This is a genomic window from Streptomyces sp. NPDC030798 (genome assembly GCF_055572275.1).
This window is the reverse complement of record NZ_JBVIDR010000006.1, coordinates 338262-450069: the sequence shown is the minus strand read 5'-3', so window position 1 is coordinate 450069 and position 111808 is coordinate 338262. Positions and strand designations below refer to the sequence as shown.

The 111808-nt window shown below is 71.4% G+C and carries 102 protein-coding genes and 1 tRNA gene (1 of these 103 running past the window's edge); 65 read left to right on the top strand and 38 right to left on the bottom strand.

Features of this window, described 5'->3' with window-relative positions; translation table 11 throughout:
* Positions 1-172 precede the first annotated feature (172 nt).
* Complete coding sequence (locus ACZ404_RS17275) at positions 173-610, bottom strand: pyridoxamine 5'-phosphate oxidase family protein (RefSeq protein WP_468440569.1); 438 nt, start codon at positions 608-610, stop codon at positions 173-175.
* Positions 611-752: 142 nt separating this feature from the next.
* On the opposite strand from ACZ404_RS17275, the gene clpB reads away from it, so the two are divergent.
* Together clpB and ACZ404_RS17265 are read left to right on the top strand one after the other, a co-directional pair.
* On the top strand, positions 753-3374 hold the full coding sequence (gene clpB / locus ACZ404_RS17270; protein ID WP_468440567.1) for an ATP-dependent chaperone ClpB: 2622 nt from the start codon (positions 753-755) through the stop codon (positions 3372-3374).
* A 297-nt stretch (positions 3375-3671) separates the two neighbouring features.
* Positions 3672-4202: a type III secretion system chaperone family protein gene (locus tag ACZ404_RS17265; protein ID WP_468440565.1), complete on the top strand. Its 531-nt coding sequence runs from the start codon at positions 3672-3674 to the stop codon at positions 4200-4202.
* Between the two features lie 85 nt (positions 4203-4287).
* On the opposite strand, the gene ACZ404_RS17260 is transcribed toward ACZ404_RS17265, so the two are convergent.
* Genes ACZ404_RS17260 through ACZ404_RS17250 form a run of 3 tightly spaced genes read right to left on the bottom strand, consistent with a single transcriptional unit; the run spans position 4288 to position 6904 of the window.
* Positions 4288-5475, bottom strand: coding sequence for a pyridoxal phosphate-dependent aminotransferase (locus ACZ404_RS17260; RefSeq protein WP_468440563.1), 1188 nt, complete (start codon positions 5473-5475; stop codon positions 4288-4290).
* Positions 5476-5534: 59 nt separating this feature from the next.
* The gene (locus ACZ404_RS17255; RefSeq protein ID WP_468440561.1) at positions 5535-6293 is read right to left on the bottom strand and encodes a DUF2182 domain-containing protein; all 759 of its coding nucleotides are present in this window, start codon (positions 6291-6293) and stop codon (positions 5535-5537) included.
* Positions 6290-6904: a DUF1326 domain-containing protein gene (locus tag ACZ404_RS17250; protein WP_468440559.1), complete on the bottom strand. Its 615-nt coding sequence runs from the start codon at positions 6902-6904 to the stop codon at positions 6290-6292. The genes ACZ404_RS17255 and ACZ404_RS17250 overlap by 4 nt, the downstream gene beginning before the upstream one ends.
* 972 nt (positions 6905-7876) lie before the next feature.
* On the opposite strand from ACZ404_RS17250, the gene ACZ404_RS17245 reads away from it, so the two are divergent.
* The 10 genes from ACZ404_RS17245 (at position 7877) to kynU (ending at position 17802) form a co-directional block, all read left to right on the top strand.
* On the top strand, positions 7877-8401 hold the full coding sequence (locus tag ACZ404_RS17245; protein ID WP_468440557.1) for a DUF2617 family protein: 525 nt from the start codon (positions 7877-7879) through the stop codon (positions 8399-8401).
* Between the two features lie 130 nt (positions 8402-8531).
* On the top strand, positions 8532-10169 hold the full coding sequence (locus ACZ404_RS17240; protein WP_468440555.1) for a polyamine aminopropyltransferase: 1638 nt from the start codon (positions 8532-8534) through the stop codon (positions 10167-10169).
* Between the two features lie 58 nt (positions 10170-10227).
* Entirely contained in the window at positions 10228-11007 is a 780-nt protein-coding gene (locus tag ACZ404_RS17235) for an SRPBCC domain-containing protein (RefSeq protein ID WP_468440553.1), read from the top strand.
* Positions 11008-11057: 50 nt separating this feature from the next.
* Entirely contained in the window at positions 11058-11846 is a 789-nt protein-coding gene (locus tag ACZ404_RS17230; RefSeq protein WP_468440551.1) for an aldose epimerase family protein, read from the top strand.
* Between the two features lie 10 nt (positions 11847-11856).
* Positions 11857-12429, top strand: coding sequence for an orotate phosphoribosyltransferase (pyrE, locus tag ACZ404_RS17225; RefSeq protein WP_468440549.1), 573 nt, complete (start codon positions 11857-11859; stop codon positions 12427-12429).
* A gap of 154 nt (positions 12430-12583) precedes the next feature.
* Positions 12584-13606, top strand: a complete 1023-nt coding sequence (gene fbaA / locus ACZ404_RS17220) for a class II fructose-bisphosphate aldolase (protein WP_468440547.1) — start codon at positions 12584-12586, stop codon at positions 13604-13606.
* A 63-nt stretch (positions 13607-13669) separates the two neighbouring features.
* A complete protein-coding gene (locus ACZ404_RS17215) occupies positions 13670-15124 on the top strand; it encodes an MFS transporter (protein WP_468440545.1) in 1455 nt (484 codons plus the stop codon).
* A gap of 76 nt (positions 15125-15200) precedes the next feature.
* Positions 15201-15614 (top strand): DUF3151 domain-containing protein, encoded by a 414-nt coding sequence (locus ACZ404_RS17210; RefSeq protein ID WP_468440543.1) that lies wholly within the window; start codon positions 15201-15203, stop codon positions 15612-15614.
* A 150-nt stretch (positions 15615-15764) separates the two neighbouring features.
* Positions 15765-16625: a tryptophan 2,3-dioxygenase family protein gene (locus ACZ404_RS17205; protein WP_468440541.1), complete on the top strand. Its 861-nt coding sequence runs from the start codon at positions 15765-15767 to the stop codon at positions 16623-16625.
* On the top strand, positions 16618-17802 hold the full coding sequence (gene kynU / locus ACZ404_RS17200; RefSeq protein WP_468440539.1) for a kynureninase: 1185 nt from the start codon (positions 16618-16620) through the stop codon (positions 17800-17802). The genes ACZ404_RS17205 and kynU overlap by 8 nt, the downstream gene beginning before the upstream one ends.
* Positions 17803-17878: 76 nt before the next feature.
* Here kynU and ACZ404_RS17195 read toward each other — a convergent pair whose 3' ends face one another.
* The 5 genes from ACZ404_RS17195 to ACZ404_RS17175 form a co-directional block, all read right to left on the bottom strand.
* Entirely contained in the window at positions 17879-18466 is a 588-nt protein-coding gene (locus ACZ404_RS17195) for a GTP-binding protein (protein ID WP_468440537.1), read from the bottom strand.
* Positions 18453-18821, bottom strand: coding sequence for a DUF742 domain-containing protein (locus ACZ404_RS17190; protein ID WP_468440535.1), 369 nt, complete (start codon positions 18819-18821; stop codon positions 18453-18455). The genes ACZ404_RS17195 and ACZ404_RS17190 overlap by 14 nt, the downstream gene beginning before the upstream one ends.
* Before the next feature lies 1 nt (position 18822).
* Complete coding sequence (locus tag ACZ404_RS17185; protein WP_468440533.1) at positions 18823-19251, bottom strand: roadblock/LC7 domain-containing protein; 429 nt, start codon at positions 19249-19251, stop codon at positions 18823-18825.
* A gap of 11 nt (positions 19252-19262) precedes the next feature.
* On the bottom strand, positions 19263-21635 hold the full coding sequence (locus ACZ404_RS17180; protein WP_468440531.1) for a sensor histidine kinase: 2373 nt from the start codon (positions 21633-21635) through the stop codon (positions 19263-19265).
* A gap of 254 nt (positions 21636-21889) precedes the next feature.
* Complete coding sequence (locus ACZ404_RS17175; protein ID WP_468440529.1) at positions 21890-22894, bottom strand: substrate-binding domain-containing protein; 1005 nt, start codon at positions 22892-22894, stop codon at positions 21890-21892.
* 367 nt (positions 22895-23261) lie between these two features.
* On the opposite strand from ACZ404_RS17175, the gene ACZ404_RS17170 reads away from it, so the two are divergent.
* The 8 genes from ACZ404_RS17170 (at position 23262) to ACZ404_RS17135 (ending at position 32085) form a co-directional block, all read left to right on the top strand.
* Positions 23262-24128 carry an alpha/beta hydrolase gene (locus ACZ404_RS17170; RefSeq protein ID WP_468440527.1) on the top strand — a complete coding sequence of 289 codons (867 nt, stop codon included), beginning with the start codon at positions 23262-23264 and terminating at the stop codon, positions 24126-24128.
* 137 nt (positions 24129-24265) lie between these two features.
* Positions 24266-25441, top strand: coding sequence for an alpha/beta hydrolase (locus ACZ404_RS17165; protein ID WP_468440525.1), 1176 nt, complete (start codon positions 24266-24268; stop codon positions 25439-25441).
* Positions 25434-26675 (top strand): acyltransferase family protein, encoded by a 1242-nt coding sequence (locus ACZ404_RS17160; RefSeq protein ID WP_468440523.1) that lies wholly within the window; start codon positions 25434-25436, stop codon positions 26673-26675. Before ACZ404_RS17165 ends, ACZ404_RS17160 begins: the two co-directional genes overlap by 8 nt.
* A gap of 70 nt (positions 26676-26745) precedes the next feature.
* The gene (locus ACZ404_RS17155; protein WP_468440617.1) at positions 26746-28053 is read left to right on the top strand and encodes a sensor histidine kinase; all 1308 of its coding nucleotides are present in this window, start codon (positions 26746-26748) and stop codon (positions 28051-28053) included.
* The gene (locus ACZ404_RS17150) at positions 28050-28730 is read left to right on the top strand and encodes a response regulator (protein WP_468440521.1); all 681 of its coding nucleotides are present in this window, start codon (positions 28050-28052) and stop codon (positions 28728-28730) included. The genes ACZ404_RS17155 and ACZ404_RS17150 overlap by 4 nt, the downstream gene beginning before the upstream one ends.
* 94 nt (positions 28731-28824) lie before the next feature.
* Positions 28825-30180: a sensor histidine kinase gene (locus tag ACZ404_RS17145; RefSeq protein ID WP_468440519.1), complete on the top strand. Its 1356-nt coding sequence runs from the start codon at positions 28825-28827 to the stop codon at positions 30178-30180.
* On the top strand, positions 30177-30842 hold the full coding sequence (locus ACZ404_RS17140; protein WP_468440517.1) for a response regulator: 666 nt from the start codon (positions 30177-30179) through the stop codon (positions 30840-30842). Before ACZ404_RS17145 ends, ACZ404_RS17140 begins: the two co-directional genes overlap by 4 nt.
* A gap of 19 nt (positions 30843-30861) precedes the next feature.
* A complete protein-coding gene (locus tag ACZ404_RS17135) occupies positions 30862-32085 on the top strand; it encodes a cytochrome P450 (RefSeq protein ID WP_468440515.1) in 1224 nt (407 codons plus the stop codon).
* 29 nt (positions 32086-32114) lie between these two features.
* Here the strand turns inward: ACZ404_RS17135 and ACZ404_RS17130 are convergent, their stop codons facing one another.
* Positions 32115-32960 (bottom strand): diacylglycerol kinase family protein, encoded by an 846-nt coding sequence (locus ACZ404_RS17130; protein WP_468440513.1) that lies wholly within the window; start codon positions 32958-32960, stop codon positions 32115-32117.
* 197 nt (positions 32961-33157) lie between these two features.
* On the opposite strand from ACZ404_RS17130, the gene ACZ404_RS17125 reads away from it, so the two are divergent.
* From ACZ404_RS17125 to ACZ404_RS17115, 3 genes are all read left to right on the top strand, one after another.
* Positions 33158-34441 carry an adenylosuccinate synthase gene (locus ACZ404_RS17125; protein ID WP_468440511.1) on the top strand — a complete coding sequence of 428 codons (1284 nt, stop codon included), beginning with the start codon at positions 33158-33160 and terminating at the stop codon, positions 34439-34441.
* 83 nt (positions 34442-34524) lie between these two features.
* Complete coding sequence (locus ACZ404_RS17120; RefSeq protein WP_468440509.1) at positions 34525-34737, top strand: hypothetical protein; 213 nt, start codon at positions 34525-34527, stop codon at positions 34735-34737.
* Between the two features lie 148 nt (positions 34738-34885).
* Positions 34886-36688: a bifunctional metallophosphatase/5'-nucleotidase gene (locus tag ACZ404_RS17115; RefSeq protein ID WP_468440507.1), complete on the top strand. Its 1803-nt coding sequence runs from the start codon at positions 34886-34888 to the stop codon at positions 36686-36688.
* 80 nt (positions 36689-36768) lie between these two features.
* Here the strand turns inward: ACZ404_RS17115 and ACZ404_RS17110 are convergent, their stop codons facing one another.
* The 4 genes from ACZ404_RS17110 to ACZ404_RS17095 all read right to left on the bottom strand — a co-directional run bounded on the left by ACZ404_RS17110 (position 36769) and on the right by ACZ404_RS17095 (position 42250).
* Positions 36769-37419: a hypothetical protein gene (locus ACZ404_RS17110; protein ID WP_468440505.1), complete on the bottom strand. Its 651-nt coding sequence runs from the start codon at positions 37417-37419 to the stop codon at positions 36769-36771.
* Positions 37420-37500: 81 nt separating this feature from the next.
* Positions 37501-40095, bottom strand: coding sequence for a glycosyltransferase (locus tag ACZ404_RS17105; protein ID WP_468440503.1), 2595 nt, complete (start codon positions 40093-40095; stop codon positions 37501-37503).
* Entirely contained in the window at positions 40092-40784 is a 693-nt protein-coding gene (locus tag ACZ404_RS17100; protein ID WP_468440501.1) for a GntR family transcriptional regulator, read from the bottom strand. The genes ACZ404_RS17105 and ACZ404_RS17100 overlap by 4 nt, the downstream gene beginning before the upstream one ends.
* 110 nt (positions 40785-40894) lie before the next feature.
* A complete protein-coding gene (locus ACZ404_RS17095) occupies positions 40895-42250 on the bottom strand; it encodes an aminotransferase class III-fold pyridoxal phosphate-dependent enzyme (protein WP_468440499.1) in 1356 nt (451 codons plus the stop codon).
* 223 nt (positions 42251-42473) lie between these two features.
* Between ACZ404_RS17095 and ACZ404_RS17090 the strand changes: the two genes are divergently transcribed.
* Positions 42474-44576 carry a serine/threonine-protein kinase gene (locus ACZ404_RS17090; RefSeq protein WP_468440497.1) on the top strand — a complete coding sequence of 701 codons (2103 nt, stop codon included), beginning with the start codon at positions 42474-42476 and terminating at the stop codon, positions 44574-44576.
* A 25-nt stretch (positions 44577-44601) separates the two neighbouring features.
* Here ACZ404_RS17090 and ACZ404_RS17085 read toward each other — a convergent pair whose 3' ends face one another.
* Positions 44602-45351 carry an SLATT domain-containing protein gene (locus tag ACZ404_RS17085; protein WP_468440495.1) on the bottom strand — a complete coding sequence of 250 codons (750 nt, stop codon included), beginning with the start codon at positions 45349-45351 and terminating at the stop codon, positions 44602-44604.
* Positions 45352-45631: 280 nt separating this feature from the next.
* Between ACZ404_RS17085 and ACZ404_RS17080 the strand changes: the two genes are divergently transcribed.
* Genes ACZ404_RS17080 through ACZ404_RS17070 form a run of 3 tightly spaced genes read left to right on the top strand, consistent with a single transcriptional unit; the run spans position 45632 to position 47282 of the window.
* A complete protein-coding gene (locus tag ACZ404_RS17080) occupies positions 45632-45976 on the top strand; it encodes a YbaB/EbfC family nucleoid-associated protein (protein ID WP_381653888.1) in 345 nt (114 codons plus the stop codon).
* A gap of 51 nt (positions 45977-46027) precedes the next feature.
* Positions 46028-46627: a recombination mediator RecR gene (recR, locus tag ACZ404_RS17075; RefSeq protein WP_468440492.1), complete on the top strand. Its 600-nt coding sequence runs from the start codon at positions 46028-46030 to the stop codon at positions 46625-46627.
* Complete coding sequence (locus tag ACZ404_RS17070) at positions 46620-47282, top strand: DUF5063 domain-containing protein (RefSeq protein WP_468440490.1); 663 nt, start codon at positions 46620-46622, stop codon at positions 47280-47282. Before recR ends, ACZ404_RS17070 begins: the two co-directional genes overlap by 8 nt.
* Here the strand turns inward: ACZ404_RS17070 and ACZ404_RS17065 are convergent.
* Positions 47233-47673: a hypothetical protein gene (locus ACZ404_RS17065; protein ID WP_468440488.1), complete on the bottom strand. Its 441-nt coding sequence runs from the start codon at positions 47671-47673 to the stop codon at positions 47233-47235. The two genes, ACZ404_RS17070 and ACZ404_RS17065, sit on opposite strands and share 50 nt — an antisense overlap.
* A 96-nt stretch (positions 47674-47769) precedes the next feature.
* Between ACZ404_RS17065 and ACZ404_RS17060 the strand changes: the two genes are divergently transcribed.
* The 7 genes from ACZ404_RS17060 to ACZ404_RS17030 all read left to right on the top strand — a co-directional run bounded on the left by ACZ404_RS17060 (position 47770) and on the right by ACZ404_RS17030 (position 54566).
* Positions 47770-48546, top strand: a complete 777-nt coding sequence (locus tag ACZ404_RS17060) for a helix-turn-helix domain-containing protein (RefSeq protein ID WP_468440615.1) — start codon at positions 47770-47772, stop codon at positions 48544-48546.
* Positions 48543-48728, top strand: coding sequence for a DUF397 domain-containing protein (locus ACZ404_RS17055; protein ID WP_468440486.1), 186 nt, complete (start codon positions 48543-48545; stop codon positions 48726-48728). The genes ACZ404_RS17060 and ACZ404_RS17055 overlap by 4 nt, the downstream gene beginning before the upstream one ends.
* A complete protein-coding gene (locus tag ACZ404_RS17050; protein WP_468440484.1) occupies positions 48725-49882 on the top strand; it encodes a bifunctional class I SAM-dependent methyltransferase/NUDIX hydrolase in 1158 nt (385 codons plus the stop codon). Before ACZ404_RS17055 ends, ACZ404_RS17050 begins: the two co-directional genes overlap by 4 nt.
* Positions 49883-50027: 145 nt before the next feature.
* Entirely contained in the window at positions 50028-51299 is a 1272-nt protein-coding gene (locus ACZ404_RS17045; protein WP_468440482.1) for an aspartate kinase, read from the top strand.
* On the top strand, positions 51296-52369 hold the full coding sequence (locus ACZ404_RS17040) for an aspartate-semialdehyde dehydrogenase (RefSeq protein WP_468440480.1): 1074 nt from the start codon (positions 51296-51298) through the stop codon (positions 52367-52369). The genes ACZ404_RS17045 and ACZ404_RS17040 overlap by 4 nt, the downstream gene beginning before the upstream one ends.
* A 320-nt stretch (positions 52370-52689) precedes the next feature.
* Entirely contained in the window at positions 52690-53379 is a 690-nt protein-coding gene (locus ACZ404_RS17035; RefSeq protein ID WP_468440478.1) for a SigE family RNA polymerase sigma factor, read from the top strand.
* On the top strand, positions 53376-54566 hold the full coding sequence (locus tag ACZ404_RS17030) for a hypothetical protein (RefSeq protein ID WP_468440476.1): 1191 nt from the start codon (positions 53376-53378) through the stop codon (positions 54564-54566). The genes ACZ404_RS17035 and ACZ404_RS17030 overlap by 4 nt, the downstream gene beginning before the upstream one ends.
* Before the next feature lie 25 nt (positions 54567-54591).
* Here the strand turns inward: ACZ404_RS17030 and ACZ404_RS17025 are convergent, their stop codons facing one another.
* A complete protein-coding gene (locus ACZ404_RS17025) occupies positions 54592-55386 on the bottom strand; it encodes an SURF1 family protein (RefSeq protein WP_468440474.1) in 795 nt (264 codons plus the stop codon).
* Positions 55387-55535: 149 nt separating this feature from the next.
* Between ACZ404_RS17025 and ACZ404_RS17020 the strand changes: the two genes are divergently transcribed.
* Positions 55536-57365: a S9 family peptidase gene (locus tag ACZ404_RS17020; protein ID WP_468440472.1), complete on the top strand. Its 1830-nt coding sequence runs from the start codon at positions 55536-55538 to the stop codon at positions 57363-57365.
* A 55-nt stretch (positions 57366-57420) separates the two neighbouring features.
* Here the strand turns inward: ACZ404_RS17020 and ACZ404_RS17015 are convergent, their stop codons facing one another.
* The gene (locus ACZ404_RS17015; protein ID WP_468440613.1) at positions 57421-59277 is read right to left on the bottom strand and encodes an NAD-binding protein; all 1857 of its coding nucleotides are present in this window, start codon (positions 59275-59277) and stop codon (positions 57421-57423) included.
* Positions 59278-59435: 158 nt separating this feature from the next.
* Here ACZ404_RS17015 and ACZ404_RS17010 point away from each other — a divergent pair, with 158 nt between their 5' ends.
* Entirely contained in the window at positions 59436-60509 is a 1074-nt protein-coding gene (locus tag ACZ404_RS17010) for a permease (RefSeq protein ID WP_468440470.1), read from the top strand.
* Positions 60506-61237, top strand: coding sequence for a TIGR03943 family putative permease subunit (locus ACZ404_RS17005; protein WP_468440468.1), 732 nt, complete (start codon positions 60506-60508; stop codon positions 61235-61237). Before ACZ404_RS17010 ends, ACZ404_RS17005 begins: the two co-directional genes overlap by 4 nt.
* Before the next feature lie 26 nt (positions 61238-61263).
* Here ACZ404_RS17005 and ACZ404_RS17000 read toward each other — a convergent pair whose 3' ends face one another.
* Both ACZ404_RS17000 and ACZ404_RS16995 read right to left on the bottom strand, forming a co-directional pair.
* A complete protein-coding gene (locus ACZ404_RS17000) occupies positions 61264-62163 on the bottom strand; it encodes an SCO2400 family protein (RefSeq protein ID WP_468440466.1) in 900 nt (299 codons plus the stop codon).
* Between the two features lie 362 nt (positions 62164-62525).
* Positions 62526-63602, bottom strand: a complete 1077-nt coding sequence (locus tag ACZ404_RS16995) for a LacI family DNA-binding transcriptional regulator (RefSeq protein WP_468440464.1) — start codon at positions 63600-63602, stop codon at positions 62526-62528.
* Between the two features lie 309 nt (positions 63603-63911).
* On the opposite strand from ACZ404_RS16995, the gene ACZ404_RS16990 reads away from it, so the two are divergent.
* From ACZ404_RS16990 to araD, 8 genes are all read left to right on the top strand, one after another.
* The gene (locus ACZ404_RS16990) at positions 63912-65288 is read left to right on the top strand and encodes an ABC transporter substrate-binding protein (RefSeq protein ID WP_468440462.1); all 1377 of its coding nucleotides are present in this window, start codon (positions 63912-63914) and stop codon (positions 65286-65288) included.
* An 86-nt stretch (positions 65289-65374) separates the two neighbouring features.
* Positions 65375-66376 carry a carbohydrate ABC transporter permease gene (locus ACZ404_RS16985; protein ID WP_468440460.1) on the top strand — a complete coding sequence of 334 codons (1002 nt, stop codon included), beginning with the start codon at positions 65375-65377 and terminating at the stop codon, positions 66374-66376.
* Entirely contained in the window at positions 66373-67269 is an 897-nt protein-coding gene (locus ACZ404_RS16980) for a carbohydrate ABC transporter permease (RefSeq protein WP_468440458.1), read from the top strand. Before ACZ404_RS16985 ends, ACZ404_RS16980 begins: the two co-directional genes overlap by 4 nt.
* Positions 67270-67432: 163 nt before the next feature.
* Positions 67433-68953 (top strand): arabinosylfuranosidase ArfA, encoded by a 1521-nt coding sequence (arfA, locus tag ACZ404_RS16975; protein ID WP_468440456.1) that lies wholly within the window; start codon positions 67433-67435, stop codon positions 68951-68953.
* Positions 68954-69055: 102 nt separating this feature from the next.
* Positions 69056-71101 carry an RICIN domain-containing protein gene (locus tag ACZ404_RS16970; protein WP_468440454.1) on the top strand — a complete coding sequence of 682 codons (2046 nt, stop codon included), beginning with the start codon at positions 69056-69058 and terminating at the stop codon, positions 71099-71101.
* 159 nt (positions 71102-71260) lie between these two features.
* Positions 71261-72916 (top strand): ribulokinase, encoded by a 1656-nt coding sequence (araB, locus tag ACZ404_RS16965; RefSeq protein ID WP_468440452.1) that lies wholly within the window; start codon positions 71261-71263, stop codon positions 72914-72916.
* Positions 72917-72953: 37 nt separating this feature from the next.
* On the top strand, positions 72954-74471 hold the full coding sequence (araA, locus tag ACZ404_RS16960; protein WP_468440450.1) for an L-arabinose isomerase: 1518 nt from the start codon (positions 72954-72956) through the stop codon (positions 74469-74471).
* Between the two features lie 31 nt (positions 74472-74502).
* Positions 74503-75231, top strand: a complete 729-nt coding sequence (araD, locus tag ACZ404_RS16955; protein ID WP_468440448.1) for an L-ribulose-5-phosphate 4-epimerase AraD — start codon at positions 74503-74505, stop codon at positions 75229-75231.
* A 132-nt stretch (positions 75232-75363) separates the two neighbouring features.
* Here the strand turns inward: araD and ACZ404_RS16950 are convergent, their stop codons facing one another.
* Together ACZ404_RS16950 and ACZ404_RS16945 are read right to left on the bottom strand one after the other, a co-directional pair.
* Positions 75364-75927 (bottom strand): hypothetical protein, encoded by a 564-nt coding sequence (locus ACZ404_RS16950; RefSeq protein WP_468440446.1) that lies wholly within the window; start codon positions 75925-75927, stop codon positions 75364-75366.
* Positions 75928-75995: 68 nt separating this feature from the next.
* Complete coding sequence (locus tag ACZ404_RS16945) at positions 75996-77354, bottom strand: hypothetical protein (protein ID WP_468440444.1); 1359 nt, start codon at positions 77352-77354, stop codon at positions 75996-75998.
* A gap of 173 nt (positions 77355-77527) precedes the next feature.
* Here ACZ404_RS16945 and ACZ404_RS16940 point away from each other — a divergent pair, with 173 nt between their 5' ends.
* Together ACZ404_RS16940 and ACZ404_RS16935 are read left to right on the top strand one after the other, a co-directional pair.
* Entirely contained in the window at positions 77528-77950 is a 423-nt protein-coding gene (locus tag ACZ404_RS16940; RefSeq protein ID WP_468440611.1) for a DUF6325 family protein, read from the top strand.
* A gap of 18 nt (positions 77951-77968) precedes the next feature.
* Positions 77969-78253 (top strand): SHOCT domain-containing protein, encoded by a 285-nt coding sequence (locus tag ACZ404_RS16935; RefSeq protein ID WP_468440442.1) that lies wholly within the window; start codon positions 77969-77971, stop codon positions 78251-78253.
* Positions 78254-78290: 37 nt separating this feature from the next.
* On the opposite strand, the gene ACZ404_RS16930 is transcribed toward ACZ404_RS16935, so the two are convergent.
* The 3 genes from ACZ404_RS16930 to ACZ404_RS16920 form a co-directional block, all read right to left on the bottom strand.
* The gene (locus ACZ404_RS16930; protein ID WP_468440440.1) at positions 78291-79190 is read right to left on the bottom strand and encodes a hypothetical protein; all 900 of its coding nucleotides are present in this window, start codon (positions 79188-79190) and stop codon (positions 78291-78293) included.
* A 265-nt stretch (positions 79191-79455) separates the two neighbouring features.
* Entirely contained in the window at positions 79456-79572 is a 117-nt protein-coding gene (locus tag ACZ404_RS16925; RefSeq protein ID WP_468440609.1) for a DUF397 domain-containing protein, read from the bottom strand.
* Positions 79535-80449 carry a helix-turn-helix domain-containing protein gene (locus ACZ404_RS16920; RefSeq protein ID WP_468440607.1) on the bottom strand — a complete coding sequence of 305 codons (915 nt, stop codon included), beginning with the start codon at positions 80447-80449 and terminating at the stop codon, positions 79535-79537. The genes ACZ404_RS16925 and ACZ404_RS16920 overlap by 38 nt, the downstream gene beginning before the upstream one ends.
* Positions 80450-80626: 177 nt before the next feature.
* Here ACZ404_RS16920 and ACZ404_RS16915 point away from each other — a divergent pair, with 177 nt between their 5' ends.
* The 4 genes from ACZ404_RS16915 (at position 80627) to ACZ404_RS16900 (ending at position 84257) form a co-directional block, all read left to right on the top strand.
* The gene (locus ACZ404_RS16915) at positions 80627-81181 is read left to right on the top strand and encodes an ATP-binding protein (RefSeq protein WP_468440439.1); all 555 of its coding nucleotides are present in this window, start codon (positions 80627-80629) and stop codon (positions 81179-81181) included.
* A gap of 223 nt (positions 81182-81404) precedes the next feature.
* Entirely contained in the window at positions 81405-81632 is a 228-nt protein-coding gene (locus ACZ404_RS16910; RefSeq protein ID WP_468440437.1) for a ferredoxin, read from the top strand.
* Positions 81629-83023 carry an NAD(P)/FAD-dependent oxidoreductase gene (locus ACZ404_RS16905; RefSeq protein WP_468440435.1) on the top strand — a complete coding sequence of 465 codons (1395 nt, stop codon included), beginning with the start codon at positions 81629-81631 and terminating at the stop codon, positions 83021-83023. Before ACZ404_RS16910 ends, ACZ404_RS16905 begins: the two co-directional genes overlap by 4 nt.
* Positions 83024-83036: 13 nt before the next feature.
* Positions 83037-84257: a cytochrome P450 gene (locus ACZ404_RS16900; RefSeq protein ID WP_468440433.1), complete on the top strand. Its 1221-nt coding sequence runs from the start codon at positions 83037-83039 to the stop codon at positions 84255-84257.
* Positions 84258-84335: 78 nt separating this feature from the next.
* Here the strand turns inward: ACZ404_RS16900 and ACZ404_RS16895 are convergent, their stop codons facing one another.
* Entirely contained in the window at positions 84336-85844 is a 1509-nt protein-coding gene (locus ACZ404_RS16895) for a NaeI family type II restriction endonuclease (protein WP_468440431.1), read from the bottom strand.
* 704 nt (positions 85845-86548) lie between these two features.
* The gene (locus ACZ404_RS16890; protein ID WP_468440605.1) at positions 86549-86722 is read right to left on the bottom strand and encodes a helix-turn-helix domain-containing protein; all 174 of its coding nucleotides are present in this window, start codon (positions 86720-86722) and stop codon (positions 86549-86551) included.
* Between the two features lie 1383 nt (positions 86723-88105).
* On the opposite strand from ACZ404_RS16890, the gene ACZ404_RS16885 reads away from it, so the two are divergent.
* Both ACZ404_RS16885 and ACZ404_RS16880 read left to right on the top strand, forming a co-directional pair.
* A complete protein-coding gene (locus tag ACZ404_RS16885) occupies positions 88106-88309 on the top strand; it encodes a KOW domain-containing RNA-binding protein (protein ID WP_468440429.1) in 204 nt (67 codons plus the stop codon).
* 102 nt (positions 88310-88411) lie between these two features.
* Positions 88412-89332, top strand: a complete 921-nt coding sequence (locus ACZ404_RS16880) for an MBL fold metallo-hydrolase (RefSeq protein ID WP_468440427.1) — start codon at positions 88412-88414, stop codon at positions 89330-89332.
* 154 nt (positions 89333-89486) lie between these two features.
* Here ACZ404_RS16880 and ACZ404_RS16875 read toward each other — a convergent pair whose 3' ends face one another.
* On the bottom strand, positions 89487-90314 hold the full coding sequence (locus tag ACZ404_RS16875; RefSeq protein WP_468440425.1) for a ZIP family metal transporter: 828 nt from the start codon (positions 90312-90314) through the stop codon (positions 89487-89489).
* A gap of 408 nt (positions 90315-90722) precedes the next feature.
* Here ACZ404_RS16875 and ACZ404_RS16870 point away from each other — a divergent pair, with 408 nt between their 5' ends.
* The 4 genes from ACZ404_RS16870 (at position 90723) to ACZ404_RS16855 (ending at position 96427) form a co-directional block, all read left to right on the top strand.
* Positions 90723-91304, top strand: a complete 582-nt coding sequence (locus tag ACZ404_RS16870; protein ID WP_468440423.1) for a hypothetical protein — start codon at positions 90723-90725, stop codon at positions 91302-91304.
* Positions 91305-92299: 995 nt separating this feature from the next.
* Positions 92300-93442 (top strand): hypothetical protein, encoded by a 1143-nt coding sequence (locus tag ACZ404_RS16865; protein ID WP_468440421.1) that lies wholly within the window; start codon positions 92300-92302, stop codon positions 93440-93442.
* Positions 93443-93923: 481 nt separating this feature from the next.
* Positions 93924-94685 carry a hypothetical protein gene (locus tag ACZ404_RS16860; RefSeq protein ID WP_468440419.1) on the top strand — a complete coding sequence of 254 codons (762 nt, stop codon included), beginning with the start codon at positions 93924-93926 and terminating at the stop codon, positions 94683-94685.
* A 287-nt stretch (positions 94686-94972) separates the two neighbouring features.
* Entirely contained in the window at positions 94973-96427 is a 1455-nt protein-coding gene (locus tag ACZ404_RS16855; RefSeq protein WP_468440417.1) for a hypothetical protein, read from the top strand.
* A gap of 147 nt (positions 96428-96574) precedes the next feature.
* Here ACZ404_RS16855 and ACZ404_RS16850 read toward each other — a convergent pair whose 3' ends face one another.
* Together ACZ404_RS16850 and ACZ404_RS16845 are read right to left on the bottom strand one after the other, a co-directional pair.
* Entirely contained in the window at positions 96575-96991 is a 417-nt protein-coding gene (locus ACZ404_RS16850; protein WP_468440415.1) for a DUF6233 domain-containing protein, read from the bottom strand.
* Positions 96972-97277, bottom strand: coding sequence for a hypothetical protein (locus ACZ404_RS16845; RefSeq protein ID WP_468440619.1), 306 nt, complete (start codon positions 97275-97277; stop codon positions 96972-96974). Before ACZ404_RS16845 ends, ACZ404_RS16850 begins: the two co-directional genes overlap by 20 nt.
* Between ACZ404_RS16845 and ACZ404_RS16840 the strand changes: the two genes are divergently transcribed.
* A complete protein-coding gene (locus ACZ404_RS16840) occupies positions 97240-98181 on the top strand; it encodes a tyrosine-type recombinase/integrase (RefSeq protein WP_468440413.1) in 942 nt (313 codons plus the stop codon). The two genes, ACZ404_RS16845 and ACZ404_RS16840, sit on opposite strands and share 38 nt — an antisense overlap.
* A gap of 83 nt (positions 98182-98264) precedes the next feature.
* On the opposite strand, the gene ACZ404_RS16835 is transcribed toward ACZ404_RS16840, so the two are convergent.
* The 3 genes from ACZ404_RS16835 to ACZ404_RS16825 form a co-directional block, all read right to left on the bottom strand.
* A tRNA-Pro gene (locus ACZ404_RS16835) sits at positions 98265-98338 on the bottom strand.
* A gap of 66 nt (positions 98339-98404) precedes the next feature.
* Positions 98405-99163: a Pr6Pr family membrane protein gene (locus tag ACZ404_RS16830; protein ID WP_468440411.1), complete on the bottom strand. Its 759-nt coding sequence runs from the start codon at positions 99161-99163 to the stop codon at positions 98405-98407.
* A gap of 479 nt (positions 99164-99642) precedes the next feature.
* Positions 99643-100569 (bottom strand): metallophosphoesterase, encoded by a 927-nt coding sequence (locus tag ACZ404_RS16825; RefSeq protein ID WP_468440409.1) that lies wholly within the window; start codon positions 100567-100569, stop codon positions 99643-99645.
* A 94-nt stretch (positions 100570-100663) separates the two neighbouring features.
* On the opposite strand from ACZ404_RS16825, the gene ACZ404_RS16820 reads away from it, so the two are divergent.
* Positions 100664-101131: a GatB/YqeY domain-containing protein gene (locus ACZ404_RS16820; RefSeq protein ID WP_468440407.1), complete on the top strand. Its 468-nt coding sequence runs from the start codon at positions 100664-100666 to the stop codon at positions 101129-101131.
* Between the two features lie 133 nt (positions 101132-101264).
* Here ACZ404_RS16820 and ACZ404_RS16815 read toward each other — a convergent pair whose 3' ends face one another.
* Positions 101265-103583, bottom strand: a complete 2319-nt coding sequence (locus ACZ404_RS16815; protein ID WP_468440405.1) for a transglycosylase domain-containing protein — start codon at positions 103581-103583, stop codon at positions 101265-101267.
* A 529-nt stretch (positions 103584-104112) separates the two neighbouring features.
* On the opposite strand from ACZ404_RS16815, the gene wblA reads away from it, so the two are divergent.
* Entirely contained in the window at positions 104113-104451 is a 339-nt protein-coding gene (gene wblA, locus ACZ404_RS16810) for a transcriptional regulator WblA (protein WP_468440403.1), read from the top strand.
* Between the two features lie 288 nt (positions 104452-104739).
* Here wblA and bagB read toward each other — a convergent pair whose 3' ends face one another.
* Together bagB and bagA are read right to left on the bottom strand one after the other, a co-directional pair.
* Positions 104740-106152, bottom strand: a complete 1413-nt coding sequence (gene bagB / locus ACZ404_RS16805; RefSeq protein ID WP_468440401.1) for an ATPase BagB — start codon at positions 106150-106152, stop codon at positions 104740-104742.
* Positions 106149-107126: an ATPase BagA gene (gene bagA, locus ACZ404_RS16800; protein ID WP_468440399.1), complete on the bottom strand. Its 978-nt coding sequence runs from the start codon at positions 107124-107126 to the stop codon at positions 106149-106151. The genes bagB and bagA overlap by 4 nt, the downstream gene beginning before the upstream one ends.
* A 119-nt stretch (positions 107127-107245) precedes the next feature.
* Between bagA and ACZ404_RS16795 the strand changes: the two genes are divergently transcribed.
* From ACZ404_RS16795 to ACZ404_RS16780, 4 genes are all read left to right on the top strand, one after another.
* Positions 107246-107422, top strand: coding sequence for a DUF4177 domain-containing protein (locus ACZ404_RS16795; RefSeq protein WP_468440397.1), 177 nt, complete (start codon positions 107246-107248; stop codon positions 107420-107422).
* Positions 107419-107883 carry a RidA family protein gene (locus ACZ404_RS16790; protein ID WP_468440395.1) on the top strand — a complete coding sequence of 155 codons (465 nt, stop codon included), beginning with the start codon at positions 107419-107421 and terminating at the stop codon, positions 107881-107883. Before ACZ404_RS16795 ends, ACZ404_RS16790 begins: the two co-directional genes overlap by 4 nt.
* Before the next feature lie 90 nt (positions 107884-107973).
* A complete protein-coding gene (locus ACZ404_RS16785) occupies positions 107974-108858 on the top strand; it encodes an NUDIX hydrolase (protein WP_468440393.1) in 885 nt (294 codons plus the stop codon).
* Entirely contained in the window at positions 108855-109685 is an 831-nt protein-coding gene (locus tag ACZ404_RS16780; RefSeq protein ID WP_468440391.1) for an MBL fold metallo-hydrolase, read from the top strand. Before ACZ404_RS16785 ends, ACZ404_RS16780 begins: the two co-directional genes overlap by 4 nt.
* 42 nt (positions 109686-109727) lie before the next feature.
* Here ACZ404_RS16780 and ACZ404_RS16775 read toward each other — a convergent pair whose 3' ends face one another.
* Positions 109728-110552, bottom strand: a complete 825-nt coding sequence (locus tag ACZ404_RS16775) for a nucleotidyltransferase domain-containing protein (protein ID WP_468440389.1) — start codon at positions 110550-110552, stop codon at positions 109728-109730.
* Positions 110553-110623: 71 nt separating this feature from the next.
* Entirely contained in the window at positions 110624-111298 is a 675-nt protein-coding gene (locus ACZ404_RS16770) for a Crp/Fnr family transcriptional regulator (RefSeq protein ID WP_030734182.1), read from the bottom strand.
* Positions 111299-111607: 309 nt separating this feature from the next.
* Between ACZ404_RS16770 and nth the strand changes: the two genes are divergently transcribed.
* Positions 111608-111808: the start of an endonuclease III gene (nth, locus tag ACZ404_RS16765; RefSeq protein ID WP_468440603.1), read on the top strand. Its footprint extends 684 nt past the window's final position; only the first 201 of its 885 coding nucleotides appear in the window; it begins with the start codon at positions 111608-111610; its stop codon lies beyond the right edge, outside the window.

The window sequence follows — 111808 nt, the reverse complement described above, 5'->3', positions numbered from 1 at the left end:
CTGGTCTCCGGCCAAACCTCTCCCCCTCCCCCCCCCCCCCCCCCCCTCCCCCCCCCCCCCTCCCCCCCCCCCCCCCCCCCCCCCCCCCCCCCCGCTGCCGTTCGTGCCGACATTTCGCGATATGCGAGTGCGTCAAGGTGGCTGAAAACCGACGGTCGGAGGGCCGCCGGGCTCAGCCGTGCCCGAGTGTCCGCTCCACCGCGATCTCGATCACCACCCGCAGCGGGTTCTCCGCGGGCCGGCGCTGATACCGCTCGGCGTACCGCAGCTCCGCCTCCCGGATCCGCTCCGGCTCCGTGCGCACCCGGGCCCGGCCCTCCAGAGTGGCCCAGCGCCGGCCGTCGACCTGGCACACCGCGACCCGCGCCCCCTCGTCCCCGGCCGCGAGGACGTGCGCCACCTTCGCGCTCGTCCGGTTCGTGATCACCCTCGCCAGCCCCGCCTCCGGGTCGTACGTCACCCCGACCGGCACCACGTGCGGGCTGCCGTCCGGGCGGAGGGTGGTCAGGGTGCACAGATGCCGTTCCCGCCAGAAGGCGAGGTACGGCTCGTCCGGGGCAGTCGGGTCCTGTGGGGGCCGGGACGCCGGGCCCTGCGAGTGTCGGGACATGCCCGCAAACTAGCGGCAGAATCGGCCCGCGGTCCCGCCTTGAGTGGAATAGACTCAACTTTGTGTACGTTGGTCAAGTCAGCGGTGGGAAACCAGTGGGAGACCTGGCCGACGAGCCGACGCCGAGGAGGAGAACGGACACGTGGACGCCGAGCTGACCAACAGGAGCCGGGACGCGATCAACGCCGCGAGCAATCGCGCCGTGACCGAGGGGCACCCGGACCTCACCCCTGCTCACCTGCTGCTCGCGCTGCTCCAGGGGCAGGACAACGAGAACATCACCGACCTGCTCGCCGCCGTCGAGGCCGACCAGGCCGCCGTCCGCGCCGGTGCCGAGAAGATCCTCGCCGGGCTGCCCAGCGTGACCGGCTCCACCGTCGCGCCGCCCCAGCCCAACCGCGAGCTGCTCGCCGTCATCGCCGACGCGACCGAGCGGGCCAAGGACCTGGGCGACGAGTACCTGTCCACGGAGCACCTGCTCCTCGGCATCGCCGCGAAGGGCGGCGCGGCCGGGGAGCTGCTGCGGGGGCAGGGCGCCGACGCGAAGAAGCTGCAAGAGGCCTTCGGCAAGGCCAGGGGAGGACGCCGCGTGACCACCGCAGACCCGGAGGGCCAGTACAAGGCCCTGGAGAAGTTCGGCACCGACTTCACCGCCGCCGCCCGCGAGGGCCGGCTCGACCCGGTCATCGGGCGGGACCAGGAGATCCGGCGGGTCGTGCAGGTGCTGAGCCGCCGTACGAAGAACAACCCGGTGCTGATCGGTGAGCCGGGCGTCGGCAAGACCGCCGTGGTGGAGGGGCTCGCCCAGCGCATCGTCAAGGGGGACGTGCCCGAGTCGCTGAAGGACAAGCGGCTGGTGGCGCTCGACCTCGGCGCGATGGTGGCCGGTGCCAAGTACCGCGGCGAGTTCGAGGAGCGCCTGAAGGCCGTCCTCGCCGAGATCAAGGACTCCGACGGGCAGATCATCACCTTCATCGACGAGCTGCACACCGTCGTGGGTGCCGGCGCGGGCGGCGACTCCGCCATGGACGCCGGCAACATGCTCAAGCCGATGCTGGCCCGCGGCGAGCTGCGCATGGTCGGCGCCACCACCCTGGACGAGTACCGCGAGCGGATCGAGAAGGACCCCGCCCTGGAGCGCCGCTTCCAGCAGGTGCTGGTCGCCGAGCCCACGGTGGAGGACACCATCGCGATCCTGCGCGGCCTGAAGGGCCGTTACGAGGCCCACCACAAGGTCCAGATCGCCGACAGCGCGCTGGTGGCGGCGGCCACCCTCTCCGACCGCTACATCACCTCCCGCTTCCTGCCCGACAAGGCCATCGACCTCGTCGACGAGGCGGCCTCCCGGCTGCGCATGGAGATCGACTCGTCCCCCGTGGAGATCGACGAGCTCCAGCGCGTCGTCGACCGGCTGAAGATGGAGGAGCTGGCGATCGCCAAGGAGACCGACCCGGCCTCCCGCGAGCGCCTGGAGAAGCTGCGCCGCGACCTCGCCGACAAGGAGGAGGAGCTGCGCGGCCTGACCGCCCGCTGGGAGAAGGAGAAGGAGTCCCTCAACCGGGTCGGTGAGCTGAAGGAGCGCCTGGACGACCTGCGCGGCCAGGCCGAACGCGCCCAGCGCGACGGCGACTTCGACACCGCCGCGAAGCTGCTCTACGGCGAGATCCCGCAGCTGGAGAAGGAGCTGGAGGCCGCCTCCCAGGCGGAGGAGGCGTTGGCGTCGTCCGCCTCCGGCGGGGGCGCCAAGGACACCATGGTCAAGGAGGAGGTCGGCTCCGACGACATCGCCGACGTGGTCGCCGCCTGGACCGGCATCCCGGCGGGCCGCCTGCTGGAGGGCGAGACGCAGAAGCTGCTGCGCATGGAGGACGAGCTGGGCAAGCGGCTCATCGGCCAGGCCGAGGCCGTACGGGCGGTGTCGGACGCCGTACGCCGCTCCCGCGCGGGCATCGCCGACCCCGACCGCCCCACCGGCTCCTTCCTCTTCCTGGGTCCGACGGGCGTCGGCAAGACCGAGCTGGCGAAGGCGCTGGCGGACTTCCTGTTCGACGACGAGCGGGCCATGGTCCGCATCGACATGTCGGAGTACAGCGAGAAGCACAGCGTGGCCCGCCTGGTCGGCGCGCCCCCCGGGTACGTCGGCTACGAGGAGGGCGGCCAGCTCACCGAGGCGGTCCGGCGCCGCCCGTACAGCGTCGTCCTGCTGGACGAGGTGGAGAAGGCCCACCCCGAGGTCTTCGACATCCTGCTCCAGGTGCTGGACGACGGCCGTCTGACGGACGGTCAGGGCCGCACGGTCGACTTCCGCAACACCATCCTGGTGCTCACCTCCAACCTGGGCAGCCAGTACCTGGTCGATCCGGTGACGAGCGAGGCGGAGAAGAAGGAACAGGTCCTGGAGGTGGTCCGGACCTCCTTCAAGCCGGAGTTCCTCAACCGGCTCGACGACCTGGTGGTGTTCTCGGCGCTGACCAAGCCCGAGCTGGAGCGCATCGCCAAGCTCCAGATCGACCGTCTGGCCAAGCGGCTGGCCGAGCGCCGGCTCACGCTGGAGATCACGCCCGAGGCGCTGGCCTGGCTGGCGGAGGAGGGCCTGGACCCGGCTTACGGGGCCCGGCCGCTGCGCCGCCTCGTCCAGACCACCATCGGCGACCGTCTCGCCAAGGAGATCCTGGCCGGCGAGATCAAGGACGGCGACACGGTGCGGGTGGACCGCTTCGGCGAGGGCCTGCTGGTGGGCCCGGCGACGGGCAAGACGCTGTAGCCACCGCCCCACGGGCACGGTGCCGCCGTACCGTGCCCGTGGGCTGTCCAGAGCCCGCTCAGACGCTGCTCATGGCGTCGTACAGCGACCAGAAGGCCCAGGCCGAGAAGGCCAGACAGCCCCACCACAGGGCCCACAGCACCCACCGCACCGCTCTGGGTATGCGCATGCCCGCATCATCGCTCATCGCGGCGCCGCCGGTTCCCTTTCCGCCCTCGGCTGACAGGCGGTGCGGGGTTGCCATCCCCCGCCCCCTCTGGGGGAGGATGGCGGCATCCGCACGAAGGGAAATACACGGTGACCATCGACCCGTCCTCGATTCCGAACTTCGGGGGCCAGCCCGAGCCGCAGCCCCAAGGACCGGCGGGCCCCGTCGTCCCGGATCAGGACCTCGTGAAGCAGCTCCTGGACCAGATGGAGCTGAAGTACGTCGTCGACGAGGAGGGTGACCTCGCGGCGCCGTGGGAGCAGTTCCGCACCTACTTCATGTTCCGCGGGGAGGACGAGCAGGCGGTCTTCTCGGTGCGGACCTTCTACGACCGCCCCCACCCGATCGACGAGAAGCCGCAGCTGCTGGAGTCCGTCGACGACTGGAACCGCCGCACGCTGTGGCCCAAGGTGTACACCCACACCCACGACGACGGCACCGTCCGCCTCATCGGCGAGGCCCAGATGCTGATCGGCACCGGCGTCGACCTCAACCACTTCGTCTCCTCCACGGTGAGCTGGGTCCGCGCCGCGATCGAGTTCGACCGCTGGCTGGTGGAGCAGCTCGGCCTGGAGCAGGAGATCGACGAGGCGGAGAAGCCCGAGGAGGACGGCGAGTAGACCGCCCTGTACCGGCCCGGGAGCGGAGCGATGAACTCCTGCCTCCCGGGCCTTCTCACGTCATGTCGGGAAGAACCCGGCGGCCTCAGAAAGCTGCCTTGAGGCGTGTCGCCGCCTCCTGGAGCACCTCTGTCCGCTTGCAGAAGGCGAAGCGGACGAAGGGGGCTCCCGCCTTCCGGTGGTCGTAGAAGACGGCGTTGGGGATGGCGACGACGCCGGCTCGCTCCGGCAGCGCGCGGCAGAAGGCGAAGCCGTCCGACTGGCCGAGCGGGCGGATGTCGGTGGTGATGAAGTAGGTGCCGGCCGGTGTGAACACCTCGAAGCCCGCCTCGGTCAGTCCCGCCGCCAGCAGGTCCCGCCTGGCGAGCATGTCCTCGCGGAAGCCGGTGAAGTAGGCGTCGGGCAGCGACAGTGCCTCGGCGACGGCGTACTGGAAGGGGCCCGAGGCGACGTACGTCAGGAACTGCTTCGCCGAGCGCACGGCGCCGACCAGGTCCGGTGCGGCCGTGATCCAGCCGACCTTCCAGCCGGTGAACGAGAAGGTCTTGCCGGCCGAGCCGATGGTCACCGTCCGCTCGCGCATCCCGGGGAACGTCGCGAGCGGCACGTGCTCGGCGCCGTCGAAGACCAGATGCTCGTAGACCTCGTCCGTCACCACCAGCAGGTCCCGTTCCACCGCCAGCTCGGCGACGGCGGCCAGCTCCGCGCGGGTGAGGACCGTGCCGGTCGGGTTGTGCGGGGTGTTGATCAGCAGCAGCCGGGTGCGGTCCGTGACGGCCGCGCGCAGCTCGTCGAGGTCGAGGCGGAAGGCGCCGCCGTGCGGCCGGAGCGTCACCGGCACCCGGCGGCCGCCCGCCATCGCGATGCAGGCCGCGTAGGAGTCGTAGTACGGCTCCAGCGCCACCACCTCGTCGCCCGGCTCCAGCAGTGCCAGCAGCGAGGCCGCGATGGCCTCCGTGGCGCCCGCCGTGACCAGCACCTCCCTGTCGGGGTCGTACGACAGCCCGTAGCGGCGCAGTTGGTGCGCGGCGACCGCGGTGCGCAGCTCGGGGACGCCCGGGCCCGGCGGGTACTGGTTGCCGCGGCCGTCCCGCAGCGCGCGTACGGCCGCCTCGCGCACCTCCTCGGGGCCGTCGGTGTCGGGGAAGCCCTGGCCCAGGTTGATCGACCCGGTCGACAGGGCGAGGGCGGACATCTCGGCGAAGATCGTCGTGCCGAACTCCGCCAGCCGGCGGTTCAGGTGCGGGCGCGTGCTGGAGGTCATGCCGGTCATCCTGCGCCCAAGCTCGGGTCCCGCTCAACCGACGTCCCCGGAACACCGGCGGCCACCCTTCACATCCCGGCCGTACCGCCACCCGTGAGTCCCGGTGCCAGGGCCGGGACCCAGAAGACGGCGACGGCCAGGACGAGCGAGGCGATCCCCACGGTACGGGCCACGAGGCGGCCGGCCGGAGCCAGCTTCTCCGTGGTGATCACGGCGGTCAGGGCCATCATGGCCCACAGGTTCATCACGCCGAACGCCGCCAGCAGCACCATCAGCGACCAGCAGCAGCCCAGACAGAACGCCCCGTGGTGGGCTCCGGCACGCAGATCGCGGGCCGGCCCGGGGTAGGAGGCGTACCGCATGATCAACCCGATCGGCGAGCGGCACCGTGCCAGGCAGCGGTCCTTCAGGGGCGTGAGCTGGTGGACGCCGTTGACCGCGAAGACGGCCGCGGCCACGGCGGTCCCGGTCGTGCCGGGAAGGCCCGCGCTCCGGCCCAGGCCGGCGGCCAGCCCGTACGCCGGCAGCCCGGCAGCCGCCCACACGAGCAGGTAGGCGGCCGTGAAGACGGCCATGCGCGCCGCTCGGTGCACGGTGACGGTGCGGGCGTACAGCGACGCCACGGATGCCGTGGCCGGCAGCATCATGGCGGCCGTCATGAGGGTCCACACGGCCAGGAAGGCGGGCAGGCCCAGGCCCATGGTTCCCGGCATCGCCCGCATGCCACCCCAGCGCGTCACCATCCAGACCCACGCCGCGGCCGCCGCGATCAGCAGCAGTCCCGCCGGGCCCGCCCTGCCGCGGACGGCGACCGGCCGACCGGTCACGCGGACCACGTGAAGGGCGCCGAGTGCCCGTTGCCGCCGGAGAAGTCCCAGGACCGGCCGTACACGCCGTCGCCCCTGGCCCGGGTGGACCGGGCGATGGTCAGCGTGCTGTTCACCGGGTGGAAGATGCCGGTCAGGCCCATGACCGGTCCGTCCTCGCCGAACTGCGGGGCGACCTGGTCCTCGATCTCGATGTCGATGGCACCACCCACTCGGGCGGCGTGGCGGCGGCCGTCGTCCCGGAAGTCGATGGGGACGCGCTCCACGCCGAGGACCTCACCGATGAGCGGAGCGAGCGCCGCCATGGGCCCGCCGGCCCGGCCGGAGAAGACCTTGCCCAGTGCTTCCGCCTGACCGTCGTCCGCCGAGGCGTCGAGGTACAGCGCCACCTGCCAGCCGCCCTCGCTCATCACCCGGGGCGCGTCGATGAAGACGGCGACGTTGCGCCCGGCCACGTCCACGCCGTCCACGGCCCCGCTGTCCACGTGGAACGCGAAGGTCACCTGGCAGCGTTCGTGGTCGGCCGGTGCGGTGAGGCCCGAGGTGGTGCAGGGACACACCACGTCGCAGTTGCAGCTCTCCAGATACGTGCCGGTCAGATTCCAGGGCATGGCTCGTCGCCTCCCTTCCCGTCCCCCGGTGAAGGGGAGGCATCGGGAGGGCAGGTTCCGTCCCGGTGCCGCTCCTCCCCAGGCTATTCCCGACGCCCCCCTCGCGCAGACGAGCGCTCTCCCGCCTCCCCCCGGCCGAGGCACCGGGGGCCGCGCCGTCGACGTCCCTCAGAACTTGCTCAACTCTGCTTTGACGGCCTGACCCGCCGGGCATCCCCCGGTCACCGCACGACAGGCGGCGGACGGAGAGGGGCCCACGGGGGGCCGCTTCGGGGGAACGGAAAGAGGGTGACGCCATGGGCACCGTCTTCATCGTGATGGTGGTCGCGGTCATGGGCGTGGCGGTCGTCGCGTCCGTGGCCGGGAGGGCGCGGAGGGCCGGCAAGGGCCGGGTCCGGGGGGCCGGGACCGGGACGTGGTCCGCGTCGGCCCACGACGGGGGGCGCAGCTGGTGGGCCGGGGACGGCGGCAGCCCGGGCTCGTCCGGCGGGCACCACGGCGGCCACGGCGGCCACGGGGGGCACGGGGGGCACCACTCCTGCGGGGGCGGTCACTCCTCCTGCGGGGGTGGTCACTCGTCCTGCGGCGGCGGCTCCTCCTGCGGCGGCGGTTCCTCGTGCGGCGGCGGGGGCGGATGCGGGGGAGGCAGCTGACACGGGGCAGCTGAGCTTCCCGCGCCGGGGCGGGCGCCCGCCGGAGAAGGCATCCGGCGGGCGCCCCGCCGAGCGCCGTGTGCGCCCGGCGCACGCCGTGGTGGAACAGTTGAGCTGTGGAGCCCTCTGAGGGATGGAAACCCCACGAAGTTGGGTAAAAACGCTGTGGCGTCGCCACTGTTCATGATTCCCTCTCAATCACCAATGCGGCCGTCGTACCAACACAGCCCTCGGACTCCCGCAGTCGCCCCCACCGGCCGGGCTGACTGGGCTGACACGGCCGATCTCCCCCCTCCTTGCGTGTTAGCGGAGCCGATGCATGCTCACGACCCTGAACACCTCCTACACCGATACCCGCGCTGCCGACCTCGCCTGGGCCCTCGGACGCGAGCCGCTCCCCGCCCTGGCCACCCTCGACCTGGAACTGACCGGGGTGAAGCTGCAGTTGAGACTGCTCGGCGCCTCCCACCAGGTGCTGGTCGAGGAGGAGCGGGGCACCTGTTCGGAGACGGTCGCGTGCATCCCCGGCTCCAGCACCCCGCTCCCGCTGGGCGTGGCCAAGCGGGTCGGTGACTGGGAGTACGAGTTCGCGGCGCGCGTCGAGGTGCTCACGCCGGGCTCCTTCGCGGGCCGTGCCCAGGAGTTGCTGGCCCTGGTCTCCGAGCATCCGCACGGCCTCGCCGGTGTCTTCCCGGGCAGCCCGCACGCCTTCACCGCCATGCTGGCCCAGCGGCACGAGGGCCAGGTGCACTGGCGGACCTGGCACGCCTACCCGCAGGACGGCCAGTTGGTGGCGACCAGGACCCGGGTGGGGGCCCGCACGCCGGCGGCGCGGCAGCTCTGACGCGGGGCGCGCCGACCGTACGCCGGGCCCGCACGCCTCCGGGACGACATAAACACGCATGCGTCAACTGTCCGGAGTTCCACACGTGTGGGTGACAAAGCGTGCCGAGCGTGTGACGTAACGTCGCAGAATGATCGAACCGCACGCCCCCGCGCCCCCGGGTGCCCCGCCCTGGACAGGCCCCGCCCGGCTGCCCGTGCGGCCCGGCACCGGGCGGTTCCTGGTCCTCGTGTGCGTCTTCGTCTGCGCGGCCTGCGGGCTCGTGTACGAACTGGAACTCGTCGCGTTCGCCTCGTACTTGATCGGCGACTCGGTCACCCAGGCCTCGGTCGTGCTGTCCGTGATGGTCTTCGCGATGGGCATCGGCTCGCTCGCCGCCAAGCGGCTGCGCTGGCACGCGGCCGTGGGCTTCGGCGCCCTCGAGACCGCGCTCGCGCTGGTCGGCGGGTGCAGCGCGATGTCGCTGTACGCCGTGTTCGCCTGGACCGGCGGCTGGGGCGGCATCTGGGCCGACGGGCCGCGCTGTCTGCTGGTCGCCTTCTCCCTCGCCATCGGCCTGCTGGTCGGTGCCGAAGTGCCGTTGCTGATGGAGCTGATCCAGCGCATCCGCCGCCAGGACGCGGGCGGCGCGGTCGCCGACCTGTTCGCCGCGGACTACGTGGGCGCGCTGGTCGGCGGCCTCGCCTTTCCTTTCCTTCTCCTGCCCTTCCTCGGCCAGTTGACGGGCGCCCTGCTCACCGGCACGGTCAACGTGGTCGCCGGCGGCGCCCTGGTCCTCGGCCTGTTCCGCCGTGATCTGACCCGCCGGGCCCGCTGGACCCTGCTCCTGGCCGGTCTCACCGTCCTCGGCGTCCTCGCCTCCGCCGCCGCCCTCGCCGGCGACTTCGAACGCGCCGCCCGGCAGGCGGTGTACGGCGGCGACGTCCGGGTGGCCCTGCAGACCGACGTCCAGGAGATCGTCCTGTCCGGCGGCACCGACGGCCGTCCCCTCGACCTCTTCCTGGACGGCCGGCTCCGCGTCGGCGGCCGCGACGAGCGCCGCTACCACGAGGCCCTGGTGCAGCCCGCGATGACCGGCCCGCACGCGCGGGTGCTCATCCTCGGCGGTGGCGACGGCCTCGCCGCCCGCGAGGTCCTGCGCCACCGGGACGTGCGCCGCGTCGACGTCGTCGAACTCGACGCCGGCCTGGTCGGTCTGGCCCGCCGCGACCCGGCCCTGTCCGCCCTCAACGGGCACGCCTACGACGACACCCGGCTCCACGTCACGACGGCGGACGCCCTGAGCTGGCTGCGCGGCGCGCCGACGGCGGCGTACGACGTCGTGATCGCGGACCTGCCCGACCCCGGCATCACCGCCAGCACCAAGCTGTACTCCCAGGAGTTCTACGGCCTCGCCCGCCGCACCCTCGCCCCGCACGGCCGCCTCGTGGTCCACGCCGGGCCGGTCACCGCCCGCCCCCGCGCCTTCTGGACGGTCGCCTCGACCCTCCGCGCGGCGGGCCTCGCCCCCACCCCCTACCGTGTGCTCGGCCACGACTCCGGCTTCCCGCCCGGCCCCGACCGTTCGGCCGACGCCTCCCGCGCCCCGCACGACTGGGGCTTCCTGCTCGCCTCCGCCGACGGCCCGGCCCCCCCGCTGCGCCTGGACCCACGGGCACCCCGCCCGCGCACCCTCGGCCAGGCCGCGCTGTCGGCGGACGGGCGGGCGGCGGACCGTACCCGGATCGACGGGCTTGCCGCCTCGACGCTGGTCCATCCGCGCTATTGAGCGGCCATGTCCGCACGCGAGGGTACGTTCCGGCGCCCACTGGGTAGGGTGAGCCGACATGGAGCACCAGGTCTTCGTCCCGGTTCCGGCGGACCGGCTCAGGCAGGCACTCGACGACCCCGCGCGCGTCGCCCGGGCGGTACCCGGACTCCAGCAGGACGCCGGCGCGCAGCCCGTCGCCGGACGGCTGAAGGTGCGGGTCGGGGGACACTCCGTCACCTACCGGGGAGCGGTTCGGGTCGAATCCCGCGAGGACGGCACCTACACCGTCGACGGCGAGGCCACCGAGGCCCGCGGCACCGGCACCGTCAAACTCGCCCTCACCGTGCGCCTGACGGACACCGGTGACGGCACGTCCGTCACGGTCGACGGCACGGCCGACGCGGACGGCCGGATCGCCGAACTCCCCGCGGACGCGGTGAGTTCGGCGGTGACGCGGCTGCTGAACCGCTTCGTGGAGGCGCTGGCGGAGACCCCGGAGGACCCGGAGCAGACACAGCGGACGCGGGAGGAGGCGGGGCACACCTCCGTGTTCGACACCGAGGTACCGCCGCCCTCCCTGGACCCGGAGACCGACGAGGACACCGCCGCCGACCGCCTCGCCGAGGACTTCGCCGACACCGGCGAGCCCCCGGCCGAGGCCGCGCACGCGCGCCGCACGATGATCGGCCGCAGCGCCGAGGAGGTCGACCACGCCCCGCCCCGCGGCCGCTACGCGCCCGTACCGGCCCCCCAGACCGTCACCGGCAACCGGGCCCTGCGCTGGGCGGCCCCCGCGGCGGCCCTGGCCGTGGCGTCGGCGATCGTCGTGAGCAGGGCCCTGCGCAGACGCCGCTGAGGTGAACCCGCAGCCGGAATCCGGACCGATCCCCCCAGTACTGTCGTCCCGTGAGCAACGACGACATCACGCTGACCGCAGGTACCGCGGAAGTACACGTCAGCCCCGCCCACGGCGGCCGTATCAGCAGCCTCGAGGTGGGCGCCCTGGAGTTGCTGCGGCAAGGGCCCCGCTACGGCTGCTTCCCGATGGTGCCCTGGTGCGGCAGGATCCGTGAGGGCCGCTTCCTGGACGGCGCCACCGTCCGCCAGATGCCCCTCAACTCCCCGCCGCACGCCATCCACGGCACCGCGCGCGACGGCGCCTGGCGCACCGCCCGCACCTCGGGCGACGAGGCGGTCCTCACCTACGACCTGACCGACCCCTGGCCGCATCCCGGCCGGGTCACCCAGGTCGTCGCGCTGGCCGAGGACAGCCTGACGCTGACGATGTCCGTGGAGACGTACGGCGACTCCTTCCCCGCGCAGATCGGCTGGCACCCCTGGTTCCGTCGGAACCTGGGCGGTGAGGACGTCCAGGTGGACTTCGAGCCGGCCTGGCAGGAGGAGCGCGGCCCCGACCATCTGCCCACCGGCAACCGGGTCGATCCCAAGCCCGGCCCCTGGGACGACTGCTTCGGCATGCCCGGCGGCGTCGACGTCACCCTCACCTGGCCCGGTCGGCTGGAACTGCGGGTGACCAGCCGGGAGGAGTGGGTGGTCGTCTACGACGAGCAGGCCGAGGCCGTCTGCGTCGAACCGCAGACCGGCCCGCCCAACGGCCTGAACACCCTGCCCCGCCTGGTCACCCCGCTGGAGCCGCTGGAGGCCACGACCACCTGGAGCTGGCGGCGCCTCTAAGCTGGTCGGCATGACGGACGTCAACGAAGCAATGCCGCCGGGCACACGTGGCGCGCTGCTGCAGCAGATCAAGGACAAGGCCGTGGTGCACGGCAAGGTGACCCTGTCGTCGGGGCTCGAGGCGGACTACTACGTCGACCTGCGCCGCATCACTCTGGACGGCGAGGCCGCGCCGCTGGTCGGTCAGGTGCTGCTGGACCTGACCGAGGACCTGGACTTCGACGCGGTGGGCGGGCTCACCATGGGCGCCGACCCGGTCGCCGCCGCCATGCTGCACGCCGCCGCCGCGCGCGGGAAGAAGCTGGACGCCTTCGTCGTACGCAAGGCGGCGAAGGCGCACGGGCTGCAGCGGCGCGTGGAGGGCCCGGAGATCGCGGGCCGTCGGGTACTGGTCGTCGAGGACACCTCGACCACCGGCGGTTCACCGCTCACCGCCGTGGAGGCCGTGCGCGAGGCGGGCGCCGAGGTCGTCGCCGTCGCGACCATCGTGGACCGGGCCACGGGCGCCGCCGAGAAGATCGAGGCCGGCGCGGGTGTCCCCTACCGCTTCGCCTTCTCGAAGGATGAACTGGGTCTGGACTGACGCGCGGGTTTGACCTGGACTTGCCCGTGGCTTGACCGGAGCGCCGAGCATCGGGTCATGTCTGGAAAGATGGGGACGACGATGACGTCGCATCCCAAGGTCTAGGTCAGGGCCGAAAACGCAGTACCCACCCCGCAACACGAGGAGCGGACAGATGCCCATCGCAACCCCCGAGGTCTACAACGAGATGCTCGACCGGGCGAAGGCAGGCAAGTTCGCCTACCCGGCCATCAACGTCACCTCGAGCCAGACCCTGAACGCTGCCCTGCGCGGCTTCGCGGAGGCGGAGAGCGACGGCATCGTCCAGATCTCGACCGGTGGCGCCGAGTTCCTGGGCGGCCAGTACAGCAAGGACATGGTGACCGGCGCGGTCGCGCTCGCCGAGTACGCGCACATCCTCGCCGAGAAGTACCCGGTCAACATCGCGCTGCACACCGACCACTGCCCGAAGGACAAGCTCGACGGGTACGTACGTCCGCTGCTCGCGCTGTCCGAGGAGCGCGTGAAGGCCGGCAGGCACCCGCTGTTCCAGTCGCACATGTGGGACGGCTCCGCCGAGACCCTCGCCGACAACCTGGAGATCGCCCAGGAGCTGCTGGAGCAGGCCCGCCGCGCCAACATCATCCTCGAGGTGGAGATCACCCCGACCGGTGGCGAGGAGGACGGCGTCTCCCACGAGATCAACGACTCCCTCTACACCACGGTCGACGACGCGATCCGCACCGCCGAGGCCCTGGGTCTGGGCGAGAAGGGCCGCTACCTGCTGGCCGCGTCCTTCGGCAACGTGCACGGCGTGTACAAGCCGGGCAACGTCGTGCTCCGCCCCGAGCTGCTGAAGGAGCTGAACGAGGGCGTCGCCGCCAAGTTCGGCAAGCAGTCCCCGTTCGACTTCGTCTTCCACGGCGGCTCCGGCTCCACCGAGCAGGAGATCCTGACCGCGCTGGAGAACGGCGTCGTGAAGATGAACATCGACACGGACACCCAGTACGCCTTCACCCGTCCGGTCGCCGCCCACATGTTCAAGAACTACGACGGCGTCCTGAAGGTCGACGGCGAGGTCGGCGACAAGAAGACCTACGACCCGCGGACCTGGGGCAAGCTGGCCGAGGCGTCCATGGCCGCGCGTGTCGTCGAGGCCACGCAGAACCTGCGCTCGGCGGGCAACAAGATCAAGTAAGCGGTACCCCGCGGTGGGCCCGGCGGCTGTCCTTGCCGTCGGGCCCGCTGTATACCTGGGGAGGTGCCCGACGTCCGGCTGGCCTCGCCCCAGGGCAAGTGGATCCTGCTGACCACCGTCCTCGGCTCCAGCATGGCCATGCTGGACTCGACCGTCGTCAACGTGGCGCTGCCGCGCATCGGCCGTGACCTGGACGCGAGCCTCGCCGCGCTGCAGTGGACCGTCAACGCGTACATGGTCACGCTGGCCGGGCTGATCCTGCTGGGCGGTTCACTGGGCGACCACTACGGCCGCCGCAAGGTCTTCACCGTCGGCGTCGTGTGGTTCGCGGCGGCCTCGCTGCTGTGCGGGCTGGCGCCGACGTCCGGCGTCCTCGTCGCCGCCCGCGCGCTGCAGGGCATCGGCGGCGCGCTCCTCACCCCGGGCTCCCTGGCGCTCATCCAGGCCTCCTTCCATCCCGACGACCGCAGCCGCGCCGTCGGCCTGTGGTCCGGCTTCGGCGGCATCGGCGCGGCCGTCGGCCCGTTCCTGGGCGGCTGGCTGGTGGACGGCCCCGGCTGGCGCTGGGTGTTCCTGCTCAACGTGCCGCTGGCCGCGCTGTGCGTGCCGGTCGCGCTGCGCCATGTGCCGGAGTCCGCCTCCGGCTCCGCCCACGGCCGCTTCGACGTCCTCGGGGCGGCGCTGGGAGCCCTGGCCCTGGCCCTGCTGACGTACGCGCTCATCGAGGCCCGCGGCGGTTCCCCGGCGGTGGTCCTGAGCGGGGTGGCGGGCCTGGCGGCGGCGGTGGCCTTCGTGTACGTCGAGAGACACCGCGCCGATCCGATGCTGCCGCCGGACATCTTCGCCTCGCGCCAGTTCACGGCCGTCAACCTGGTCACGCTGTGCGTGTACGCGGCGTTCGGCGGCTTCTTCTTCCTCACCGCCCTCCAGCTCCAGGTCGTGGCCGGCTACTCCCCGCTCGCCGCCGGTACGGCGCTGCTGCCCACGACCGTGCTGATGCTGCTGTTCTCCGCCCGCTCGGGCGCGCTGGCCGACCGTACGGGGCCGCGTCTGCCGCTCACCGTGGGGCCGCTGCTGTGCGCGGCGGCGATGCTGCTGATGCTGCGCGTGGGCAGAGGCGCGGACTACCTGACGGACGTCCTGCCCGCGCTGCTGGTGATGGGCGCCGGCATGGTCACCCTGGTCGCGCCGCTGACGGCCACGGTCCTCGCCTCGGTCGACACCGCACGGGCGGGCCTGGCGAGCGGCATCAACAACGCGGCGGCGAGGGCGGCGGGGCTGGTGGCGGTGGCCGCGCTGCCGCTGCTGGCGGGGATGGGCCCCGAGGCGTATCGCCTCCCGGCGGCCTTCGACGCGGCGTTCGACCGGGCGATGCCGATCTGCTCGGCGGTGCTGGTCCTGGGCTCCGCCCTGGCGTTTGCGCTGGTCCGCCGCCCGGAGCCGGGGTGCCGCCGGCCCGAATGCCGGACCCACGGCAATGTGACGACACCCCCGCTGGAGTCCGGGCGCCGTCCCTAGGTCCCTGGATTGCGGTACCGCCCGGCCACTCGGGCCGCACGTGGCTGTGGCCGGCCGCGTGCGCGAGACTGATCCCATGACGATTCACGAGAACCTCCTCGGCGGCCCGCCCCCGACCCACCTGCCCGACGACCCGGAGCCCCGCCGGCTGCTCGCGAACGGCACCGCGCCCGCGGATGTCGCCGCCCAGTACCCGACCTCCTCGCTCGCCTGGGCCCAGCTGGCCGACGAGGCGTTCGAGCGGGGCTCGGTCGTGGAGTCGTACGCCTACGCCCGTACGGGTTACCACCGCGGCCTGGACGCGCTGCGGCGCAGCGGGTGGAAGGGGCACGGCCCCGTCCCCTGGGAGCACGAGCCCAACCGCGGCTTCCTGCGCGCCCTGCACGCCCTCGCCCGCGCCGCACAGGCGATCGGCGAGCAGGAGGAGTACGAGCGCTGCACCCAGTTCCTGAAGGACTCCTCCCCGACGGCGGCCCAGACCCTCGGCTGACCCGTACGGGAGATCCCTGTGGCCCGTCTGGCAGCAGACGGGCCTTGCCGATACCGGAGTGATTGCGGAGGATGCGGGGTGGGGACCGGGGCCCCCGTGCCGGCATCGGCAGGGGCGGACCGCTACCCGGAGTAACAACAGGAGACAGCGATGTCCCACCAGGCTCACCCCCCTTCCGAGGCCGCTGAGCCCGAGACCCCGCATCTCGACCCGAACCTCGACTTCGCCGGTACGACGCCGTACGAGGACTACGTCAAGGCGGACGTGCTCACCCACCTCCAGCACACCCTCTCCGACGATCCCGGGGAGATGGTCTTCCTGGTCACGACCCAGGTCATGGAGCTGTGGTTCACGGTCCTCGTGCACGAGTGGGAGACGGCCGCGCAGGCCCTGCGCCGGGACGACGTCCCGACCGCCGTGGCCGCGCTGAAGCGCTCCGTCCGCGAACTGGAGGCCCTCAACGCCTCCTGGAAGCCGCTCGGCCAGCTCACCCCGGCACAGTTCAACTCCTACCGCGGCGCCCTCGGCGAGGGCTCCGGCTTCCAGTCGGCGATGTACCGCCGCCTGGAGTTCCTGCTCGGCGAGAAGTCCGCGTCCATGCTCGTCCCGCACCGCGGCGCCCCGCGCGCCCACGCCGAACTGGAGAAGGCACTGCACGAGCCGAGCCTGTACGACGAGGTCGTACGGCTCCTCGCGCGCCGCGGCCACGCGATCCCGGACGAGGTGCTGCACCGGGACGTCTCCCGGCGCTACGAGCACTCGGACGCCGTCGAGGCCGCCTGGACGGCGGTGTACTCCGGCGAGGAGCACGCCGAACTGGCGCGGCTGGGCGAGGCGTTGACCGACGTGGCCGAGCTGGTGTGGCGATGGCGCAACGACCACCTGGTCGCCACGCGCCGCGCGATGGGCGCCAAGGCCGGCACGGGCGGCTCCGCCGGTGTGGCCTGGCTGGAGAAGCGTGCCCGCAAGAACGTGTTCCCCGAGCTGTGGACGGCGAGGTCCCATGTCTGAGCTCGCCGTACGCGCGGAAAAGCTGGACGGCGCGGACGAGTTGGCCGCGCTGCGCTCCCGTTTCGTCCTCGACGAGGCCGTGTACCTGGACGGCAACTCCCTCGGCGCCCTGCCCGCGAACGTGCCGGGCCGGGTCGAGGACGTCGTCCGCAGGCAGTGGGGCGAGCTGCGCATCCGCTCCTGGGAGGAGAGCGGCTGGTGGACGGCGCCGGAGCGGATCGGCGACCGGATCGCCCCGCTGGTCGGCGCGGCACCGGGCCAGATCGTGGTCGGGGACTCCACCAGCGTCAACGTCTTCAAGGCACTGGTCGGCGCCGTCCGCATGGCGGGCGAGGACCGGGACGAGATCCTGGTCGACGCGACGACCTTCCCGACGGACGGTTACATCGCCGAGTCGGCGGCCCGGCTGACGGGCCGTACCCTGCGGGCGGTGACCCCGGCCGAGGTCCCGGCGGCGCTGGGCGACCGGACGGCGGCCGTCCTGCTGAACCACGTCGACTACCGCACCGGCCGGCTGCACGACCTGCCCGCCCTCACCGCCGCGATCCATGCCGCCGGCGCCCTCGCGGTCTGGGACCTGTGCCACAGCGCGGGTGCCCTGCCGGTGGGCGTGGACGAGCACGGCGTCGACCTGGCGGTCGGCTGCACCTACAAGTACCTGAACGGGGGCCCGGGTTCACCGGCGTACCTCTACGTCCGCCGCGACCTGCAGGACCGCTTCGACTCGCCGCTGCCCGGCTGGAACTCGCACGCCGAGCCCTTCGGCATGGACCCGTCCTACGCTCCGGCACCGGGCGCCCTGCGCGGCCGGGTCGGCACCCCGGACATCCTGTCCATGCTGGCCCTGGAGGCGGCCCTGGAGGTCTGGGACGGCGTGTCCGTCGCCGCGGTCCGCCGCAAGTCCCTGGCCCTGACGGACTTCTTCCTCGAGTGCGTCACGGCGTACACCGGCCCCGGCCGGGTCGAGTCCGTCACCCCGGCGGCCCACGAGCACCGGGGCAGCCAGGTCGCCCTGCGCTGCGCCGACGCGGGCGCCGTGATGAAGCGGCTGATCGCCCGGGGCGTCGTGGGCGACTTCCGCCATCCCGACGTCCTGCGCTTCGGCTTCACACCGCTGTACGTCGGCTTCGGCGACGTCGAGCGGGCGGCCCGGGTGCTGGGGGAGGTACTGGACTAGCGGTGCACGGTGCGCGGCCGGCACGGGCGGCCCCCGGGGGTGTGCGTCCCGGGGCGCCCGTGGCCGGTCCGGCGGGTCACGGGCGCCGGTCGGCGCACGCGATCCGCTGGTCCACGAGCGCGATCAGCACGTCCCGGCACGAGGCCCGCTCCCGGGCGTCGCACAGCAGCACCGGTACGTCCGCCGGCAGGCTCAGGGCGTCGCGGATCTCCTCGGGCGGGTAGGGGTGCACCCCGTGGAAGCCGTTGACCCCGATGACGAACGGGATGCGCCGCCGCTCGAAGAAGTCGATGGCCGCGAAGCTCGTCTGCGGCCGGCGCACGTCGAGGAGCACCACGGCGCCGAGCGCGCCGAGGGCCAGGTCGTTCCACATGAACCAGAACCGCTGCTGCCCGGGCGTGCCGAACAGATACAGCACCAGGTCGTCGCCGATGGTGATGCGGCCGAAGTCCAGGGCGACGGTGGTGGCCTTCTTCTCCTCGATGCCGTCGAGGTCGTCGACGCCGAGGCCGGCGGCGGTCAGCGGTTCCTCCGTGCGCAGCGGGGCGATCTCGCTGACCGAGCCGACCATGGTGGTCTTGCCCACGCCGAACCCGCCGGCGACGAGGATCTTCACCGTGTCGGGCGCCGGAACCGCGCGGGCGGCGGTGTCAGAGCCGGCCAAGGCCGTCCCTCACTTTCTTCAGCAGGTCCGGGTCGGTTTTGCCGGAGACGGAGCGGGGCCGGCGGACGGTGATGCGGCCGGCCTCCAGCAGGTCGCAGAGCATGATGACGACCACGCTCACCGGGAGGTCGAGGTGCGCGGCGAGTTCCGCCACGACGACGGGCCGCTCGCACAGCCGCAGGATGCGGGCGTGCTCCGGCTGCGGGCGCGGGCCGTGGGCCGGTGGTGCCTCCACCGCCGTCACCGTGGTGATCAGGGTGAAGTCGGTGCGGCTGGGCCGGGTCCGTCCGCCGGTCAGGGTGAACGGCCGCACCAGACGGCCCCCGGTGTCACCTCCGGCGTCACCTCCGCTCACCTCACTCGCCGGGGCCGGCCGGGGCGGCACCGGCCCGCGGGGCCGCGCTGAGGTGCTCGCCGATCTTCTTCACCAGCATGTTCATCTGGTACGCCACCACGCCCACGTCCGCGCCCTGGTTGGTGAGGACGACGAGGTGGGCGCCGGGTCCGGCGGCGGTGAGGATCAGATAGCTGTGCGCCATCTCGATGAGGGCCTGGCGCACCGGTCCGCCGCGGAAGTCCATGCTGACGCCCCTGCTGAGGCTCATCAGGCCGGCCGCGGTCGCCGCCAGCCGCTCGGCGTCGTCGCGCGGGAACCCGGTGGACTTGCTCACCACGAGCCCGTCCTCGGAGAGCACGACGGCGTGGTTCACCTCGGCCACCCGCTCCACGAGTCCGGTGAGGAGCTGGTCGAGCTGGGTGTGCGTGGCGGGGGCGGGGGGTGTCATGTCACTGTCCTTCATGAGCGGTCGGCGGGCGGAGTCACGGTGACGGGCGGCCCCGCGGCGGCGACCGGTGCCTGCGGGTCCTCGGGTTCGGAGTCGTCGCCGCGGTCGGGCCGGTCCGGCTCCTCGGGCGCGGCGTCGTCGGCGCGGGCGCGGGATGTGCCGCGTTGGAAGCCGGACAGGGAGGCCGCGGCCTGTTCCGCGGTGAAGTCCTGCTCCTCGGGCGGGCCGGGCTGCTCGGCCGGGGCCGGTTCGTCCCGCAGTTCGGCGGCGAGACTCGTCTGCGGCACCCGGCGCGGCAGCGGCGCGAGCCCGTGTCCCTGCCCGGCCGCGCCCTCGCCGGTGGCGCCCGTGCCGGAGGTCGCCGTGGCGAGGACGGGCCGGGCGGGGGCCGGCCGGGGGGCCGGCGGGCTCTCGCCGGCGGTCGCCTCCGGTGCGACGGCGGGGGCGGGAGCCTCCCGCACCACGATGTCGTGCGGGATCAGCACGATGGCCGTCGTCCCGCCGTACGGCGAGGGGCGCAGCGTGACCGCGATGCCGTGCCGGGTGGCGAGCCGCCCGACCACGAACATGCCGAGCCGCAGGTCGTCGGCCAGCGCCACCACGTCGAACTGCGGGTGCACCGCCAACTGGGCGTTGAACGAGGCGTAGTCCTCCTCGGACATCCCGAGGCCCCGGTCCTCGATCTCGATCGCCAGCCCCTTGGCCACCATCGCGGCCCGCACCCAGACCGGGCTGGGCGCGGGGGAGTAGGCGGTCGCGTTGTCGATCAGCTCGGCCAGCAGATGGATCACGTCCGCCACCGCGGGCGGGGCGATCCACAGCTCCTCGTCGGTGTGCACCTCCACCCGCTGGTACTCGGCGACCTCACCGACGGCGCTGCGCAGGATGTCGATGAGCGCGACCGGTTCGCTCCAGCTGCGCCGGGGCTGCTCGCCGCTGATGATGACGAGGTTCTCCTCGTAGCGGCGCAACTGGCTCGCGGTGGAGTCCAGTTCGTACAGCCCCTTGAGCACGTCCGGGTCCTGGTGTTCGCGCTCCAGCGCGTCGAGCTTGCTGAGCTGCAGGTTGACCAGGTTCTGGCTCTGCCGGGCGATGCCCAGGATGACCTTCTGGAAGCCGCGCCGGGTGTCGGCGAGTTCCACCGCGGTGTGCACCGCCGTGCGCTGGGCGGTGTTGAACGCCTGGGCCACCTGGCCGAGTTCGTCGCCGCCGTAGTCCAGCGGCGGGGTCGCCAGGTCCACGTCGACCTTCTCGCCCCGGTCCAGCCGGGCCACCACGTCGGGCAGCCGCTCCTCGGCCAGGCTGAGCGTGGCCTCCCGCAGGCCGCGCAGCCGCCGGGACAGGGAGCGGGTGATCCGCCAGGACATGACGACGCACACCAGCAGGGCGAGCAGCCCGCCGGCGCTCAGCGAGGCGGCGGTGAGCAGCAGCCCGCGCGCCTTGCCGGCGCTGCGGGAGAGCAGGTCCGCCGTCTGCTGCCGGATGAGCGCCGAGTACTGGTCGGAGACCCGGTTCAGCGCGCCGGTCCACTGCTGCCGCGCGGCCGGCAGCGTGATCCCGCGGGACGTGCCGTTCCCGGTCGGCCGGGCGGCCAGCACCCGGTCCTCGATGCTCTGCAGGGTGGCCCAGTCGTCGCCCTGGAGGATGCGCTCGGTCTGTGTCTTCGTGTTGCCGCGCAGCGAGGGCACGATCTGGTCCTGGACCAGCCAGCGGCGTGCGTGGACCAGCTCGGCGAACTTCTCCCGCCGCGCGTCGTCGAGACGCCCGGACCGCCAGGCCAGGGTGAGCAGCGCGTTCTCCTGGGAGACCTGCTCGGCGGCGTGTTCCAGCGAGACCAGCGGGCCGGCCTGCGAGGTGAGGTCGCCGTCGTCGACCTGGGAGAGCTGCTGGAAGGCCTGGATCTGGTCGTCGATGATCGAGGTGTACTGGTCGAGCGCCTGCTCGGCGGTGATGTCGGTGGGATCGTCCACCTGGTCCCGGTAGTACTCCAGGCTGCCCACCGAGGCGACGACCGAGTACATCCGGTCCTTGACGCGGGCGGGCGCCCTGCGGATCGCCGCCGACTGGCCGACCAGCTTCGCGACCGCCGCGTCCGTCCGCTCCCGTGCCGTGTCCAGCGCGCCGCGGTCGGCCGGCTTGCGCGAGGCCAGCCAGGCGGCCGAGAGGCTGCGTTCCTGCTGCAGCGCGAGCGTCGCCTCGGTCCCCATGGCGCCGGTCGACCGGCTCAGGGCGGTCTGCGACCTCAGGCGCAGGCCCTCCGAGAACATCTGCGTCGTCGTCACGCCCCACACCGCGGCGAGGGTGACGCTCGGGACCAGCGCCAGCAGGATCAGGGAGAGACGTATGGAGACGAGACGGCGCCGGGCGCCTGTCCGTGGAGACATCGTCGTCCTAGGCGATCATCGGGGGAGGAGGGGAGCGGGGACGGTCGGCGGAGCGAATCGGGAGACGGAGGAGAAGGCGAAGGAGAAGGCGGAGGAGAAGGCGGAGGAGAAGGCGGAGGCGGAGAGGTACGGGCGCGAGGGGTGGCCGCGCATCCGGTGTCGCACGAAGGGTGCGCAGGATGCTATCCGTACCCGGGCCGTCGGGCACCGGCGCGTCCCGGATCCCCGGCCGTGCCCCCGCACGAAGTGCCCGGTCACCGCGTGCCGTTGGCGGCGAGCCGCGCGACCGAGGAGATGTTCGCCTTGGTGACGAACGCGGGTCCGGTCAGCACCGGGGCCGTTCCGCCGCCGCTGACGTTGCGGTTGGTGCGGTACAGCCAGAGCGCGTCCACGGCCAGGTAGCCCTGGAGGTAGGGCTGCTGGTCCACGGCGAACTGCACGTCGCCGCTCCGCACCGCCTTCACCAGGTCCTTGTTCAGGTCGAACGTGACGACCCGGGCCCTGCTGCCGGCCTGCCGCACCGAGGTGACCGCGGCCAGCGCGTACTGGGCACCCAGTGTCACGACCTCGTCGATGCTCGGGTCCTGCCGCAGCCGGGCCGTCACCGCGTCCTGCACGGCGTTCATGTCGGTGCCGTCCACGTAGAGCAGGTCGGTCTCGCCGCCGAACGCCTTCTTCACGCCCGCGCAGCGCGCCTCCAGGGCGACATTGCCGCGCTCGTGGATGACGCACAGGGCGTGCTTGGCCTTCAGATCGTCCAGCTTGTCACCCACGGCGCGGCCGGCGACGCTCTCGTCCTGCCCGAAGTACTCCAGCACGCCCTCCGAACGCCAGGCGTCGATACCGGAGTTGAGACCGACCACGGGGATGTCCGCCGCCCTGGCCCGGGCTATCGGCTCCTTCATCGCACTCGGCTTGGCCAGCGTCACCGCGATGCCGTCGGCCTTGTCCCGGACGGCGTCCCGGACCAGTTCCGCCTGCCCCGCCGGATCGGAGTCGCTGGCGTACGTCAGCTCGACGCCGTCCTTGGCCGCCGCCGCCCGGGCCCCCTTCTGCACCAGTTCCCAGAAGGCGTCGCCGCGCGCGCCGTGCGTCACCAGGGTGACCTTCATCCGGCCGGTGCCGGCGCCGCTCCCGGCGTCGTCGCTCCCGCCGGAGCCGGAGCAGCCGGCGAGCAGCAGGCAGACGACGACGGCGGCGGTCAGGGTCGTGCCGCGCGGGGGTCTCGGGGAACGGTCGGGCGGGGGAGGAGTGTTCATGAGGAGCGGACCTCGCTGTGCGGCCGGGCCGGCGGAACGGGCAGAGCGAGGCGCCGGAGCCCGTGCCGGGCGGTCGGCCCGTCGGCGCTCGCTGGCTGGGAGCAAACCGTGTGTCACCCCCCGTAGTCAAGGGAGTGACCACCCGAGGTGAGATGCCGCTGCCGCATCGTGATGATCGGTACGACCGGCCGCACCCCGCCTCCGGGCAGAGCCGTGGGGCCACCGCGACGGCCGGCCCCGTCTCCCCCCTCGGCGCCGCACCAGCAGGTGAAGACCCTGGTACCGTCCCCGCCAACGGCCGATGAGAGCGAACCCCTGGTCCGCCGAACCCCGTCTCGAACCCGTTCCGTCGCTGAGAGGTTGGAGCATGCCGGACGACGCCGCAGCAGCCCGCGCCGCCGCCGAAGAGGAGTCGGCCTTCTCGCACGCCCCGGTCGATCCGGACGCCACCGCCGCGTACGGCGACCACCCCGACCAGGTGATCGACTTCTACGCCCCCCGCACCACGACGGAGTCATCCCTCGTCCCGCTCGTCGTCGTCCTGCACGGCGGTGCCTGGCGCGCCCGCTACGACCGTCGCCACATCACGCCGTTCGCGGACTTCCTGGCCCGCGGAGGCTTCGCCGTGGCCAACGTCGAGTACCGCAGGGGCGGCGACGCGGGCACCGAGGCGGCCGGCCGCTGGCCCGACACCTTCGACGACGTCGCCGCCGCCCTGGACGCGCTGCCTGCCCTGGCCCGGGCGGCCGTCCCGCAGGCCGACCCGCGCCGCACGGTCCTCACCGGGCACTCGGCGGGCGGCCACCTGGCCCTGTGGGCAGCGGCCCGCCACGTGCTGCCGGCCGACGCCCCCTGGCGCACGGCCGGCCCGGCCGTCCTGCGCGGCGTGGTCGCCCTGGCCCCCCTCGCGGACTTCGAGGTGTCCGAGAAGCTGGACGTCTGCGGCGACGCGGCGCGTCAACTCCTGGGCGGCCACGATCACTTCGCGGAGCGGCGGCCGTACGCCGACCCCGTGCTCCTCCTCCCGACCGGCATCGCGACGACGCTGGTCCAGGGCCGCGCGGATGTGGTGGTACCGCAGGCGGTGGCGGAGTCGTACGCGGACGCGGCGGCGAAGGCGGGTGAGATGGTGGGCCTGACGCTGCTGGAGGACGTGGGCCACTTCCCGCTGATCGACCCGGCGGCGGACGCCTGCGCGGTGGTGGCGGAGGAGATCGCCCAACTGGCCTGGTGAGCCGGCCCGGTCATACCCGTAGTACCTGAGAGCTACCTCCCGGGACAGCTCCCTGGCGGGACGCCGACGACAGGCCCCGATCCCTAACTTCCTTGCCGGACAAGCCCGATGGCCGGGCCCCGGAAAGGAACCGACCCATGGGGCACACCCCACCCACCCCGCCCCCACAGCCACCGACGACACCCGACGCACCCCCCGGACCGCCCCCGCCCCCCACCACGTCCCCGCAGCCGCCGACGGTGCCGGCGTTCCGCGAGGGCCACCCGCAGACGACGGCGAAAGCGGCACGGGTGGTGCCGGTGGGGACCCGAAGCCGGCCGGAGGCCGGTCCCCCGCCCACCCGGCCGCACCCGAAGCACCACCGGAACCGACGCCGGCGCTGGCTCCAAGCCCTCCTCACCATTCTCACCGTCACCACCCTCACCGCCACAGCCCACCCCACGGTCCCGGCCCCACCCCCCGCCACCCTGCCGCCCCTCACCCCCGCCACCCTCCACTCCACCTACGCGGCGAACCGGGACGACGCCGCCCGGGCCGCCCACATGGCCGCCACCCACGGCAACCCCCACCGAGCCGCCGCCGACCGCACCCTCGCCGCCCCCTCCCGCACCCTCCTCACCTTCGACGGCCGAGGCGAGGGCCGGGCCACCGAGGTCCTCGGCGACCTCACCCGTGCCGACCGCATCGCCGTACTGGTCCCCGGCTCGGACACCTCCCTCGACACCTACGCCCGCTTCCACCTAGCCGCGGCGGCCCTGTACGCCGAGCTCCGGCACCGCACCCCACCCGGTACCCGCCCCGCCGTCGTCGCCTGGCTCGGCTACGAAACCCCGGGCACGGTCAGCACCACCGTCACCACCACCACCCGCGCCGACCACGCGGCACCCCGACTCCGCGCGCTCATCGGCGAGTTGCGCGCCCTCACGCCCGCCCACACCCGCATCACCCTCCTCTGCCACTCCTACGGCTCGGTGGTCTGCGGCCGCACCGCCCCCGGCCTGGACGTGGACGACATCGCCCTGATCGGCAGCCCCGGCACCGGTGCCGACTCCGCCGCCGCCCTGCACACCCGGGCCCGCGTCTGGGCGGCGCGCGGCAGCGCGGACTGGGTGGCGCACGTACCGCACGTGCGTGCCGACCTCCTGTTCACCACCGTCGGCTTCGGCACCGACCCGGTCTCCCGCGCCTTCGGCGCCCGGGTCTTCGACGCGGGTGCCGCCGAGCACAGCGGCTACTTCACGCCGGGCTCCCGCTCCCTCACGAACCTCGCCCGGATCACTCTCGGCGAGCCCACGGAGGTCACTCATGGCTGAGCAGCCCAGGTCACTCATCGCCGGCAGGACGAACGCCGTCCGCCGGGCCGCCCACCGCGTCGACGCGGCCACCCCCGCCTCCCGCGACCGCGCGGTCGACGCCCTGCGCGCCTTCGCGATCCTCGGCGTCGTCCTCGGCCACTGGCTCGTCACCGCCCTGGTCGTGCAGGACGGCACCCTGCACACCGCGAGCCCGCTGCAGCACATGCCCCGGCTGGCCCCGGTCTCCTGGCTGTTCCAGACCCTGGCCGTCTTCTTCCTGGTCGGCGGCCACGTGGCCACCCGCAGCCACGCCTCGGCCCGCGCCCGGGGCCTGACGTACCGTCAGTGGCTGCACGGCCGCCTGGCCCGCCTGCTGCGCCCGGTGACGGCGCTGCTGCTGCTGTGGACACCGGCCGCGGGCACCCTGCTGCTGGCCGGGGCGCCGCCGGCCACCGTCCACACGCTGGTCAAGCTCGCCCTGTCCCCACTGTGGTTCCTGCTGGTGTTCGCCGCCCTGACGGCCGCCACCCCGCTCCTGACCCGCCTCAACCCCCTGTGGCCCCTCGCCGTCGTCCTGCACGTGGACGTCCTGCACTACGGCCTGCACGCCGGCCCCTCCTGGCTGGGCTGGGTGAACCTCGCGGCCGGCTGGCTGGTTCCGTACACGCTCGGCGCCGCCTGGACCCGGGGCGAGCTGAACAGCCGCCGCGCGGCCTGGGTCCTGCTCCTGTCGGGTGCGACGGCCACGGCGCTCCTCGTGCTCTTCGCGGGCTACCCGGCGTCGATGGTCGGTGTCCCCGGCGCGGCGGTCTCCAACCTCGACCCGCCGACCCTCGCGGCCGTCACCTTCGGCCTGGCCCAGTGCGGCCTGGCCCTGCTCCTGCGCGACCGCCTGCGGCGGGCGATGAGCCGCCCGCTCGCCTGGTCGGCCGTCGCGCTGATCAACCTCTCCGCGATGACGGTCTTCCTCTGGCACCAGACGGCCCTGATGACCACCACGGCCGCGGGCCTGCTGCTCGGCCGCTGCCCGGGCCTGCACACGCTCCCCGCCGGCCCGGGCTGGGTGGCGGCCCGGCTTCTGTGGCTGCCGGTGTTCGCCGCGGTGCTGGCCCTGTACTGGGCGGTGTTCCGCTCCGTCGAGCAGGGTCCCCGCCGCGGGCCGCGGCCGTCGCGGGTGGTCCGGGTGCACCGGGCCGCCGGCGGGACGGCCGAGGCGACAGGGTCCGGCCGGCGTCTGTCGGGGAGGCCCTAGGGTGGACCGCGTGACGGACACGCGGGGTCGCCGGCTGCTGCTGCCGCTCGCGGGGTGGTCGCGGCGCCGGATGCGGGTGCTGCGCGAGGACCTGTGGACCCTGCGGGCGGATCCGCTGCCCGCGTCCGTGTGGCTGCGCTGGCTGCCGCACGGGCTGCTGTTCATGGTCGCGTTCGGGGTGACGCTCGGCGCCGCGGCACAGCTCGCGGACAACGGGCACCTGGAGTCCGAAACCGCCTTCCTGATCGCGCTCGCGCAGGGCGGTGCGGTCGTCCTGGCGATGTGGCGGCCCGTCGCGGGCTGGTGGCTGTCGATGACCGGGACCGTGGTGGGAGCCGTGGCCGTCCACGGCAGGCTGGCCATGGTGGCCGACGTGACGTTCACCTGGCCCTGGAGCTCGGCCGGCATCGTCGCGCACCTGTTCGTCCTGCTGCTGCTCGCGCTGCGGGTGCGCACCCGGGTGTCGGTCGAGGCGCTGGGCCTGACCGTGCTGGTCACCTACCTCCTGGAAGGCGTGTGGGGCGCCACCCACTACCAGCCCACCGGGGTCGTCACGGTGGTCCTCTGCGCGGTCGTCGTGCTGCTCGGCACCGCCCTGCGCGGCCGCCGGGAGGCACGCGCCGAACTCGTCGAGCAGACCACCCTCACCGCCGAGGAGCGGGCCCGCCGCACCCTGCTGGAGGAGCGCAGCCGCATCGCGCGGGAGCTGCACGACGTGGTCGCGCACCACATGTCGGTCATCTCCATCCAGGCGCAGGTCGCCCCGCACCTCGTCGAGGACCCCTCGCGGGAGCTGGTCGAGAACCTGGCGGGCATCCGGGAGAACGCCGTCCAGGCGCTGACCGAGCTGCGCCGGGTGCTGGGGGTGCTGCGTTCGGAGAACCCCGACGAGCCGTACGCCCTGGGGGACCCCGGCACCGTGGCGGCCCCGGACGCCCCCCAGCCCACCCTGGACCGGCTCGACGCGCTGATCGAGAACACCCGCGCGGCCGGGCTGGACGTCACCTCCGAGGTCCGGGGCAGGGTGCGGCCCTGCGGTCCGGGCGTGGAGCTGTCGGCGTACCGGATCGTGCAGGAGGCGCTGAGCAACGCCCTGCGGCACGCGCCGGGTTCCCGGGTGCGGGTCGAGGTCGCGCATGTGCCGGACGGGCTGCGGCTCACGGTGACCAACTCCCGCCCGCGACGCCCCGCCCCGCCCTCCCCGGGCGCCGGGCACGGGCTGCTCGGCATGCGGGAGCGCGCGACGATGCTCGGGGGCAGTGTCACCGCGGCCGCGACCCCGGACGGCGGGTTCTCGGTCTCGGCCTTCCTCCCCCGGGACGGGGTCCGTCCCACGCCCCTGCCCGATCTGCCCACGACAGGAGAACAGACCGCATGACGAGCGGCGCCGGCACCATCCGCGTACTCATCGCCGACGACCAGGAGATGGTCCGGCAGGGCTTCACCGTGCTGCTCGACATCAAGCCCGACATCGACGTGGTCGGGCAGGCGGTGGACGGTCTGGACGCGATCGCCAAGGTCGGCGAACTGAGCCCGGACGTGGTTTTGATGGACATCCGGATGCCCACCCTGGGCGGCATCGAGGCCACGCAGCGCATCACGGAGGACCACCCGGACATCAGGGTCCTGGTGCTGACCACCTTCGACCTGGACGAGTACGTGTACGACGCGCTGCGCGCCGGCGCCTCCGGGTTCCTGCTCAAGGACGCCTCGGCGGACCAGCTGGCCGAGGCCGTGCGGGTCGTGGCGGCCGGTGACGCGCTGCTCGCCCCGGGCGTCACCCGGCGGCTGATCACCGAGTTCTCCCGGCTGGACGGTTCCCGGCGGGCCCCGCTGGGGCAGCGCGTCGGCGCCCTGACCGAGCGGGAGACGGAGGTGCTGGTGCTGATCGCGCAGGGCCTGTCCAACGCGGAGATCGCCGGGCGGCTGGTCGTCGCCGAGCAGACCGTGAAGACCCATGTGGGCCGCATCCTGGTGAAGCTGAGCCTGCGCGACCGGACCCAGGCGGCGGTGTTCGCCTACGAGTCGGGTCTGGTCCGGCCGGGCGGCCGCTGACTCCCGGGGCGCGCCCGTAGTACCTGAGACGGATGCCCGAGAACCCCTCTCGCAGGGGACGACCCCCACGCCCGCGGCGGCCTACCGTGTGGCCGTGACCGAGACCACGCACACGCAGACGACACCGCCGGGCGCGGCCGCCAGGCCGCGCAGCCCGGAGTTCCGGCTGGCCGCGGACGCCCTGCGCGGGCTGCGGCAGGACCTGCTCCGGGGCGCCTTCGCCTACCGCCCGCTGCCGCCCCTGGGCGTCGACGGCCGGCTCACCCGCCATCTGCCCGGCCGCCTCCGCGGGTACGCGCCCTGGCTTCCGCATGCGCTGGTGACCGCCGTGGGCGTGGTGGCGATGCTGGGCAACCTGGCGAGCAACCGGGACGACGGGATCGCGGGAGTGCTGTGCGGGCTGTTCGCCCTGATCCCGGTGCTGCTCACCCTGGTCCGTCCGGCCGGCGCGTTCTGGCTGTCGCTCGCCGCGACGACGATCACGTCCGTGCTCGCCTCGAGCTGGGACAGCTGGCCGTGGCTGCCGGGCAGCTTCGTCTCCCATCTGGCGGTGCTCACGGTGGTGGCGATACGCACCCGCCCGCGGACGGCGGCGTGGATGTGGCTGCTCACCGCGGCGTACGGCACCTGGTTCGACACCGTCCTCGGTGCGAGCCACTACGAGGTCAACGTGGCGCCCATGCTGATCCTCTCGGCGCTGCTGCTGCTGGCCGTCACCGTCCGGCACGTCCGGCGCGAGGCCCAGCAGGAGGTGACCGCCCAGCAGACCGTGACCGCCGTGGAGCGCTCGCGGCGCGCGCTGCTGGAGGAGCGCACCACCATCGCCCGCGAGCTGCACGACGTGGTCGCCCACCACATGTCGGTGGTCGCCATCCAGGCGGAGGCGGCCCCGTACCGGGTGGAGAACCCGCCGCCGGAGCTGGAGAAGGCGTTCGCCACCATCCGGGAGAACGCGGTCGCCGCCCTGACCGAGCTGCGCCGGGTGCTGGGCGTCGTCCGTGCGGAGGACTACGAGGCGCCGGACGCCCCGCAGCCCACCCTCGCCGACCTGGACGGGCTGCTCGCCAACGTGCGCGAGGCCGGGCTGGACGTGGAGAAGGCGGTGACCGGCGCGGTGCGCGAACTGCCGCAGGGCGTCGAGCTGTCGGCGTACCGGATCGTGCAGGAGGCGCTGAGCAACACCCTGCGGCACGCGCCGGGGGCGAGCGCGCGGGTGGAGATCGGCTATGTCCTCGGCGGCCTGGGCCTGCGCGTCCTCAACGGCCCGCCGCCCGCCCCGGGGTTGGTGAAGCCCTCGCCGGGCGCCGGGCACGGCATCACCGGGATGCGGGAGCGCGTCTCCATGCTGAACGGCGAGATGACGGCGGGCCCGACGGCCGACGCGGGCTACGAGGTGACGGTGTTCCTGCCGGTACCGGCGACCGGCCCCGGGATCGAGGACGGCGCATGACGATCCGCGTCCTCATAGCGGACGACCAGATGATGGTCCGCGAGGGCTTCTCGGTCCTGCTGAACGCGATGCCGGACATCGAGGTCGCCGGCGAGGCAGTCAACGGGCGGGAGGCGGTCGAACGGGTCCGTGAACTCGCCCCGGACGTGGTGCTGATGGACATCCGGATGCCGGAGCTGAACGGCATCGAGGCGACCCGGGAGATCGTCGCTGCGGACGCGGCGGCGAAGGTGCTGGTGCTGACCACCTTCGACCTGGACGAGTACGTGTACCAGGCGCTGCGGGCGGGGGCCTCCGGCTTCCTGCTGAAGGACGCCTCGGCCCGCCGGCTCGCGGACGGGGTACGGGTGGTGGCGGCCGGGGAGGCGCTGCTCGCCCCGTCGGTGACGAGGCGGCTGATCACCGAGTTCTCCCGCCTCGGGGAGGCCCGGCCCCTGATGCCGGGGGCGCTGGCTGCGCACGGGGAGCTGACGGAGCGGGAGACGGAGGTGCTGGTGCTGATCGCGCAGGGCCTGTCCAACGCGGAGATAGCCGGGCGGCTGGTGGTGGCGGAGTCCACGATCAAGACGCATGTGAGCCGGATCCTGGTGAAGCTGGGCCTGCGCGACCGTACCCAGGCGGCGGTGTTCGCGTACGAGGCGAGGCTGGTCACACCGGGGTGAGCCGGGCTAGCGTCCGTCCATGGCAGCTGCTTCCGACCTCGCTTTCGACCCCTGGGACCCGGCGTTCCTCGCCGACCCGTACCCGGCCTACGCGGAGCTGCGGGCGAGCGGCCGGGTGATCCGGTACGAGCCGACCGACCAGTGGCTGGTCCCGCACCACGCGGACGTCTCGGCGCTGCTGCGGGACCGCCGGCTCGGCCGCACCTACCAGCACCGGTTCTCGCACGAGGAGTTCGGCCGGACCGCGCCCCCGGCGGCGCACGAGCCGTTCCACACGCTCAACGACCACGGCATGCTCGACCTGGAGCCGCCGGACCACACCCGGATCCGGCGCCTGGTGTCGAAGGCCTTCACCCCGCGCACGGTGGAGCGGCTGCGGCCGTACGTGCACGAGCTGGCGGACGGCCTGGTGGCCGCCCTGGTCGAGGCGGGCGGCGGCGACCTGCTCGCGGACGTGGCGGAGCCGCTGCCGGTGGCCGTGATCGCCGAGATGCTGGGCATCCCGGAGGCGGACCGGGACCGGCTGCGGCCGTGGTCGGCGGACATCTGCGGGATGTACGAGCTGAACCCCGACGAGGAGACGGCGGCGCGGGCGGTCCGGGCGTCGGTGGAGTTCTCGGAGTACCTGCGGGAGCTGATCGCGGCCCGCCGCAAGGAGCCGGGCGAGGACCTCGTCTCGGGGCTGATCGCGGCACACGACGAGGACGACGACCGGCTGACCCAGCAGGAGATGATCTCCACGGCGGTCCTGCTGCTCAACGCGGGCCACGAGGCGACGGTCAACGCGACGGTGAACGGCTGGTGGGCCCTGTTCCGCCACCCGGACCAGCTCGCCGCCCTGCGCGCCGACCACTCCCTCGTCCCCTCGGCCGTCGAGGAACTGCTGCGCTACGACACCCCGCTGCAGCTCTTCGAGCGCTGGGTCCTGGACGACATCGAGATCGACGGTACGACGATCCCGCGCGGCTCGGAGATCGCCATGCTGTTCGGTTCCGCCAACCACGACCCGGCGGTCTTCACCGAGCCCGGCCGCCTGGACCTGACCCGCGCGGACAACCCGCACATCTCCTTCAGCGCCGGCATCCACTACTGCATCGGCGCCCCGCTGGCCCGCATCGAACTCGCGGCCTCGATGACCGCTCTCCTGCGCCGGGCCCCGACCCTGACCCTGGCGGCGGAGCCGGAGCGGAAGCCGAACTTCGTGATGCGGGGGTTGCGGGGGCTGGAGGTGAGGGTGGCCTGATCCGAGCTCGAGCAGTACCTCGACCGACCTCAGCCCGCCGTGGTCGGCAGCACCAGCCCCCAGGCGCCTTCCGCCACGCGCCAGGTGCGTCTGCGCACCGGGCCCGAGACCGCCGAGTCCGCGCGGTAGCGGAAGTCGGCGCCGACCACCGTCACCGTCCGGCCGGACGTCCGTATGGGCGTCGCCTCCGCGCCCACCGACAGCGGGCGGACCTCCACCTCCGCCACGCCCCCCGTGCCCGGCGTCACCGAGACCGTCTCCACCGGGTGGTCCAGGTCCACCACCGTCGCGCCGTCCACCTCCACCCGCACCCGGGCCGGCCCGGGGGAGGGCACGGCGGCCAGGCGGGGCGGCCGCGGGGCCAGGGTGCGCACCAGGGAGCGGTACCAGGGCCGGCCGGAGGCGGCCGCCACCGGCGCCGGGACGGCCGCACGGCGCGGTGCCGGCGGAATGCCCAGCGCGCCCAGCACCACCCCGTCGCTGTCGTCCACCAGCAGGTCCAGGCGCCGCTCCACCCCGTCCAGCGCGGCCCGCGCCGCTGCCACGGCCCCGCTCGGCACGCCGAGCGACTCCGCCAGGCCCAGCGCGGCGCCCACCGGCACCACCGACAGCGCGCATCCGGCCAGTTCCCGGTGCCGGTGCAGCAGCGTCACGGCCCGCACCAGCGCACGGTCGTCACCGACCACGACCGGGCGCCGGGACCCCCGCCTGCCGAGCGCCCGGGCGAATTCCTCGGGCCCCTCCGGCAGGCAGACCTTGGCGGCGGCACCCGCGCTGAGCACGTCTTTCGCGATCCGTACGGACTCTCCGTCCCTCTGCCGTGCCGCCGGGTCGATGATCACCAGCAGCTGATCGGACGTCGCGAAAGTCGCCACCTCGGTCCTGCCTCGCTTCCTCGGGTAGCATCTTTGTGCAAGAGCCCCTTGCGCTATTGCGCCAGGGGCTTCGTCTATTCCGGGGCATCCGGTCCGACGGTTGTGCGACCAAAGGCGGTCGCGGTGGTACGCGGCGGTGAACCTTACGCCCACGCCCCCGACCTTGGACATGCCCCGCCCGGAAGGGGTGTACGCGCGTGCCCGCACTTGTGCTGCTCGGTGCTCAGTGGGGTGACGAAGGCAAGGGAAAGGCGACGGATCTCCTCGGTGGCTCCGTCGATTATGTGGTGCGTTACCAGGGCGGCAACAACGCCGGCCACACGGTGGTCGTCGGCGACCAGAAGTACGCACTCCACCTCCTCCCTTCCGGAATCCTCTCGCCTTCGTGTGTTCCGGTCATCGGCAACGGTGTCGTCGTCGACCCGTCGGTCCTGCTCTCCGAGCTGAGCGGTCTGAACGAGCGTGGCGTCGACACGTCCAAGCTCCTGATCAGTGGTAACGCGCACGTCATCACGCCGTACAACGTGACCGTCGACAAGGTGACGGAACGCTTCCTCGGCAAGCGCAAGATCGGCACCACCGGCCGCGGCATCGGCCCGACCTACGCCGACAAGATCAACCGCGTGGGCATCCGGGTCCAGGACCTGTACGACGAGTCGATCCTCACCCAGAAGGTGGAGGCGGCCCTCGACGTCAAGAACCAGATCCTCACCAAGCTGTACAACCGGCGCGCGATCGCCGTCGGCCAGGTCGTCGAGGAGCTGCTGGGCTACGCGGCGCAGATCGAGCCGTACGTCGCCGACACGGTCCTGGTCCTGAACCAGGCGCTGGAGGAGAACAAGGTCGTCCTGTTCGAGGGCGGCCAGGGCACTCTGCTGGACATCGACCACGGCACGTACCCCTTCGTCACCTCGTCCAACCCGACGGCGGGCGGCGCCTGCACCGGTGCGGGCGTCGGGCCGACGAAGATCAGCCGCGTGATCGGCATCCTCAAGGCGTACACGACCCGTGTCGGCGCCGGCCCGTTCCCCACCGAGCTCTTCGACGAGGACGGCGACGCGCTGCGCCGCATCGGCGGCGAGCGGGGTGTCACCACCGGCCGTGACCGCCGCTGCGGCTGGTTCGACGCGGTCATCGCCCGCTACGCGACCCGCGTGAACGGCCTGACCGACTTCTTCCTCACCAAGCTCGACGTCCTCACCGGCTGGGAGCAGATCCCGGTCTGCGTGGCCTACGAGATCGACGGCAAGCGGGTCGAGGAGCTGCCGTACTCCCAGTCCGACTTCCACCACGCGAAGCCGGTCTACGAGACCCTGCCCGGCTGGTCCGAGGACATCACCAAGGCCAAGTCCTTCTCGGACCTCCCGAAGAACGCCCAGAACTACGTCAAGGCGCTGGAGGAGATGTCCGGCGCCCCGATCTCCGCGATCGGCGTGGGCCCGGGCCGCGACGAGACGATCGAGATCAACTCCTTCCTCTGAGCCTCGGGCCCACACCCCCGCCAGGACGGCCGGCCCCCGCGCCGGCCGTCCCGGTGGCCATCGGGGCGGTGCACAATCGAGGTATGAGCGTGCACCGGAGCGCGCGATGCCGGGGACCGTACGGTGGCGAGGGCGAGCATGCCGACGGCACGGACTGCTCCGACGCCGCCGTCTTCGAGGTCGCCCGGTACAACAGGCCCCCGCTCTCGGTGTGCCCGGTGCATCTGGGCCCTTCGCTGCTCCTGGCGAGCGGGGTGCTCTGGCCGCCGGAGATCCGGCTCATCGGCCGCCCCTGATGATCTGGTCCTTTCTGGCTGATTCTTGACCTGGACATGGTCTTTTCCTGGTTCCCGGCTCCGGCGGGGCGCGAGCACGATCTACGCGGGTAGCCCCCGCACGGCACGTCATCCGCTCACGTCCACGCCTGCCTCCCAGGAGCCTCGCATGCCCCTCAGTCCCATGAATCGCCGGGAGTTCGTGAAGAAGTCGGCCGTCACCGGGGCGGCCGTCGCCGCCGCAGGCGGCGCCCTGGCGGGGCCCGCGCAGGCCGCCGAGGAGAACAGCGGGCACCGGCCGCGCACCTGGTCCTTCTCCATCCTCGGGACCACCGACCTGCACAGCCATGTCTTCGACTGGGACTACTACAGGGACGCCCCCTACAGCGACAAGGCGGGCAACTCGGTGGGGGTGGCCCGGGTTGCCACGCTCATCAAGCAGCAGCGGGAGGCGAAGGGGGAGGAGCGCGTTCTGCTCGTCGACGCAGGCGACATCATCCAGGGGACGTCGCTGGCCTACTACTTCGCCCGCGTCGATCCCATCACCGACGGCGTCGAGCACCCGATGGCCGTCGCCATGAACCACATGCGCTACGACGCCGCCGCCCTCGGCAACCACGAGTTCAACTACGGCATCGACGTGCTGCGGAAGTTCGAGAGCCAGTGCCGCTTCCCGCTGCTCGGCGCCAACGCGCTCGACGCGAAGACCCTGCGGCCGGCCTTCCCGCCCTACACCGTGAAGCGGATCTGCGTTCCCGGTGCCCCGGACATCAAGGTCGGCATCCTCGGCCTGACCAACCCCGGCATCGCGCTGTGGGACAAGGACAACGTCAGCGGGAAGATGGTGTTCCCGGGGCTGGTGGAGCAGGCGAAGAAGTACGTGCCGCGGCTGCGGGCGCTGGGCTGCGACGTCGTGTTCCTGACCGACCACTCCGGCCTGGACGGGTCCTCCTCGTACGGGGACGAGCTGCCGTACGTCGAGAACGCCTCCAACCTCGTCGCCGAGCAGGTGCCCGGCATCGACGCGATCCTCGTCGGACACACCCACGTGGAAGTGCCGTCGTACACCGTCAAGAACGAGCAGACCGGCGAGGAGGTGCTGCTCTCGGAGCCCTACTGCTGGGGTTACCGGCTGAGCGTCTTCGACTTCGAGCTCGAGCTGCACCACGGCCAGTGGCGGGTCACCGGCAAGACGGCGCAGACCCTCAACCCCAACACGGTGGACGAGGACCCGGAGATCAAGCGGCTGCTGGAGGCCGACCACGAGCTGGTCGTGAAGTACGTCAACACGGCGGTCGGCACGTGTACGGCGGATCTGTCCGCGGCGGAGTCCTGCTGGAAGGACGTGCCGATCATGGACTTCATCCACAAGGTGCAGATGGACTCCGTGCAGGCCGGACTGTCCGCGGCCGACGCGGCGCTGCCGCTGATCTCGGTCGCCGCGCCGTTCAGCCGCACCGCGGACATCCCCCAGGGCAACGTCACCATCAAGGACATCGCCGGGCTCTACATCTACGACAACACCCTCTACGGCAAGAAGCTGACGGGCGCCCAGCTCAAGGACTACCTGGAGTACGCGGCGAAGTACTACCACCAGGTGCCCGCCGGCACGAAGGTGGACACCGCCACCCTGACGAACGCCAACAGCTTCTGGGACTACATGTACGACACCGCCGCCGGCGTCGACTACGAGATCGACATCGCGCAGGCCGAGGGGTCGCGCATCAAGAACCTCACGTACGGCGGCGCACCGGTCGCCGACGACCAGGTCTTCGTCGTGGCCGTCAACAACTACCGGGCCAACGGCGGCTCCGGCTACCCGCACATCGCCTCGGCCGACATCGCCTACAGCTCGACCAACGAGATCCGGCAGCTCATGATCGACTACGTGACCGCGAAGAAGACCCTCGATCCGGCCGACTTCGCCGTCACCAACTGGAAGCTGACGCAGGCCGGGACGCCGGTGTTCTGAGCCCCGCCACCCCTTGCCCCGGACGTTCCGGGCACATCCTGAGGTCGGCGGCCTCCCGCTGCCGACCGATGGAGAAGGTGTCAGCTGAAGACGATCATCGACCCCTGCGCCAGGGAGCGTGTCGCCGCCGCGTGCAGGCCGAGCCAGACGTGCCGTTCGCGGGCGAAGGGGCTGGGGTCGTACGGCGCGGGCGCGGCCGGCTGCTCCAGCTCCGTCGGGGCGGAGGGCGGCGCGGGCGCGGCCGGGGGGTTGGCCGGGTCGATGCCGATCGTCGGCGCCACGTACTCCAGCTCCCGCAGCAGGCTCTGCGAGGAGCCCAACGGGCCGCCGCCGGCGAGGAGTTCGTCGTTGGACAGCGGGTGCGGGAAGTCCACCGGGACGTACGCGCCCGCGTGGTCGTAGTGCCAGACCAGGTGGGACTGCTGGGCGGTCGACTCGAACATCTCCAGCAACTGCTCGTAGTCGCCGCCGAGTTCGTCCACCGGAGTCACCGGCAGGCCGCACACCTGCAGCAGATAGGCCCGGCGCAGGAAATGCAGCGCGTCGTAGTCGAAACCGGCCACCGGGGCGACCTCGCCGGACAGGCCCGGCATGTACTGGTAGACCGGCACCGGAGGGAGTCCGGCGGCGGCCAGCGCGTTGTTGTAGTGCGCGAGTTCCTCCGCGAACGGGTTGTCCGGGGTGTGGCACAACACGTCCACGAGCGGTACCAGCCACAGGTCACAGGCCAAAGAGGGCTCCTCGCATCGGCAGGCGCGCGGTGCACGCACGGCAGCAGGTGGTCAGGGAAGGGTAGTCGGTGCGGGTGCGGCTCAGCTCCCCCTGTACGAACCGTGCAGGTCCCATACCCACACCCCGCCGGTCCACGTCCCGTCGCGCCCGGTCAGCTTCCGCAGGGTCGTGCGCAGGGCGCCCGCGTGCGGCTGCGGGGGCAGCACCAGGACGCCCGCCCTCCAGTGGGCGAAGTCCTGCCGGGCCCGCGCCCGCGCCTGCGGGCCGATCAGCGGGACCAGGCCGGTGGAACCGACCTCGCGGAGCATGCCGGCGGTGTAGCGCGGGGCGGCGCCGTAGATGCCGCGGCGGTCGTCCGTGCCCCGGGGGCCGTTGAAGTAGCCGCCGGGCAGCTTGAACGCGAAGTGGGCGGTGGTCTGCCAGTGCAGCGCCTCCGCGTCGCCGGAGTCGGGCAGCGGTACCGGGACCAGGGTCTCGCCGTCATGGACGTACGACCGCCACGTGCCGTCCGCGACGAACGCCGGCACGGCCACCCGGTCCGCGGACCGCAGTGGCGCCGGGACCAGCGGGAGCAGCGCGACGGCGACGCCGAGCAGGGCGAGGTGGCGGCTGCCCCGGTGCGGTGAGGCGGCCGCGCGGTCGAGGGCGAGGGCGAGCAGCATGCCGAGCGCGGGGGCGCAGATCATCGCCAGCCGGCCCTCGATGACCGAGTCGAACAGCGGCAGGCGGGCGAGCAGGGCCCAGGGGCCGGGGCAGACGGTGTCGGTCAGCGGGATGCGGATCCTCGGCCCGAGCGAGAGGACGGCCGCCGCCACCGCGGTGAACGCCAGCGCCTTCACCAGAGCGCGCCCCCACAGCCGTACGGCGATCGTGAACGCCACGGCGGTCAGCGGCCAGCCGTAGAAGGCGTTCTGCTCGGTCGGATTCAGGGACAGCGCGCCGGCGGTCCCCGCGTCGCCCGCGATCAGCGAGCGGTCGGAGAAGGCGAGCAGGGACAGGGGGCTGTTGCCCGCGTTGTCGTGCGCGATGCCCCCGTAGCTCTGCGCACCGGCGAACTGCCAGTACAGCGGGTACGCCACCAGCGGCAGACAGACCGCCGCGCCGATCAGCAGCCCCCGCAGCAGCGGGCGCCGGGCCGCCCGGGCCACGTCCCGGCGTACGGCGCCATAGGCGGCGGCGAACAGCAGCATGCCGAGGGAGGCGAGCAGCAGCGGCTCCTCGCCGAGGAAGACCTGGTAGGCCGCCATCAGGCCGAGCACGATCCCGTCCCGGACCACGCGGGTGCCCGTGGCCAGGCGCAGGACGCGGTCGATCAGCAGCGGGACCATGAAGAGGACGACGAAGTTGGGGTGCGCGTTGGCGTGGCTGACCATCGGGGGTGCGAACGCCGCGAGGGACGCGCCGACGAAGGCCGCCGGGCGCCGTCGTACGACCCGTTTCACCAGCAGCCGGTACCAGGCGGCGGCGGTGGCGGCGAGGCCCAGCGTCATGCACAGGCTGAGGGACACGGCGGGGCCCCAGAGCAGCGTGACGGGGGTGAGGGGCACCGACAGGCCCAGCATCACCGTGTTGGCCATCAGGTTGACGCCGTCGGGGAAGCCCTGGAGGTCGGTGAACAGGGGGTTGTGGAGCTGGGCGACGTTGTGCGCGGTGACCGCGAAGAACCACTCCCACTGGTTCTGGTCCTGCAGGGAGTCGGTGAGATACCGGTGGGAGGGGTCGAAGAAGCGGCCCGCGTAGAGGGCCACCGACATCAGCAGGAACAGGGCGGTGGCGAGCAGGTCGGCGGGGCGCAGGGCACGGGCGCGGATGCGGGCGAGGTCGGTGAGGGCGCGGGCGTAGTCGAGGGGGCCGACCTTCGAGCCGGGGCGGTGGCTCCAGCGGACCGGGACCTCGGCGACCGGCCAGCCGGCGCGCTGGAAGTGGCGCAGCACCTCCACGTCGATGCCCCAGCCGTCCACGCGGGCGGCGGCGAAGGCCTCCCGGGCGCGGTCCCCGTCGAACAGTTTGAAGCCGCACTGGGTGTCCCGGATGCCGGGGACGGTGGTGCGGCGTATCAGGAGGTTGCCGGCCCGGCCGAGCAGTTCGCGGACGCGGTGCTGGCGGTCGGTGATGTCGGCGCCGGGGACCGAGCGGGACGCGATCGCCGCCGCGTTGCCCTCGGCGAGCGCCTTGTCGAGGTGGGCCAGTTCCTCGATGGGGGCGGAGAGGTCGGCGTCGGTGATCAGGACGCGGTGGCCGCGGGAGGCGGCGACGCCGAGGCGGAGGGCGTGGCCCTTGCCTCGGTGGGTGGGGCTGGTGAGCAGGCGTATGCGGGGGTCGTCGAGGGCGGGGAGGGCGGGGGTGGCGTCGGTGGAACCGTCGTCTATGACGATCAGTTCCCAGGGGCGGGGTTCGTGGGTCGTGAGGTGGGCGGTGATGGCGTCGAGGGTGGGGGCCAGGCGGTGTTCCTCGTTGTAGGCCGGGACGAGGACCGACAGGTGGACGGCGGGGCCGGTTCCGGACGCCGCCCCGGCTTCGCCTCCGGCGGTTCTTTCGCTCCCACCCGAACCACCCGAACCACCCGTGCTGCTTCCGTGGACGGGGGCGGGAGCGGCTTCCTCGGCGGGCGCGGTGGGGCCCTCGGGGGCCGGATCGCCGGTGGCGGCCCTCGGGTGGGGGGCTGGGCCTGTCATCGGGGGGCCAGGCGTTCCAGGAGGGACAGGGAGTGGGTGTTCGCGGCGGCGACGATCGCCTGGGCCGAGGCGGGCTCGCGGCGGGCCAGGGCGTCGACCAGCTCGGTGTGGCCGGCCCACAGGCGGCCCCGGACGTCGGGCAGCCGGCGCAGGTGCTGGACCGCGCACACCCAGGACTGCACCCGCAGCCGGTGCAGGAAGTCGGCCAGGTAGGGATTGCCGAACAGGCCGCTCAGCTCGCGCCAGAAGCGCAGGTCGTAGCCGATCAGCACGGTGAGGTCACCGGACGCCGCCGCCCGCTGGGCCTCCTCGCCGCGCCGGCGCACCGCGGCCAGGGCCGCCGCCGTACGCGGGTTGTCCATGTCGAGGAGGGCGGGGTGACCGGCGGTGAGCGCCTGGAACATGCCGTCGGTGACCAGGCTCCGCGCCTCGATCATGCCCCGGTAGTCGGCGAGGGAGTACTCCGGGACACGGAACCCGCGGTGCTGGTCGGCCTCCAGGATGCCCTGCGCCGACAGGTCCACCAGCGCCTCACGGACCGGGGTCGCGGAGACGCCGTACTGCTCGGCGATCTCCTTGACCGTGAACGCCCGGCCCGGTTGCAGCCGCCCCGCCAGCACCTCGTCGCGCAGTGCGTCCGCGATCTGCTGGCGCAGGGTGCTGCGCGTCACGGCGCCTTTGCCGGGCATCGTCGGGCTTCTCCTCACGCGTTCGGGTGACGTACTCGCACGTACTCGCCATCTCTTACGAGCACGCCACCTTACGCGTTCGGATCTTCCCGGCGGCAGCTGCCGTTCGGCTACACGGTGTACGTGTCCGCCACGCCCAGCGCGGCGTCCAGCGCGGCCAGGCCCTCCTTCAGCTCGGCCTCCGTCACGTTGCACGGCGGCACCACATGGGTGCGGTTCATGTTCACGAAGGGCCACAGGCCGTGCTGCTTGGCGGCGGCCGCGAACGCGGTCATCGGGGCGTTCGCCTCGCCGGCCGCGTTGTACGGCACCAGCGGCTCCCGGGTCTCCCGGTTGCGGACCAGGTCCAGCGCCCAGAACATGCCGACGCCGCGCACCTCGCCCACGCTCGGGTGCCGCTCCGCCAGCTCGGCGAGGGCCGGGCCGAGGACCGTCTCGCCGAGCCGCCCGGCGTTCTCGACCACACCCTCCTCCGCCATCGCGTGGATCGTGGCGACGGCGGCGGCGCAGGCCAGCGGGTGCCCGGAGTAGGTGAGCCCGCCGGGGTAGGGCCGCTTGCCGAAGGTCTCCGCGATCTTCTGCGAGATGGCGACACCGCCGAGCGGGACGTAACCCGAGTTCACACCCTTGGCGAAGGTCATCAGGTCCGGGACGACGCCGAAGAGATCGGCGGCGAACCACTCGCCGGTGCGGCCGAACCCGGCCATGACCTCGTCCAGGACGAAGACGATGCCGTACTTGTCGCACAGCTCGCGGACCCCGGCCAGATAGCCGGGCGGCGGGACCATGATCCCGGCCGTGCCGGGGATGGTCTCCAGGACGATCGCCGCGATGGTGCCCGGACCCTCGAAGGCGATCGTCGTCTCCAGGTGCTCCAGCGCCCGCTGGGCCTCCTGCTCCTCGGTCTCGGCGTAGAAGCGCGAGCGGTACAGGAAGGGCGCCCAGAAGTGGACGACCCCGGCACTGGCGCTGTCGGAGGCCCAGCGGCGCGGGTCACCGGTGATGTTCACGGCCTGCTGGGTGCCGCCGTGGTACGAGCGGTACGCCGAGAGCACCTTCGCGCGGCCCGTGTGCAGCCGGGCCATGCGCACCGCGTGCTCGACGGCGTCCGCGCCGCCGTTGGTGAAGAAGATCTTGTCCAGGTCGCCGGGCGTCCGCTCGGCGATCAGCCGGGCCGCCTCCGAACGCGCCTCCACGGCGAACGCGGGCGCGAACGTCGTCATCCTCGCGGCCTGCTCCTGGATCGCGGCGACGACCTTGGGGTGCTGGTAGCCGATGTTGGTGTAGACGAGCCCGCTGGTGAAGTCCAGGTAGCGCTTGCCGTCGTAGTCCCAGAAGTACGACCCCTCGGCGCCGGCGACGGCGAGCGGGTCGATGAGGTCCTGGGCGGACCAGGAGTGGAAGACGTGCGCACGGTCCGCGGCCTTCACCGCGGCGCCGGCGTCGGGATGGGGCTGAGGGGTCATGCGGGCGAGCGTAGGCGGGCGCTGCGCGGGCGCGACATCGGCGTCCTGTTCCGTGGGCGGGGGGAAAGCGCGACAGATTGTCGAACGGAGCGGGTTCCGTGAGCCGGCCGGGCGGGCAGCCCCGGCTGTTACGGAACCGTAGACACGGCCCCGCGCGGGGGTGCGGGAGATCGCACTATTCTCGGTCCGTTGCAGACCTTATGGGGGGGAAGGCGGCGCGGGGATGGACAAGCTGGGACCGGGGGATCCGCACCGGATCGGGGCCTACCGGCTGCTGGCGCGGCTCGGCGCGGGCGGTATGGGGCACGTGTACCTGGCCCGGTCGGACCGGGGCCGTACCGTCGCCGTGAAGCTGGTCCGCGAGGAGCTGGCCGAGCAGGAGGAGTTCCGGGCGCGCTTCCGGCAGGAGGTGCAGGCCGCGCGCCGGGTCGGCGGGTACTGGACCGCACCCGTGCTGGACGCGGACACCGAGGCGGCGGTGCCCTGGGTCGCCACCGGGTACGTGGCAGGGCCCAGCCTGCAGCAGGTCGTCGGGCACGATCACGGGGCGCTGCCCGAGCGGTCGGTACGGATCCTCGCGGCCGGGCTCGCGCACGCGCTGAAGGACATCCACGCGGCGGGGATCGTGCACCGGGATCTGAAGCCGTCGAACGTGCTGGTGACCATCGACGGGCCGCGCGTGATCGACTTCGGGATCGCGCGGGCGATGGAGACGCTGGCGGGGGACGGGCTGACCCGTACCGGGTCGCTGGTGGGGTCGCCCGGGTTCATGGCGCCGGAGCAGGTGCGGGGGGACCGGATCACGCCGGCGTGCGACGTGTTCTGCCTGGGGTCCGTGCTGGCGTACGCGGCGACCGGGGTGCTGCCGTTCGGGGGCGCCAACAGCGGGGTGCACGCGCTGATGTTCCGGATCGCCCAGGAGGAGCCGGACCTGGAGGGGGTGCCGGAGGGGATCGCGGATCTCGTGCGGGACTGTCTGAAGAAGGATCCTGCTGCGCGGCCTTCGCTGGAGGGGATCCTGGAGCGGACGGGGGCGGAGGACACCGTGGCCGGGGGGCGGACCCGGGATCCCTGGCTGCCGGGGGCGTTGGTGGCGCAGTTGGGGCGGCATGCGGTGCAGTTGCTCGAGGCCGAGGATCCGTCGGAGGGCGGTGCGGCTTCGGGGGCGGGGGTGGACGCCCGGCCTTCGGCCGGGTCCGGGTTCCCACCCGCACCACCGGTGCGGGAAGCGTCGTCGGGTGCGGGTGGCCCCGGTGGGGCGGATTCGCCGTCGGCGGGTGCGGGGCCGTTCGCCGCGGGTGCGGGTGCGGGTGCGGGTGCGGGTGTGGGTGCTGGTGCGCCGTCTGCCGGTGCTGCCGGGGCCGGTGCCGGGGACGCGCCCGCCGGGGCGCCTGCTGTGCCTGCTTGGGTTCAGCATCGGCGTGGGGCGTCGCCGGAGCATGCGGCTGTTGCCGATGGCGGTGTGGCGCCTCCGCCTCCTCCGGGGGAGCCCGGTGGGCCGGGTGTCAATCACGCGCCGACCGTCGTGTCCGGGCAGACGCCGCCGCCCGGGTTCGGGGCGCCGCCGGCGTACGGGTATCCGCAGCAGGCTCAGCCGCATCCGCAGGCCCCTTCTCTTCCGCACCCCCAGCCTCATTCCGCGCCGCCCTACGGTTACCCGCAGCCGGGGTACAACCCCTACGGCGGTGGGCTCGGTGCCACCCCGCCCTACGGGCCGCCCCCCGTCGGCGTGCCGCAGGAGCCGGAGCGTGGCAACCGGCGGTCCACCGCGCTGCTCGTCGTGATCGCGCTGGTGGTGGCGCTGGGGGCGGGCGGGTCCGTGTACGCGCTGATGAAGAGCGGCGGCGGTACGGACGACAAGGGAGGCGGCACGGTCAGCCCGGCGCCCACGACGGCCACCGCGCCGCCGTCCGGGGCGGACACGCCCACGCCCTCCGCGCCGTCCACCTCCGCGTCCGCCTCCTCCGACGGCGCGATCCCGGACGCCTACCTGGGCACCTGGGAGACGACCATCGACAACGCCAACGGCTCCAACACCCGCGAACTGACCATCCGCCAGGGCAAGGTGGGCGACACGGTGCTCACGCTCGTCGCGGACGGCCCGACGGACGGCGGTGGCACGTACCACTGCGTCTTCGAGGCCGAACTCGCCGAACAGCCCAGTGGAAGCGGGCCGTTGGAGATCGGGCCGTCGAGCGTGACGAGCGGTGACCCCATGTCCTCGTGCTCGCCCGGTGAGGCCACCGAGGTCACGCTCCTGTCGGACGGGCGGCTGCGGCGGGCGAAGGCCTCGGGCGGGGAGAGCCTTGTCTACAGCAAGCAGTGAGCCCCGGCACAGTCCCGGACAGGGCCTAGCGTGGCTCCGGGGGGCGTTGCCTCGGCATGTTCGGACGCGTGCCGTTGGCCGGGGGCAGGGGGAACCTGCCGACGGGGGCGGCCGGGTCGGTGCGCGAGCCGGAGGCCACCGCCGCCTGGATGCCCAGGGGGGCAGGGCCGGTCCGGAACTCCACCATCCAGTCGGCGGTCTCCGTACGGACCAGCTCCAGTACGTCCTCCGAGAACCGGCGCAGCACCCCCAGGCACCGCTCGGCGGCCTCGGCGGCCGTGCCCTCGGCCGGGCCCAGGACCTCACGCACGCACTCCGAGGCCCAGTCGAACTGCAGGATCTGGAGCCGCCGCTGCACGGCCTGGGCGGTGGCCACGTCCCTTATCCAGCCGGAGGTGACCCCGAAGAACCGGTCCACCCCGACGCACGCCACCGCGAGCATCAGCGCCAGGTAGCCCCAGGGCGCCACCCCGCCGACCACTCCGGTCAGGTCCAGCAGCGGCAGGGCCGCCCCGCACACCGCTCCCGCCGCCGCTCCGGCGCGCAGCGCCCGTGCGCCCCGGCGTTTCCACACCCGGTCCTCGAGATACCAGGCCGCCGTCTGCAGGGCCCCCCGCTCCACCCACCGGTACAGCTCGTCGAGCCGCTCGGCGGGCTCGCCCCAGTCGCCGAGCGGGAACGTCCGTGCGGTCAGGTCGCCCGGCCGCAGTCGGGCCGCGCCCTCGCCCCGTCCGTCCTGAGGCCGACCCTCGGGCTGCATCTCCGGCTGACCCACCCGGCACTCCCTACTGAACGACAGCGGACACGGCACCGACCCCGCAAGGACAGGTCACCGCACGCAAACGGTCACAGTGCGTGACGCCGCGCGTCGACACGCGGGTCCTTTCCTACCGCCCAATGGGTGGCCCGGTCGTGGCTTTCCCGCCTTTTCCGCCCGGACGGGGGCCTTGGTCGGGTATAGGACACCCGCATCTCTCACTCGAAAGAGTGGCGGGGCGGTGGCCGCGTGGACCACGTAGGCTCGTGCCAAGGAGTAGGACGTAGAGGAGCTGATCGTGATCCCCGGTGGTGGCCAGCCCAACATGCAGCAGTTGCTCCAGCAGGCCCAGAAGATGCAGCAGGATCTGCAGCGGGCCCAGGAGGAACTGGCGAACACGGAGGTCGACGGGCAGGCGGGCGGCGGCCTCGTGCGGGCCACCGTGACCGGCGCCGGCGAACTGCGGGCTCTGAAGATCGACCCGAAGGCGGTGGACCCGGAGGACACCGAGACCCTCGCCGACCTGATCGTGGCGGCCGTGCAGGCGGCCAACGAGAACGCGCAGACTCTCCAGCAGCAGAAGCTGGGCCCGCTGGCCCAGGGGCTGGGCGGCGGCAGTGGGATCCCCGGTCTGCCGTTCTGACGCCGGGCCAACTACCGTACGTACCGAAAGGTCTCCAGGAAGGGCAGTCCGTTGTACGAAGGCGTGGTCCAGGACCTCATCGACGAGCTGGGGCGGCTGCCCGGCGTCGGTCCGAAGAGCGCGCAGCGGATCGCCTTCCACATCCTGCAGGCCGAGCCGACGGACGTGAAGCGGCTCGCGCAGGCACTTCTGGAAGTGAAGGCGAAGGTCCGCTTCTGCGCGACCTGCGGGAACGTGGCGCAGGAGGAGCTGTGCGCCATCTGCCGCGACCCGCGCCGGGACCCCGCCGTCATCTGTGTGGTGGAGGAGCCGAAGGACGTCGTGGCGATCGAGCGGACCCGCGAGTTCCGCGGCCGTTACCACGTCCTGGGCGGCGCGATCAGCCCCATCGAGGGCGTCGGTCCCGACGACCTGCGTATACGAGAACTTCTCGCGCGGTTGGCCGACGGGACGGTCACGGAGCTGATCCTGGCCACGGACCCCAACCTGGAGGGCGAGGCGACGGCCACGTACCTCGCCCGCATGATCAAGCCCATGGGCCTGAAGGTCACCCGCCTGGCCAGCGGCCTCCCGGTGGGTGGCGACCTGGAATACGCGGACGAGGTCACCCTCGGCCGCGCCTTCGAGGGGAGACGACTCCTAGATGTCTGACGCCACGCTGCACGCCACAGCGCAGAACCCGGACGACTTCGCGGTGCAGATCGCGGACCAGGTCGAGAGCTTCCTGGTGGCCGTCACCGAGGTGGCGAAGGGCGACGAGCCGGCCTCGGCCGTCCCCTTCCTCCTCCTGGAGGTCTCCCAGCTCCTGCTGGCCGGCGGCCGTCTCGGCGCACACGAGGACATCGTCCCCGACGAGCGCTACGAGCCGGACACCGGCCCGGACGCCGACGTGGACCAGCTCCGCGAGAACCTGGTGCGCCTGCTGGACCCGGTCGACGTCTACTCCGAGGTGTTCGACCCCTACGAGCCCCGCACGGCCCCGGTGCCGGCCCGTATCTCGGACGACCTCGCCGACGTGATCACCGACCTCCGCCACGGCATGGCCCACTACCGCGCGGGCCGCACCACCGAGGCGCTGTGGTGGTGGCAGTTCTCCTACTTCTCCAACTGGGGGCCGACGGCGTCCGCCGTCCTGCGCGCCCTGCAGTCGGTCCTCATCCACGTCCGCCTCGACCAGCCCCTCGAGGAACTCGACGGCCTCGACACCGACCAGCCGGCCATGGGCGACGAGACCCTGGAGTTCGAGGCGGGCCGCGTCATGGCGGAGGAGATCGGCGGCCCCCTGGGGATCCGCCAGGGGCAGTGACCACGAGCAGCGCCGCGGCGTCGACGAACGGCGCGGTCGGCGTCGGCTCGCTGTACCAGCGCAGCGGCCAGGTGTCCCCGTCCAGCGCCGGTACGCCGACGTAGGTCACGCTGCGGTCGGTCCGCAGCCCGAAGTACTGCACGCCGAGCGGCCAGTCGTAGCGGTGCACGACGCCGGGCGGGAGCAGGAAGTACACCCACCGCCTCCCGCCGCCGCCCTCGCACACAATGGGCCCCGCGTCCCCGTCCCCGCGCTCCATCAGCCATTCGGCGACGGCCTCCCCCCGTCTCCCCTCGATCCGCACGGCGTCGAAGTGCACCCCGGCCACGCGCAGCCGGTGCCCGCGCAAGGGCACCCAGGGGGGCCGGTGAATTCCGTTGGTCATGGTCACAGAGTTGCGTGGTTGTGGCTACCCTCGGTAGTGACCCAGGTGCTACACGCCGAGGTGTACCGGCCGGAGGTGCGAGCTGTGACCCAGTCGCCGCCCATGTGGCGCTTCAGCGGCAACCAGATGAAACGCTGGCGCACGAAGGCGAATGTCAGCCGAGAGCAACTGGCCGCCGCCGCCAACTACTCCCCGGACACCATCAAGGCGATGGAGCAGGGGGTACGCATGCCGACGCCCCGGGTCCTCGACGCGGCGGACGAACTGTGCCGGGCGGAGGGCCTGCTGAGCGCCGCGAAGGACTACTTGAGCAGGGAGAAGTTCCCGCCGCGGGCTCAGGAGTTCATGGAGCGGGAGAGGGAGGCGATCGGTCGCTGGTCCTACGACGCCACGTACATCCCGGGGCTGTTGCAGACAAGGGGATACACGCGGACCCTCATCGAGAACCGTTACCCGCCCTTGGACGAGGAGACGGTGGAGGAGCGGATCACCGGCCGAATGGAGCGGCAGGCGATCCTCACCGAGCGAAAGCCGCCCGTGGCCCTGAGCTTCGTCGTCTACGAGGCTGCGCTGCGCAGTCCTTTGGTGGACGCCGAACAACTGCGCCGTCTGCTCGAGGTCTCCCTCCTGCGCAATGTCGCGTTGCAGGTCCTCCCTTTCCCACGGGCCGTTCCGGCGGCATTGCTGGGTCCCATGGTGTTGCTGGAGACCCGTGACCACGAGCGGTTCGCTTACGCTGAGGGCCAGTTGGGGAGCCAACTGTCGGCCGAACCAGATGTTGTGAGCCGTACGATCGAGCGGCTCAGCATGATCCGTGCAGAGGCCCTCAGCCCAGCAGATTCGGCCCGTTTCATCCAGCGGATGGTGGATCAGCCATGAGTGACCAGCTGAACTGGTTCAAGTCGAGCTACAGCGACGACGAGGGCGGTGACTGCGTCGAGGTCGCGTTCGCCACCCGCATCCGCGTCCGCGACTCCAAGAACCCCACCGGTCCGCAACTCCACCTCCCCGCCCCCGTCTGGTCGGCGTTCGTCTCCGCGCTTCGGCCCGCGGGGCGGTGAACGCCGAGGAGGTCAACGCGGAGGCCTGGCGCGCCTACGGGGAACACCACGTCCGGCGGGGGACCCACCTGCCGGAGGTGGACCGGATCGCCTGGGGCCCCGGGGAGGGCGGGCCGGGGGACGAGGTGCTCGGGGACCTGGCCGGCCGGCGTGTGCTGGACCTGGGCTGCGGCCCGGCCCGGCACGCGGCCCATCTCGTCCGTGCCCACGGGGCGCTGGTGGACGCGGTCGACGCCTCGGCCGGCCAGTTGCAGCGCGCCCGCTCCCGGTACCCCGACCTGCCCGGGCTCCGGCTCGTCCACGCGGACGCCGTCGAGCACCTGCGCACGGCGGCGCCGTACGACGTGATCGTCTCCCTGAGCACCTTGCACTTCCTGGACCCTCACCGGCTGCTGCCCGTCCTGGCCGCGGCCCTCCGGCCAGGAGGCCGGCTGTACTGCACGGTGCTGCACACCAACTCCTGGGGTGACGGTCCCACCTCGGCCGTCGCCCCCCGCCCGGAGATTCTGCGGTTGGCCGGTGGCGGCGCCCTGACCGTGCAGATGTGGGTGCTCACCCCGGACGTCTGGGCTGAGCTGCTCGAACACCATGGACTGCGCGTGGAGGGCGTCACCGTACTCGACGCCCCGGAGACCGGGAACCACGCTTCCTACCGGCTCTTCGAGGTCCGTCGCCCGGCCCGTGTCACCGCTCGCCCGCGCACCGCCATGCCGCCGGTGGCCCACGCGGCGGCAGGTGTCGGCGCCGTGTTGCTCGGGCCCCGCGGCCTGCTGCTGGGCCGCCATCGCCGGGGCACGGTCGAACTGCCCGGCGGGACGGTGGAACCGGGCGAGTCACTGCAGGAGACGGTCGTCCGCGAACTCGCCGAGGAGACCGGTCTGCGTGCCGAGCCGTCCGACGTCCGCCTGCTGGGGACATTGGTGGACCAGGTCGGCGGGGTCGTCCGGATCACCTTCGGCGCGATCGTCACCGACTGGCGCGGTGAACCGTCCGACCAGCCCGATGAGCGCGTCGGCGACTGGCGGTGGTGGCCGCTGGACGCGCTGCCGCCCGGTCTCTTCGAGTGCAGCGCCCAGATCCTCACCGCATGGCGCCCCGATCTGCCGATCGACCATCCCCCGGCCCACTTCACCCCGTTCGCCGGCTCACTGTGACCCGGGGCACTTTTCGCGTGGCGGGCGGCGGGCTGGGCAGGTACTCGGGGCGAGTGGACGATGTCTCACCATGCGGGAGCAGGGGGGCGGATATCGGACGCTCGTTAGACTGAGCCGACACAAACGAACCGAGCGAGGAGCGCACGTGAGCCTTGTCGTGCAGAAGTACGGAGGCTCCTCCGTAGCCGATGCCGAGGGCATCAAGCGCGTCGCCAAGCGGATCGTGGAAGCGAAGAAGAACGGCAACCAGGTTGTCGTCGTCGTTTCCGCGATGGGCGACACGACGGACGAGCTGATCGATCTCGCCGAGCAGGTATCGCCGATGCCTGCCGGGCGTGAGTTCGACATGCTGCTGACCGCCGGAGAGCGTATCTCCATGGCCCTGCTGGCCATGGCGATCAAAAACCTGGGTCACGAGGCCCAGTCGTTCACCGGCAGCCAGGCAGGCGTCATCACCGACTCGGTCCACAACAAAGCCCGGATCATCGACGTCACGCCGGGCCGGATCCGCGAGTCCCTGGACAAGGGCAACATCGCCATCGTCGCCGGCTTCCAGGGCGTCAGCCAGGACAAGAAGGACATCACCACGCTGGGGCGTGGCGGGTCCGACACCACCGCCGTGGCGCTCGCGGCCGCGCTCGACGCCGAGGTCTGCGAGATCTACACCGACGTCGACGGCGTGTTCACCGCCGACCCGCGCGTGGTGAAGAAGGCGAAGAAGATCGACTGGATCTCCTTCGAGGACATGCTGGAGCTCGCCGCCTCCGGCTCCAAGGTGCTGCTCCACCGCTGTGTGGAGTACGCCCGCCGTTACAACATCCCGATCCATGTCCGGTCCAGCTTCAGCGGACTGCAGGGCACCTGGGTCAGCAGTGAGCCGATTGGGGACCAGAAGGTGGAGCAGGCCATCATCTCCGGTGTCGCGCACGACACCTCCGAGGCCAAGATCACGGTCGTCGGCGTGCCGGACAAGCCGGGTGAGGCCGCCGCGATCTTCCGGACCATCGCCGATGCCGAGATCAACATCGACATGGTCGTGCAGAACGTGTCCGCCGCCTCCACGGGCCTGACGGACATCTCCTTCACGCTGCCGAAGACCGAGGGCCGCAAGGCCATCGACGCGCTGGAGAAGAACCGGCCGGGCATCGGCTTCGACTCGCTGCGCTACGACGACCAGATCGGCAAGATCTCCCTGGTCGGCGCCGGTATGAAGACCAACCCGGGTGTCACCGCCTCCTTCTTCGAGGCGCTGAGCGACGCGGGCGTCAACATCGAGCTGATCTCGACCTCGGAGATCCGCATCTCGGTCGTCACCCGCAAGGACGACGTGCCGGAGGCCGTGCGCGCCGTGCACACCGCGTTCGGGCTCGACTCCGACACGGACGAGGCCGTCGTCTACGGAGGCACCGGCCGATGACCACGAAGCCGACGCTCGCGGTCGTGGGAGCGACCGGAGCCGTCGGCGCGGTCATGCTCCAGATCCTGTCCCAGCGCGCGGACGTCTGGGGCGAGATCCGCCTGATCGCCTCCCCGCGCTCGGCCGGCCGCAAGCTGGCCGTGCGCGGGGTGGAGGCCGAGGTGATGGCCCTGACCGAGGACGCCTTCGCCGGGGTCGACGTCGCGATGTTCGACGTGCCCGACGAGGTGGCCGCCCAGTGGGCGCCGGTCGCCGCCGGGCGCGGTGCGGTCGTCGTCGACAACTCCGGCGCCTTCCGGATGGACCCGGACGTGCCGCTGGTCGTGCCCGAGGTCAACGCGCACGCGGTGCGCAACCGGCCGCGCGGCATCGTGGCCAACCCCAACTGCACGACCCTGTCGATGATCGTCGCCCTGGGCGCGCTGCACGCCGAGTTCGGGCTGCGCGAGCTGGTGGTGTCGTCGTACCAGGCGGTGAGCGGGGCCGGGCGGGCCGGGGTGGACGCCCTGCGGGCCCAGCTCTCCCTGGTCGCCGGGACCGAGCTGGGCACCAAGCCCGGCGACGTACGGCGGGCCGTCGGGGACGACACCGGGCCGTTCCCGGAGCCGGTGGTGCTCAACGTCGTCCCCTGGGCCGGGTCGCTGCGGGAGGACGGCTGGTCCTCGGAGGAGATGAAGGTCCGGGACGAGTCACGCAAGATCCTCGGACTGCCCAAGCTGCCGGTCGCCGTCACCTGCGTCCGGGTGCCGGTGATCACCGGGCACGCGCTCACCGTCCACGCCCGCTTCCAGGGCGAGGTCGGCGTCGACGGCGCCCGCGAGATCCTCGCCACCGCCCCCGGCGTCGTGCTCTGCGACGACCCGGCCGCCGGCGAGTTCCCCACCCCCGCCGACGTGGTCGGCACCGACCCCACCTGGGTCGGGCGGGTGCGGCGGGCCCTGGACGACCCGACCGCGCTGGAGCTCTTCGTGTGCGGCGACAACCTGCGCAAGGGCGCCGCGCTGAACACCGCTCAGATCGCCGAGCTGGTGGCGGCGGAGATCACGGGGGAGGCCGCTCCCCGCGGGTAGTACATGTTTGTAGGATCCAGGTAAGAATGTGGCCGGGAGCATGGTCCACACCACTTGATCCGGACTGCCCGGCGACAGAGGATTTTTCTCCCCGCCCCCCGCAACCACGCGGAGGGCGGGGAGCGTCTTTGCGGTCACCCTTGCGGGGCTGCGGACATGAGGTCCTGGCGTGGGGACGCCGTGATCCGGGCGTGGGGACGCCCGTCAAACAGGACATAGGGGAAGAGCGGACGCATGACGGCACTAGAGGCACCGTCGGTCGTCGCACATGTGACGCCCGGCACGTACAACCCTGACGGGGGGAGACGTGTCCAACTGGCGTGGCAGAGGTACTCGAACTCACTGCGGCCCGCGGCACCGCGGCGCTCCGGCCGCCCCGCGCGGCGGCGCTCCGGCCGCGCATTCCCGGCGGCATGCCGGTGATCGCGCCCATGCCCGCAGCGCGGCCCGCCCGCATACCCAGTCAGCGTGACGGCTCCGACGACACCGCGACCGCCACCGCGGACGCCGCGGCCGTCGGGACGACCGTCGACCACCTCACCGAGACCTACCGGGCGCACTACCGCTCGCTGCTCGGCCTCGCGGCCCTCCTCCTCGACGACACCGCCTCCTGCGAGGACGTCGTCCAGGAGGCCTTCATCCGCGTCCACTCCGCCCGCAAGCGGGTCCGCGACCCCGAGAAGACCCTCGCCTACCTCCGGCAGACGGTCGTCAACCTCTCCCGCTCCGCCCTGCGCCGGCGCATCCTCGGCCTGAAGCTGCTCTCCAAGCCGATGCCCGACATGGCGAGCGCGGAGGAGGGCGCCTACGACCAGCTCGAGCGGCGCGACCTGATCAAGGCGATGAAGGGGCTGCAGCGCCGCCAGCGCGAGGTGCTGGTGCTGCGCTACTTCGCGGACATGACCGAGGCGCAGGTCGCCGAGACGCTCGGCATCTCGCTGGGCTCGGTGAAGGCGTACGGTTCGCGGGGCATCGCCGCCCTGCGGGTGGCCATGGAGGCGCCGGCATGAGCGAGCGACCCGAAGGGGGCGACACCGGTGGCCGCTCCTCCCATGACCGCCACGAGCCCTTCGCCTGGCACGAGCCGACGCGGGGCGACGAGCAAGAGCACACGCAATCGCACGCTGGGAACGGAACTGTGAACCACGGCCCCGACGCACAGGGCCCCGAGGGGTTCGACCCGGGTCTCGACGGCCTGGACACCGACGAGCTGGCCCTGCGCCGCATGCTGCACGCCGCGGTCGAGGACGTCGAACCGCGCACCGGCACCCTGGACCACCTGCGCCGGGCGGTCCCCGCCCGGCGGGCCCGCAAGCGCCAGGCCGCCGTCGGCATGGCCGCCGCGGCCCTGTTCATCGGCACCGCGATCCCCGCCCTCATCCACGTCTCGGGCGCGGGCGGCTCCGACCCGAACACCGCCATGGCCGGACAGACCTCCCAGAGCCAGGGCGGCGCCGACCAGGGAAAGGAACAGGACGGTGGCTCCAGCGGCCCCGTCGGTCACCACGGCAAGACCTCCGGGCCCGGCAAGGACAGCGGCAAGCACGGTGAGAAGGGCGGGACCGGCGGCACCGGCTCGTCCAGCGGGACCAACCCGTCCGCCACCGTGGCCGTCGGCGCCCCGCTGTGCACGGCGGCCCAGCTCGGCTCCGCCACCCAGAGCGTCAACGCGCCCGACTCCGCGGGTGTCGTCTACGGCACCTTCCGCGTCACCAACGTCTCCTCGGCCAGTTGCACCGTCGGCGGCGCGGGCACCGTCGCGGTCGCCGCACAGGGCGCCGCCGACCCGGCCAAGGTGACCGGCGCCCGGCATGTCGCCGGGGATGCGGCGGCCGGGCTGCCCGACCCCTCCCAGGAGGCCACCGCGCTGGTCCTGCAGCCGGGCGCGGCCTACGAGGAGAGGTTCGCGTTCGTGCCCTCCGAGACCTGCCCCACCACCGGCGGCACCACGACCGGCCCGACGACCGACCCCTCGCCGGACCCGACGCCCAGCCAGGACGCCGGTGCCTCGGGGACCACCGACAGCGGCACCTCCTCGGGCACCACGACCCAGCTCGTCACCGAGGACGGCGGCACGGCCGACGGCAGCGTCCTCGTCACCCACACCGCCCAGCCGGGCTCCCCGAGCGTGTCGGCGACGGTCCCGGGCGCGTGCGCCGGGGTGGTGTACTACACCGGGGTGCTGGCGGCGTCGTAGTCGTCGCACGGCGGCCCACCGCTCGTCAGACGGTGGTCCGCTGCTCCTCCTGGCCGGTCTGCTCGGGCACCAGGCCCAGCGCCGCGTCCCGGTGGAACTCCACCTCGCGGCGCAGCAGCCGGAACCACATGAAGACGACGAAGCCGGCGAAGACGAACCACTCGCCGGTGTAGCCGAGGTTCTGGAACGCCTTGAGGTCCAGCCCGGTGCCGTCCGGTGCGGTCGCGGGCACGGCCTTCATCCCGGCGTCGGCCCGGTCCAGGGTGACCCAGGCGTCGTACAGCCTGTACGGCACCAGGTTGACCAGGGAGGCCGAGCTGATCGCCGCCGTCTGCCCGGCGGGCAGCCCGCCCTGGGCGCTGACCCCGTTGTCGCCGGGGGTCTCCGAGGCCTGCAGCGCGCCGGTGACGGTGACCTCGCCGGCGGGCGGGGCCGGTGCCTTGGCCGCGTCGGCGGTGCCGGGCAGCCAGCCGCGGACCACGGGCAGGGCCCGGCCGGAGTCGGTGCGCAGCAGCGTCAGCACGTAGAAACCGCTCTTGCCGTCGAGCTCGCGGCCGGGCACCAGGAGCTGCTTGCCGTACTGGCCGCTCGCGCTGACCCGCCGTCCCGAGGTGGCCTTGTCCACCGGGAGCATCGAGGCCAGCGGCCGCGCCTTCTCGTGCCGGTCGGTGGCGGCCTGTTCGGTTGCGGCGCGATGGTCCTGGACCCGCCCCTCGAACCGGCTCAGCTGCCAGGACCCCATGAAGATGCAGAACGGGACGGCGAGCAGCACGAAGACGTTGATGCCCCACCAGCGGGGTGTCAGCAGAAACCGGTACACGCATCAACGGTACGGCGCCCGTTGCGCGGGGCCGTCCCGGGGGCCCGGAGTGGACAGGTGTGCGGACTCTGTGGGCGTGATCGGGACGTTGTCCACAGGCTGGGGAGGCAGGCCAGCGCGTTGTCGGTCGGGCCAGGCACTATGGGCGCATGACTGGGGCGAAGAGTGACAGCAGGGCGCCTGGGACACCGGGCGCCGACACCATGCCGGACTGGGAGAAGCGCTTTCGGGCGCCGCGGGTCTCGCTGCCCGACTGGGCGCAGGACGCGCCGGACCGATCCCTGTTCGTGTCGAACGCGACGGGTACGTACGAGCTGTACGCCTGGGACCGTGTCACGGGCGAGCAGCGCCAGGCGACGAACCGGCCGAACGGCACGACGGACGGTGTGCTGTCCCCGGACGGCGCCTGGATCTGGTGGTTCGACGACAAGGACGGCGACGAGTTCGGCATCTGGCGCCGCCAGCCCTTCGCGGGCGGCCCGGACGAGCCGGCCGTGCCCGGCCTCGCCCCCTCCTACCCGGCCGGCCTGGCCCTGGCCCGCGACGGCCGCACGGCGGTCGTCGGCCGCTCCACGGACGAGGACGGTACGACCATCCACCTGGCCCGCGCCGGCGAGAGCCCGGTGGAGATCTACCGGCACCGCGAGTCGGCGGGCGTCGGCGACCTCTCGCACGACGGCACCCTGATCGCCGTCGAGCACACCGAGCACGGCGACGCCATGCACGCGGCGCTGCGCGTGCTGCGCCCGGACGGCACGGCGGTCGCCGAGCTGGACGACACCAAGGGCGGCACCGAGGAGCTGGGCCTGGAGGTGCTGGGCTTCGCGCCCGTCGACGGCGACACGCGTCTGCTCATCGGCCACCAGCGCCGGGGCCGCTGGGAGCCGCTGGTGTGGGACGTGGCGACGGGCGAGGAGACCGACCTCGTCCTCGACCTGCCCGGCGACGTCGGCGCCGAGTGGTACCCGGACGGCAGCGCCCTGCTCATCGCCCACAGCCACAAGGCCCGCAGCGAGCTGCTGCGCTACGACCTGGCCACCCGCGAGCTGACCCGCATCCCCACCCCGCCGGGCACGGTCTCCGGGGCGACGGCCCGCCCCGACGGCAGCGTCGAGTACCTGTGGTCGTCGGCCGCCGAGCCGCCCGCGGTCCGCTCGACCAGCGGCGCGGTCGTCCTCGACCCGCCCGGCATGAAGTGCCCGCCGTCGGTGCCGGTGGAGGACGCGTGGGTGGAGGGCCCCGGGGGCCTCGTCCACGCCCTGATCCAGAAGCCGGCCGGTGCCACCGGGCCCCTGCCCACCGTCTTCGACCTGCACGGCGGTCCCACCTGGCACGACAGCGACTCCTTCGCGGCGGCCCCGGCGGCCTGGGTGGACCACGGGTACGCGGTGATCCGCGTCAACTACCGGGGCTCCACCGGGTACGGCCGCGCCTGGACGGACGCGCTCAAGCACCGGGTCGGGCTGATCGAGCTGGAGGACGTCGCCGCGGTCCGTGACTGGGCCGTCTCCTCCGGCCTCGCCGACCCCGCCCGCCTGGTCCTCACCGGCGGCTCCTGGGGCGGCTACCTCACCCTCCTCGGCCTCGGCACCCAGCCCGAGGCGTGGGCGGTGGGCATCGCGGTGGTGCCGGTCGCGGACTACGTCACGGCCTACCACGACGAGATGGAGGCCCTGAAGGCCATGGACCGCACCCTCCTGGGCGGCACCCCGGAGGAGGTCCCGGAACGCTTCGAGGCGTCCTCCCCGCTCACCTACGTCGACCAGGTCAAGGCCCCGGTCTACATCTCGGCCGGCGTCAACGACCCCCGCTGCCCGATCCGCCAGATCGACAACTACGTCAAGCGCCTGGAGGCCCGCGGCGCCACCCACGAGGTGTACCGCTACGACGCGGGGCACGGCTCCCTGGTGGTCGACGAGCGGATCAAGCAGGTCCGGCTGGAACTGGACTTCGCGAGGAGACACCTGCCGGCGGAGTGACTCCGGCCCCGGAAACACCCGTGCACGGCACCGCCCGGGGCGACGTTCCGGGCGGTCAGTCCAGGTCGGCCAGGCCTCGGCGGGTCGCGGCGACGACGACGCGGTCGCCGGGCCGCAGCACGTAGGACGAGGGGACCGTCGCCCGGCCCTCCACCGCCAGCACCCGCCAGGCCCCGGCCCGGAACGCCTCTCCCACGCTCCGCCCCTCCAGCTCCCGGTGCCCGGCCACGTCCACCGAAGCGAACAGCAGCACCCGCCGCTCCACCGGCAGCGCCCCCAGCACCTGACGCCCGAGCATCGCCCCCGCGAACGCCGGCGCCGACAGGTGCGACACACTCCGGCTCCGCGTCGACGCCTGCGGATGCGCGGCCCGCAGCGTCCGGTACACCGCCGCCGCGAAGTCGTCGTCGTACAGCCGCAGCACCACCCGGAGATCCGGCCGCACGGACCGCGCGTACAGCACGGCCTCCAGATTCGTCGTGTCGGCGCTGGTCACCGCGAGCAGCGCGTGCGCCCGGTGGATCTTCGCCGCCTCCAGCACCCCCTCCTGTGTGACGTCCCCCAGCACCACCGGGACCCGCAGCCGGCGTGCGGTCGCCAGCCCCCGCGCCTCCGGGTCGGACTCCACGCACACCACGGAGATGTGCAGCTCCCGCAGCCGGGTCAGCACCCTGGTGCCGATCTTGCCCAACCCGAGCAGCACCACATGCCCGCCGAGCCCGCGCGGGGGCTTGCGCAGCCCGGAGGTGGTCCGGAAGGTGCCGAGCGCCTCGAGCACCGCCGCCAGCAGCACCGGCAGCAGCAGCAACCCGACCAGACCGGACAGCAGTTGCAGCACCTGCCGCCCGATCGGCTGCCCGAGCGCCGGGTCGTCGATCGCGAACAGGTCCAGCAGCGTCAGATAGAAGGCCCCCAGCGGATGCACATCGGCGACCACCCACAGCGCCACGGCGAGCGCCACCACACACCCCACCAGTCCGGCCAGCGACCACCGCAGCCGCCGCGAGAACAGGGAGGCGAGCGGCGGTACGACCCCCACCCCGCGCCCGTCCGCGTCCGACGCCGGACCGCCGGACGCGGACGACACCTCCTCCAGCACGACGGCGGCCCGCCCGTCGGCCCGCCGTACCTCCTCGTCGTCCGGGAGCAGCCGGGGCCCCTGCTCGTCGGCGTCTGCGGCCCCGTCCGCCCCGGCGGCACCCGTGCCGTTCGCCGAGAGCAGGGCCAGTGTGCACAGTCCCCGGTCGGTGATCTGCCCGTCCCGGGACGGCATCCGCTCCACGGCCCGCAGCAGCAGACTGTCGGTCTGGACGACCTTGGTGGTGCCGGCCACCGCGGCGGCGGCCAGCGCGGGCGCGGCGGTGTCGGCGTCGGACAGCACGGTCGTGGACGCCTCCACGGCAGCCGCCGCCCCCTCACCGGGACCGGAGCCGGAGGCCAACGCGGCCGCCTGGTCGAGGAGTTCCTCGATGTGCTGGCCCAGCCGCCGGTTGTAGAGCCGCAGCACGAGCCGCAGGCGCGGGTTGAGCCGGCGGGCGGTCAGCGCGGCCCGGATGTTGGTCTCGTCGTCGTCGTACACGAGCGCCAGCGCGGCGGCCCGCTCCACCCCGGCCTCGGCGAGCACCGCCTCCGTCGGATCGACGGCCTCCAACAGGCTGTCGTCCTCGGCCCGTTGACTCCCGGTGCCCCCGTTCCCACCGACGGGCGGGTGTCCGTTGCCGCCGCCCCGGCCGACGGCGGCGCTGACCACGCGGTCGAGCAGTGCCGCCGAGGCGGCCCGGGCCCGCCCGACCACCGGGGGCCGCGCCGTCCGCTCGCTGGGCGGCACCACGAGGGTGACCTGTTCGCCGTGCATCCCGCGCAGCTCGGCGGTCAGCCGGTGCGCGAGCCCGTCGTCACCGCACACCACCATGTGCGCCACCGGGGCGCCGGGCCCACCCTGATACGGAACGCTCGCCACGAGGGAAAAGACTGCCCCAAGGAAACGGGTGGTTCCAGCAACGAGGTGAACATCTGTGGGCCCGGCCGCGTACGCAGGGGGAGGGAGCACAGAGCCGGAGGTACCCGCCCGTGGCCATCACCGAAGACGCCTCGCCCGGCACCACCGAGCGGGCCGCCCCGGCGCACCCCGCCGGTCCCGGCACCGGCGACCGGGAGAGCGGCACGTCCGGTCCCGGCAGTGGCGACCGGGAGGGCCGCAGGCTCAGCTCCCCGCTGCTCCTCACCCTGGTCCTGCTGCTGGCCGTGCTCGCCCAGTCCCCGTTGCGCGGAGCCCTCGGCACCCCGCTGATGCAGAGCTGGATGACGGTGTTCGTCGCCGTGACCGTCCAGGCGCTGCCCTTCCTGGTCCTGGGCGTCCTCCTCTCGGCGGCCATCGCGGTCTTCGTACCCCCCTCCTTCTTCGCCCGCGCCCTGCCGAGCCGCCCCGCCCTGGCCGTACCGGTGGCCGCGCTGGGCGGCGCGGTGCTGCCGGGCTGCGAGTGCGCCTCGGTCCCGGTGGCGGGCGCGCTGGTGCGCCGGGGCGTGACCCCGGCCGCCGCCCTGGCCTTCCTGCTGTCCGCCCCGGCGATCAACCCGATCGTGCTGACCGCCACGGCCGTCGCCTTCCCGCGCGACCCGGAGATGGTGCTGGCCCGCTTCCTCGGCAGCCTCCTGGTGGCCTGCGCGATGGGCTGGCTGTGGCAGCGCCTGGGCCGCACGGACTGGCTGCGCCCACCGGCGCACGGGGCACACGAGGGCGCCACCAGGGGCGAGGCGTTCTGGAACTCGGTCCGGCACGACACCATGCACGCGGGCGGCTTCCTGGTGCTGGGCGCGATGGCCGCGGCCACGCTGAAGGCGGCGACCCCGGCGACCTGGCTGCGCACGGCGGCGGACCAGCCCCTGTTCTCCGTGCTCGCGCTGGCCGTGCTGGCCGTGCTGCTGTCCATCTGCTCGGAGGCGGACGCGTTCGTCGCGGCCTCCCTCACCCAGTTCTCCCTGACGGCCAAGCTGGTGTTCCTGGTGGTGGGTCCGATGATCGACCTCAAGCTCTTCGCGATGCAGGCCGGTACCTTCGGCCGCGGCTTCGCCCTCCGCTTCGCCCCCGCCACGTTCGCCCTGGCGATCGGCGGCGCGGTGCTGACCGGGGCGGTACTCCTGTGAACCGCCAGGCCCAGGCGGCCGTCATGTTCCTGCTCGGCGCCGCCCTGCTGCACGCGGGCGCCACCGACCTCTACCTGCGGTACGTCAAGGCCGGTCTGCAACCCCTGCTGCTGGCGTCGGGCGCGGTGCTGATCGCGGCGGCGCTGGCGACGGCATGGTACGAACGCAGAGCCGCGAAGGCGGCCAAGGCGGTCGCCGCGGAGGAGGGTGCCCACTCCCACCCCGAACCCCGCATCTCCTGGCTGCTGCTCCTGCCCCTGCTGTCCCTCATCCTGGTGGCTCCGCCGGCCCTCGGCTCGTACAGCGCCCTGCGCTCCGGTACGGCCCTGCAGAAGCCGTACGGCTACGGGAAGTTGCCCACCGCCGACCCGGCCCCGCTCAGCGTGGTCGACTACGCCTCGCGTGCCGCCTACGACCACGGCCGCTCGCTGCACGGCCGCCCCGTCCGTGTCACCGGCTTCCTCGCGCTGGACCACTCGGGCGCCCCGTACCTGGTCCGCATGGCCCTCAACTGCTGTGCGGCGGACGCCCAGCCGGTCAAGATCGCCCTGACCGGCACGCTGCCCCCGGTGCTCCGCCCGGACGCCTGGCTGGAGGTCACCGGCACCTACACGCCGAAGCTGACCCACGATCCGGTCAACAACGGACCGATCCCCTACCTGAAGGTCACGTCGGCGAAGCCGGTACCGACCCCGCACGATCCGTACGACGAGACCTGGAACAACTGAGGCAACCGGCCCCGAACCGACCGGCCTCAGCCCAGGCACACCACGAGGAGGCAGAGGTGGGACGGGGAGGTGGGGTCCGAGGACGGGGTCGTGGAGGACGAGGACGACGTGCTCGTGTCGGTGGAGGGCGCGGGGGAGGGGCTGGACGGCTGCTGCGCCGACGTACCGGAGCCGGTGGAGCCGGTGTCCGTGGTGTCCGCGCCGCTCGTGTCTCCCGCGCTCGTGCCGCCCGAGGCCGGGACGGCGGCCTGGTGCTGTGCGGCCGGGGCCCCGGCGGGCAGGGGCGTGCTGGCTGCGGCGTCCGGGTGGGCGTTCGCCGGGGTGGTGCGCGGTGCGGCGGCGCGGTGGGGACCGCCGGTGGTGCCGGTCGCGGGCTGCCGGGCGTGGCCGGGAGCCGTCTGGTGTGAGGAGCGGTGGGTGCCGGGGGCCGGGGACGCCGGGCCGTTGTCGGGGGAGGCCTCGCCGTCCCGGGCGCCCATGGGCCGGTCGTCCGGTGCGGCGGCCGCCTGGGCCCGGTCGCCGGACGAGCGGTCCATGGAGGCCAGGGTGAGCCCGCCGCCGACGAGCGCGACGGCGGTCGCGACCGCGGCCCGGCGCTTGTTCTTCTTCCAGCGGGCCAGCTGACGCCGCCGCGCGGCCCGTCCCCGCGGCGCGGGCGGAGCGCCCTCCACGTCACCGGAGGGGTGGAAGCGCGGGGTCTCGTCGGACCCGGCGGCGGCCGCCGGCTCGGCGGGAAGCTCGTCGTACCAGGCGTCGTGGGGGGTGTTGTACGAGGCGTCGTGCGAAACGCCGTGCGGGGCGGCTTCGTGCGAGGCACTCCGCGTGCTCATGGCCCTCGGAGGAGCGATGTCCGGGGCGTAGGCGCCGCACCCGGGGCACACCAGGGCGCCGTTCAGGTGGCGGCGGCACGAGGAGCAGTAGTCCATGTGAGGGCTTCCTGGGTCGGCGGCTCCAGCGGCCTCGGCCGGGGCCTGGCCACGTTCGCACGTGGGATCGAGCGGCCAGCAACGCTAACGAGGCTTTCGGAAGACTGTGTGCACCCCATGTGGCTCTCCTGCACACATTCTCTGCGGATTCATGGGCCGTCCCGGATTCAGCCCGGGTCCGGCCCGGATGCATCGGTCAGGTGGCCAGGAGTCGTAAGAACCCCGTCAAAGCCGTACGGGCCGCCGTAAGAGAGCCGTCAACGGGCGGCCGGAACCTGCACAGGAACCGGCCGCCGCCCCGCATGCTCGGTCACGGCGACACCCGACCCGGCCGGGTTGATCACCGGGCCGCCGTACAGGTCCTAAGTGCCCTCGCTCCCCGTCTCCCGACCCGCTGCCGGAGCCCCGGCCCGGTCCGGCACACGGCCCACCGTGCTCTCTCGCACCGCCAGCCGGTGCGGTGCGCGGATCTCCTCGCCCGGGACCGGGGTGGGGCTGGCGATGCGGGTGAGGAGGCGGTCGACCGCGGTCTCGGCGATCATCCGCTTGTCCGGCGAGATCGTGGTGACGGACGGGTTGGAGTAGCGCCCGTCCTCAATGTCGTCGTAGCCGACGACCGCGATGTCCTCGGGGACGCGCAGCCCCCGTGAGGCCAGCGTGCGCATCGCGCCCAGGGCGACCAGGTCGCTGTAGCAGAAGACGGCGTCGGGCGGTTCGGGCAGGCTCAGCAGGTGCTCCATGGCGGCGGCGCCGTCGGAGCGGTTGAAGCGCGGGGTGGAGATCACCAGCTCCTCGCGCACGGGTGTCCCGGCGCGCTCGTGGGCCAGCCGGAAGCCGCGGGTGCGCAGCTGAGCCGCCTCGCCGGTGCGGTACGGCTGGTCGCCGATCGCCGCGATACGGCGCCGGCCGAGCCCGATGAGGTGCTCGGTGGCCTCCCGGGAGGCGGCGACGTCGTCGATGCCGACATGGTCGAACCCGCCGTCGCTGACCCGCTCGCCGAGGACGACCAGCGGCAGGCTCGGGTCCCGCGCGGACAGGTCGGCCTGCGCCAGGCCCAGCGGGCTGAAGATCACGCCGTCGAAGAGCAGGTGGGTCGACCCCCGGGTGAGGAACAGCTTCTCGTGCTCGGCGTCGCCGTCCGTCTGGTCGATCAGGACGTTGTACCCCTGGACCCGGGCCGCGCGGATGATGCCCTGGAGCAGCTCGGAGAAGTACGGGGTGTCCAGGTAGGGCACCACGACCGCGATCTGGCCGGAGCGGCCGGCGGCGAGGTTGCGGGCGAGCACGTTGGGCCGGTAACCGAGTTCCTCCACGGCCCGCTGCACCCGTGCCCGGGTGGCCTCGGCGACCGGTGCGTAGCCGTTGACCACGTTGGACACCGTGCGGCTGGAGACACCCGCACGTGCGGCCACATCGCGAAGTGTGACGCCTTTGCCCATGAGTGCACCTTTTGCCTGTGGAGACCGATGTGACCGTTGTGCTGTTACCGGGAGGCGCTGAAGTTTCTTCTGCGCATCCTCTTGCAGCGTGGCAATCCTCGGGTTAACACTTTTGCAGCGCTGCAGAGCGTATCAGAGACGATTTCGACGACGCGATCAGTTGCCACTGCCTCTCCGCGCTGGGGCGAACCCCCGAATGCGGTCCAACTCGCCATGTCGTTCCCGCCTCGTGGCCGACTGTGGTTCAGATCTCGGACAACGTCCGGGATTTCGAACGATCGACCCAGCACCTCACCCAGGAGTACGCCGATGTCTTCCAGCAGACTGCACCCGACAGCCGCCCGGCGCCGCGCACCTCGTACCGCCCGCCGGATCGCCCGAGCGACCGTGGCCGCCGCCGGGGCCACCGCGCTGCTGGCGGCCTGCGGTTCCGGCGGCACAAGCGGCAGCGGCTCCTCCGGCAACGGCCCGGTGCACATCAAGGTGTGGGCGTGGTACCCGGAGTTCAAGCAGGTCGTCGCCGAGTTCAACAAGACCCACAAGGACGTCCAGGTGGACTGGGTCCAGGCGGGCGTCGGTCAGGACGAGTACACCAAGCTCAAGACCGCCCTCAAGGCCGGCCAGGGCGCTCCCGACGTCGTCATGCTGGAGTTCCAGGAGCTGCCGACGATCCAGCTCACCAAGGGCCTGCTGGACATGGGCAAGTACGGCGCGAACGACGACAGGGGCAAGTACGTCGGCTGGGCCTGGAAGCAGGTCTCCGACGGTGACAGCGTCTACGCCGTCCCGGTCGACGCCGGCCCCATGGCGATGCTCTACCGCGCCGACATCTTCAAGAAGTACGGCCTGAAGGTGCCCAAGACATGGGCGGAGTTCAAGCAGGAGGCCGCCAAGCTGCACAAGGCCGACCCGAAGGCGTACATGACCGACTTCGGCAGCGACGAGACCGCGGCGGGCTGGCTCCAGGGTTTGATGTGGCAGGCGGGCTCGAAGCCGTACGACTACTCGGCGAGCAAGCTGCCGAACATCGGCGTCAAGCTGAACGACGCGGGCGCCAAGCAGGTGTACGACTACTGGGGCGACCTGGTCAAGAACAAGCTGGTCGACACCGCCTCGTACGCCACCACCGACTTCTACAACGGGCTCAGCAGCGGCAAGTACGCGACCTACATCGCCGCCGGCTGGGGCCCGGGCTACCTCTCCAGCGTCGCCAAGAAGACCGCCGGCAAGTGGCGCGCCGCCCCGCTGCCGCAGTGGACGGCCGGCGGCAACGCCCAGGGCGACTGGGGCGGCTCGTCCTTCGCGGTCACCGCGAAGACCGCGCACCCCAAGGAGGCCACCGAGGTCGCGCGTGAGCTGTTCGGCGAGTCGCAGGCCGCCTGGAAGATCGGCATCGACCAGGCCTACCTCTTCCCGACCGTCAACTCGGTGCTGAACGGCGCGTACTTCAAGGACAAGAAGTACGACTTCTTCGGCGGCCAGCAGGTCAACAAGGTGTTCGTGCCCGCTGCCAACGGCATCGGCACCTTCGACTGGAGCCCGTTCCAGGACTACGCCTACAACACCCAGACCACCGAGGTGGGCAAGGCCATCCAGGGCCAGGTGCCGTGGTCGTCGGTCGCGGACACCCTGCAGAACCAGGTGACCTCCTACGCGTCCAAGCAGGGATTCAAGGTCAGCAAGTAGCCCCACTCCTCTGAACCGCCCCCGCCGGCGCCGAGACGTCGCACCCGTCGCCGGCGGGGGCCATCCAGAACGCGCAAGGAGATCTGATGAGCCTGCTCGGGCAGGGATCCGCGGCGGCCGCACCGGCCGCGCCCCCGGACACACCGGCCGGCCGCAGCCGTCAGGGCGTGACGGCCGGCGGCCGCGGCCGGCCACGCACCGGACGGCTGTCGGGCCGCGCCCGCCACCGGGTGACGGGCCTGCTGCTGGCCGCCCCGTTCACCGTGCTGTTCCTGGCCTTCCTCATAGCCCCGCTCGGCTACGCCCTCTGGCTGAGCCTGAGGACCTCCACCCTGGTGGGCGGCGACCACTTCAGCGGACTCGCCAACTACCAGCAGGCCCTCACCGACCACCAGTTCCTCTCCGGCCTGGTCCGGGTCGCGGTCTTCGGCATCGTCCAGATCCCGATCATGCTGGGCCTCGCGCTGCTCGGGGCGCTGCTCATCGACGAGGTCACCGGCCGCCTCGCCAAGGTCTTCCGGATGACCCTGTTCATGCCGTACGCGGTGCCCGCGGTGATCGGCGCGCTGATGTGGGGCTTCCTGTACAGCCCGACCTTCGGCCCGGTCCAGTCGGTCACCCACGCCCTCGGCCTCGGCTCGGTCGACCTGCTCGGCCACGGCCTGATGCTGACCTCGCTCGGCAACATCGTGACCTGGCAGTGGACCGGCTACAACATGATCGTCCTGTACGCCGCCCTGCAGGGCCTGCCCCGCGAGGTCTACGAGGCGGCCAAGCTCGACGGCGCCGGGCAGATCCAGACGGCCCTGCGCATCAAGGTCCCGATGATCTCCTCGGCGATCGTCCTCACCCTGATGTTCACCATCATCGGCACGCTGCAGTTCTTCACCGAGCCCCGGGTCCTGAGGCCCATCGCCTCCTCGGTGATCACCCCGGACTACACGCCGAACCTCTACGCCTACAACCTGGCCTTCCAGTACTCGGAGTTCAACTACTCCGCCGCGATCTCCTTCGCCCTCGGCGCGGTGGTCTTCGTCGGCTCCTACGTGTTCCTGTTCGCCGCACGCCGAAGGAGCGGACTGAAGTGACGACCACCGTAGCCGCCCCCGCCGTCCGCCCCCGGCGCGCCGAGGCGCCCGCCGCCAAGGGACGTATCGCCGTCAACGCGGTGATGGTGGCGATGATCCTGTACTTCCTGCTGCCGTTCTGGTGGCTGCTGGTGGCCTCCACCAAGAACAACGACGCCCTCTTCTCCACGGCCGCCCTGTGGTTCCACTCGCCGGGCTCGTTCTTCGACAACCTCCAGCAGCTCTTCACGTACAACGACGGCGAGTACCTGCGCTGGATGGGCAACACCGCGATCTACGCGGGCGTCAGCGGCGTCGGCGCCACCGCGGTGGCCACCCTCGCCGGGTACGCCTTCGCCAAGTACCGCTTCCCGGGCCGCAACCTGCTCTTCTCCAGCCTGCTCGGCGCCATCATGGTCCCGGCGACCGCGCTCGCCATCCCCACCTATCTGCTGCTGAGCAAGGTGGAGCTGACCGACACCATGTGGGCGGTCATCCTGCCCTCGCTGCTCAACCCGTTCGGCGTCTACCTGGTCCGGGTGTACGTCCAGGAGTCGCTGCCGGACGAGCTGATGGAGGCCGCCCGCGTCGACGGCGCGGGGGAGCTGCGGGTGCTGTGGTCCGTCGCGCTGCCGACGCTGAAGCCCGCGCTGGTCACCGTGCTGCTGTTCTCCATGGTCGGCACCTGGAACAACTTCTTCCTGCCGCTGGTCATGCTCAACAACGACAAGCTGTTCCCGCTCACCGTCGGCCTGCAGTCCTGGTACGCCGGCGCGATGGTGCAGAGCGGCGCCAACGCGCTGTTCACGCTGGTCGTCGTGGGCTCGCTGGTGGCGATCCTGCCGCTGATCGCCGCGTTCCTGCTGCTCCAGCGGTACTGGCGGGGCGGTCTGACGGTGGGCAGCCTCAAGTGACCCGACCGCGCCGTCCCTGACGCCCGCGCCTCCCGCACGCGCCCGTCGTCCCCGTACCTGCCGCGCCTGCCGCCCCCCGGCCGGCCCGGGTGCCCCGTCCCCGCACGTCCGCGCCCGCCGCGCCCCGGCCCAGCCCGCGCGCCTTCTCCCGGAGCGATCCTTCATGCTGCACGCCTCCCTGACCGTCGACCCCGCTTTCCGCGTCGCCGACGTCCGACCCCGCACCTTCGGCTCCTTCGTCGAGCACATGGGCCGCTGCGTCTACACCGGCATCTTCGAGCCCGGTCACCCGCTGGCCGACGAGGACGGCCTGCGCCGCGACGTGCTGGACCTGGTCCGCGAACTCGGCGTGACCACCGTGCGCTACCCCGGCGGCAACTTCGTCTCCGGCTTCCGCTGGGAGGACAGCGTCGGCCCGGTGGCCGAGCGCCCCACCCGTCTGGACCTCGCCTGGCACAGCACCGAGACCAACGCCTTCGGCCTGCACGAGTTCCAGCGCTGGGCCGGCAAGGCCGGCGTCGAGCCGATGATGGCGCTCAACCTGGGCACCCGCGGCGTCCAGGAGGCGCTGGACCTGCTGGAGTACTGCAACCACCCCGGCGGCACCGCCTGGTCCGACCAGCGGGTCAAGAACGGCGCCCCGGACCCCTTCGGCATCCGCATGTGGTGCCTGGGCAACGAGATGGACGGCCCCTGGCAGACCGGCCACAAGACGGCCGCCGAGTACGGCCGGCTGGCCGCCGAGACCGCCCGCGCCATGCGCATGATCGACCCCCGGCTGGAGCTGGTGGCCTGCGGCAGCTCCAGCTCCTCCATGCCGACCTTCGGCGCCTGGGAGGCGACCGTCCTGGAGGAGGCGTACGAGCAGGTCGACTACATCTCCTGCCACGCCTACTACGAGGAGCTCGACGGGGACCTCGGCAGCTTCCTCGCCTCCGGCGTCGACATGGACCACTTCGTGGAGTCCGTGGTCGCCACGGCCGACCACGTCCGGGCCAAGCTGCGGCAGAAGAAGCGGATCAACCTCTCCTTCGACGAGTGGAACGTCTGGTACCTCTCCCGTTTCGAGGCCCAGGAGAAGCCCGCCGGCTGGCCGGTCGCGCCCCGGGTCATCGAGGACGAGTACAACGTGGCCGACGCCGTCGTCCTCGGCGGGCTGCTGATCAGCCTGCTGCGCAACAGCGACCGCGTCACCGCCGCCTGCCTCGCCCAGCTCGTCAACGTCATCGCCCCGATCCGCAGCGAGCCCGGCGGTCCCGCCTGGCGGCAGACCACCTTCCACCCCTTCGCCCAGGCCGCCCGGCACGCCCGCGGCACCGTCCTGCGGGTGGAGCCGGTCGCGCCGGTGTACGACACGAAGCGCTTCGGCGAGGTCGCGGCCGTGGACGCCGTCGCCACGCACCTGGCCGGCGCGGACGGCGCCGACGAACTGGCCGTCTTCGCGATCAACCGCCACCAGGGCGAGGACGTCGAACTCACCCTGGACCTGCGGGCGTTCCCGGGCTACGTCCCGGTCGAGCACGCGGTGCTCAGCGACCCCGACATCCGCGCCACCAACACCCAGGAGAACCCGGAGCGGGTCCGCCCGCACCATCCCGGCACCGGCTCCGTCACCGACGGCCGCCTCGCCGTCCGGCTGCCCGCCGTCTCCTGGAACGTCGTCCGGCTGCGTCCCGCCGCCTGACACCCCTCGGACACCCGCCGCTCCCACCCCTGATTTCTTTCCCCCGGGGGCGGCGGGCCCCGCACCACTCCCCTTTCCCCGGACAGTCCTTGGGAGCCGCCCATGTCCACCACCAGGGAAGGCGCCAGAGCGCGCGCCGTACCCCGTCCCCAGGCGATCGCCCTGCTGCTCGCCCTGCTCGCAGCCGCCGCCGCCCTCGTCCTGCCCGCCGCCGGCCAGGCGCACGCGATCTCCCGCGCCTCCCAGACGATGTACACCCCGCCGTCGAACGCCCCGTCGCCCGGCTCGCTGTACCCGCGCGCCCTGCGGCTGCAGAACAGCGGCTCGTCCAACGGCACCCTGCTGGCCACCTTCGAGCAGTACAGCTCGGGCACCCCGGTCTTCCCGATCTACCGCAGCACCGACAACGGCAACAGCTGGTCGCAGATCTCCGGCATCACCGACACGCACAACGGCTTCGGCATGCGCTACCAGCCGTTCCTGTACGAACTGCCCACCCAGATCGGCAACTTCCCGGCCGGCACGATCCTCGCCGCCGGCAACTCGATCCCGAACGACCTGTCCTCCACGGAGCTGGACCTGTACGCCAGCACGGACCACGGCAGCAGCTGGTCCTACGTCAGCACCATCGCCACCGGCGGTGAGGCCGATCCCACCAACGGCAAGACGCCGGTGTGGGAGCCGTTCCTGATGGTGTCGGGCTCGAAGCTGATCGTCTACTACTCCGACCAGCGCGACCCGAACCACGGCCAGAAGATCGTCCACCAGGTCTCCACGGACGGCGTGACCTGGGGCTCGGTGGTGGACGACGTGGCCACCTCGACCTACGGCGACCGCCCGGGCATGCCGGTCGTCGCCAAACTGCCGAACGGGACGTACGTGATGACGTACGAGTTCTGGGGCGCTCCCGAGGGCGGCTTCGCCGTCTACTACAAGATGTCCACGAACCCGGAGGCCTTCGGCTCCGCCACCGGTGTCGCGCTGAAGACGACCGACGGGTACGTGCCCACCAGCTCGCCGTACATCACCTGGCTGCCCACCGGCGGACCCAACGGCACGCTCGTGGTGAGCGCCAACAGCAGCGACGACCTGTTCCTCAACACCCAGAACGGCGCCGCGAACACCTGGACGCGCATCGCCTCGACCGTCCCCGGCGGCTACAGCCGAGGCCTGCTCCCGCTCGCCGACGGCCACAGCCTGCTGGTCCTCAGCGGCGGCCATCTGACCAGCACCGGCCGCAACCCCGTCACCTACGGCACCATCGATCTGGGCGGCGGCATCTCCGACGGCGCGACGTACACGATGTCCAATGCCAACAGCAACCTGCTGCTGACCATCGCGGGCGGCTCCACCACCAACGGCGTGGGGGCCACCCAGCAGAACGCCGACAGCGCGAGCGACCAGAAGTGGAAGTTCGTCCAGCAGACGTCCGGCTACTTCAAGATCTTCAACGTGGCCAGTGGCAAGGTCCTGGGCGTGGAGAACCAGTCCACCGCCAACGGCGCCAAGGTCCTGCAGTGGGACGACAACGGCACCCTGGACCACGAGTGGGCCGTCGCCCCGAACCCGGCGGGCGGCTTCACCGCCACCAACCGGATCAGCGGCAAGTACCTGGAGATCCCGAGCGCCTCCAAGACCGTCGGCACCGCCGCCGGGCAGTGGTCCGACACCGGGTGCGCCTGCCAGCGCTGGAACCTCGCCCAGACCGCGCTGCCCAGCCTGTCCACCGGCCAGTACCGCCTGGTCAACAAGAACAGCGGTAGGTTCCTGGAGATCCCGGGCGCCTCCACCACGGTGGGCAAGCAGGCCGGCCAGTGGGTGAACACCGCCAACAACTGCCAGCTGTGGACGTTCCAGTCGCAGGGCGGCGGGACGTGGACCGTGAAGAACGTCAACAGCGGTCTGTTCCTCGACAGCAACGGCTCGTCCTCGGCCGGCGCGGCCGTCGTCCAGAACGCGTCGTCCACCGCCGGCTCCCAGAAGTGGACGCTCACGGACGCGGGCAACGGCTACTACAAGCTCGTCAACGCCGACAGCGGTCTGGTCGCGGACGTCGCCTCCGCCTCCACCGCCAACGGCGCCCTGATCGTGCAGTCGGCGGACACCGGCGCCGACGACGAACTGTGGCAGGTCGTGCGGGTCAACTGACCCGCCGGGGGCCCGGATGCGTTCGGGCCCCCGCACACCCATATCCAAACCATCTCCAGTCCGTTATTCTCTGTCCGCCGTTTCGAACGCTGATCGAGATTTCGAACAATCGAGAGCAAGCACTTTTCTGCACCAGAAGATCCAGAAGGAGGGGCCGCTGTGGCTGAAGAACCCTGCGTCGTGGGGGTCGACTACGGGACCCTGTCGGGCCGTGCCGTAGTCGTCCGGGTGAGTGACGGCGCCGAACTGGGCTCGGCCGAGTACGCCTATCCGCACGCCGTTCTCGACCGCGAGCTGCCCGACGGCACCCGGCTGTCCCCCGACTGGGCCCTGCAGGTGCCGTCCGACTACATCGACGTACTGCGCAACGCGGTGCCCGAGGCCGTCGCCGCCGCGGGGGTGGCCCCGGAGCAGGTCATAGGCATCGGTACCGACTTCACCGCCTGCACGATGGTGCCCACGCTCGCCGACGGCACCCCGCTGTGCGAACTCCCGGAGTACACCGCCCGCCCGCACGCCTACGTGAAGCTGTGGAAGCACCACGCCGCCCAGGGCCAGGCCGACCGGATCAACGCGCTCGCCGCCGCGCGCAAGGAGCCCTGGCACGAGCGGTACGGCGGCAAGATCTCCTCCGAGTGGGAGTTCGCCAAGGCGCTGCAGCTCCTCGAGGAGGACCCGGAGATCTACGGGCGCATGGAGCGCTGGGTGGAGGCGGCCGACTGGATCGTGTGGCGGCTCAGCGGCCAGTACGTCCGCAACGCCTGCACCGCCGGCTACAAGGGCCAGTACCAGGACGGCGCCTACCCCTCCCCGGAGTACCTGGCCGCCCTGCACCCCGACTTCGCCGGCTTCGTCACCGACAAGCTGGAGCAGCCCATCGGCGGGCTCGGTGAGGCCGCGGGCCGGCTGACGGCCGAGGCGGCCGCCTGGACCGGCCTGCCGGAGGGCATCACCGTGTGCGTCGGCAACGTCGACGCCCATGTGACCGCCCCGGCGGCCGTCGCCGTGGAGCCCGGCCAGATGGTCGCCATCATGGGCACCTCCACCTGCCACGTGATGAGCTCCGACCAGCTCGGCACGGTCCCCGGCATGTGCGGCATCGTCGACGGCGGCATCCTGCCCGGGATGTGGGGCTACGAGGCCGGACAGAGCGGCGTCGGCGACATCTTCGCCTGGTTCGTCCGCACCGGGTTCCCCGCGTCGTACGCCGAGCGGGCCGCCGCGGCCGGCCAGAGCCCGCACGAGTACCTGACCGAGCTGGCGGCCCGGCAGCGCGTCGGCGAGCACGGCCTCGTCGCCCTGGACTGGCACAGCGGCAACCGGTCCGTCCTCGTCGACCACGACCTCAGCGGCGTCGTCGTCGGCCAGACCCTGGCCACCCGGCCCGAGGACGTCTACCGCGCCCTGCTGGAGGCCACCGCCTTCGGCACCCGCACCATCATCGACGCCTTCGAGGCCGCCAAGGTACCGGTGAAGGAACTGATCATCGCCGGCGGACTGACGAAGAACGCCCTGCTCATGCAGATCTACGCCGATGTCACGCGCCGCCCGCTCGGTGTCATCGGCTCCGCCCAGGGCCCGGCGCTCGGCGCCGCGATGCACGCCGCGGTCGCCGCCGGCGCGTACCCCGACATCCGCGCCGCCGCCCACGCCATGGGCAAGGTCGAGCGCGGGGTCTACCAGCCCGACCCCGAGCGCGCGGCGGCCTACGAGCGCCTGTACGCCGAATACCGCCTGCTGCACGACTACTTCGGCCGCGGCGCCAACGAGGTCATGCACCGCCTGCGCCGCATCCGCGCCGAGGCCTCCGCCTGAGCCTCTCGGAACACCTGAACCTCCGGAAAGGAACGTCATGAGCACATCCACGCAGCCGTACGCCGACCAGGAGGTCTGGTTCCTCACCGGCAGCCAGGGCCTGTACGGCGAGGAGACCCTGAACCAGGTCGCCCACCAGTCCCGGCAGATAGCCGAGCGGCTCGACGCGTCGGACGGCATCCCGGTGAGGATCGTCTGGAAGCCGGTCCTCACCGACGCCGAGTCGATCCGCCGGCTGTGCCTGGAGGCCAACGCCTCCGACGCGTGCGTCGGGGTGATCGTGTGGATGCACACCTTCTCCCCGGCCAAGATGTGGATCGCCGGTCTGAGCGCGCTCGACCGTCCCGTGCTGCATCTGCACACCCAGTACAACCTGTCGCTGCCCTGGTCGAGCATCGACATGGACTTCATGAACCTCAATCAGGCCGCCCACGGCGACCGCGAGTTCGCGCACATCGAGTCCCGCCTCGGCGTCACCCGCAAGATTGTCGCCGGCCATGCGACGGATCCCAGAGTCGTCGGACGGGTCGCGGCCTGGTCCCGGGCCGCCGCCGGCCGCCAGGCCGCCCGCACCCTGCGCCTGGCCCGCTTCGGCGACAACATGCGCGACGTGGCCGTCACCGAGGGCGACAAGGTCGAGGCCCAGATGCGCTTCGGCTTCTCCGTGAACACCTACGGGGTCAACGATCTCGTGGCCGTCGTGGACGCGGTCGAGGACAAGGCGGCCGCCGAACTGGCCAAGGAGTACGTGGAGTCGTACGACGTCGTCGCCGCCCTGCGCCCCGGCGGCGTCCGGCACGACTCCCTGCTCTACGCCGCCCGCCTCGAGATCGGCCTGCGCACCTTCCTCACCGAGGGCGGCTTCACCGCGTTCACCACCAACTTCGAGGACCTCGGCGGCCTCCGCCAGCTTCCGGGCCTGGCCGTCCAGCGCCTGATGGCCGACGGGTACGGCTTCGGCGGCGAGGGCGACTGGAAGACCTCCGCGCTGCTGCGCACGATGAAGGTCATGGGCGCCGGACTCCCCGGCGGCACCACCTTCATGGAGGACTACACCTACCACCTCGGCCCCGGCACCCCCCGGATCCTCGGCGCCCACATGCTGGAGGTCTGCCCCTCGGTGGCCGCCGCCCGCCCGAGCTGCGAGATCCACCCCCTGTCCATCGGCGGCCGCGAGGACCCGGTCCGCCTGGTCTTCGACGCGGAGCCCGGCCCGGCCCTCGTCGTCGGCCTGGCCGACCTCGGCGACCGCTTCCGGCTCACCGCCAACGCCGTCGACGTCGTCGCCCCGAGCGAGCCGCTGCCCAACCTGCCCGTCGCCCGTGCCGTGTGGCACCCGCGCCCGTCGCTGGCGGAGTCGGCGGAGAGCTGGCTGCTGGCCGGCGCCCCGCACCACACGGTGCTCAGCGCGTCGGTCGGCACCGAGACGCTGACGGACTTCGCGTCCATGACCGGCATCGAGCTGCTGACGATCGACGAGAACACGACGCCGGAGCAGCTCGCCAAGGAGATCCGCTGGAACGCCGCGTACCACCGTCTGGCGCAGGCCCTGTGACCACCCCTGGCGAAGACCGAGGAGACGACCGATGACCGCACGAGTCCGTGACGGCCTGCGGCAGGAGGTACTGGAGGCCAACCTGGCCATCCCGCAGGTCGGCCTGGCGACCCTGACCTGGGGCAACGTCAGCGGCGTGGACCGTGAGGCGGGGGTGTTCGTCATCAAGCCGTCGGGGGTGCCCTACGAGCGGCTCGCGCTGGACGACCTGGTGACGGTGCGCCTCTCCGACGGCGCCGTCGTCGGCGGCCACCTGCGCCCCTCCACCGACACCGAGACCCACCGCTGCCTCTACCGGGCGTTCCCGTCCATCGGCGGGGTCACCCACACCCACTCCACCCACGCGGTCGCCTTCGCCCAGGCCCGCCGTGACATCCCGGTGCTCGGCACCACTCACGCCGACACCTTCAACGGGCCCGTGCCGGTCACCCCCGACCTCACGCCGGAGCAGTGCAGAAAGGACTACGAGTACAACACCGGCCAGGTCATCGTGGACCTCCTGGAGGCGGACGACCAGCGCGCCCTGGAGGTCCCCGCCGCCCTCGTCGCCAACCACGGCCCCTTCACCTGGGGCGCCACCGCCCGCAAGTCCCTGGAACACGCGATCATCTGCGAGGCGGTGGCCGACATGGCCCTGCACACCCTCTCCCTCAACCCGACGGCGCCCCCGCCCCCTCACCTCCTGCGCCGCCACTACACCCGCAAACACGGCCCGGACGCCTACTACGGCAACCCGGACCCCACGGTCACCCACCCCTGATCCGCCACCGAGCGCCCGGGACGGCCTGGGCGCTCGTGCGTGCGACCTTGCCGGGGCGCCCGGCAAGGCCCGTGGGGCGGTGCCCCGGCGCCCCACGGGCGGCACTGGCCCGAGCGCTGCTTCCCGAGGCGGTTACCGGGGCGGGTGCGAGGACGACGCACCACGGCAGCTCAGCTGGCCGTCGATGTCCCGGGCCGTCATGGGCCCGCCGTACGTCCAGAACCGGCCCTCGGGCACCTCGTCGCCCATGACGCGGGAGAGCACGAACACATCACCGGCCCCGTCGCCCGACCCGGCGTACTCGACGGACACATCGAGCTGCTTGGGCAGCCGACCGGGCGGCTGTGCCGGCCGCGCCCTCCGGAACTGCCCCTCCCCCCACAGGGTGAACGCCCCCCGCTCGGCCTCCGCGGTCCTCGGGCCGTCGGCCCGCCACAGCGGTTTGTCCGACGCGCCGTCGAACACCTCGACCTTCGCCACGGCCTCCGAGGGACAGACGGGCACCTTCACCGAGATCCGCGACCCGTCGACCCGGATGCCGACCCGGAGTGAAGTCCCGGAGTCGGACATCCGGTGGACGACGTACTCACCGAGGCCGAACGCCCCGAGGACGACGAGGGCGAGAACGGGCCCGAGAACCGCCCACGGGGAAACCCCGGACCTAGACTGCCGCACGACGCCCCCCTCACCGGCCATCAGTTCGACAGGAGCCTACTGCGGGAGTGCGGGAGTGCGGGAGTGCGGGAGTGCGGGAGGCTCCCTGGTCAGCCGACGGTGGTGTCGGCCCGTGGGCGGGCGGGCGGTGCGGAGCCCTGGTCGTCCAGGAACTCGCGGATCGCGAAGCCCACCAGGGTGATCACCGCCGTCCACACCACGACCGCCGTGGTCGGGTAGCTCCACGTGAACAGGACGATCGCCGCGATCACCAGGATGGCCACTCCGATCCAGTGCTTGAAGCGATGGACGAACCGCCCGACCGCACCGAGACGCAGCCCCGCGGAGGTCGCCACGTCGCGCAGGCTGCCGATGCTCCTGCGGCACCCCGTGCGCGTGAGGACGGCGATCCGCGCCGGCCCCGCGAGGAAGGCGCCGGCGGCGGTGAAGAGGGCGACCGCGGCGAGCGCCCGTACACCGGCCCGCAGGAACTTGATCAGCGCGTCGTACACCGTTCCCGCCGCGGCCTGGGAGGCCCCGGGCGGCAGATGGTTGAGGTAGATGTCACGGGCGACGGTGAGGCCGATGCCGAGAACCACCATGGCGACGAACACGGCCAGCGCCACCCCGATCAACGCGTGCCGGCGGTTGAACGCCGTGTACACCCCGGCGGCGGCGACCAGCAGCGTGATGAACGGCAGCCAGCCGCCGAGGATCTCCAGCACTCTCACCAGGGTCCTGACCTTGCCGATGTCCTTCGACGCGAACACCACGAAGTTCGTGTGGACGGCCGGGATCCTCGCGGCGGGCGCGAAGCCGGCGTCGACCAGCCGGTTCTTCACCTCGGCGACGATCGGACCCAGGTCGATGACGACCTGGTTGTTCTCCAGCTTGACGGTGCTGTCGGCCTGGCCGGTCAGGGCCTTGTCCAGCGCCGCGTGACCCCTGCGGTTGGCCTCCACCCAGACCGTTTTGAAGGCGTTGCTGGTGACCACCCGCTCCACCGTGGTGTTGACCACACGCTTGAGACCGTTCGCGATCGGGCCCTGCAGCGCGCCCAGCAGCCTGGCCGTCTCCGGCGGGACCCCCTGCGCGGAAGCCGCGTCCGTGAGCTGCTTGACCAGCGCGTCCACGTTGATCTGCGCCAGCACCGCGTCGGTGATCCGGTTGGTGGCCGCCTGCTGCACATCGGGATCGCTCGCCAGCGGTCCGACGGTGGCGACGTAGCGGTCCGTGTCCTGCACGATGCTGTTCGCCCACACCGCGACGACGGACAGCAGCGACAGCACCGCGGCGCACAGGATCAGCACCACCGAACCGAACGAACGAAACGGATGGTGCCGCCCCGCCCGGGCGGGACCGGCGCTCTCCAGTGCCTTCACCCGCTGCCGCAACTCGTCCAGCTCACGCCGATCCCGGTCCGAGTGCTGTTCGTCCCCGCTGTCGTTCATGACCACCAGCAGAACCATGTGACGCACCCCGCGCGACCCGGGCGAGCCCGGGCGGGTGAACGGCGCACCGAGGTGCGACGCCCGTGGTCCGATGCTGCAATGGGTGGAGGCAACGGGTGGAGGGGGACGAGGGGGCACCGGGAGACAGCCACGAGCACCAGAGGTGAGCCGTGAGCGAGGAATTCGAAGAAATGGGCCCGATCGACTACCTGGTCGTGGAGTTCCCGGGCAACCGGATGACGGGGGAGGGCTTCCCCCTCCTTGTCGATCTCGTGGACCGCGGCCTCATCCGGATCCTGGACCTGATGTTCGTCAGGAAGGACGAGGACGGATCCGTGACCGGCATGGAGATCGCCGACCTCACCGGCGACGGCCGGCTCGACCTGGCCGTGTTCGAGGGCGCGGGGTCGGGACTCCTGGGCGAGGACGACCTCCAGGAGGCGGCCACCGCGCTGGAGCCGGGCTGTTCCGCCGGCATCCTGATCTACGAGAACCTGTGGGCGGCACCCTTCGCCGCCGCCCTGCGCCGCGGCGGTGCCCAGATGGTCGCCTCCGGGCGGATCCCGCTGCCCGCCCTCGCCGCCGCGCTCGACGCGACCGAGGCCGCTCACTAGGCCAGAAGGGACACAGCCATGCCAGGTCTCCTCCGCGGGGTTGCGCGCACCGCCGTCGTCGCCGGAACGGCCACCGCCGTGTCGAACCGGGTGACACGCCGGCAGCAGGGACGATGGGCGCAGCAGCAGGGATACGAGGAACCCGCACCGCAGCCGGCGTACCAGCCCGAGCCGGCGCCGGCGTCGGCCCCCGACATGACCAGCAAGATCGAGCAGCTCAAGCAGCTCGGCGACCTCAAGAGCCAGGGCGTGCTCACGGAGGCCGAGTTCGAGGAGCAGAAGCGCAGGATCCTCGCCTCATGACGGGCCCCGCGCCCGGGTGAGCCCACGTGCCCATGGCTCAGCCGGCCGCGGCCAGTTGGTCCGGGGACCGGCAGTCCCGGCAACGGCCGGGCTCCGCCGCGCGGAACCCCCGGTCGCAGCCGTCGCAGTTCCACATGGGCACGACCGCCGGACGCACCGGGGCTTCAGCGCTTTTGGCCGGTGCGGCCAGGGGAGTCTCCTTGAGCCGGTGGGCGAGGATGCCGACCGGGCGCGCCAGGAGGTGGTCCGGGAGCCTGGCGGTGAGGTGGTCGGCGATCTGCGTGGGCAGCAGGCCTGCCGTGAGCCACCGGGTCACGGCCGGGGCGAGACGGGCGGCTTCCCGCGCGGACAGGACCAGACGGGGATCGATGCGGCGCAGGGCGGCGAGTACGGCGACGGCTCGGGGATCGGCGTCGTCGAGCGAGACCGGTGCCTGCGTTTCTGCCGGTACGGTCGCCGCCTGCACCGTTTCCCGCGCGGCGGCGGACGCGGCCGGGACAGCCGCAGCCGCAGACCGCCTCCGCCTCCGGGGCGGCTCGGGCGGCCTGCGAGGCCCGTCCCTGCCGTCCGTACCCGGACCGGGACCGCCGCCGGGCACGTCGTAGAAGTACGTCCGGGTACGGACCTGACCCGTGGGCGTCCGTTCGCGCCGGCGTTCCAGGTATCCGGCCGCTTCGAGCTCCCTCAGCGCTCGCGAGATGAGGATCTCGCCCTCGCTGAAGTGCGCGCACAGGGCGGCGATGGTCACGGGGGAGCCGTCGGGCAGGGATGCGATGTACGCCGCGACGCCGACCGTGACCGCGCTGCCCCGCCGCTGGGCGAGGGCGTTGGAGAGGACGGTGAAGTCGGCGGCCAGCCGGGTGCGTACGTGGATCACGCCGGAGGTCGGAGTTCCGGCGGCGGCGCGCAGGGGCGCGTTAGACTGAGACTCATCCATCGGGAAGGCGTTCACTTCCTGATCGGTCAGGCCCTCGATCGGGATGCCAGTCCCGGCCGGGGGCCGTATCTGTTTGCGGTTGTCGCGGCGAACGTAACGGTCCGCGTCCCGCGCCTGCAAGCTGGTCACTCGGACGGGTGACGCGGGCCGTGCGGCCGGGGAGGGTGGGCGGGCGGGTAGTTCTGTCTCCTGGTTCTTTGAGGAGGTCAGCGGCCCGCCGGACCCTCGCGGACAAGGGCCCGGTGAGCCCGGAAGGCGGATGGTGTCAGGCCTTCAACTCGCCTATGAAGGCGCCCCAGGAGCCGGCACCGACGCACAGCACCGGACCGTGCGGGACCTTGCTGTCACGAACGGGGACGACGGCCCGGAACCCGACGGCCACCTCCACGCAGTTGCCGCCCTCCTGATTGCTGTAGCTGCTCTTGCGCCACACGGCGCCGTTCAGATCGGGACGGGACCTTCGCTCCACGGTGGTTGTCCTCCATCACGGATCGGATCATGTCGAGCGACATGAGCGGCGGCAGAGCTGCCGCCCGCAGCCGATCGTAGGTCAGCGCGAAGCTCCTGACCTCGTCCGGATCCTCGATGAGTTGGCCGTAGTGCGCGCCTTCCGTGTAGGCGATCTCCGAGCCGTCCGGCATGGTGAGCACCGTGAGCGAGCCGCCCATGACATCGTGCTCGCCCTGGTCGAACGGCAGGACCTGCACGGTGATGTGAGGTTCCGCCGGGGTCCCGAGCAGCCGCGCCAACTGCTCACGCATCACCGTCGCACCGCCGACGGGACGCCTGAGCACCGCCTCGTCGAGGACCACCCACAGCTCGGGCCGATCGGGCGTCCGGAGCCGCTCCTGACGTCCGACACGAAGGGCGACCCGCTCCTCCAACTGCTCCTTGCTGCCGAGTGTTCGACCGACACTGAGCACCGCCCGCGCATAGTCCTCCGTCTGCAGCAGGCCAGGCACCACATGAGCCGCGTACTCACGGACGGCCGCTGCCCGCTCCGCGTACTCCATGAACCTCCGGGACCAGTCGGGAAACGCCTCCCGGTATACGTACGGCCAGAGTTCGACCAGCAGGTCGTCCGCGTCGAGGGCCACGTCCAGCGCACGCGCCAGCTCCAGCGTCGGTCGGGCCCCGGACGCCCGCTCGATCTGCGTGATCCGCGTGCTCACGACGTGCGTCCTGTCGCCCAGCTCGGCCTGGGTCAGCCCGGCCGCCGTACGGAGTCTGCGCACCCGCGCACCGAACAGCGCCGCCATCGACGCGCTGGGATCAATTCCGTTGGCCAAAGCGTCACTTCCGTTCCTTACGGGCTGAAAAGTAAGGCTGCGTCACCTGTTGAGCGTAGGGCGATCGGACGACTCTTGAGCACGGAACGTGACGACTCGTGTGCGTCACGGGATGACACAGGCTCCACAGACAAGGACGGACAGGCCGTGCTGACAGGAACGACCGCCCAGGGAGACGGACCACGACGGAGCACCGGGCCTCGTGCGGCGGAAACCGCCGCGCTCCCCGACGAGAAGCCCGAACTCCCCTCGTGGTCGGAGCAGTTCCCCGCCTCACCACGAGCCGCGCGGCGCGCCCGACGTCTCGCTGTCCGGCGGATGGCGGAGTGGGGGCACCCGCCGGCGTCGGACGCGTCCTCCGCGATCGCCCTCGTGGTCGGCGAACTCACCGCGAACGCCATACAGCACGGCCGAGTCCCCGGCCGCGACTTCGGCCTCCGGCTCACCCTCGACACGGCTGCCGGCCTGGTACGTGTCGAGGTCTCGGACGCCGCCGCCGCGAAACGGCCGCCCACGGCCCCGCCCACGTCGTACCCCGACGGCGAGTCCGGCCGAGGACTGCTCCTGGTGAGCGCCCTGTCCCTGCGTTGGGGGTCGTCCCCCCGCCACCCCGTGGGCAAGACGGTATGGGCCGAGGTGCCCCTGGAGTCCGCGGTTATCGGCCCGCCGCTCCCGCATGCGGGTGGTGTGCTTGAGGGATAGCCTTTTCGAGAGCAGTGTCAGTTCTCCACGCGGCGTTGCGGACGCCGATCGCAATACTCGTGACGATCATTCTTTCTGCGGAGACCCGAGGAGAGCGCGGTGCCCCCTGCACCCCGCAGGGGCGGGCAACGGCCGAACCCTTTCTCTCGAGCCCGTCTCGCGCTCCGCGACCGGGTGTCACCGGCCTCAGGGTCCGCGGCTTGCAGTCCCTGTGGAGGTCGGGATGAGAGTTGTCGTTGATCTTTCCCGATGCGAAGGCTACGCGCAGTGCGCCTTTCTGGCGCCGGACGCCTTCCGCATGCACGGCGAGGAAGCGCTGATGTACCACCCGAGCCCGGACGACGCCCGGCGCGACCAGGTGCTGCGCGCCGCGGCCGCCTGCCCGGTCCAGGCGATCCTGGTCGACCAGTTGGAGGGACAGGACGCACCGGCGGGGACGTCGACGTCATGACCAGCGCCGACAACCTGCAGGCGTTCAAGCGCGACGGCCGCATCGTGGTCGTCGGGGCGTCCTTGGCGGGCCTGCGGGCCGCGGAGGCTCTGCGCGACGAGGGTTTCACCGGATCGTTGACCATGATCGGCGACGAGCTGGGCGAGCCGTACGACCGGCCCCCCTTGTCCAAGCAGGTACTCACCGGGTGGGTGCCGGCCGGGGGAACCACACTGCCCCGACGTCGCGACATCAATGCCGAGTGGCTGCTGGGCGTGCCCGCGAGCGGGCTGGACCTCGCGACCAACCAGGTACGACTCGCCGACGGACGCGACATACCGTTCGACCGGGTGCTGATCGCCACCGGGGTACGGGCCCGGCCGTGGTTCGTCGAGTCCGAGGCGAGCCTGGACGGCGTGTTCGTCGTGCGTACGCGCGAACACGCCGAGGGTCTGCAGCGAGCCCTCGCCGCCGGGCCGTCCCGCGTCCTGGTCATCGGTGCGGGATTCACCGGTTCCGAGATCGCCTCCATCTGCCGGGAGCGGGACATCCCGGTGACCGTCGCCGAACTCGCGCCGGCCCCGCTGGTCGGGGCGCTCGGCGCCATGATCGGTGACATCGCCGCGGACCTGCAGCGCGCTCACGGCGTCGATCTGCGCTGCGGTGTCAAGGTCACGCGACTGGAGGGCGACGCGCAGGGCCACTTCCGCCGTGCTCACTTCGACGACGGCAGCACGATCGACGCCGACGTGGCCGTGGTGGCGCTCGGCGGCATCCGCAACACCGAGTGGCTGCGAGACTCGGGACTGGCGGCAGGCCCCTGGGGCGTCGCCTGCGACACGGGCTGCCGCGCCCTCGACCTCAACGGCCTGATCACCGACGACATCTTCGTCGCCGGAGACGTGGCACGCTGCCCGAACCCGATCTACGAATACCGGCTCATCTCGCTGGAACACTGGGCCAACGCCGTGGAACAGGCCGAGGTCGCGGCGCACAACATGGTCAGCGCCCAGGCGGACCGCTGGCCCCACCTGTCCATCCCGCTGTTCTGGTCGATCCAGTTCGGCGTCAACATCAAGTCCGTCGGCGTACCGACCTTCGCCGACGAGGTCGTCGTCACCCAGGGTTCCGTCCCCGATCACCGCTTCGTCGCCGCCTACGGCTACCGGGGCCGCGTCACCGCCGCGGTGAGCTTCAACAACGCCAAGTGGCTGGACCACTACCGGCAGCTGATCGAGACGGCCGCACCCTTCCCGCCGCCCTGCCCCACACCCGACCAGCCCGTCGACACGAAACCGGTGCCCGTCGACTTCCCCGGACCCGTCCTGCTGGCCCAGGGCGCCACCGTGGTCGTCACCGGACACGACCCGGGTGAGCGGCGGGTCACGGCCGCGCAGCAGCACCATCGGTAGGAGGGACCGCGAGATGACCACGATCGAGAAGCCCGACACGCTGCACCGGATCCTCGACTACTCCTCCCGGGCCGACCCGTACCCGCTGTATGCCGAACTGCGCAGGACGCCGGTGGCCCGGCAGGAGGACGGCAGCTACGTCGTCAGCACCTACCGCGAGATCGCCGACCTCCTGCACAACCCGCACCTCAGCTCCGACGTCCGCAATCTGTCGCATCCGATGCCCGCGCAGGAGGGGGAGAGCACGCCGGCGTTCATCAACCTCGACCCGCCCGAGCACGACCGCCTGCGGCGCATGGCGATGCGCCACTTCGGCCCCCCGCACACGCCTGGGCTGGTGGCCGGTGTGGAAGGCGACCTGGCCGCCGTCGTCGGCAGGCTGATCGACGGCCTCGCGGACAAGGAGCGGATCGACGTCGTCGACGACTTCGCCTACCCGTTCCCCGTCACCGTGATCTGCCACCTGCTCGGCGTGCCCCGCGAGGACGAACCGCGCTTCCACCTGTGGGTGGACGCCCTCGTCAACTCGATCGACTACAACCCCAGGACCGACCCGAAGGAAAAACTGGAGAACGGACTGCGGGCCCGCAAGGACCTGCGCCAGTACCTCGGCGGACTGCTGGAGCAACGCCACGGCCGACCGGGCGACGACCTGCTGACACGGATGGCCAACGACGACGGCCCGGACGGGCGGATGACCGACGAGGAGATCGTCGCCACCGCCAACCTGCTGCTGATCGCCGGCCACGAGACCACCGTCAACCTCATCACCAACGGCATGCTGACACTGCTGCGCCACCCGCACATACTGCAGCGGCTGCGCGAGGAACCGGGCCTGGTCGTCCCACTGGTCGAGGAGCTGCTGCGCTACGAGCCCCCGGTGCACATCATTCCCTGGCGTGCCGCGTACAGCGACATCACCGTCGACGACACCGTCATCCCCAAGGGCTCCCAGATCATGCTCATGCTGGCCTCGGGCAGCCGCGATCCGCAGCGCTTCCGCGACCCCGACCGCTTCGACCCCGACCGGCGCGACAACCAGCACCTCGGCTTCGGCAGCGGCATCCACCTGTGCTTCGGCGGGCCACTCGCCCGGCTGGAAACCCAGATCGCACTGACCGCGCTGGTACGCCGCCTCGACCGCCCCCAACTGACCACCGACCCGCCACCGTACCGCCGAAGCCCCATCCTGCGCGGCCCGCTCCACCTGCACATCGACCAGCACACCGGTTAGGCCCGGCCGTTCTCAGAAGGGCAAGCGCAAGCAGCAAGAGCGGCCGGAAGAGCGGACCAGGAGTACCGGACCGCCTCGTCAGCGCACTGTGGCGACCGAGGGAGCCGTCTCGACAGGGTCGTCCGGTCCGGCCACGGTCCACACCTCGTCGGACAGGGTGATGCTGGGAGCATCGCCGTGGTGGGGGCGCCGGAGGGTGACTCTCCGGCTGACCCATTCGCCGTTGCGCGGCACCGGCAGACCGAGGGTACGGGCGATCTCAGCCTGCCGGCCGAAGCCTCCGAGCAGCAGGATTCCTTCTCTGCGCAGCTTCTCCCGAGCGGTCCGGACCAGCTTCGGGCTGTCTGCGGTCAGGGACACCGTGGAGACGGTGGTTCGGTTGATTATCCGGCCCTGCACCAGCCTGAAGAGGTTGTTCGCCCGTGCTTGGCCGCCGCGTTCGCCGGCATCGGGGGCGAAGATCTGCGCACGGAGCGACGCCGGAAGGTGGAGCAGGGTGTTCTCCGGCAGGGGCGCGTCGTGAAACAGCCAGACGACGGCTTGCCGACCTGCGGCAGACAGCGTGCGCTTGAAGTCGCGGTTGGCTGCTCTGCTGAGGTGGCCCGGTTCGACGCGGATGAGTCCAAGGCTCCAGGAGGAGCGCTGGTCGTTGGCTGACACGAGCAGGCACACCTTCCCGACCTCGCCGGGTGTGATCGGCCAGGTCGAGCCCGTGGTGAATTTCAACGCCACTTCCTGGCGTCCGATCAGGAGATCGGTGTCCCGGCCGAGCTGCATTCCCCAGGCTGCCATGAGCTCGTGGCTGACCTTGGCGCCGAGGTAGGTCTTCTCGGCCTTGCCGAGTGTGGCCAGGTCGAACCGCCCCGTCCGCCGTCCGTCGAGCACGCTGTCGAGTGCGTGGCGCAGAGCGGCCGCGGTCGTGGCCTCGAAGTCCGGCATGTCGCGCAGGGAATCGCTGACGACCGTCACGTCGGAGGACTGATACCTGTCACCAGTTCCGGCGCCAGCGGCAGAAGAAGGAGCGTCGGTCGCGGCTGTGATGTCGGCGCGCACTGGGGGGACCGATGCGGCGCTCGCGCCCGGAGAGAGTCGGGTTGCGGTGGTCGGCTCGTCCAGTGCGGAGCCGACGCGCGGGGTGGGGCGCTCGGCGGCGCGCAGCCGCTCACGCAGGGCTTGCAGCTCCTTCTCCTTCCGCGCCAGACGGCGCTCCACCCGTTCCACCTTGTTGCGTAGTGCGCGGTTCTCCCGCAGCACGTCCACGAGTTCAGGATCCGGCCTTCCCGACGCCGGCTTCTGCGACGCTTGGGGACTGCCGGCTGCCGGCACGGCGCGTGCGTCCAACAGGTGCTGCCTGACCTCGTCGGCCATGGCTTCCTTACGCTCCTGGGGAGCGAGCACCGCAATGATCGAGTAGATCAATGAGGCGTTGTTCTGGAGCCCTCTGCCCCGGAGCCGATCCGAGAGCACCTGGTACGAGGGAGGGCGTGGGCCTTCGCGGTGCTCGGCAAGAAGGAGTTGCTGGAGTCCCTTCAGACGGATCCCGCTGCCATCGACCAGATCCCGCAGCAGTCCGACTATCTCCCGCATGGGCGCGCTGAGATCAGGGTCCGGCTCCGACCACTGGCCGCCCCTCTTCCGGCCTGCCATCGCCCCGCCCCCGGCCCCTTGGATCTTCTTGAAGAGGCTTCCAATCTACTTGATCGGAAGATCGAACTTCCGCGCCCCCATGGCGGTCCGCCACCGTGGTCACTCCGACCAGGAATCACCACATGAGAAGGAATCTCGATGCGCCAGCGCACGGCCGATCTCTGCGCCCTCGCCCTCATGGTTGCCGCGCCCGTAGGTCTGATCGCCTTGAACCTTCCCTCCGATCAGGTCATCGCGAGTACCTCCGCAACGGCCGTCCTCTACTCTGCCTGGCGCCAGGGCGGAGGCACGCCGCCGTCCCCGGATCCTCGGGCAGGGCACGAGGCCGGCTCTGACCCCGCCTCCGGCTCGGAAGCGGCGCAGAGGTCGGGAGCCGGTCCGGGCCACGGAGGCTCTCCGGATGGGGAGTAAGCCACCGCACCGAGCTCTCGCTGCGCATGGCGGAGTCGGATGACTGCGCTCGGAACGAGGCCACCGGGCTTCGTCCACGAACCGCCGCCGTCTGGTGGCACAACCTCACAAACACGGGGCCGCCGCAGCGAAGTTGGCTCCAAACGGCTCCCAAGATGCGCCCAGAAACCACTCAGGGGCCTGATCCACTCGGTGATCAGGCCCCTTTCGCCAAGTGGAGCACCGCATGGGTGTCATGCCGTATCTGACTGCCTATGCATCTCCACTGCCATCTTGTCGACAGCGGCTTCAGGGATGCGGATAGCTCGATTGCGCGCGCTCGTGTGGACCGTAGGAAGCTTTCCACGGCGGATCATCCGGTACACGGCCCCACTGGATACGCCAAGCCTGCTGGCGACCTCTCCCACTGACAGGAGTCGGATTGTTGATTCTTTGGGTCTACGTGGTTGTGGGAGGGGAGGACCTGACAGACCAACCTGCACCTGCGGATGGGTGCCCTGCTCACTCGGGGGGTGGTCAACGCCCGCTGATCCAGTGATCTGTTCGGTGTCGTCCTGAGATGGTGTTCCGCCGCGATCATTGGCGGGCGGCGCTGATTCGGGAAGGACCGTTACTGGAACGCGGGCAAGCGCAGCGACGACTTGGGCGGCTGAGTCGTGCGGACGTACCCCGCGTGTGTTGGGACGAAAGGCGTCGGTCTCGCGGGCCAGCGCGGTGAGCACTTGACGAACGAAGGTCTTAGGCGACACCGGCCTCTCCTCCGATCGGGGGCGTGGGCTGAGCCGGGGAGGTAGCGGGTGAGGCTGGGTCCACTGACGTTTGGGGTGTCGGCGTGACCTGGCTTGGTGCAGGTTCGACGGCCGGATGAGAAAGCCCCTGCCGCAAGAGTTGCTCAACGATCTTCGGGGCAGCCACGCCTACCGCGACAGCTCCCAACGGTCCGGCAATCTGACCTGAGCTTCCGAAGGCTGCGGCTAGGCCGGCGCCGAGAGCGTTCCGTATGAGTACTGCGACGACGTAGGGGGCCAACGGAACCTCGTCAGGCATCCTCCATGGGAAGCCCTTCACACGCTGTATCGCGCGATACAGCTCCAGAGCCTCGACCGCGGCGGACCCCGCGAGCCCCCATAAGCAGGCTGTCCACCACTCCACGCTGGCCTCCCGTTGACGCGTGCGGCGGCACGATTCGTCCAGCATGGCGGTAGATAGCTGTTCTGCGCCATAGACCTGGTTATCGGTCGGAGGGGGCAGCGCCGCACTTTGCGCCTTGGCTGCTTGCTCCCGAAGCAACTGGGACGGGGGATGATGTCTTGGGGTGCTGGGCGTCTCACCTGCGTGGCTGGTCCGCAGACATTCGCGCTCGTCCGCCGACGTTCGTCGGCGGTGTCACGCAGTTGGACACTCACCCCCGCGGCTCAACTCACTTCTTGCGGTGCTTGCTCGCCCTCCTCTTCAGCTCGGCTTGGCCGCGCTTCGTCCAGTCACCTTGGTGGAGGCGGCAGCGCGACGTGCCCTTCACTGTCTTGTTCTGGCAACGACCGCCGGCCGCCGTTGGCCAACCGCACTTCCCTTGCTTCCACTCGCCCACCGTCCACCCCCGGTAGTCCGGCTCACCTGTCGACGCCCAGCGTGCGTGACCGTGCAGACGTAGGGGAGGGTGCATGCCAGGTGCGTCCGGGCCCCACGCGTACGCGGGCAGTACATCCAGCGCATCTCTTCGATGTGCACGCTTTCCATATCTGTTGACCACGCTGAGTGCCTCGGAGCTGCAGCCAGGGGACACTGTCCTGGTGACCGATGGTTCCTTCGTCCAGTTGACGGTTCCGGTCCGCGCCATTGACCAGGAGCGCAATCGAGTGCAGCTGGTTGTGCAGGTATTCGGAGACGACACGCGCATCGACGTGCCCCTCGACGCGGTCGCGAAGGTGTCCGACACCGGAGCGCCCGTTCCAGCTTGGGAAGTTGTGGTCTCTTGCGGCTGGTGCATGTCCTGACCTGCTCGATCGGGATCCCCCTGTCAGCTCCAGGGACCGTTGTGAGAGGACACACGGGACCCTGAGCTGGCTCTCCTACCCCTGGGGCCTGAGGATGCTCGTATGAAGGTGCCGATCGGTCGCCCGAGTCTGCGGCCCTACCTGCCTTACCGGCAGCGCACTGCAACGCACCATGAGGGGCTGATCGCTCACTTCCTGGGCACCAGCTCTGTGCTGCTGTCGGACGGACAGACCTCGGTGCTCAGTGACGGGTTCGTCACCCGCCCGGGGATGCTGCGAGTGGGATTGGGCAGGATCGCCCCGGACCGAGCGCTGGTCCGCGCCGCCATCGAGCGGCTGCGGATGGGCACCCTCGCCGCAGTGGTGTGCGCACATTCCCACTACGACCACGCCCTCGACGCACCGGTGTGGGCGCTGGAGACCGGCGCCGAACTGGTCGGGTCGGAGTCCACCGCCAACATCGGGCGCGGCCTGGGGGTTCCCGAGTCGTCCTTGCGGGTGGTGGGCGACGGCGACACCGTCGCGTACGGCCGCTTCACGCTGACCTTCCTGGACTCCGTGCACAGCGCGGGCGACCGCTACCCGGGCACCGTCGAACGGCCGTTGGTGCCGCCGGCCCGCGCCGGTTCGTGGAAGACCGGCACCGCCTACTCCGTGCTCGTCACTCACCCCCACGGCCGCGTGCTACTGCACGCCAGTGCCAACTTCCGGCCCGGCGCGCTTCGCGGTCACCGCGCCGACGTCATCTACCTGGGCGTCGGCATGCTGGGTAAACAGCCCACCGAGTTCCTTCACACCTACTGGGACGAGGTCGTGGTGACGACCGGCGCCAGGCGAGTCATCCTGGTGCACTGGGACGATTTCTTCCTCGGCCTGGACCGGCCACTGCGCCCCATGCCCTACCTGCTCGACGACCTCGGCACCACCATGAGCCGACTGCTGCACCTGGCCCGCCGTGACGGCGTCGACGTCGTCCTGCCCGTCGCCTGGCAACCCAGCGCGCCCCTCGCCGGACTCACGTGAACTCGGCCGGGGAGGCCGGACGCGGACGAGTGGACGCCGGCTCGTCGGCCACTTCGGAACGACCGTGACGGAGGAGGTCTACCCCAAGCAGATCCGGCCCGTCGTTCATCGGTGCCGTGATCATGCATCTTTGAGCCCGGTAGTACATCCAGGCTCAGGCGCCTGCGGCCGTGACGATGGCATCGGTGGCGAAGCCGAGCAGGAGGCCGAGGAGGATGCACCAGGTGGTGAGGGTCTTGAGGCCGGTCTTGCGGGCGACGGCCAGCAGCTCGATGACGACGTAGAGGATCGAGCCGGCGGCGAGGCCGAGGAAGGCGATCGACAGGGTGTCGTTGACCACGTGCTGGCCGACGAGAGTACCGAGAAAGGTGGGGCCTCCACCGATCAGGCCGAGCCAGAGCAGGGTGAGCCAGGACGGGCGTTCGCCCTCGGCGGCCAGCGGGGCGACGATGCCGAAGCCCTCCGTGGCGTTGTGCAGGCCGAAGCCGATGATCAGCAGGAGGGCCAGGGAAAGTTCGCCCTGGGCGGCGGAATTGCCGATGGCCAGGCCCTCGGCGAAGTTGTGCAGGCCGATGCCGGTGGCGATCATCAGTGCGAGCGAGCCCGCCTGGCTGCGGGGCTTCTGCGCCAGTTCGGCGGTGGCGGCGGCGCCGGGGCCCGTGGTCCGAGCGGCGGCTTCGCGACGGCGGGCGATCCAGCCGTCGTAGTGGACCAGTCCGGCGAGCCCGACGGTCAGGCCGGCGGCCAGGGTGAAGCCCCCGGACGCCACTGTTCCCCAGGTGTGCTTGGCGAGCGCCTCGTCGATGGGCTCCCAGGCGTGGGTCAGTACGTCCCAGACGAGGAAGATCAGGATGCCGATGGCAACGGCGTTCAGGCCGGCCCTGAGCCGGGGCGTGGGTGTGCGGAGGCGGCCTAGGGGGAGGCCGAGGTAGATGGTGAAGCCTGCGATGGCTCCGAGCAGGGCGATGCTGCTGCTGGACATGGGGACTCCGGTCTGACGTGCACGGGAAGCGCCCAGAACGTAAGGCAGGCAAGGCTAGCCTAACAAGCGGCGAAGTTCGGCTTGAGCGAAGCTTGGGAAACTTCTTACGTCTTCCTGCCCGTGGCGCGGGTGCAATGCCCGACGCCATGCGCCGCGGCATGTTCGATCTCATCCGGCCGAGCAACGGCCGGTAACGGAGAACGCGGCCGGGGTACGAACGCAGCACTCGTGGCGGCAGTGGCGAGTGGCTCCCCGGCTGCCTCACATCAGCTGCCGCAGGTCTCGCAACCGGCACGCAACGATCACGCTTGCGCCGCAGTGCGTCCTTCTTGCGTCCTGGACTTGACCCTCGAACAACCTTAGGTAAGCCTTACCTAAATCTTGCTGTGAGCGTTCCGGGAGTCATCTGTGTCCACCTTGCCCTCCGAGTTGCCTGTGTCCGCCCAGTCGGTGCCCGCCCGGCGGCTGGGGCTGTACGACACATGGTGGACAGTGGCCGCTGCCTCGCTCGCCTCATGCCTGGCTCTCTCGGCGTGTGCCTGGATATCCCTGCACTTGCGGGTGGACGCCACCCTCCATACAGCGGCTCTGTTCCTTCACCTGGCCTCTCTCGTGCTCGGCTTCGGAGCCGTCATGGGCGCCGACTACAACGCACTCCTTTACCTCACCGGGCGATGCACCCTGCAGGATGCCCTCAGTAGCACGGCACGCCTCCATATCCCCATCTGGACGGGGCTTGTCGGTCTCGTGGTCAGCGGTGTCATGCTCCATCCGAACCTCGGATCGGCTCCCACTCGCATCAAGCTGGGACTGGTTCTCGTCCTCACCGTGAATGGCCTGTACGCCGGTCTCTTGAGTAGACGCCTGACGCAGCAGGACGCCACCCCGCCCGCGAGACGCCTGATGATCTGGGGAGCCTCGACAGCTCTGGTTTCTCAGATCTGTTGGTGGGGGGCCATGCTCATCGGCTTCCGCAACAACCAGCGCTGAACGGGAAGCCGCGGTTCTGTCCTCAGCCGTCGAAAGTCAGCCACGATGGCGGGCGTCTCGAACGAGCACCCCGCCACGTGTGCTTCAGCAACCCTGTACCGGCCCTGGCCACGCTTCCGAGGGGCAAGCCGCAAGCACGAAGAGCCGTAGGACATGGACGGTCAGCAAGATTCACAGCGGTTGCTGTACTCCGCTGCTGTACATACGTCAGAGGCCCATTCACGATCACGTGAATGGGCCTCTGACCAGCGTCGGGGTGGCGGGATTTGAACCCACGACCTCTTCGTCCCGAACGCGATCACGGCCGGCATGGCCTTGATCCTGAGCACTGCCCTGCGCGTGCGCAGTCCTGGACCGTCCGTCTCAATCCGGAACGGGTCGCGGTTCGACCGCTCCATTTGGCCCCCCGGTTTGGCCCCCCTATTTGCCCCCAGCGGACCGGGGCCCATGGCCCGTTAGAGGCGGGCCCAGGCATGTGGCGAGCCGAGCCGGCTACCTACGGATGTGCACCGTGATCTGCCATCCAGCGGCAGCGGCGACGATCGCCGTCCCGAGCGGTACGTTCGCAGTGAGGCCGATCGCCGCGCCAGCCGTAATACAGAGGGTCGAGAATCCGATCTGGGCCCAGGCCAGCGCGCTTCCGCCGGCCTCAGCGGCCCCGGTCGGTGCCTCCGGGCGGTCGTGCTGGTCGCCCGGTCCTGGGGTACGTTCAACAGTGCTCAATGTAGAAGTTCCTCGCTTCTCTGAGAACCGCAGGCACCAGGGCGCTGTGCTGCCAGGCCGGTTGCCCTGGCGCCTGCGTAACCTTCCACGGTTCGGAGCCCGTTGACCTCTGACCCCTTGCCGCTCACCTCAAGGTTCGCCTCAGATTTCCGCCCGGTCGGATAGACTGTCAGACGGATTGATCCTCATGGGCGCTGAGTTGACATTGAATAGATAAACATGACGTGGCACACATGCGGATCAATCCGTAGCGCTCAAAGGGGAGGGGAAAGTTGCCGCCGAAGGACGGGAAGGTCGAGGTTCGGCTGGAGGCGCTACGTGAACTACGGCGTCAAGAGCTGCCGGCCGTCAAGGCTGAGGCGCTGCGTCTCTGGCAACACGGGCGTCAGCCGGCCGGCATTCGCGTGCGACGCGGGTACCTCCGGCGCGACAAACTCAAGGCCGTAGAGGACGAGCGGAAGCCCTTGCCGATGGAGGAGCGCCCGCTTGCGGCGCGCATGATCACCCCCAAGGGGGTCGCACTGAAGCTGCACCTCATGCTGTTGTTCGCCGCGCAGTGCTCTGCAAAGCCCGGTAGGGCATGGAAGAACCCGTACCCCGTGGAGCCGACGCCACAGAGTGATCACTCATGGATGGGTTTGATCGCGACCATCGCCAGGTATCACGGTCCAGGGATCCAGGGCGCCTCGGTTGCTACCAATAAGCGGCGGCAGGTCACGGAGGCGCTGAAGAAGCTGGAGGGGCTCAACCTGATACGCCCCACCAAGGGCCCTGGCCGGGGGCGGCAGGGCTTCGACTTGTTGCACGAGAACGGGAAGAGCACGCCAGCGGCCGGAGTGCCGTATACGGTGCCGACTGACACCGAGCTATTCGTGGACGTTCCTCGTGAGTTCTTCACCGAGGGTTGGGTGCATGTCCTGACGAACAGCGAGATCGCCGCACTCCTGATGTGGCTTGATGCTCTGAGGTACGACCGAATGGGCACCTCTGACCCCTCGCTGTTCGTCACGAGGGTCACGAGTGCGGTGAGGCAAGGGGCTTACGGGCTGGGGCGAGAGGCCTACGAGACGCATCAACAGCTCGATGCATTTCAACTCCTCGACGTGCTCCGGCCTGAGAAGCGGCACCACGACGGTAGGTGGCAAGAGTTCGCCCAGGACAGCAGCGATCTGGCTTGCCACCGCGTCGCGTTGAACCCGGGCGGGTTCAGTCGAGATGCTGGCGAAGTGGTTCAAGATGTGCTGCAACGCAGGGACGCTCTTGGGACCTGGTCGCGTCCCCTGAATGCACCGCGTCGCTACTTGACGATCACGCTGCACAAACCCGAGCGTGGCCCGAACGATCGCCGTGAGGGACGACGGAGCGATTTCGACCTCGAACGGAAGTATGGGATGGTCGTCGACAGTCATGAGTGACGGGCTGCCTCGTTTGGCCTCCTATGCGCGCCTGTCACCCGCTAGTTGTGGCAGCTCACGGAGGGCGTGTGCGGCCAGCGCGTGGTCAGTCGGCGGAGCCGCGGGCGGGCAAGGCTCGCGCGGACGGCTACCCCAAGCCTCCTCCGCCTCCACCCAGGCGGATCACGCGGAGCCGATTCGGCCAGCTCTTGAACCGGGACCACAGGACGAAGCACTGTGAGGTTCGTGGCCAGGTCGTGCTGGTCTCCGATGAAATCCGACATGCCTCGCAAGGGTGGCTTTCGGGACTCGAACTCGAGACCTACGCCTTACGAGTTGTCCGGTCTTGCTCCTGGGGCGTCCGGGGTCGTCCGCGGATCGACGTACGACGGACGACGGCGGACCCCCTTGGAACAGGAGGCAATTGGGACCATGAATGAGACCGTGGCACCAGCAGTGCAGGCCCGGTGCTGCCATAATCGGGCACTAGGCGCCAGGGGGCATGGCTGATCAGCCGGGGAAGGGATTCAGCTTGGGTCTGTTCAGACGCCGTGGCAGCGGCGGGCCTGGCTGGATCACGGATCTGCCGGGTGCGGGCCAAGCAACGCAGCGCTTCTACCAAGGATTGATCCAGGAGTACATCGTCCGTATGCGCAGCTTCGAAGCTGCGGGCCGGGCCCCGGGACCGGCAGGGACGTGGGACCTGGTGGGCGATATAGCCTCTCTCCACAACAGCGCCGTGCGCGTTGCCGAGCACCGGACGGGCCGAGTGGACGTGACGCACCCAGAGGTCCAGGAAACGCTCCGGATCGCACTTGACCAGTACGCCGCCCATTACAACGTCCGGGGTGGGCTCGTAAGGGCCTGGGGAGTAGCTAAGGCGTTCAATGAACGCTTCTCTTCCGGCTGGCAGCGCTCGGAGCAATACCGCATCGGATGGTGGGAGGAGCGGCCGATTGCTTTTGCCTGCATCCTGCACCCAACCAAGGAAGGCGCACCCGTGGTCGACGGCATCCTGCTTTTTGATCACGACGTGTACGAGTTCACACCCGATGCGAGTACTCAATCGCAAGTCTACTGGAACAGAAGCCAGGTCCGTGAGGCGGAGAAACCAGAGAGAGGCGCGACGGCGCTACACCTGGATCCGACCACCGGATACTCACGTGCCGAGGTTGCTGGTTCGGCGCGCGTGCTTCTGGAGACCCCGGCAGGTCCACTCTTCACAGACCCCAGCAAGCCTCGCCACGTCTGGGGCAATGGGTAACGGGGCTCGATGGGCTGAGGACCATCCGCCGGGTTTCAAGACCGGCGCTCACCCGCTCGGGGAGCCCTTCCTGACCTGGCCCATACGGCTCTACCTGCGCCGCAGGAGACGCCATCCTGGCCACAGTTGGTCATGGAGGTCGATTCAGAACTCTCGTCGGCGGACCCAGCTCCACGTCTTGAGGGCGCAACGCCCTTGCGGAGATGGCAGATCGCCAGGCATCCTGCCAGGTTCGCCTCCTGAGCCCGTCCTTGCTCGGGTCTCATGCACCTGGTTGGAGGGTGTCCATGTCACCAGTCCGTTTCCCCGAGCTGTACGACGCGTGCTACGCCCTGGCGGCCAGGCTCATGAAGGAGTTGGCCAAGGACGGGACCACGCCCCAGATCCATGAGGGTGTCAACATGTGGCGCTGGCACCGGGCGTCTCAGGAGATGTTCACTCCAAAAAGCATCAGAGAGTGGGACCCACCCAGACTCTGGTGGAAGGGCTTCGAAGAATTGGAGGAAATGCGCCAGCTCCGCTCCGTCGTCCAGGGCCATCTTGCGCTGGCTTCCCGTGTTGACACTCTGGTGGGGACGGCCTTTAGCGCCCATCAGCGCGAACTCGCAGGATTGATCCGATCTTTGGTGTACAACCTGGTGCTGGCAAATGGATCTTGGACTTTCGAGCAGGAGACCTTCGACGTCGCATACGAGCTGCTCGAGGCCGACCTAGTCGTCGCCACCGTAACCTTCACCGACTTCACCCCCCTTCTCGGGTTCGATGGGAGCCAGGACATCGAGGGCGAGGAGATCACAAAGGGCGTCGTACTGCGCAGGATGACGGACAAGGAGATATCGGTCGCAGTACAGCGCATGGCCACCCCTATCGAGCAGTACTTCACCACCCAGACGATCCAGGTCTCCCGCTTCAACCAATGGGCTTTGACCGCTGAACACACCCACCCATTCCTGACGGGCGACGACAGCTTCACCCCACCACCTGCAGCGCCTGTGCTACCGATCTACACGGACGTCCTTCCATCGATCGTCGCTGCTATTCGGCTGGTCTGCGGCGGCTCGGCCACCACCGGCTACGCCATGCGTACCGATTCGCTCGGACAGGGTTACTCCGTGGCTCTGACACCCATCGGACCAACCGATCCGCTCCGCCCGACCTTCCTGGCCGGCAAGGCGATGCTGGATCAAATCCGCTCCGCCTACGAGCACCTCACCAACCCGGTCGTCACGGCTGACCGTCCGCTGTCCACAGCCACGCGTCAGATCGTGCTTGCCGGGTCCCGAGGCCTCGTCGAGGACAGAGTGCTCAACCTGATCACAGCAGCTGAGGCGCTGTTCATTACGCGTCTCAACCTGAGGGACCCCGCCGGTAGGAAGTCGATCCTTATCCAATCCGGTGCCGCTGACATGTTGACCGGGGATCAGACGCTCGGCGGGCCTGCTGCGGAGAACATCAAGAAACTGATCGAAGCCATCTACCGGTGGCGCAATGCGGAAGTCCACGGCGGCAAACATCCCACCGTCCCCCTCCGACGGCTCGATGGGACCACCACCGACGACCTCTCCGCCGTGGCCACGGACCTCGACGCCATGATGCGTCGCGCCCTACTCCGGACGCTGAACGACGCCATCCAGGGGCCAGGACGCCCCCAGCGCCGACCCCGGCGGCAATCTGCTCGTTCCCAGGCGGGCCGCAGCACCACGTCAAGAGTCGGCAGTCGCCACCATCGACGTCGCAATTGATCACCTTAGCGAGTCACGGGTCTGCGCGAACGGTCCCCGGTGTTCTGGTATAGGTCCAGGTCGCCGAGGACCGAGGCGATGAATAACCCGGGAAGATTGCGACTGCGTCCGATCGCCCCGCGGTGCAGCTCATGAACCGCTGAGCCCTCAGGCAAGATCGATGCCTAGTTCTGTGTCCGGCCGACAGAACGGGCACGGCGCGATATTCGGATCGGTGAGCGCAGCTCGCGCCTCGTTGGCCCGGATGGGGTGGGGAGTGCCCTCGATCATGGCGCAGTCGGCCATGTGGATGAATGCGGGCTCGGGCCCGGCCGGTGTCCGCTTCTGCTGGACGACGAAAGCAGTCTGCACGGCTGGCGGCCTGAAGTGGGGCAACTGTCCACCACCCTTGACCTTGCGCCTTGGCCGCTGTTGTCGTGGGCTCTCAGCTCGAAGGAGGGCCGCGAGGACGGCATCCCGCTGCAGCCGCAGGTAGATGGCAACGGTCTCATTCTCGGCAAGCCGCTCCTCCAGATAGGCAAGGATCGCCCGCAGTCGGCGCGGGTCAGGCGGCAGCAGGGACATGGCGCGCACCATCCCCGCTCAGATTGAGGCCGCTCACTGTCCGCTCCTTCCGGCCCGACGAGGGGCGAGCAGCGCCGCGGTCGGCCGGCGGGTCGGGGACCACGGTCAGCGTGGTCACGGTCGCCGGGGCGGCACTGGCCAAGGCCAACACCGCCCGCCGCATCTGCTGGTGCGCGCCGACCGACCACAGGGCGAGCAGGGCGAGGAACGGGCCCATGGGGATCAGCGGTCCCCACACCACCTGCACGATGGTGATCAGCAGGTTGATGAACTTCACGACCGCCATCAGCGGCGTGCATCGGCAAGAACCGCTCGATGGCGCACAAGCACCTGATCCCGTTTATCGGCAAAGCCAAGCTGAAGACCTCAGCGCAGACGACGTTGACGATTGGCTGGACGGCCGGGCCGAATTCCTGGCGACGCGCAGTCTCCGGGACCTGCTCGCCATCCTGCGCCGCTCCATCGAGCACGCTCAGCGCAGGGAGAAAGCCGCGCGGAACGTCGCCCTGCTCGTCACCGCTCCAGAAGGAGGGCCCGGGCGTCCCAGCAAGGTATTGAACCTGAAGCAGGCGGAAGCTGTGCTCGCCGCGGCTCGCCCCTCGCGGCTGTACGCCTATCTCGTGCTCTCACTGCTCAGCGGTGTCCGCACCGAGGAGGCGCGGCCGCTCACCTGGGATCACGTCTTCCTGGAGACAGATGACGACACCCCGCCTCACGTCGCCGTGTGGCGATCGGTGCGCAAGCACGGCGAGACCAAGACCGGGAAGAGCCAGCGGACCATCGCTCTACCGAAGCAGGTGGTCGACGTGCTGGAGGAACACAAGCGGTGGCAGAAGCAGGAGAGGGCATCTCGGGGGATGGAGTGGAGTCCGGCCGGTCGCGTCTTCACGACGCGGTCCGGTGAACCGCTGGACGCGGCCAACGTCCGGCGGGACTTCAAGGCCATCGTGAAAAGGGCGGGGCTGGCCCCTGAGTGGACGCCGCGCGAGCTGCGGCACAGCTTCGTCTCGCTGCTCTCGGACCACGGCATCCCGCTGGAGCGGATCGCCCAGCTTGTCGGCCACACCAGTCAGGCGACCACGGAGGCTGTCTACCGGAAGCAGCTTCGGCCGGTCATCACCGAGGGTGCGGAAGCCATGGACGTGATCTTTGCTCAGCGTCGCGGCGAGGCGACCGCCTGCGAGGCTTGATCAAAACCCTTTGGCCCCCTGTTTGGCTCCCAAACACGACAGAGGGCCTGGTGCAACTTGCACACCAGGCCCTCTGACCAGCGTCGGGGTGGCGGGATTTGAACCCACGACCTCTTCGTCCCGAACGAAGCGCGCTGCCAAGCTGCGCTACACCCCGGTGTCACTGCTTGTCGCGGCGACGTCGTTTACTTTAGCCCACTGGTGGCCGGAGACGAAATCCGGTTTAGAGGCGGCGGCGGACCGGGGTCGGGCGGGCGTGGTCCAGGGCGACCAGGAGGGTTGCCAGGCCGTAGGCGGCGAGGCCGACCAGGAGGGCGTTGGCCAGGGTGCTGCGGTAGCCGTCGGTGCCGGCGTCCAGGAAAGGGTAGAGGTAGGCGGCCGGGCCGGGCGGGGGGAGGAAGGCCGCTCGGGTGAGGTAGAAGACCAGGTAGGCCAGGGGGTAGAGGAGCCAGGTCGCCGCGTGGCGCAGGCGCAGGCGGCCCGCGGGGGTGAGGAGGAGCAAGTCCAGCAGGGCCGCTGCGGGCACCACCGTGTGGAGGAGCTGGAGCGTCGTCCACTGGGCGTGCCAGCGGGCCGGAGGTGCGGTCGCGTCCGTCATGGAGAACGGAGGCGTCGTGTGCGCCAGCAGCAGGTGGTAGACCAGCGCCGCGACCAGGGCGTAGAGGAGCGTGGCGCCTGTCACGGATGCCGGCAGGGGGCGGCGGGCCCGCCATGCCCTGGACGCCGACAGGAGCATGACTGCGGCCAGGAGGATGTTCGTCTGGACGCTGAAGTAGGCGAGGGCGCGGGCGGGGGTGCCCAGGAGCAGTTCCAGGCTCACGCCGGCCGCTGCTGTCAGGGCGATCACGAGGCGGCACACCGCTGCCAGCGGACGGCGGACCGGGGCCAACACCGCCGTGGCCGGTACCGGGCCGGGCTTCAGGTAGGGCGGGCCCGGTATCGCGGGGAGATCCGGGATGTCCCTGGGTATCGGGGCGGTCATGCCCTCACGCTAGGGAGAAGGGGGAGGTGGGGCGATATGGGGCACTCCGTGTGGGTGACAACCCGGCCCGGCGCACGCTCCCGGCCGGCGCAGGCCCGCGCACGCTCCCGGTCGGCACAGACCCCCGCACGCTCCCAGCCGGCGCAGGCCCGCGCACGCTCCCGTCCGGCACAGACCCCCGCACGCTCCCAGCCGGCGCAGGCCCGCGCACGCTCCCGTCCGGCACAGATCCCGCACGCTCCCGTCCGGCGCAGAGCCTGACCGGTCGCTGGCTTCGGTCGGCGCACGCCCGCCCCGGACGGTCGCGAGCCCCGCTCCGTAGGCGGCCCCACCCTCGGTCGTCCGAGGCTCATCGCCCAGGCCCAGGCCGGTGACGCTCAGACCCCAGCCCCCAGCCCCCAGCCCTCAGGCTCCAGCCCCAGCCCCAGCCCCAGCCCCGGGGCCCAGCCCCCGACTCCCGTCCCCAGCCCCGAGACCCTCTACTCCCGCCCCACCAACGTCAGCAGTGTCGCCTCCGGAGGGCAGGCGAAGCGGATGGGGGTGTAGCGGTTGGTGCCGCAGCCTGCTGAGACGTGGAGGTAGGCGGTGTGGCCCTCCGCGGTGTGGGTGGAGAGGCCCTTCACGCGGTCGGTGTCCAGGTCGCAGTTGGTGACCAGGGCGCCGTAGAAGGGGATGCAGAGCTGGCCGCCGTGGGTGTGGCCGGCCAGGATCAGGGGGTACGCGTCCGCCGTGAACGCGTCCAGGACGCGCAGGTAGGGAGCGTGGACGACGCCCATCGAGAAGTCGTACGTACCGGACGGGCCCCCCGCCACGCGGGCGTAGCGGTCCCGCTTGATGTGGGGATCGTCCAGGCCGGTGAGCTCGATGGAGACCCCCTCGACCTTCAGGACACCGCGCGTGTTCGTCAGGTTCAGCCAGCCCGCAGCGTCGAAGCCGTCCCGGAGGTCCTCCCAGGGGTTGTGGATCACGTCCACGGCCGGCGCGTTGCCGTTCAGGCCATGGCGGCCGCTGGCCTTCTCGAGCAGGTAGCGGGCCGGGTTGCGGAGCCTGGGGCCGTAGTAGTCGTTGGAGCCGAAGACGTAGGCGCCGGGGAACTCCATCAGCGGCCCCAGCGCGTCGAGGACCTCGGGGACGCCCTCGGGGTCCGAGAGGTTGTCGCCGGTGTTGATCACGAAGTCGGGGCGCAGACCCGCCAGCGACCGCAGCCAGCGCTGCTTCTTGCGCTGCCCGCCGACCATGTGGATGTCGGAGACCTGCAGGACGCGCAGCGGGGGCATGCCCGGCGGGAGCACGGGGACCGTCACCCGCCGCAGGCGGAAGGAACGGGCCTCGAAGCCTGCCGCGTAGCCGAGACCGGCGGCGCCGGCCGCCAGGATTCCGAGGGGTACTCCGTATCGCGCACGCATATGACCATCGTGTCAGACCCGGCGGTCGCCCCGGGACCGCAGGCCCGTCAAATCAAGGGGCGTACGCACGGTCGTACCTGCGACAATCGACGGCATGACCACCACGCTCAAGTCGAAGCTGCAGGAAGACCTCAACGCCGCGATCAAGGAGCGCGACGAGCTGCGCTCCTCGACGCTCCGGCTGACGCTCGCCGCGATCACCAAGGAGGAGGTCGCGGGCAAGGAGAAGCGGGAGCTCTCCGACGACGAGGTCCTCAAGGTGATCACCAAGGAGGCCAAGAAGCGCCGGGAGGCGGCCGAGGCCTTCGCGCAGGGTGGTCGTGCGGAGTCGGCCGAGCGGGAGAAGGCGGAGGGTGAGGTGCTCGCCGCGTACCTGCCCAAGCAGCTGTCCGACGAGGAGCTGCACGCGATCGTCGCCCAGGCCGTGGAGGAGGCGAAGGCGGCCGGCGCCGAGGGGCCGCGGGCCATGGGTGCCGTCATGAAGATCGTCAACCCGAAGGTGGCCGGCCAGGCCGAGGGCGGCCGCGTCGCCGCCGCGGTGAAGAAGCTCCTCCAGGGCTGACCTGATCGCGCCAGGTCCGCGGGGCCCGAGCGGTACGTCAGGGCGTACACCGCCCTGTTGACGCTTCCGTCCACGACGGCGGGGCCGCACCCCATGTCCGAGGTGCGGCCCCGCCGTCGTGGCGGAAAGAGGCTCAGCCCCGCTGGCCCCCGTTCCTGTTACCGCCGTTGCCCTGGCCCTGGATGATGTTCTCGGGGATCGAGAAGGTCGGCGTCGGGAAGGCGCCGCCGGTGGTGTCACCCGTGGTGTCCCCGGTCGTTCCCCCGTCCGCCGGTCCCCCGATCAGTCCCCCGATCAGTCCCCCCGTGTTGTCCCCGTTCTTGCCCCCGTTGTCCCCCCGGTTGCCTTTTCCCTGGCCGTCCCCGTGGCCGTCGCCCTTGTCGTCGGGAATGTCGACCAGGTGGAAGTCCTCCACGGGCTTGCCCTCCAGGGCGCCGGTCATCATGTCGCGCCAGATCGGCCCGGGGACGTCCGCGCCGTAGACCTTGTCGTGCGGGATGCCGCCGATGGTGATGTTCACCATCTGGCGCCGGTGCATGGGGTCGCCGACCCAGACCGCGCCCGCCATGTTCGGCGTGTAGCCGACGAACCAGGCCGCGTAGCGCTTGTCCGTCGTACCGGTCTTGCCCGCGCTCGGGCGGTCGTTCAGGCCGGCCTGCTGACCGGTACCGTCCTCGACCACGCCCCTGAGCAGGGTGCTCACCGTGTCCGCGGTCTTCTCGGACATCGCGCGCGAGCAGGTCGACTTGGGCACCTCCAGCGACTTCTTCTCGCTGCCGATCCGCTGGGTGATCGACTCGATGGCGACCGGGGTGCAGTACATGCCGCGCGCGGCGAAGGTGGCGTAAGCGTTCGCCATCGTCAGCGGGGACATCTCCTGGGTGCCGAGCGCGATGGACGGGGCCTGGTCGATCTTGCGGCCGTCGGCGCGCTGCACGCCCATCTTCTTGGCCATGTCGATGACCGGGCAGATGCCGATGTCGCTGATCAGCTGCACGTAGTAGGTGTTGACCGACTTGGCGGTCGCCTCCTTCATGCCGTACGGCCCGTGCTCCGAGGTGCTCTCGTTCGTCAGCTTGGCCGGCTTGGCCGGGTCGTTGCGCCAGGTCTTGCCGTCGCACGCGGACACGGGACTCGGGTAGGGCATCTCGTACGGCGACGAGTACTCCTGCGTCGCGGGCTTGCCGCCCTCGATGGCCGCCGCTGCCACGATCGGCTTGAACGTCGAACCGGGCTGGTAACCGGCGCCGCCGCCCATGCTCTGGTTCACGGAGAGGTTGATCTGCGTCTCGTTCTTGCTGAAGCCGTACGGACGCGACTGCCCCATGCCGAGGATCTTGCCGGTCCCGGGCTCCACGATGGTCGCCGCGGTCGCCACCGCGTCGCTCTTGTACACGTGCTGCTTGATGGACGCCTGCACCGACTGCTGCGCCTGCGGGTCCAGCGTCGTACGGATCGTCAGGCCGCCCTTGTTCCACAGCTTGGCCCGGGTCTCCCGGGTCTTGCCGAAGACCGGGTCGTTCAGGAAGACCTCGCGCACGTAGTCGCAGAAGAAGCCGGCGCCGTCGACCGCCGTGATGCAGCCGTTCTTCGGCTTGCTGGGGTGCAGGCCGAGCGGCTTCTCCTTGGCCCGGTCGGCCTCCGTCCGGGAGACGTCGCCGACCTCGGCCATGCGCTGCAGGACGGTGTTGCGCCGCTTGATGGCCTCGGCCTCGTCGTTCACCGGGTCGTAGCGGCTCGGGGACTGCACGATGCCGGCCAGCAGCGCCGACTCCTGCAGGTTCAGGTCCTTGGCGTGCTTGGAGAAGTAGCGCTGGGCGGCCGCCTCGACGCCGTAGGCCTGCTCGCCGAAGAAGGTGATGTTCAGATAGTTCTCGAGGATCTTCTTCTTGCCGAGCTTCTCCTCGATCTGGATCGCGTACTTCAGCTCTTTGATCTTGCGGCCGAGCGTCTGCTGGGTGGCCTCGGCGACCTTGGTCGGGTCGTCGCCGGCCTCCTCGATGAAGTAGTTCTTCACCAGCTGCTGGGTGAGCGTGGAGGCGCCCTGGGCGACCCCGCCCTCCTGCGCGTTCTTGTTCAGGGCGCGCAGGACGCCCTTGAGGTCGATCGCGCCGTGCTTGTAGAAGCGCGAGTCCTCGATCGCGACGATCGCCTTCTGCATGTACGGCGAGATGTCCTTGAGGTCCACCACCGTGCGGTCGCGGGAGTAGACGGTCGCGATCTGGTTGCCCTGGCTGTCCAGTATCGTCGTGCGCTGGCTGAGCCGGGGGCTCTTGAGGTTGGCCGGGATCTCGTCGAAGCTCTTGACCGATCCCTTGGCCGCGAGTCCGAGCGCGCCGGCCGCGGGCAGCGCGATGCCCGCCATCACGGCTCCCGCGAGCACACTGACACCGAGGAACTTGGCGGCCTGCTGCGTAGTCGAGAGACCACCGCCCGAGCGCTTCTTTGGCATGAGGGCAGCCTAATCCGTACTGATGAGCGTTCCGGGGGAGCGACCGCTTCTCGGGATGTTTCGGGTGCCGGATCGTGACACGCCGAGCGGTTCGTGCGGGTACGTGTCACGGCACGGCACAGCGGGACGCCTACCTTCTCATTCGCCGGACAGGCGTACAGGCCTTGGCCTAAGCTGCTCTCAACTGTCACAGCAGCGCGGCCACGTATCAATACGTCCGGCGAACCCGAATCGTTCTGGAAGTAGCCCAACTTTTTTGCTGGGGACGTGTCCGAATCCGCCTTGTGTGTCATCTGGTGCCCGATGTGGCGCACCGAAGCTGTCCCGGTTTGCCGGGATGATCACGCATGTCGTCAGCTCACTCCCGCGGGTGATCTGCCGCTAACCCATAGTCCGTTCGGGCCATTCAAGATTGGGCCCGAAGGGGGTGTTGCGCTGTCCCCACCTTCCGTAACGTCCTCAACTGGCGGCGGTGAATATGCCGCTGCCGCCGTGGGGGAGCCTCGATTCGGGAGAGGACGGCGCCGGTATGGGCTGGGTAACCGACTGGAGTGCGCAGGCTGCCTGCCGCACTACCGATCCGGATGAACTGTTCGTTCAGGGAGCAGCGCAGAACAGGGCCAAGGCGGTGTGCACCGGATGCCCGGTACGCACGGAATGCCTGGCCGACGCGCTGGACAACCGCGTCGAGTTCGGCGTGTGGGGAGGCATGACGGAGCGGGAGCGCCGCGCACTGCTGCGCCGGCGGCCCACGGTGACCTCCTGGCGCAGGCTGCTGGAGACCGCCCGCTCGGAGTACGAGCGCGGGGTGGGCATCGTGCCCCTCGACGACGACGAGGTGTACGAGAACTACGCGGCGGTGAGCTGAGGGCTTCGCCCTTCCGGTGCCGCGACATCATCCCGGGGCAACTCCGGCCGGCCATCAGGCATGGGAAGCAATGGCCGGGGTGCGTGTCCTCCGGGGCGTGTCATCGGCACGTGTCTCCGGCGCGTGTGTTCGGGTGTGTTCTCTTCGGGCGCGTGTCTCCGGGCGTGCGTCTTCGGGCGTGTGCCTCCGGGTGTGCGTCTTCGGGCGTGTGCCTCCGGGTGTGCGTCTTCGGGCGTGTGCCTCCGGGTGTGCGTTGTCGGATGTTCGTCTTCGGGTGTGCGTCCTCCGCTACGTCGTCTCCGTATGCCCCGCCGCCAGCCGGTCCCCGATGTCACGCAGGCCCGTGAGGTCGTGCACGTCACCGGGCAGCGCGGGCACCTCGACGACCGCCACCTCGGGGTGGCGGGCGGTGAAGCGGCCACGCGTGCGCTGCTCGCGCGAGAGCAGCTGCATGCGGTCGGCGTGCAGCCTCAGCAGCCCGGCGGTCAGCTGGTCGACGGTGCGCTCCGGGGTGGCGGGGGAGCCTTCTTCGGAAGCGATGCCCTCGGCCGCGGTCTCGGCTGCGGGAGCTCCGGAAGCCGGAGACTCCGAGCCGGGAGACACAGCAGACCCTGACACGGGAGGCTCAGGAGGTTCTGAAGCGGGAGATTCTGAACTGCCGTACGTTTCGGGAGAGTTACGAAGTCCAGCTTTCCCGTCCCCCTGATCCACAATGCGGGGGTCCTCAAGATTTTCCGCGGCGGCGAGCGCACGCTCGGCCGACAGTCGGCCGGCGCCACTGCCGTGGACCCGGTTGAGCACCAGCCCCACCAGCGGCATGTCCTCCGCGGCCAGCCGCTCCACGAAGTACGCGGCCTCGCGCAGCGCGTCCCGCTCCGGGGCCGCCACCACCAGGAACGCCGTACCGGGTGCCTGGAGCAGCTTGTACGTCGCGTCCGCGCGCGTACGGAAGCCGCCGAAGGTGGTGTCCATCGCGGCCACGAACGTCTGCACGTCCTTCAGCAGCTGACCGCCCAGCAGCTTGCCCAGCGTGCCGGTCATCATCGACATGCCGACGTTGAGGAAGGCCATCCCGGCGCGGCCGCCGAGCTTGGCCGGAGCCGTCAGCAGCCGGATCAGCCGGCCGTCCAGGAAGGAGCCGAGCCGCTTGGGCGCGTCCAGGAAGTCCAGCGCCGACCGGGACGGCGGGGTGTCGACCACGATCAGGTCCCACTCGTCCCTGGCCCGCAGCTGCCCCAGCTTCTCCATCGCCATGTACTCCTGCGTGCCCGCGAAGCCCGCCGAGAGCGACTGGTAGAAGGGGTTCGCCAGGATCGCGGCCGCCCGGGCGGGGTCCGCGTGCGCCTCGACGACCTCGTCGAAGGTGCGCTTCATGTCGAGCATCATGGCGTGCAGTTCGCCGTCGCCCTCTGTGCCCTTCACCCGCCGGGGCACGTTGTCGAGCGAGTCGATGCCCATCGACTGGGCCAGCCTGCGCGCCGGGTCGATGGTGAGGACGACCACCTTGCGGCCCCGCTCGGCCGCCCTGAGGCCCAGTGCCGCCGCGGTCGTCGTCTTGCCCACGCCGCCGGAGCCGCAGCACACCACGATCCGGGTCTTCGGGTCGTCCAGCAGGGCGTCCACGTCGAGCACGCGCGCGGGGGAGAGAGGCGGACGGCCGGCCTCCTGGGCGGCCCTCGTCTGTGCCGGGTCCGGACTCATGACAACCCCTGCTTCCGCAGCTCGGTGGCGAGTTCGTACAGGCCCGCGAGGTCCATGCCCTCGGCGAGCAGCGGCAATTCGCCCAGCGGCAGGCCCAGCTCGCCGAGGACCGCGCGCTGCTCCTGCTCCAGCGCGTACCGCTCGGCGTACTCCGAGGCCTGCTCCAGCAGCGGGTCCACCAGCCGCTCGGCGTGCCCGCCGCGCCGCGCCCCGCCGAGCCCGGCGGCCGACAGGGCCTGCGCAACGGAAGAACGCGGCACGGTCCGGACGAGTTCCAGATCCGCCTCGTCCAACACCTCGGGACGGACCATGTTCACGATGATCCTGCCCACCGGCAGCCGCGCCGCGCGGAGTTCGGCGATGCCGTCGGCGGTCTCCTGGACCGGCATCTCCTCCAGCAGCGTCACCAGGTGCACCGCCGTCTCCGGGGACTTCAGCACCCGCATGACCGCCTGCGCCTGATTGTGTATCGGGCCGATCTTCGCCAGGCCCGCCACCTCGTCGTTGACGTTCAGGAAGCGGGTGATGCGGCCGGTCGGCGGCGCGTCCATGACCACGTAGTCGTAGACGAACCGACCGGACCTGTCCTTGCGGCGCACCGCCTCGCACGCCTTGCCGGTGAGGAGCACGTCTCTCAGCCCGGGCGCGATGGTGGTCGCGAAGTCGATCGCGCCGAGCTTCTTCAGGGCCCGTCCGGCACCGCCGAGCTTGTAGAACATCTGGAGATAGTCCAGAAGGGCCAGTTCGGGGTCGATGGCCAGGGCGTACACCTCCCCGCCCCCGGGCGCGACCGCGATCTTCCGTTCTTCGTAGGGCAGCGCTTCCGTCTCGAAGAGCTGTGCGATGCCCTGCCGGCCCTCGACCTCCACGAGAAGCGTCCGCTTCCCCTCGGTCGCGAGGGCCAGCGCGAGTGCGGCGGCGACCGTCGTCTTTCCGGTCCCGCCCTTGCCGCTGACGACCTGGAGCCTGCTCACGTCTTCGAGCCTAACCAGTCCGGCCGACCGTCACGCGGGAGGCTGTGGATAACGATGGTCACAGTCGGCCAGGTGTTCGGTGCCCTGCCCCTTCCGTCACAGCGGCTACAGTCGCCCCCATGACCAAGTGGGAATACGCAACCGTGCCACTGCTCGTCCACGCCACGAAGCAGATTCTGGACACCTGGGGCGACGACGGCTGGGAGCTGGTCCAGGTCGTGCCCGGGCCCAACCCCGAGCAGCTCGTGGCCTACCTGAAGCGGCAGAAGCCGGCACAGCAGGAGCGGCAGGTATGAGCGCGGTCGAGGCCAAGCTGGCCGAACTGGGGCTGACCCTGCCGGAGGTCGTGCCGCCGCTGGCCGCCTACCAGCCGGCCGTGCAGTCCGGCGTGTACGTCTACACCGCCGGTCAGCTGCCGATGGTGGAGGGCAAGCTGCCGGTGACCGGCAAGGTGGGCGCCGAGGTCACCCCGGAGGAGGCCAAGGAGCTGGCCCGTACGTGCGCGCTGAACGCGCTGGCCGCCGTGAAGTCCGTCGCCGGTGACCTGGACCGCATCGCGCGCGTGGTGAAGGTCGTCGGGTTCGTCGCCTCGGCCGCCGACTTCACCGGGCAGCCCGGTGTCGTCAACGGCGCCAGCGAACTGCTCGGCGAGGTCCTCGGCGACAAGGGCGTGCACGCACGCAGCGCGGTCGGCGTCGCGGTACTGCCGCTGGACGCGCCGGTGGAGGTCGAGATCCAGGTCGAGCTGGTTCCCTGACCCCGCCGGCCGGTGCGTTCTGAGGTGCCGTCGGCCCGCTGACCTCGGGCAGCCCTCGAACATTCGCCCTATACGGGATAGCCTCCGGCCATGGCGAACGGTCAGTGGTACCCCCCGGAGTGGCCGGACCGCATCCGCGCGCTCGCGGACGGCACCCTCACACCGGTGTCCCCCAGGCGCGCGGCGACCGTGCTGCTCCTGCGGGACACCGCCGCCGGCCCGGTCGTCCACATGCTGCGCAGACGCGCCTCCATGGCCTTCGCCGGAGGCGCGTACGCCTATCCCGGCGGCGGCGTCGACCCGCGCGACGACGACCGCCAGGTCCGCTGGGCGGGCCCCACGCGCGCGTGGTGGGCCGAGCGGCTCGGCGTCGACGAGAGCGGCGCGCAGGCGATCGTCTGCGCGGCCGTCCGGGAGACGTACGAGGAGGCGGGCGTCCTGCTCGCCGGGCCCGGCCCGGACTCGGTCGTCGGTGACACCACCGGTGCGGACTGGGAGGCGGACCGGGCCGCCCTGGTCGCGCGCGAGCTGTCCTTCGCGGAGTTCCTGGACCGGCGCGGTCTGATGCTGCGCTCCGACCTGCTGGGTGCCTGGACGCGCTGGATCACCCCGGAGTTCGAGGCCCGCCGCTACGACACCTGGTTCTTCGTGGCCGCGCTCCCCGAGGGGCAGCGCACCCGCAACGCCTCCACGGAGGCCGACCGCACCGTGTGGATCCGCCCCGAGGAGGCGGCCGCCGGGTACGACCGGGGCGAGCTGCTGATGATGCCGCCCACCATCGCCACGCTGCGCCAGTTGCTGCCGTACGCCACCGCCGCCGAGGCGCTCGCCGCGGCCCCCGCGCGCGACATGACCCCGGTGCTGGCGAGCGCCCGCCTGGAGGACGGCCGGATCGTCCTGTCCTGGCCGGGGCACGACGAGTTCACCAAGCACATCCCCACCGTCCCGACGAGCACCGGTGGAGGCCCCGCATGACCGACGCAGCCGCCCTGCCCGGCCAGCCCCGGGGCGGGGTCCTGTCCGGGCCGGCCACCGAGCGGGCGGTCAACGTCCTCGCCCCGAACGCCTCCGCGATGACCCTGGACGGCACCAACACCTGGATCGTGGCCGAGCCCGACTCGGACCGGGCCGTGGTGATAGACCCGGGCCCGCTGGACGACGCCCATCTGCGGGCCGTGGTCGACACGGCCGAGAAGGCCGGCAGGCGCATAGCCCTGACCCTGCTCACCCACGGCCACCCCGACCACGCCGAGGGCGCCGCGCGGTTCGCGGAGCTGACGGGCACGCGCGTGCGTGCGCTGGATCCGGCGCTGCGGCTCGGCGACGAGGGCCTGGCCGCCGGGGACGTCGTCACGGTCGACGGCCTCGAGCTGAGAGTCGTGCCGACGCCCGGGCACACCGCGGACTCGCTCTGCTTCCACCTCCCGGCCGACCGGGCGGTGCTGACCGGCGACACCGTTCTCGGACGCGGTACGACGGTGGTCGCGCACCCGGACGGCCGTCTCGGCGACTACCTGGACTCCCTGCGCCGTCTCAGGTCGCTCACCGTCGACGACGGCGTCCACACGGTCCTGCCGGGCCACGGACCGGTCCTGGAGGACGCCCAGGGCGTCATCGAGTTCTACCTGGCCCACCGCGCCCACCGCCTCGCCCAGGTCGAGACGGCCGTGGAGGACGGCTACCGCACCCCCGCCCAGGTCGTCGCCCGCGTGTACGCCGACGTGGACCGCTCCCTGTGGCCGGCGGCCGAACTGTCGGTGCGGGCCCAGCTGGAGTACCTGCGCGAGCACGGGCTCATCTAGAGCCCTGGCGCACGCGTGGTCGTGCCGCTCGGGAAGCCGGTCTCAGTCCGCCGGCCGCGGGGCCTTCACGCCGTGCACGCGCGCGTACTCCGCGGCGAGCCAGGGGCCGAGGTCGTCCACGTACGACGCCAGGACGCTCCGGTCGCCGACGGGCTCGTAGCCGTACTCCGCCGCCGTGCCCAGCTGTCCGGCGCGCTCGGGGTAGTAGGCGCCGGACACGGCGGCCATCTCCCGCAGGTCGCTCGTCCAGCCCTGCCAGCGGGGCATGACCAGGGTGAAGCCGGTGCGCACGAGATGCCGGGACATGAAGCGGACGAGCGGCCGCCGGGCCTCCTCCGTGTCCTCGGCCGCCGTGATCCGCCGGCGCCAGCGCGGCAGCAGCCGGGCCAGGTCGCCGTTGGTCTCGCGGGCCAGCAAGGAGTCGGGGCGGTAGCGGGGCAGGTGCCCGGCGAGGTCGTCGCCGAGCAGCGGGGTGCACAGACAGGCCACGAACCAGCCGAGGTCGTACCTCTCGGCCTCGCTCAGCAACCGCTGCCGGCCGTGGAGCAGCGTGCCGACGCCGTCGATCTGCTCGAACTCCTCGTCCAGCGCCGCACCGAGGGCGCGCACGGCCTCCCGGTCGGCGTCCTGAGGCTCCTCGTCCAGGGCGACCAGCAGGTCCAGATCGCTGCGCCCCACGCGCGCGGTGCCGCGCGGAATCGACCCGTAGAGGTACGCACTGTGCAGGCGGGTGCCGAAGAGATCCGGCAGCCGGTCGCGCGCGGCGGTCACGACCGGGCGGAAGACGGGCTGCACGCGCGCGAGGGAGCCTTCGCGCGCGAGGAACCCCTGGGCGTCGAGGCCGTGCGGAACGGGAGGTTCGGGCATGCGGTCACTGTGCCCCGGCAGAACCGGTGGAGCACAGCGATTTTCGCCCGTCCGGCAACAGGCGGTGTCGGTCAGCGCGAGCGCTTCGCGAGCCTCTCCACGTCCAGCAGGATCACGGCCCGCGCCTCCAGGCGCAGCCATCCGCGCTGGGCGAAGTCCGCCAGGGCCTTGTTCACGGTCTCGCGCGAGGCGCCGACCAGCTGGGCCAGCTCCTCCTGCGTGAGGTCGTGGACGACGTGGATGCCCTCCTCGGACTGCACGCCGAAGCGGCGGGAGAGGTCCAGCAGGGCGCGCGCCACGCGCCCGGGGACGTCGGAGAAGACCAGGTCGGACATGGCGTCGTTGGTCTTGCGCAGACGACGGGCGACGGCGCGCAGCAGGGCGCCGGCCACCTCGGGGCGCACGTTCAGCCAGGGCTGCAGGTCGCCGTGGCCGAGACCGAGCAGCTTGACCTCGGTCAGCGCGGTCGCGGTGGCCGTGCGGGGGCCCGGGTCGAACAGCGACAGCTCGCCGATCAGCTCGCCGGGGCCGACGACGGCGAGCATGTTCTCGCGGCCGTCGGGGGAGGTGCGGTGCAGCTTGACCTTGCCCTCGGTGACGACGTACAGCCGGTCGCCGGGGTCGCCCTCGTGGAACAGCGAGTCGCCGCGTGCGAGGGTCACCTCACTCATGGAGGCGCGAAGCTCCGCGGCCTGCTCGTCGTCGAGAGCCGCGAAGAGCGGGTTGCGCCGCAGAACGTCGTCCACTGAGTTCTCTCCTTGTCGACCTGCTCAGGGGATCTTGCTCCCCCGTGTGCCAGGGGACCGTGTTCCCCATTTTGCCGGACGGTCCAAACAGTGTGATCTGTCACAAGGATGCCGCACAGGTGTCCCGAGGTAAGCGGCAGGGGTCCAATCGGGGGCTGATCTTCCGGGTCCGGGACGATTGTCGGTGCCGGGCTTTAGGCTGGCCGGGTGTCCAAATCGCCGGTGAGAGCACAGGCCAAGGGGGCTGGGCGGGTGGTTGTACGTCGCGATTCCGCTGTGGGCGAACAGGATCCCGATGGTGGTGAGAAAATCGGCAAATCGGTTAAAAGGGGCGCCGTGGGTGAGAAGGCCGTGAGCGCGAGGAAGGCTGCCGTGAAGAAGGCCTCGCCGGTCAGGAAGGTCGCGGCGAAGCCGCCGGCCGAGGAGTCGCGCACGGCGCTCGTCCGCCGCGCCCGCCGCATCAACCGCGAGCTCGCCGAGGTCTACCCGTACGCGCACCCGGAGCTGGAC

What these genes read in the sequence shown, in the direction of transcription:
- ACZ404_RS17275 (WP_468440569.1), bottom strand. Translation starts at nt 610, where the DNA reads ATGTCCCGACACTCGCAGGGCCCGGCGTCCCGGCCCCCACAGGACCCG.
- ACZ404_RS17260 (WP_468440563.1), bottom strand. Translation starts at nt 5,475, where the DNA reads ATGACCGGCATGACCTCCAGCACGCGCCCGCACCTGAACCGCCGGCTG.
- ACZ404_RS17250 (WP_468440559.1), bottom strand. Translation starts at nt 6,904, where the DNA reads ATGCCCTGGAATCTGACCGGCACGTATCTGGAGAGCTGCAACTGCGAC.
- ACZ404_RS17245 (WP_468440557.1), top strand. Translation starts at nt 7,877, where the DNA reads ATGCTCACGACCCTGAACACCTCCTACACCGATACCCGCGCTGCCGAC.
- ACZ404_RS17240 (WP_468440555.1), top strand. Translation starts at nt 8,532, where the DNA reads ATGATCGAACCGCACGCCCCCGCGCCCCCGGGTGCCCCGCCCTGGACA.
- ACZ404_RS17235 (WP_468440553.1), top strand. Translation starts at nt 10,228, where the DNA reads ATGGAGCACCAGGTCTTCGTCCCGGTTCCGGCGGACCGGCTCAGGCAG.
- pyrE (WP_468440549.1), top strand. Translation starts at nt 11,857, where the DNA reads ATGACGGACGTCAACGAAGCAATGCCGCCGGGCACACGTGGCGCGCTG.
- fbaA (WP_468440547.1), top strand. Translation starts at nt 12,584, where the DNA reads ATGCCCATCGCAACCCCCGAGGTCTACAACGAGATGCTCGACCGGGCG.
- ACZ404_RS17210 (WP_468440543.1), top strand. Translation starts at nt 15,201, where the DNA reads ATGACGATTCACGAGAACCTCCTCGGCGGCCCGCCCCCGACCCACCTG.
- ACZ404_RS17205 (WP_468440541.1), top strand. Translation starts at nt 15,765, where the DNA reads ATGTCCCACCAGGCTCACCCCCCTTCCGAGGCCGCTGAGCCCGAGACC.
- kynU (WP_468440539.1), top strand. Translation starts at nt 16,618, where the DNA reads ATGTCTGAGCTCGCCGTACGCGCGGAAAAGCTGGACGGCGCGGACGAG.
- ACZ404_RS17185 (WP_468440533.1), bottom strand. Translation starts at nt 19,251, where the DNA reads ATGACACCCCCCGCCCCCGCCACGCACACCCAGCTCGACCAGCTCCTC.
- ACZ404_RS17180 (WP_468440531.1), bottom strand. Translation starts at nt 21,635, where the DNA reads ATGTCTCCACGGACAGGCGCCCGGCGCCGTCTCGTCTCCATACGTCTC.
- ACZ404_RS17175 (WP_468440529.1), bottom strand. Translation starts at nt 22,894, where the DNA reads ATGAACACTCCTCCCCCGCCCGACCGTTCCCCGAGACCCCCGCGCGGC.
- ACZ404_RS17170 (WP_468440527.1), top strand. Translation starts at nt 23,262, where the DNA reads ATGCCGGACGACGCCGCAGCAGCCCGCGCCGCCGCCGAAGAGGAGTCG.
- ACZ404_RS17165 (WP_468440525.1), top strand. Translation starts at nt 24,266, where the DNA reads ATGGGGCACACCCCACCCACCCCGCCCCCACAGCCACCGACGACACCC.
- ACZ404_RS17160 (WP_468440523.1), top strand. Translation starts at nt 25,434, where the DNA reads ATGGCTGAGCAGCCCAGGTCACTCATCGCCGGCAGGACGAACGCCGTC.
- ACZ404_RS17155 (WP_468440617.1), top strand. Translation starts at nt 26,746, where the DNA reads ATGCGGGTGCTGCGCGAGGACCTGTGGACCCTGCGGGCGGATCCGCTG.
- ACZ404_RS17150 (WP_468440521.1), top strand. Translation starts at nt 28,050, where the DNA reads ATGACGAGCGGCGCCGGCACCATCCGCGTACTCATCGCCGACGACCAG.
- ACZ404_RS17140 (WP_468440517.1), top strand. Translation starts at nt 30,177, where the DNA reads ATGACGATCCGCGTCCTCATAGCGGACGACCAGATGATGGTCCGCGAG.
- ACZ404_RS17135 (WP_468440515.1), top strand. Translation starts at nt 30,862, where the DNA reads ATGGCAGCTGCTTCCGACCTCGCTTTCGACCCCTGGGACCCGGCGTTC.
- ACZ404_RS17120 (WP_468440509.1), top strand. Translation starts at nt 34,525, where the DNA reads ATGAGCGTGCACCGGAGCGCGCGATGCCGGGGACCGTACGGTGGCGAG.
- ACZ404_RS17115 (WP_468440507.1), top strand. Translation starts at nt 34,886, where the DNA reads ATGCCCCTCAGTCCCATGAATCGCCGGGAGTTCGTGAAGAAGTCGGCC.
- ACZ404_RS17105 (WP_468440503.1), bottom strand. Translation starts at nt 40,095, where the DNA reads ATGACAGGCCCAGCCCCCCACCCGAGGGCCGCCACCGGCGATCCGGCC.
- ACZ404_RS17100 (WP_468440501.1), bottom strand. Translation starts at nt 40,784, where the DNA reads ATGCCCGGCAAAGGCGCCGTGACGCGCAGCACCCTGCGCCAGCAGATC.
- ACZ404_RS17095 (WP_468440499.1), bottom strand. Translation starts at nt 42,250, where the DNA reads ATGACCCCTCAGCCCCATCCCGACGCCGGCGCCGCGGTGAAGGCCGCG.
- ACZ404_RS17090 (WP_468440497.1), top strand. Translation starts at nt 42,474, where the DNA reads ATGGACAAGCTGGGACCGGGGGATCCGCACCGGATCGGGGCCTACCGG.
- ACZ404_RS17070 (WP_468440490.1), top strand. Translation starts at nt 46,620, where the DNA reads ATGTCTGACGCCACGCTGCACGCCACAGCGCAGAACCCGGACGACTTC.
- ACZ404_RS17060 (WP_468440615.1), top strand. Translation starts at nt 47,770, where the DNA reads ATGTGGCGCTTCAGCGGCAACCAGATGAAACGCTGGCGCACGAAGGCG.
- ACZ404_RS17055 (WP_468440486.1), top strand. Translation starts at nt 48,543, where the DNA reads ATGAGTGACCAGCTGAACTGGTTCAAGTCGAGCTACAGCGACGACGAG.
- ACZ404_RS17040 (WP_468440480.1), top strand. Translation starts at nt 51,296, where the DNA reads ATGACCACGAAGCCGACGCTCGCGGTCGTGGGAGCGACCGGAGCCGTC.
- ACZ404_RS17030 (WP_468440476.1), top strand. Translation starts at nt 53,376, where the DNA reads ATGAGCGAGCGACCCGAAGGGGGCGACACCGGTGGCCGCTCCTCCCAT.
- ACZ404_RS17020 (WP_468440472.1), top strand. Translation starts at nt 55,536, where the DNA reads ATGACTGGGGCGAAGAGTGACAGCAGGGCGCCTGGGACACCGGGCGCC.
- ACZ404_RS17015 (WP_468440613.1), bottom strand. Translation starts at nt 59,277, where the DNA reads ATGGTGGTGTGCGGTGACGACGGGCTCGCGCACCGGCTGACCGCCGAG.
- ACZ404_RS17000 (WP_468440466.1), bottom strand. Translation starts at nt 62,163, where the DNA reads ATGGACTACTGCTCCTCGTGCCGCCGCCACCTGAACGGCGCCCTGGTG.
- ACZ404_RS16995 (WP_468440464.1), bottom strand. Translation starts at nt 63,602, where the DNA reads ATGGGCAAAGGCGTCACACTTCGCGATGTGGCCGCACGTGCGGGTGTC.
- ACZ404_RS16990 (WP_468440462.1), top strand. Translation starts at nt 63,912, where the DNA reads ATGTCTTCCAGCAGACTGCACCCGACAGCCGCCCGGCGCCGCGCACCT.
- ACZ404_RS16985 (WP_468440460.1), top strand. Translation starts at nt 65,375, where the DNA reads ATGAGCCTGCTCGGGCAGGGATCCGCGGCGGCCGCACCGGCCGCGCCC.
- arfA (WP_468440456.1), top strand. Translation starts at nt 67,433, where the DNA reads ATGCTGCACGCCTCCCTGACCGTCGACCCCGCTTTCCGCGTCGCCGAC.
- ACZ404_RS16970 (WP_468440454.1), top strand. Translation starts at nt 69,056, where the DNA reads ATGTCCACCACCAGGGAAGGCGCCAGAGCGCGCGCCGTACCCCGTCCC.
- araA (WP_468440450.1), top strand. Translation starts at nt 72,954, where the DNA reads ATGAGCACATCCACGCAGCCGTACGCCGACCAGGAGGTCTGGTTCCTC.
- araD (WP_468440448.1), top strand. Translation starts at nt 74,503, where the DNA reads ATGACCGCACGAGTCCGTGACGGCCTGCGGCAGGAGGTACTGGAGGCC.
- ACZ404_RS16950 (WP_468440446.1), bottom strand. Translation starts at nt 75,927, where the DNA reads ATGGCCGGTGAGGGGGGCGTCGTGCGGCAGTCTAGGTCCGGGGTTTCC.
- ACZ404_RS16945 (WP_468440444.1), bottom strand. Translation starts at nt 77,354, where the DNA reads ATGGTTCTGCTGGTGGTCATGAACGACAGCGGGGACGAACAGCACTCG.
- ACZ404_RS16940 (WP_468440611.1), top strand. Translation starts at nt 77,528, where the DNA reads ATGGGCCCGATCGACTACCTGGTCGTGGAGTTCCCGGGCAACCGGATG.
- ACZ404_RS16935 (WP_468440442.1), top strand. Translation starts at nt 77,969, where the DNA reads ATGCCAGGTCTCCTCCGCGGGGTTGCGCGCACCGCCGTCGTCGCCGGA.
- ACZ404_RS16930 (WP_468440440.1), bottom strand. Translation starts at nt 79,190, where the DNA reads ATGGATGAGTCTCAGTCTAACGCGCCCCTGCGCGCCGCCGCCGGAACT.
- ACZ404_RS16920 (WP_468440607.1), bottom strand. Translation starts at nt 80,449, where the DNA reads ATGGCGGCGCTGTTCGGTGCGCGGGTGCGCAGACTCCGTACGGCGGCC.
- ACZ404_RS16910 (WP_468440437.1), top strand. Translation starts at nt 81,405, where the DNA reads ATGAGAGTTGTCGTTGATCTTTCCCGATGCGAAGGCTACGCGCAGTGC.
- ACZ404_RS16905 (WP_468440435.1), top strand. Translation starts at nt 81,629, where the DNA reads ATGACCAGCGCCGACAACCTGCAGGCGTTCAAGCGCGACGGCCGCATC.
- ACZ404_RS16900 (WP_468440433.1), top strand. Translation starts at nt 83,037, where the DNA reads ATGACCACGATCGAGAAGCCCGACACGCTGCACCGGATCCTCGACTAC.
- ACZ404_RS16895 (WP_468440431.1), bottom strand. Translation starts at nt 85,844, where the DNA reads ATGCGGGAGATAGTCGGACTGCTGCGGGATCTGGTCGATGGCAGCGGG.
- ACZ404_RS16880 (WP_468440427.1), top strand. Translation starts at nt 88,412, where the DNA reads ATGAAGGTGCCGATCGGTCGCCCGAGTCTGCGGCCCTACCTGCCTTAC.
- ACZ404_RS16875 (WP_468440425.1), bottom strand. Translation starts at nt 90,314, where the DNA reads ATGTCCAGCAGCAGCATCGCCCTGCTCGGAGCCATCGCAGGCTTCACC.
- ACZ404_RS16860 (WP_468440419.1), top strand. Translation starts at nt 93,924, where the DNA reads ATGGCTGATCAGCCGGGGAAGGGATTCAGCTTGGGTCTGTTCAGACGC.
- ACZ404_RS16855 (WP_468440417.1), top strand. Translation starts at nt 94,973, where the DNA reads ATGTCACCAGTCCGTTTCCCCGAGCTGTACGACGCGTGCTACGCCCTG.
- ACZ404_RS16850 (WP_468440415.1), bottom strand. Translation starts at nt 96,991, where the DNA reads ATGTCCCTGCTGCCGCCTGACCCGCGCCGACTGCGGGCGATCCTTGCC.
- ACZ404_RS16840 (WP_468440413.1), top strand. Translation starts at nt 97,240, where the DNA reads ATGGTGATCAGCAGGTTGATGAACTTCACGACCGCCATCAGCGGCGTG.
- ACZ404_RS16845 (WP_468440619.1), bottom strand. Translation starts at nt 97,277, where the DNA reads ATGGCGGTCGTGAAGTTCATCAACCTGCTGATCACCATCGTGCAGGTG.
- ACZ404_RS16830 (WP_468440411.1), bottom strand. Translation starts at nt 99,163, where the DNA reads ATGACCGCCCCGATACCCAGGGACATCCCGGATCTCCCCGCGATACCG.
- ACZ404_RS16825 (WP_468440409.1), bottom strand. Translation starts at nt 100,569, where the DNA reads ATGCGTGCGCGATACGGAGTACCCCTCGGAATCCTGGCGGCCGGCGCC.
- ACZ404_RS16820 (WP_468440407.1), top strand. Translation starts at nt 100,664, where the DNA reads ATGACCACCACGCTCAAGTCGAAGCTGCAGGAAGACCTCAACGCCGCG.
- ACZ404_RS16815 (WP_468440405.1), bottom strand. Translation starts at nt 103,583, where the DNA reads ATGCCAAAGAAGCGCTCGGGCGGTGGTCTCTCGACTACGCAGCAGGCC.
- wblA (WP_468440403.1), top strand. Translation starts at nt 104,113, where the DNA reads ATGGGCTGGGTAACCGACTGGAGTGCGCAGGCTGCCTGCCGCACTACC.
- bagB (WP_468440401.1), bottom strand. Translation starts at nt 106,152, where the DNA reads ATGAGTCCGGACCCGGCACAGACGAGGGCCGCCCAGGAGGCCGGCCGT.
- ACZ404_RS16795 (WP_468440397.1), top strand. Translation starts at nt 107,246, where the DNA reads ATGACCAAGTGGGAATACGCAACCGTGCCACTGCTCGTCCACGCCACG.
- ACZ404_RS16790 (WP_468440395.1), top strand. Translation starts at nt 107,419, where the DNA reads ATGAGCGCGGTCGAGGCCAAGCTGGCCGAACTGGGGCTGACCCTGCCG.
- ACZ404_RS16785 (WP_468440393.1), top strand. Translation starts at nt 107,974, where the DNA reads ATGGCGAACGGTCAGTGGTACCCCCCGGAGTGGCCGGACCGCATCCGC.
- ACZ404_RS16780 (WP_468440391.1), top strand. Translation starts at nt 108,855, where the DNA reads ATGACCGACGCAGCCGCCCTGCCCGGCCAGCCCCGGGGCGGGGTCCTG.
- ACZ404_RS16775 (WP_468440389.1), bottom strand. Translation starts at nt 110,552, where the DNA reads ATGCCCGAACCTCCCGTTCCGCACGGCCTCGACGCCCAGGGGTTCCTC.